95 protein-coding genes are annotated in these 91,536 nt (G+C 69.3%); 25 read left to right on the plus strand and 70 right to left on the minus strand.

Annotated elements, in window-relative coordinates; genetic code table 11:
* Positions 1-63: 63 nt before the first annotated feature.
* Positions 64-1,266, minus strand: a complete 1,203-nt coding sequence (locus AB0B89_RS02035; RefSeq protein ID WP_358546764.1) for a hypothetical protein — start codon at positions 1,264-1,266, stop codon at positions 64-66.
* 285 nt (positions 1,267-1,551) lie between these two features.
* On the opposite strand from AB0B89_RS02035, the gene AB0B89_RS02040 reads away from it, so the two are divergent.
* The 4 genes from AB0B89_RS02040 (at position 1,552) to AB0B89_RS02055 (ending at position 7,228) form a co-directional block, all read left to right on the plus strand.
* Complete coding sequence (locus tag AB0B89_RS02040; protein WP_358546767.1) at positions 1,552-2,103, plus strand: ATP-binding protein; 552 nt, start codon at positions 1,552-1,554, stop codon at positions 2,101-2,103.
* Positions 2,104-2,248: 145 nt separating this feature from the next.
* A complete protein-coding gene (locus tag AB0B89_RS02045; protein WP_358546770.1) occupies positions 2,249-3,208 on the plus strand; it encodes an SRPBCC domain-containing protein in 960 nt (319 codons plus the stop codon).
* Between the two features lie 253 nt (positions 3,209-3,461).
* Positions 3,462-6,146 (plus strand): CDP-glycerol glycerophosphotransferase family protein, encoded by a 2,685-nt coding sequence (locus AB0B89_RS02050; RefSeq protein ID WP_358546773.1) that lies wholly within the window; start codon positions 3,462-3,464, stop codon positions 6,144-6,146.
* Complete coding sequence (locus AB0B89_RS02055; protein WP_358546775.1) at positions 6,143-7,228, plus strand: glycosyltransferase; 1,086 nt, start codon at positions 6,143-6,145, stop codon at positions 7,226-7,228. Before AB0B89_RS02050 ends, AB0B89_RS02055 begins: the two co-directional genes overlap by 4 nt.
* Before the next feature lie 102 nt (positions 7,229-7,330).
* Here the strand turns inward: AB0B89_RS02055 and AB0B89_RS02060 are convergent, their stop codons facing one another.
* Together AB0B89_RS02060 and AB0B89_RS02065 are read right to left on the minus strand one after the other, a co-directional pair.
* Complete coding sequence (locus tag AB0B89_RS02060; protein WP_358546778.1) at positions 7,331-8,374, minus strand: sulfotransferase; 1,044 nt, start codon at positions 8,372-8,374, stop codon at positions 7,331-7,333.
* A 2-nt stretch (positions 8,375-8,376) separates the two neighbouring features.
* Positions 8,377-9,750: a CDP-alcohol phosphatidyltransferase family protein gene (locus tag AB0B89_RS02065; protein ID WP_358546781.1), complete on the minus strand. Its 1,374-nt coding sequence runs from the start codon at positions 9,748-9,750 to the stop codon at positions 8,377-8,379.
* A gap of 208 nt (positions 9,751-9,958) precedes the next feature.
* Between AB0B89_RS02065 and AB0B89_RS02070 the strand changes: the two genes are divergently transcribed.
* A complete protein-coding gene (locus AB0B89_RS02070) occupies positions 9,959-11,908 on the plus strand; it encodes a glycosyltransferase family 2 protein (RefSeq protein ID WP_358546784.1) in 1,950 nt (649 codons plus the stop codon).
* 83 nt (positions 11,909-11,991) lie between these two features.
* A complete protein-coding gene (locus AB0B89_RS02075; RefSeq protein ID WP_358546787.1) occupies positions 11,992-12,705 on the plus strand; it encodes a polysaccharide deacetylase family protein in 714 nt (237 codons plus the stop codon).
* Positions 12,706-12,800: 95 nt separating this feature from the next.
* Here the strand turns inward: AB0B89_RS02075 and AB0B89_RS02080 are convergent, their stop codons facing one another.
* Together AB0B89_RS02080 and AB0B89_RS02085 are read right to left on the minus strand one after the other, a co-directional pair.
* Entirely contained in the window at positions 12,801-13,010 is a 210-nt protein-coding gene (locus AB0B89_RS02080) for a hypothetical protein (RefSeq protein ID WP_358546789.1), read from the minus strand.
* 212 nt (positions 13,011-13,222) lie between these two features.
* Positions 13,223-13,393 carry a hypothetical protein gene (locus AB0B89_RS02085; protein ID WP_358546792.1) on the minus strand — a complete coding sequence of 57 codons (171 nt, stop codon included), beginning with the start codon at positions 13,391-13,393 and terminating at the stop codon, positions 13,223-13,225.
* Positions 13,394-13,732: 339 nt separating this feature from the next.
* Here AB0B89_RS02085 and AB0B89_RS02090 point away from each other — a divergent pair, with 339 nt between their 5' ends.
* Entirely contained in the window at positions 13,733-13,963 is a 231-nt protein-coding gene (locus AB0B89_RS02090) for a DUF397 domain-containing protein (RefSeq protein WP_358546794.1), read from the plus strand.
* A gap of 93 nt (positions 13,964-14,056) precedes the next feature.
* On the opposite strand, the gene AB0B89_RS02095 is transcribed toward AB0B89_RS02090, so the two are convergent.
* The 3 genes from AB0B89_RS02095 to AB0B89_RS02105 all read right to left on the minus strand — a co-directional run bounded on the left by AB0B89_RS02095 (position 14,057) and on the right by AB0B89_RS02105 (position 16,061).
* Complete coding sequence (locus AB0B89_RS02095) at positions 14,057-14,539, minus strand: GDYXXLXY domain-containing protein (RefSeq protein WP_358546796.1); 483 nt, start codon at positions 14,537-14,539, stop codon at positions 14,057-14,059.
* Positions 14,536-15,804, minus strand: a complete 1,269-nt coding sequence (locus AB0B89_RS02100) for a DUF2157 domain-containing protein (RefSeq protein WP_358546798.1) — start codon at positions 15,802-15,804, stop codon at positions 14,536-14,538. The genes AB0B89_RS02095 and AB0B89_RS02100 overlap by 4 nt, the downstream gene beginning before the upstream one ends.
* A 113-nt stretch (positions 15,805-15,917) precedes the next feature.
* Positions 15,918-16,061 (minus strand): hypothetical protein, encoded by a 144-nt coding sequence (locus tag AB0B89_RS02105; protein WP_358546801.1) that lies wholly within the window; start codon positions 16,059-16,061, stop codon positions 15,918-15,920.
* Positions 16,062-16,268: 207 nt separating this feature from the next.
* On the opposite strand from AB0B89_RS02105, the gene AB0B89_RS02110 reads away from it, so the two are divergent.
* Complete coding sequence (locus tag AB0B89_RS02110; RefSeq protein ID WP_358546804.1) at positions 16,269-16,793, plus strand: SigE family RNA polymerase sigma factor; 525 nt, start codon at positions 16,269-16,271, stop codon at positions 16,791-16,793.
* Entirely contained in the window at positions 16,790-17,938 is a 1,149-nt protein-coding gene (locus AB0B89_RS02115; protein ID WP_358546807.1) for a hypothetical protein, read from the plus strand. The genes AB0B89_RS02110 and AB0B89_RS02115 overlap by 4 nt, the downstream gene beginning before the upstream one ends.
* On the opposite strand, the gene AB0B89_RS02120 is transcribed toward AB0B89_RS02115, so the two are convergent.
* Both AB0B89_RS02120 and guaA read right to left on the minus strand, forming a co-directional pair.
* The gene (locus AB0B89_RS02120) at positions 17,896-19,161 is read right to left on the minus strand and encodes an acyltransferase (protein WP_358546810.1); all 1,266 of its coding nucleotides are present in this window, start codon (positions 19,159-19,161) and stop codon (positions 17,896-17,898) included. The genes AB0B89_RS02115 and AB0B89_RS02120 overlap by 43 nt on opposite strands.
* A gap of 119 nt (positions 19,162-19,280) precedes the next feature.
* On the minus strand, positions 19,281-20,831 hold the full coding sequence (guaA, locus tag AB0B89_RS02125; RefSeq protein WP_358546812.1) for a glutamine-hydrolyzing GMP synthase: 1,551 nt from the start codon (positions 20,829-20,831) through the stop codon (positions 19,281-19,283).
* A gap of 136 nt (positions 20,832-20,967) precedes the next feature.
* Here guaA and AB0B89_RS02130 point away from each other — a divergent pair, with 136 nt between their 5' ends.
* Positions 20,968-23,097, plus strand: a complete 2,130-nt coding sequence (locus tag AB0B89_RS02130; protein WP_358546815.1) for a beta-propeller domain-containing protein — start codon at positions 20,968-20,970, stop codon at positions 23,095-23,097.
* A gap of 224 nt (positions 23,098-23,321) precedes the next feature.
* On the opposite strand, the gene glpD is transcribed toward AB0B89_RS02130, so the two are convergent.
* Both glpD and AB0B89_RS02140 read right to left on the minus strand, forming a co-directional pair.
* The gene (glpD, locus tag AB0B89_RS02135; protein ID WP_358546957.1) at positions 23,322-25,007 is read right to left on the minus strand and encodes a glycerol-3-phosphate dehydrogenase; all 1,686 of its coding nucleotides are present in this window, start codon (positions 25,005-25,007) and stop codon (positions 23,322-23,324) included.
* A 639-nt stretch (positions 25,008-25,646) separates the two neighbouring features.
* Positions 25,647-26,417 (minus strand): DeoR/GlpR family DNA-binding transcription regulator, encoded by a 771-nt coding sequence (locus AB0B89_RS02140; RefSeq protein WP_358546818.1) that lies wholly within the window; start codon positions 26,415-26,417, stop codon positions 25,647-25,649.
* A 123-nt stretch (positions 26,418-26,540) separates the two neighbouring features.
* Between AB0B89_RS02140 and AB0B89_RS02145 the strand changes: the two genes are divergently transcribed.
* The 3 genes from AB0B89_RS02145 (at position 26,541) to AB0B89_RS02155 (ending at position 29,495) form a co-directional block, all read left to right on the plus strand.
* The gene (locus tag AB0B89_RS02145; RefSeq protein ID WP_358546821.1) at positions 26,541-27,437 is read left to right on the plus strand and encodes a sugar isomerase; all 897 of its coding nucleotides are present in this window, start codon (positions 26,541-26,543) and stop codon (positions 27,435-27,437) included.
* Entirely contained in the window at positions 27,434-28,567 is a 1,134-nt protein-coding gene (gene nagA, locus AB0B89_RS02150) for an N-acetylglucosamine-6-phosphate deacetylase (RefSeq protein WP_358546824.1), read from the plus strand. The genes AB0B89_RS02145 and nagA overlap by 4 nt, the downstream gene beginning before the upstream one ends.
* Positions 28,568-28,667: 100 nt before the next feature.
* Complete coding sequence (locus AB0B89_RS02155) at positions 28,668-29,495, plus strand: class II fructose-bisphosphate aldolase (RefSeq protein ID WP_358546827.1); 828 nt, start codon at positions 28,668-28,670, stop codon at positions 29,493-29,495.
* A 178-nt stretch (positions 29,496-29,673) separates the two neighbouring features.
* Here the strand turns inward: AB0B89_RS02155 and AB0B89_RS02160 are convergent, their stop codons facing one another.
* Both AB0B89_RS02160 and guaB read right to left on the minus strand, forming a co-directional pair.
* Complete coding sequence (locus tag AB0B89_RS02160; protein WP_358546830.1) at positions 29,674-30,792, minus strand: GuaB3 family IMP dehydrogenase-related protein; 1,119 nt, start codon at positions 30,790-30,792, stop codon at positions 29,674-29,676.
* Positions 30,793-30,890: 98 nt separating this feature from the next.
* Entirely contained in the window at positions 30,891-32,369 is a 1,479-nt protein-coding gene (gene guaB / locus AB0B89_RS02165; RefSeq protein ID WP_358546833.1) for an IMP dehydrogenase, read from the minus strand.
* A gap of 183 nt (positions 32,370-32,552) precedes the next feature.
* Here guaB and AB0B89_RS02170 point away from each other — a divergent pair, with 183 nt between their 5' ends.
* Positions 32,553-32,930, plus strand: coding sequence for a DUF5319 domain-containing protein (locus AB0B89_RS02170; protein WP_358546836.1), 378 nt, complete (start codon positions 32,553-32,555; stop codon positions 32,928-32,930).
* On the opposite strand, the gene AB0B89_RS02175 is transcribed toward AB0B89_RS02170, so the two are convergent.
* From AB0B89_RS02175 to groES, 4 genes are all read right to left on the minus strand, one after another.
* Positions 32,891-33,097, minus strand: coding sequence for a hypothetical protein (locus AB0B89_RS02175; protein ID WP_358546839.1), 207 nt, complete (start codon positions 33,095-33,097; stop codon positions 32,891-32,893). The two genes, AB0B89_RS02170 and AB0B89_RS02175, sit on opposite strands and share 40 nt — an antisense overlap.
* Positions 33,094-33,720, minus strand: a complete 627-nt coding sequence (locus AB0B89_RS02180) for a sigma-70 family RNA polymerase sigma factor (protein WP_358546960.1) — start codon at positions 33,718-33,720, stop codon at positions 33,094-33,096. Before AB0B89_RS02180 ends, AB0B89_RS02175 begins: the two co-directional genes overlap by 4 nt.
* A gap of 309 nt (positions 33,721-34,029) precedes the next feature.
* Positions 34,030-35,652: a chaperonin GroEL gene (gene groL, locus AB0B89_RS02185; RefSeq protein ID WP_358546842.1), complete on the minus strand. Its 1,623-nt coding sequence runs from the start codon at positions 35,650-35,652 to the stop codon at positions 34,030-34,032.
* Positions 35,653-35,761: 109 nt separating this feature from the next.
* Complete coding sequence (gene groES, locus AB0B89_RS02190) at positions 35,762-36,076, minus strand: co-chaperone GroES (RefSeq protein WP_084258731.1); 315 nt, start codon at positions 36,074-36,076, stop codon at positions 35,762-35,764.
* Positions 36,077-36,377: 301 nt separating this feature from the next.
* Between groES and AB0B89_RS02195 the strand changes: the two genes are divergently transcribed.
* Together AB0B89_RS02195 and AB0B89_RS02200 are read left to right on the plus strand one after the other, a co-directional pair.
* Complete coding sequence (locus AB0B89_RS02195) at positions 36,378-37,562, plus strand: class I SAM-dependent methyltransferase (RefSeq protein WP_358546845.1); 1,185 nt, start codon at positions 36,378-36,380, stop codon at positions 37,560-37,562.
* A 204-nt stretch (positions 37,563-37,766) separates the two neighbouring features.
* On the plus strand, positions 37,767-39,272 hold the full coding sequence (locus AB0B89_RS02200) for a hypothetical protein (protein ID WP_358546848.1): 1,506 nt from the start codon (positions 37,767-37,769) through the stop codon (positions 39,270-39,272).
* A gap of 39 nt (positions 39,273-39,311) precedes the next feature.
* Here the strand turns inward: AB0B89_RS02200 and tsaD are convergent, their stop codons facing one another.
* The 10 genes from tsaD to AB0B89_RS02250 all read right to left on the minus strand — a co-directional run bounded on the left by tsaD (position 39,312) and on the right by AB0B89_RS02250 (position 47,914).
* A complete protein-coding gene (gene tsaD, locus AB0B89_RS02205; RefSeq protein WP_358546851.1) occupies positions 39,312-40,343 on the minus strand; it encodes a tRNA (adenosine(37)-N6)-threonylcarbamoyltransferase complex transferase subunit TsaD in 1,032 nt (343 codons plus the stop codon).
* Positions 40,336-40,776 (minus strand): ribosomal protein S18-alanine N-acetyltransferase, encoded by a 441-nt coding sequence (rimI, locus tag AB0B89_RS02210; RefSeq protein ID WP_358546964.1) that lies wholly within the window; start codon positions 40,774-40,776, stop codon positions 40,336-40,338. The genes tsaD and rimI overlap by 8 nt, the downstream gene beginning before the upstream one ends.
* Before the next feature lie 20 nt (positions 40,777-40,796).
* Positions 40,797-41,459 carry a tRNA (adenosine(37)-N6)-threonylcarbamoyltransferase complex dimerization subunit type 1 TsaB gene (tsaB, locus tag AB0B89_RS02215; protein ID WP_358546853.1) on the minus strand — a complete coding sequence of 221 codons (663 nt, stop codon included), beginning with the start codon at positions 41,457-41,459 and terminating at the stop codon, positions 40,797-40,799.
* 151 nt (positions 41,460-41,610) lie between these two features.
* Positions 41,611-42,165 carry a class F sortase gene (locus tag AB0B89_RS02220; RefSeq protein ID WP_358546855.1) on the minus strand — a complete coding sequence of 185 codons (555 nt, stop codon included), beginning with the start codon at positions 42,163-42,165 and terminating at the stop codon, positions 41,611-41,613.
* A 22-nt stretch (positions 42,166-42,187) separates the two neighbouring features.
* Positions 42,188-42,718 (minus strand): hypothetical protein, encoded by a 531-nt coding sequence (locus AB0B89_RS02225; protein ID WP_358546857.1) that lies wholly within the window; start codon positions 42,716-42,718, stop codon positions 42,188-42,190.
* A gap of 296 nt (positions 42,719-43,014) precedes the next feature.
* A complete protein-coding gene (tsaE, locus tag AB0B89_RS02230; RefSeq protein WP_358546859.1) occupies positions 43,015-43,470 on the minus strand; it encodes a tRNA (adenosine(37)-N6)-threonylcarbamoyltransferase complex ATPase subunit type 1 TsaE in 456 nt (151 codons plus the stop codon).
* Positions 43,467-44,600: an alpha/beta hydrolase gene (locus tag AB0B89_RS02235; protein WP_358546862.1), complete on the minus strand. Its 1,134-nt coding sequence runs from the start codon at positions 44,598-44,600 to the stop codon at positions 43,467-43,469. Before AB0B89_RS02235 ends, tsaE begins: the two co-directional genes overlap by 4 nt.
* A gap of 13 nt (positions 44,601-44,613) precedes the next feature.
* Positions 44,614-45,756: an alanine racemase gene (gene alr, locus AB0B89_RS02240; protein ID WP_358546864.1), complete on the minus strand. Its 1,143-nt coding sequence runs from the start codon at positions 45,754-45,756 to the stop codon at positions 44,614-44,616.
* 138 nt (positions 45,757-45,894) lie between these two features.
* The gene (locus AB0B89_RS02245; protein ID WP_358546867.1) at positions 45,895-47,418 is read right to left on the minus strand and encodes an NAD(P)H-hydrate dehydratase; all 1,524 of its coding nucleotides are present in this window, start codon (positions 47,416-47,418) and stop codon (positions 45,895-45,897) included.
* 145 nt (positions 47,419-47,563) lie between these two features.
* On the minus strand, positions 47,564-47,914 hold the full coding sequence (locus AB0B89_RS02250; protein WP_358546967.1) for a holo-ACP synthase: 351 nt from the start codon (positions 47,912-47,914) through the stop codon (positions 47,564-47,566).
* Positions 47,915-48,055: 141 nt separating this feature from the next.
* On the opposite strand from AB0B89_RS02250, the gene coaA reads away from it, so the two are divergent.
* The 5 genes from coaA to AB0B89_RS02275 all read left to right on the plus strand — a co-directional run bounded on the left by coaA (position 48,056) and on the right by AB0B89_RS02275 (position 52,685).
* On the plus strand, positions 48,056-48,979 hold the full coding sequence (gene coaA, locus AB0B89_RS02255) for a type I pantothenate kinase (RefSeq protein ID WP_358546870.1): 924 nt from the start codon (positions 48,056-48,058) through the stop codon (positions 48,977-48,979).
* A gap of 201 nt (positions 48,980-49,180) precedes the next feature.
* Positions 49,181-50,089 (plus strand): ABC transporter ATP-binding protein, encoded by a 909-nt coding sequence (locus AB0B89_RS02260; RefSeq protein WP_358546872.1) that lies wholly within the window; start codon positions 49,181-49,183, stop codon positions 50,087-50,089.
* Positions 50,082-50,993, plus strand: a complete 912-nt coding sequence (locus AB0B89_RS02265) for an ABC transporter permease (protein ID WP_358546874.1) — start codon at positions 50,082-50,084, stop codon at positions 50,991-50,993. The genes AB0B89_RS02260 and AB0B89_RS02265 overlap by 8 nt, the downstream gene beginning before the upstream one ends.
* Positions 50,990-51,907 (plus strand): ABC transporter ATP-binding protein, encoded by a 918-nt coding sequence (locus AB0B89_RS02270; protein ID WP_358546876.1) that lies wholly within the window; start codon positions 50,990-50,992, stop codon positions 51,905-51,907. Before AB0B89_RS02265 ends, AB0B89_RS02270 begins: the two co-directional genes overlap by 4 nt.
* Positions 51,908-51,968: 61 nt before the next feature.
* Positions 51,969-52,685 carry an ABC transporter permease subunit gene (locus AB0B89_RS02275; RefSeq protein WP_358546879.1) on the plus strand — a complete coding sequence of 239 codons (717 nt, stop codon included), beginning with the start codon at positions 51,969-51,971 and terminating at the stop codon, positions 52,683-52,685.
* Between the two features lie 58 nt (positions 52,686-52,743).
* On the opposite strand, the gene AB0B89_RS02280 is transcribed toward AB0B89_RS02275, so the two are convergent.
* Positions 52,744-53,115 carry a hypothetical protein gene (locus AB0B89_RS02280; RefSeq protein ID WP_358546881.1) on the minus strand — a complete coding sequence of 124 codons (372 nt, stop codon included), beginning with the start codon at positions 53,113-53,115 and terminating at the stop codon, positions 52,744-52,746.
* A 199-nt stretch (positions 53,116-53,314) separates the two neighbouring features.
* On the opposite strand from AB0B89_RS02280, the gene AB0B89_RS02285 reads away from it, so the two are divergent.
* The gene (locus AB0B89_RS02285) at positions 53,315-53,860 is read left to right on the plus strand and encodes a hypothetical protein (protein WP_358546884.1); all 546 of its coding nucleotides are present in this window, start codon (positions 53,315-53,317) and stop codon (positions 53,858-53,860) included.
* Positions 53,861-53,944: 84 nt separating this feature from the next.
* Here AB0B89_RS02285 and glmM read toward each other — a convergent pair whose 3' ends face one another.
* From glmM to rplM, 3 genes are read right to left on the minus strand one after another with little or no spacing between them, the layout of a single operon-like run.
* A complete protein-coding gene (gene glmM, locus AB0B89_RS02290) occupies positions 53,945-55,306 on the minus strand; it encodes a phosphoglucosamine mutase (protein ID WP_358546886.1) in 1,362 nt (453 codons plus the stop codon).
* Positions 55,303-55,830, minus strand: a complete 528-nt coding sequence (gene rpsI, locus AB0B89_RS02295; protein ID WP_358546889.1) for a 30S ribosomal protein S9 — start codon at positions 55,828-55,830, stop codon at positions 55,303-55,305. Before rpsI ends, glmM begins: the two co-directional genes overlap by 4 nt.
* A 53-nt stretch (positions 55,831-55,883) precedes the next feature.
* Complete coding sequence (gene rplM / locus AB0B89_RS02300) at positions 55,884-56,327, minus strand: 50S ribosomal protein L13 (RefSeq protein ID WP_358546891.1); 444 nt, start codon at positions 56,325-56,327, stop codon at positions 55,884-55,886.
* 384 nt (positions 56,328-56,711) lie between these two features.
* On the opposite strand from rplM, the gene AB0B89_RS02305 reads away from it, so the two are divergent.
* The 3 genes from AB0B89_RS02305 to AB0B89_RS02315 all read left to right on the plus strand — a co-directional run bounded on the left by AB0B89_RS02305 (position 56,712) and on the right by AB0B89_RS02315 (position 62,900).
* Complete coding sequence (locus tag AB0B89_RS02305; protein WP_358546893.1) at positions 56,712-57,440, plus strand: CAP domain-containing protein; 729 nt, start codon at positions 56,712-56,714, stop codon at positions 57,438-57,440.
* 164 nt (positions 57,441-57,604) lie between these two features.
* A complete protein-coding gene (locus AB0B89_RS02310; protein ID WP_358546896.1) occupies positions 57,605-59,005 on the plus strand; it encodes a hypothetical protein in 1,401 nt (466 codons plus the stop codon).
* Positions 59,006-62,090: 3,085 nt separating this feature from the next.
* The gene (locus AB0B89_RS02315; protein ID WP_358546899.1) at positions 62,091-62,900 is read left to right on the plus strand and encodes a hypothetical protein; all 810 of its coding nucleotides are present in this window, start codon (positions 62,091-62,093) and stop codon (positions 62,898-62,900) included.
* 155 nt (positions 62,901-63,055) lie between these two features.
* Here AB0B89_RS02315 and truA read toward each other — a convergent pair whose 3' ends face one another.
* The 38 genes from truA to AB0B89_RS02505 all read right to left on the minus strand — a co-directional run bounded on the left by truA (position 63,056) and on the right by AB0B89_RS02505 (position 91,419).
* Positions 63,056-63,937, minus strand: coding sequence for a tRNA pseudouridine(38-40) synthase TruA (gene truA / locus AB0B89_RS02320; RefSeq protein ID WP_358546970.1), 882 nt, complete (start codon positions 63,935-63,937; stop codon positions 63,056-63,058).
* A 202-nt stretch (positions 63,938-64,139) separates the two neighbouring features.
* Positions 64,140-64,688: a 50S ribosomal protein L17 gene (rplQ, locus tag AB0B89_RS02325; RefSeq protein WP_358546902.1), complete on the minus strand. Its 549-nt coding sequence runs from the start codon at positions 64,686-64,688 to the stop codon at positions 64,140-64,142.
* A gap of 108 nt (positions 64,689-64,796) precedes the next feature.
* Positions 64,797-65,813, minus strand: a complete 1,017-nt coding sequence (locus tag AB0B89_RS02330; protein ID WP_114032755.1) for a DNA-directed RNA polymerase subunit alpha — start codon at positions 65,811-65,813, stop codon at positions 64,797-64,799.
* Positions 65,814-65,940: 127 nt separating this feature from the next.
* Positions 65,941-66,567 carry a 30S ribosomal protein S4 gene (gene rpsD / locus AB0B89_RS02335; protein WP_358546905.1) on the minus strand — a complete coding sequence of 209 codons (627 nt, stop codon included), beginning with the start codon at positions 66,565-66,567 and terminating at the stop codon, positions 65,941-65,943.
* A 20-nt stretch (positions 66,568-66,587) separates the two neighbouring features.
* Positions 66,588-66,992, minus strand: coding sequence for a 30S ribosomal protein S11 (rpsK, locus tag AB0B89_RS02340; RefSeq protein ID WP_012887860.1), 405 nt, complete (start codon positions 66,990-66,992; stop codon positions 66,588-66,590).
* 93 nt (positions 66,993-67,085) lie between these two features.
* Entirely contained in the window at positions 67,086-67,466 is a 381-nt protein-coding gene (gene rpsM / locus AB0B89_RS02345; RefSeq protein ID WP_262849274.1) for a 30S ribosomal protein S13, read from the minus strand.
* Between the two features lie 205 nt (positions 67,467-67,671).
* Entirely contained in the window at positions 67,672-67,785 is a 114-nt protein-coding gene (rpmJ, locus tag AB0B89_RS02350) for a 50S ribosomal protein L36 (RefSeq protein ID WP_003956441.1), read from the minus strand.
* A 103-nt stretch (positions 67,786-67,888) separates the two neighbouring features.
* Positions 67,889-68,110 (minus strand): translation initiation factor IF-1, encoded by a 222-nt coding sequence (gene infA, locus AB0B89_RS02355; RefSeq protein ID WP_012887858.1) that lies wholly within the window; start codon positions 68,108-68,110, stop codon positions 67,889-67,891.
* 820 nt (positions 68,111-68,930) lie between these two features.
* The gene (locus tag AB0B89_RS02360; RefSeq protein WP_358546909.1) at positions 68,931-69,359 is read right to left on the minus strand and encodes a DUF1707 domain-containing protein; all 429 of its coding nucleotides are present in this window, start codon (positions 69,357-69,359) and stop codon (positions 68,931-68,933) included.
* A gap of 62 nt (positions 69,360-69,421) precedes the next feature.
* Positions 69,422-70,264, minus strand: coding sequence for a type I methionyl aminopeptidase (gene map, locus AB0B89_RS02365; protein WP_358546912.1), 843 nt, complete (start codon positions 70,262-70,264; stop codon positions 69,422-69,424).
* A gap of 126 nt (positions 70,265-70,390) precedes the next feature.
* Entirely contained in the window at positions 70,391-71,044 is a 654-nt protein-coding gene (locus AB0B89_RS02370) for an adenylate kinase (RefSeq protein ID WP_358546915.1), read from the minus strand.
* The gene (gene secY / locus AB0B89_RS02375; protein WP_358546918.1) at positions 71,044-72,351 is read right to left on the minus strand and encodes a preprotein translocase subunit SecY; all 1,308 of its coding nucleotides are present in this window, start codon (positions 72,349-72,351) and stop codon (positions 71,044-71,046) included. Before secY ends, AB0B89_RS02370 begins: the two co-directional genes overlap by 1 nt.
* A gap of 166 nt (positions 72,352-72,517) precedes the next feature.
* The gene (rplO, locus tag AB0B89_RS02380; RefSeq protein ID WP_358546921.1) at positions 72,518-72,991 is read right to left on the minus strand and encodes a 50S ribosomal protein L15; all 474 of its coding nucleotides are present in this window, start codon (positions 72,989-72,991) and stop codon (positions 72,518-72,520) included.
* A gap of 2 nt (positions 72,992-72,993) precedes the next feature.
* Positions 72,994-73,176: a 50S ribosomal protein L30 gene (gene rpmD, locus AB0B89_RS02385; protein ID WP_030451484.1), complete on the minus strand. Its 183-nt coding sequence runs from the start codon at positions 73,174-73,176 to the stop codon at positions 72,994-72,996.
* Positions 73,177-73,179: 3 nt separating this feature from the next.
* Positions 73,180-73,812 carry a 30S ribosomal protein S5 gene (gene rpsE, locus AB0B89_RS02390; RefSeq protein WP_114032746.1) on the minus strand — a complete coding sequence of 211 codons (633 nt, stop codon included), beginning with the start codon at positions 73,810-73,812 and terminating at the stop codon, positions 73,180-73,182.
* Between the two features lie 49 nt (positions 73,813-73,861).
* Positions 73,862-74,242, minus strand: coding sequence for a 50S ribosomal protein L18 (rplR, locus tag AB0B89_RS02395; RefSeq protein ID WP_358546924.1), 381 nt, complete (start codon positions 74,240-74,242; stop codon positions 73,862-73,864).
* Positions 74,243-74,244: 2 nt separating this feature from the next.
* Positions 74,245-74,787 carry a 50S ribosomal protein L6 gene (gene rplF, locus AB0B89_RS02400; RefSeq protein ID WP_358546926.1) on the minus strand — a complete coding sequence of 181 codons (543 nt, stop codon included), beginning with the start codon at positions 74,785-74,787 and terminating at the stop codon, positions 74,245-74,247.
* A 19-nt stretch (positions 74,788-74,806) separates the two neighbouring features.
* Positions 74,807-75,205, minus strand: coding sequence for a 30S ribosomal protein S8 (gene rpsH, locus AB0B89_RS02405; protein ID WP_262849247.1), 399 nt, complete (start codon positions 75,203-75,205; stop codon positions 74,807-74,809).
* Between the two features lie 176 nt (positions 75,206-75,381).
* Positions 75,382-75,567, minus strand: coding sequence for a type Z 30S ribosomal protein S14 (locus AB0B89_RS02410; protein ID WP_248964959.1), 186 nt, complete (start codon positions 75,565-75,567; stop codon positions 75,382-75,384).
* Positions 75,567-76,142: a 50S ribosomal protein L5 gene (gene rplE / locus AB0B89_RS02415; protein WP_358546929.1), complete on the minus strand. Its 576-nt coding sequence runs from the start codon at positions 76,140-76,142 to the stop codon at positions 75,567-75,569. Before rplE ends, AB0B89_RS02410 begins: the two co-directional genes overlap by 1 nt.
* A complete protein-coding gene (gene rplX / locus AB0B89_RS02420; RefSeq protein WP_358546932.1) occupies positions 76,142-76,450 on the minus strand; it encodes a 50S ribosomal protein L24 in 309 nt (102 codons plus the stop codon). The genes rplE and rplX overlap by 1 nt, the downstream gene beginning before the upstream one ends.
* Positions 76,450-76,818, minus strand: coding sequence for a 50S ribosomal protein L14 (gene rplN / locus AB0B89_RS02425; RefSeq protein ID WP_189162756.1), 369 nt, complete (start codon positions 76,816-76,818; stop codon positions 76,450-76,452). Before rplN ends, rplX begins: the two co-directional genes overlap by 1 nt.
* Before the next feature lie 147 nt (positions 76,819-76,965).
* Complete coding sequence (gene rpsQ, locus AB0B89_RS02430; protein ID WP_344952248.1) at positions 76,966-77,250, minus strand: 30S ribosomal protein S17; 285 nt, start codon at positions 77,248-77,250, stop codon at positions 76,966-76,968.
* Positions 77,243-77,479, minus strand: coding sequence for a 50S ribosomal protein L29 (gene rpmC, locus AB0B89_RS02435; protein ID WP_114032840.1), 237 nt, complete (start codon positions 77,477-77,479; stop codon positions 77,243-77,245). The genes rpsQ and rpmC overlap by 8 nt, the downstream gene beginning before the upstream one ends.
* Positions 77,479-77,898: a 50S ribosomal protein L16 gene (rplP, locus tag AB0B89_RS02440; protein WP_184608221.1), complete on the minus strand. Its 420-nt coding sequence runs from the start codon at positions 77,896-77,898 to the stop codon at positions 77,479-77,481. Before rplP ends, rpmC begins: the two co-directional genes overlap by 1 nt.
* 2 nt (positions 77,899-77,900) lie before the next feature.
* Positions 77,901-78,755, minus strand: a complete 855-nt coding sequence (rpsC, locus tag AB0B89_RS02445; protein ID WP_358546937.1) for a 30S ribosomal protein S3 — start codon at positions 78,753-78,755, stop codon at positions 77,901-77,903.
* Complete coding sequence (gene rplV, locus AB0B89_RS02450; protein ID WP_262849231.1) at positions 78,755-79,123, minus strand: 50S ribosomal protein L22; 369 nt, start codon at positions 79,121-79,123, stop codon at positions 78,755-78,757. Before rplV ends, rpsC begins: the two co-directional genes overlap by 1 nt.
* Positions 79,124-79,148: 25 nt before the next feature.
* The gene (gene rpsS, locus AB0B89_RS02455; RefSeq protein ID WP_248964954.1) at positions 79,149-79,427 is read right to left on the minus strand and encodes a 30S ribosomal protein S19; all 279 of its coding nucleotides are present in this window, start codon (positions 79,425-79,427) and stop codon (positions 79,149-79,151) included.
* Positions 79,428-79,438: 11 nt separating this feature from the next.
* Positions 79,439-80,275, minus strand: coding sequence for a 50S ribosomal protein L2 (gene rplB / locus AB0B89_RS02460; RefSeq protein WP_248964953.1), 837 nt, complete (start codon positions 80,273-80,275; stop codon positions 79,439-79,441).
* A gap of 46 nt (positions 80,276-80,321) precedes the next feature.
* Positions 80,322-80,624, minus strand: coding sequence for a 50S ribosomal protein L23 (gene rplW, locus AB0B89_RS02465; protein WP_358546942.1), 303 nt, complete (start codon positions 80,622-80,624; stop codon positions 80,322-80,324).
* Positions 80,624-81,271 (minus strand): 50S ribosomal protein L4, encoded by a 648-nt coding sequence (rplD, locus tag AB0B89_RS02470; protein ID WP_358546944.1) that lies wholly within the window; start codon positions 81,269-81,271, stop codon positions 80,624-80,626. Before rplD ends, rplW begins: the two co-directional genes overlap by 1 nt.
* Positions 81,268-81,921 (minus strand): 50S ribosomal protein L3, encoded by a 654-nt coding sequence (gene rplC, locus AB0B89_RS02475; protein ID WP_344952269.1) that lies wholly within the window; start codon positions 81,919-81,921, stop codon positions 81,268-81,270. Before rplC ends, rplD begins: the two co-directional genes overlap by 4 nt.
* A 14-nt stretch (positions 81,922-81,935) precedes the next feature.
* A complete protein-coding gene (gene rpsJ / locus AB0B89_RS02480) occupies positions 81,936-82,244 on the minus strand; it encodes a 30S ribosomal protein S10 (protein WP_012887830.1) in 309 nt (102 codons plus the stop codon).
* Between the two features lie 273 nt (positions 82,245-82,517).
* Positions 82,518-83,711, minus strand: coding sequence for an elongation factor Tu (gene tuf, locus AB0B89_RS02485; RefSeq protein ID WP_358546947.1), 1,194 nt, complete (start codon positions 83,709-83,711; stop codon positions 82,518-82,520).
* Positions 83,712-83,960: 249 nt separating this feature from the next.
* Positions 83,961-86,060, minus strand: coding sequence for an elongation factor G (gene fusA, locus AB0B89_RS02490; RefSeq protein ID WP_358546949.1), 2,100 nt, complete (start codon positions 86,058-86,060; stop codon positions 83,961-83,963).
* Positions 86,061-86,099: 39 nt separating this feature from the next.
* On the minus strand, positions 86,100-86,570 hold the full coding sequence (gene rpsG, locus AB0B89_RS02495) for a 30S ribosomal protein S7 (protein WP_358546952.1): 471 nt from the start codon (positions 86,568-86,570) through the stop codon (positions 86,100-86,102).
* 1 nt (position 86,571) lies between these two features.
* A complete protein-coding gene (gene rpsL / locus AB0B89_RS02500; protein WP_061253213.1) occupies positions 86,572-86,946 on the minus strand; it encodes a 30S ribosomal protein S12 in 375 nt (124 codons plus the stop codon).
* A 597-nt stretch (positions 86,947-87,543) separates the two neighbouring features.
* Positions 87,544-91,419 carry a DNA-directed RNA polymerase subunit beta' gene (locus tag AB0B89_RS02505; protein ID WP_358546955.1) on the minus strand — a complete coding sequence of 1,292 codons (3,876 nt, stop codon included), beginning with the start codon at positions 91,417-91,419 and terminating at the stop codon, positions 87,544-87,546.
* Positions 91,420-91,536: the final 117 nt, after the last annotated feature.

The raw sequence follows: 91,536 nt of genomic DNA on the forward strand, positions 1-91,536 counted from the left end.
CCAGCAAAACCCGAAGCCGCAGACACTAACCGCTTAACCTGCAGAAACAGGATCACGCAGAGATCAACTCATACACCACTCCGCTGGACGTGACCCATCCTCGCCCCTCCCCGCGTCGGTCAATGCCCGAGAGAACGCAAGGCAGGACGCGGCTTGCTGCAGTCGACTGGGGCTCTCCTTCGCCCAGGCCTGCGCGGCGTGAGCATGGTCGAGAGCCACGGTCGGCTTGCCCTGGTAGCCAAGGGTGTTCGCCAGGCAGTCATGGATGTGGGCCAGGAGTGTCGGATCTTTCAGCTCGTGAGCTGCTTCCAACCCTTGCTGGTACCAATGAACGGCTCCCGCGTAGTCGAGGATGTCGTAGCGCAGCCAACCGCCGAGGTGACTCAGCGCCCAGTAGGCGGCGATGACGCGGTCACGGAGGGCGGGCATGAGAGTGTTCTGGCGTAGAAGCTGAGCCACCAGGTCACGCTGAGCGTTGACAACGGGCAACAGCTTGGCCGGCCCGTACGCCTCATCAAGCTGCCAGCAGTGGGCGATCAGCTTTTCGATGGTGGTTACCGTCTGGGCGTCCACGCGGCCCGAACCCTGTACGGCTTGCGCGAGCCGTACCTCCTCGTCGGGGGTGAGGTGGCGCAGCAGGCGAAGGGCGGGGACGCCGCCGAGGGCCAAGGCAAGATCGAAGAGCAGTTCGCGTCGCTTCACGTCGGCCTCCTCGGCGGTGAGGGCGCGGAACAGGGCGGCACACTCGCCGGGCCGTACCCCAGACGTCGCGACGAAGGTCCGCACCGGCCAGACTCCAGCGGTCGATTCCATGCTCGCACGGGATATCTCGGGCATGGCACCCCTGAGGCTGCTGTGCTGACAGGGATCAAGGTGACGATAATCGGCCGCGTCGATCAACTCACGTTCGTACGAGCCGTAGGAGCTGTAGATCTGGTCGGTCACCAGACGACGCGCCGTCGTCTGGTAGATCCGGGCGAGCAGGTCGAGCACCCGCGGCGAAGGACGACGCCTGCCCTCCGGCCACCCCTCCAGGTCGTACAAACGAGCGGTGCGCATCGAGGCCGTACCGGCGGGGTCCAGATCGTTGAACGCCGCTACCACCTGAGCGGCCGTCAGCCCATGGGCATAGCGGTGCAACAGCAACGGGCTGTCATCAAGATCGAGACTGAGCACGTCGGCGACCTGATCGTAGGTGAACCCCATGGCCCGCAGGGCCTCACTACGCTTCCGGCAGGTGAGCAGGACGCGATGCCCCTCGGTCATGTCCGCCCCTTCGATCAAGGCTGATCCGAACGCCAGTTCGTCATTTGTTCGGCATCTTAGTCGCTCAACGTAGGCATGTGGTTACGGATTCGGAGATTCGTGGAGTCAAAGCAGGTTGGGCGCAAGGGTCGTTGACGGGTCTCTGAAACGAGGGTGACCAGGTCCCACGATTGACGGCAGGTGTCCTCCCGCAGGGTGGCGCGGGGATGGGGACCGCTTCGAGGCCGGGCGAAAGTACTCCTCGGCGCGGGGTGGTCCCGCGATCACGGCAAGGAGGTGGCCGCCATGGCCGATCCCATCATCGACATCGCTACCGGCTCCCACGCCCGGTCAGAGATCGCCCCCGGCGACTGCGTCGTTCCCAGCGGGAGGATGGTGTGGCGCCGGGCCTTCACTGGGCTCGCCGAGGAGGCGCCCAAGGCCCGTGCCTTCGTACGCTGCCTGCTGGCCGGGACCCGATGGGTGGACGACACCGAGTTCGCCACCGCCGAACTGATCAACAATTCGCTGTTTCACAGCCGCTCGGGCAGGCCGGGCGGCTACTTCGTCGTCGAGGTGACCCGCCGGTCCCGAAGCGTGCGCGTCGGTGTGTACGACCTGGGGGGCGGCGGGGTGCCCGACATCAAGAACCTTCCGGGGGAAGTTCCGACGGACGGCGTTGTGGACGAGGTGCTCCGTGAGCATGGCCGTGGGCTCGACGCGGTCGCGAGGCTGGCCTCGCGGGTGGGTTACCGGGGCAATCCGGCCACCGGGCATCTCGTGTGGGCGCTGTTCGCCGAGACCGCGCCCCGGGCGGCGATCATCATGACCAGCGGATCGACCCCTGAAGTTCGGTGAACCCCCGTAAGGGATTCGCATGACCCTGGGGAGAGGGGTACGAAAGTAGCGACGGCACCTTGAGTGGTCATAATGGCGCAAGAGCGACATGGGCTGTCCTGCCGTGCACGCGGCGGGCCGTTCACCCTGGAAGAGGAGCGGATCGATGGCGATGCGGTTCGAGCATGAGTTCACGGTCCCCGTGCCGATCGAGCAGGCGTGGTCGGTGCTTCTCGATGTCGAGCGGGTGGCTCCCTGCCTGCCGGGCGTGACCCTCGACACCGTGGACGGCGACGTCCTGACCGGCCGGATGAAGGTCAAGGTGGGTTCCATCACGGTGACCTACCGGGGTGAGGCGTCCTTCACGTCGGTCGACAAGGACGCGCACGCGTTGCGCCTCAAGGCGTCGGGCAAGGAGGCGCGCGGCACCGGTACCGCCGGCGCGGTCGTCAGCGCGGCGCTGGTCGCGGAGGGTACGCAGACCAAGGTCAAGGTCGACACCTCGTTCACCGTGACCGGACGTCCGGCGCAGTTCGGGCGCGGGGTGATGGCCGAGGCCGGAGCCAAGCTCATCAACCGGTTCGCCGCCAACCTCGCCACGTTGCTCCGCGAGGCGCCCGAGGAATTGTCCCCGACCGCCGTGTCCGAGGGTGGCGTCCCTCCCTTGTCGGCGGAGCCCGCCGCCACCCCCTTCAACCAGCCTGTCTCCAGTCCGCTGGGCGAGCGCACCCCACCGGAGATCGTCGAGCCGATCCCCACCGGCGAACCCGTGGACGAGCCGCGGCCCATAGAGGCCGTGCCGACGGCTGAGCCCGTACCGGCGGCCCAGTCCGCGCCGGCGGCCCAGTCCGTGCCGGCGGCCCAGTCCGTGGAGCCCGCGCAGGGCGCGCGGCATCTGACGGCGGTGCCGGACTCCTACGACGCGCCGTACGCCGAGGAGGCCGCCGGGCGGGAGGCCCATCCCGCAGGGACGGCGCGCACGTCGCTGACCGCCGAGGAGGAGGCGCTCGACCTGCTGAAGATCGCCGGTATTCCGGTGCTCAAGCGGGCCGCACCGGCGGTCGCCGGCGTCTCCCTCGTGATCCTCATCGCCTGGCTGGTACGGCGTATCCTGGCTCGCCGGTGAGCACCGGGGACGAATCGCCGGTCACCCCGAGCGGACGGCTCGCCGGTAGGCACCGGGACGACGCGTCCTGACGCGCCTGCGGCCGTACGGGCGGGGTTGGCGATAAGTGATTCGGGTGGTGATATCACCCCTGGCCTCGGCGATAAGCGCAAAAGTCGGGCAAGAGGAGGTCAGCACTCGCCCGAGACCGGCGGCATGAGTATCTGTCTGGGCATACCCGAGTCAGCGTCAATGCCGACTCGGGGGATGAAGCATGCAGCCGGACGTCAGCGTTGTGCTCATCACGTTCAATGATTCCGCCCGGCTGCCGCGCGCCATCACGTCCGTACTGAACCAGTCCCTCCACAACCTCGAAGTCATCGTCGTGGACGACGCGAGCACCGACGACACCGCCCGCGTGCTCGCCCAGTTCGGCGACCCGCGCGTCAGGTACATCCGCAGGCAGACCAACAGCGGGGGGTGCGGGGCGCCGCGCAACACCGGGCTGGACGCGGCCCGCGCTCCATACATCATGTTCCTCGACAGCGACGACGAGCTGACCAGGCACGCCTGCAAGAGCCTGCTCAACGAGGTCGAAAGGACCGGCGTGGACTTCGCCGCCGGGCAGATCTCGCGGCTGTTCGAGGCGACCGGACGCACCCAGCGGTACTACCCGTCCCTCTACCGGCCGCGCAGGGTGGTCGAGGGCATCCGCAGCGAGCCGCGCCTGTTCCTCGACGGGTTCGCCACCAACAAGCTCTACCGCACCGCGTTCCTGCGCGAGCACGGCCTGCGCTTCGCCGAGAACATCCACTACGAGGACCACGTCTTCACGGCCGCCCTGTTCTGCGCCGCCCGGCGCTTCGCCGTCGTGCCGTGGGTGGTGTACCACTGGCGCCGCGCGGTCGACGCGACCTCCATCTCGCTCTCTATCCAGGAGCTGGACAACATCCGGCACCGGGTGCGGGCGGCGCAGATCAGCGACGCGATCCTGCGGGACAACGGCTGCTCTGACCTGGTCGGCGACAGGCAGCAGCGGTTCCTCGTCCAGGACCTGCGCGTCTACCTCAACAAGCTGCCGCGCCACACCACGGTCTGGATCAAGGAGTTCGCGTCGGTGGTGCGCCCGTACCTCGACGAGCTGGAGCCCGGAGTGCTGGGCAGGGCCGAGCCGATGACCCGGGTGTGCTGCCACCTCATCCGCACCGACCGGCCAGAGGACCTGGTGGTGGCGGCCCGTTCGCTGACCGGACCCAAGGCCGCGCCGCGCCACGCCATGCGGGTTGACGGCCGGACGTACTGGGGCCCGCGCGCCGACCCCGGCCTGGAGATCACCGGCCTGCGCCTGGCCGAGCTGCCGTTCACCGCGTCCAGGATCCGGCACGAGATCGCCGAGATGTCGTGCGAGGGGACGGTCGTGTCGCTGACCGTGCGCACCTACGACCCGTTCGCGGTGCTCCGCCGCTGGAAGACCGTGGCAGACCTGACCGTCAAGGGCATGAGCGTACGGCTGGAGCCGCGACGGCAGGCGGACGGCAGCTACCTCACGCAGGTGGAGATGGACCTCGCGGAGGCGCGGCTCGGCAGGCTGGGGTTCGACGGCTGGCGGGACGTGCGGATCGCGTTCACCCGTTCGGACGGGCACCGGACGAGCGACCGGCTGCTCGTCGATCCCACCGCGCCTCCGCTGGTGCTCACGGCGGGCCGGCACGAGGTCACGGTGGGCCCCGAGGGCGACAGCGCGTTCCTGCGCGTCTCCTGGCGCCCCGCCAGGCCGCTGCGCCGGGCGGCGCGGCTGCGCTCCCTGCGCACGCTGGTCGGCCGCGCCGGCCTGAAGCTGTGGGTGTACCGGCACCTGATCCACGTGGTGCCGCGCCGCCGCGACCTCGCGCTCTTCGAGTCCGACATCGGCGCGGGCTACACCGGCAACCCCAAGTACATCCACGAGGAGATCCGCCGGCGCGGGCTGCCGCTTGAGGTGTGCTGGTCGGTACGCGGAGAACGTACGCACTTCCCGTCCGACGTGCCCCTCGTACAGCGGATGAGCTGGCGGTACATCTGGGTGATGGCCCGCGCGGGCTACTGGGTGGACACGCACGGCTTCCCGCTCGACTTCCCCAAGCCGAAGGGGACCCGCTACCTGCAGACCTGGCACGGGCAGACGCTCAAGACGGTCGGCTTCGACTCCCCCGACCTGCGCGGCGACTTCCCCGGCCCCCGCGAGCAGTGGCGCTCCGCCGTGTCGCGGTGGGACGCTCTGGTGTCCCCCGGCCCGGAGTTCGAGCGGGTCTTCGTACCGTCGAACGGGTACACCGGCACCGTGCTCGGCTTCGGCTCGCCGCGCTGCGACGTCCTGGTCAACGGCGACCCGGCCGCCGGGCCCCGGGTGCGCGAGGCGCTGGAGATCCCCGAGGACCGCAAGATCCTCCTGTACGCGCCGACGTACCGTGACCGGTCGAAGCGGAGCGGGACGTCGGTACGGGCGGACCTCGACGCGCTCGCGGGGGCACTCGCGGACGAGTGGGTGGTGGTGCTCCGCACCCATCCGGCCGAGCGGTTCAAGGTGCCCGAGCGGATGCGGCACTTCGTACGGCCCGCCGGGTCGTACCCCGAGGTGAACGATCTCATCCTGGCCTCGGACGCGCTCCTCAGCGACTACTCGTCGATCATCTGCGACTACGCCTGCACCGGGCGGCCGATCCTGCTCTACGCCGACGACTACGAGGAGTACGTCCGGGTGGAGCGCGGGCTGAACTACGACCTGCGCGAGATCGCCCCAGGGCCCGTACTCGCGACCACATCCGAGCTGGTCGCGGCGCTGCGCGGGCTGCCCGCCGTCACCGCGGAGTACGCGGAGCGGTACGCGGACTTCGCCGGCCTGTTCTGCTCGGAGGAGACGGGCAAGGCCGCCCCACGGGTGGTGGACGCCTTCTTCCGCGGCTTCGGAGCCCGCCCGTGAACACTGCGAACACGGTCGTGTTCGCCTGCATGGACGCCGACACGCTCGGCGGCATCCAGCAGGTGACCCACACGGTCGCCCAGGGACTCGCCCTGCGCGGCCATGAGGTGCACGTGGTCGGCCTGCACGAGGCTCCCGACCCGTTCCGGTACGTCGAGCGGCCCCTGTACGAGCACCACGTGGTGCAGAAGCGCCCTCTCGGCGAGGGCCGGCGCCGGGTGGTGCGGCGGCGCTTCTCGCGGTTGCTGTCCTCGCTCGGACCGGGGTACGCGGTGCTGACCTCCCCCGGCGTGGTGTCGTGGATCGCCGACCTGCTGCCGCCCCGGCTGCGCTCCATCGGGCAGTACCACGGCTCGTTCGACCACGCGCGCGGGACCTCTCACTTCGCGTCCGTACGCCGGGACTACGGGGACCTCGGGCAGGCCGTGTTCCTGAGCCCCGACGACGCCGGGCGGTTCGCCGAGGAGGCGCTGCTGCCGAACACCGCGGACCTGCCCAACCCGCTGCGTGCGTGGCCGGAGAAGACGTCCTTCCTCGACGTGCCGCGAGTGCTGGGGGTCGGCCGCCTGGCCGCGGTCAAGCGCTTCGACCGGCTGATCACGGCCTTCGCCCGCGCCGCCCGCACCCGGTCCCAGTGGGAGCTGCACCTGATCGGCGACGGGCCCGAGCTGTCCCGCCTGCGCTCGCACGCCGCCTCCGTCGGGGTAGCCGAGCGTGTGGTGTTCCGCGGGCGGGTCCCGGCCTCGGAGATCGGCCAGGAGTACCTCAACGGCTCGATCCTCGGGCTCTCCAGCGAGCACGAGGGGTTCCCGCTGGTCGTGGGCGAGGCGGCCTCGTACGGCATGCCGACGGTCGCCTTCGACGTCTCGGGGGGCGTGCGGTCGCTGGTCATGGACGGCACGACCGGCGTGCTCGTGCCGCCCGCGGACGTAGACGCGTTCACCGGCGCGCTGAGCGGGCTGATGGCGGATCCGGCCAGGCGACGGCGGCTCGGAGCGGCGGGCCGGGTCCACGCGGAGTCGTTCCGGCTCGACAGGGTGCTGGACCGCTGGGAGGACCTGTTCGCCCGGACCCGCCGCTGACCCGCCCGTTGATCGGCCCGCCCGTTCGCGAGAACCGCGCGTGTGTGCCGGAGTTGATCGGCGTGTGTGCCGGAGCGGCATTCCCCGCGCGCATCAGGGGTGCTATCCCCTGATGAGCTCCTGGGACGCGCTGCGCGGCCTCGGAACCCGCGCGAGCGAGATCTGCCCGGAGGTGAGCATGGCAGGCAGGGGGCCGGGCTCGCGCAGGCGGTTGACCCAGTCACCGCCCTGCTGCTTGTACCGGGACAGCCTGCGCCGGGCGGCCGTCTTGCGGTAGGCCAGCAGTTGCTGGGCGGATGCCTTGGAGCCGGCCGTCTCGTAACCGTGCGCCCGGAGACGGCTTCCCAGCACCTGGTCGCAGAGCGCGATCTCCCAGGGTTCGAGCCGGGTGGCCCAGCCGCCCACGCTCGCCCTGGTGACCTCCCTGTGCGTGTTGTTGTGCCACACCTTGTACGCGGGCACCGCCATCCCTGCCACCTTCCGTGGCTCGCACATCGCGGGATCGAAGTCCTCCCCGATGAACGCGCACAGCTTGGTGAGCTCCGTCTCGGGGTCGGCGGTCAGGTCCTCGTAGCGCATCTCGTAATAGCTGCCCGCCGGCAGCCGCTCGGCGCAGCGCCGCCCGTGGTCGACCGACTCCGACCAGATGGCGACCGCATGGAAGACGTCGAGCCTGAACCAGGGCATCTCCTTCAGCGAGGCCACGCAGTCGCGCCCGTCCCTGATCATGTTGACGAACTGGGCGTCGGGGAAGAGCCGGAGCAGGGCGTCGACGTGCTTGACGTAGCAGGGCCGCTTGTCCCCCCAGCGCGGCTTGCCGAACCGCTCGGCGTACGCCCGGAAGGCCTCTCCGGTCACCGACCCCAGCGACCCGGGGCCCTCGACGGCCCTGCGCACGTACGTCGCGCGGTCGATGCCCAGCTGGCGGAACTTGGTGGCCTTGTCGGTGGCGATCCACTCGGCCAGCCTGCGCCGGTTCTCGGCGTCGCGCATGTCCCCGTAGAGGCGGCGGCGGAAGTACGCCGAGAGCAGGAAACGGGTCTCCGGCGGCACCGCGACGCGCTCGTGCGAGTGCAGCATGAGCTGCAGCAACGTGGTGCCGGAACGCGGACATCCGATGACGAAGATCGGCCTGTCGGGACTCATCTCTACACCCCCGTGAAGAACGGGTCGGTCCGCACGTGCCGCTGGTCGTCCTGGTCCGGCTCCATGAGCCCGTCCTGCCCCGCGAGCGCACGGGTGGAGAGCCACATGCGGTAGACGAGGAAGATCTCGTTGAGGACGAGCAGGGCGCCGGCGCCGGTCGTGACCGGAAGCAGCGCCGAGGACCCGAGCAGAGGCGCGACCACGAACACGGCCGCGTGGAACTCGATGCCGCTCATCAGATGGGTGCGCACCCGGTGCCGCGCGAGGCACTCGATCAGGCGCTCACGCGCGCTCATCGCGACCGGGGCCTCCCCCTCCGGCAGGGGCGCCCGCTCCTGGTCGTACGGCGCGCGGCGCGGTGAGGGCGGGGCATGGGAGAGCGCCCCGGGGGAGATGGGCTGGGTGGAGGTCAGTGAGTCGCCGGGGACGGACGCCTGCCGGGGGATCGTGGCGCCATGAGCCGCTATCCCCTGGAGCCCCGGCGCGTGACCATCCGGCGCGGGTGACCCGGCATCCGGCTCACGGTCGCCCGGGTCGTACGAACCGTCACGGTCGCCCGGGCCGTACGAGCCGTCGTGGGACGCGGCGACGTGGAGGCCCGGCTCGCGTGAGCCGTCGCGGCGGACGTACTCGCGGGCGCCGGGGTCCTCGTCGCCCATCTCACGCGAGCGGGCGTCGCGTTCGGCGATCTCGTACACCGCCGGCTCGTACGGCGAGGCCATCTGGTCGTAGGGCTCGTAGGACCCGTACCCCTCGTACGGGCCGTACGCGTGGTCGGGAAGATCGGGAGCCGAGGAGCTGTAGGTCATGTCGTACCCCGGGCCCTGGTCCAGCGACTCGACGGCCATGGCGTCGCGCACCGCCGCCAGCTCCTCGCGGCGCGCGATGCGCCTGCGGAGCTTCACCGTCTGGCGCACCCGCTTCATCTGCGGAGCGTTGACGTAACGGAACAGGTCGAGGATGGCGATCCCGGCGCCGAGCAGCACATAGGCGAGCCGTCCGGTCGCGGCGTACTGACCGTAGGCGATGCCGAAGGCGCAGCAGATGACGCGGATCCGGTCGCCGACGTAGTCGAGCCAGAGGCCGAACGGGGTGCCGGTGCCCTTGAGGCGGGCGATCTTGCCGTCCACACAATCGATCATGAAGCTGACGTAGAACAGCACCGCACCCAGCACGAGGCGATTGGCCGCGAAACAGGCCGCGGAGGCCATGCCGAGTACCAGCGAGAAGCGGGTAAGGGCGTTCGGGGTGATCTCGGTGCGATTCGCTACGAACAGTGCCACCCGGCATGCCACCGGGTCGACCATGAACACCGTCCACCATGAGTCTCGGCGTTTGCGCGTCGCCCGGACGTCATCCAGCGAATAGGACCTCATGACAGCCAGCATGGCCACGTGAAGCCACCTAAAACTCACCCTCTGTAACTAACATGAGATCTCTAGATGCTTTCTTGACCGCCCCTGGCGACTGATCCACACGCCTTGACCTCCGGGCGCACGAAGGCGAGCCGCCGGTCGCCCGCGCAACACGCAACACGCCTTCCAACCACGCTGTGTACACTGCCGACCACATATCGTAGTGACCATGACCTCGACGCGCAGGAAGGCGCATTTGACGGAGCTGAGCGTCATCGTCCCGATCTACAAGGTGGAGCCTTACCTCGCCGCGTGCCTCGACTCGCTGGCGTCGCAGACCTGGCGCGACCTGGAAGTCATCATGGTCGACGACGGCTCCCCGGACGCCAGCGCCGCCATCGCCGCGCGGTTCGCCGCACGCGACTCCCGGTTCCGGCTGGTCAGCCAGCCGAACATGGGCTTGGGCGGCGCGCGGAACACCGGCGTCGGCCACGCCTCCGGCGAGTTCCTCGCCTTCGTCGACAGTGACGACCTGCTCCCCGAGTACGCCCTTGAGTATCTCGTCGCGAGCCTGCGCGCGACCGGGTCGGACTTCGCGACGGGCAACGTCGACGTGCTCACCTCCCGTGGCAGGAGGCGGTCGCCGATGCACCGCCCCATTTTCCGCGGGTCGGCGGCCGGGACCCATGTCACCCGCAGGCCCGTCCTGCTGTACGACCGGCTGGTGACCAACAAGCTGTGGCGCCGCTCCTTCTGGGACCTGCACGGCCTGCGGTTCCCCGAAGGCGTCCTCTACGAGGACATCCAGGTCGCCATCCCCGCGCACTTCCTCGCCGCGAAGGTGGACGTGCTGGCCGCCCCCGTGTACGTCTGGCGTCGTCACGCGAGCTCCATCACCCGCAACCGGGTGAACATCAAGAGCATGGAGGACCGCTTCTCGGCCGTCGCGTCCGTACGCCGGTTCCTTGAGGAGCACGGGTCGCGCAGGCACCTGCGCGAGTGGGACCGCGTTGCGCTCGACTCCGACCTGCGGATCTTCATGCACCTCCTCGACCGCGCCGACGAGCCGTTCCAGGAGCGCTTCCTCGATCTCACGGCCGCCTACCTCGGCCAGGTCCACCGGGCGTCGACCGACCACCTCACCGCGATCAGACGCCTCCAGTGGCATCTCGCCGGGCGCCGGATGCTTCCCGAGCTGCTCGAAACGGTCACCTTCGAGAGGACCGCCACCGACGAGCACGCGCCGGCCGTGCGGCACGGGCTCCGCCACTACGGGCGGCTTCCCTTCCTGGACGACCCCAGGTACGCCGTGCCGCGCGAGGTCTACCGCATGCGCGACGACCTCGCGCTCGAACAGGAGGTGCGCGCGGTGGCCTGGCGGGCGGGCAAGCTGGTCCTGTCCGGCCGTGCCCGCGTCCTGCACCTGCGCGCCACCCGGCGGCGCGACCAGCAGCTGGTCGCCTGGCTGGTGCAGAAGGACGCCCGCCGCCGGCTGCCCCTGGGCGTCGTCCTCGGGGCCCGGGGCCGCTACCGGCTCACCGTCGATCCGCGCCGGCTCCATCTCAGGCGGGCGTCGTCACCGGCCACCTGGACGGTGGAGCTGTGGGTCCAGAACCACGGCGTCTTCCATCGGGCCGAGCTCGGCCCACCGGCCCACATCAAGGCACGGGGCCTGGTGAGCATGCAGATCGAGCAGGGGGTGTGGGCCCGGCCTCACTGGTCCGACCAGAAGACGCTGCGGATCACCGTCGGCCCGTCCGTGGCCCTCCTGACCGGCCATCGCCTCGCCGGGGAGTCCCTGGAGCTCTCGCTGGAGGGGTCCGTCCAACTCGGCGACGACGGCCGGCTGTGCCTGACGCCCCGGCCGGGCGGCCTCACGAGCCACCACGCGCTCGTACGGGGCGACGGGCCGGCGTCGTTCGTGGCCCGCGTTCCCTTAGCCGCGCTGAAACGGAGCACCACCGGTCGGCAGTCCGAGTGGCGGGCGCACGTCATGGGCAGCGCGCTGCGTGAGCCGATCGCGGTCACCCTGACCGGCACCAAGCCCCGGCCCCGCCACGTCGTCGCCGACCAGGAGATCGCCCTGCGCCGGGCCGCCGCCGACGAGCTCGCCATCCGCGTACGGAACCCGCGCACCAACGCGACGATCTTCCCCGCGGAACGCCAATCAATTGTCTGATCGATACCTATACTGCGAGATTTTCCGTCTGTTCGGGGGGTGGGATAAGGTGGCGCGGCGCTGACGGAAATGGAGAAAACTCGATGCGGCGATGGATTCCGATCGTGCTCGCGGCCACCGTGGCCCTGGCGGCGGCACCGCCCGCATCCGCCGACGACAGTGCGTCCAAGGGTGCCGTCAACTGCGCGAAGGTCAAGTGCATCGCCCTCACCTTCGACGACGGCCCGGGCCCGTACACCGGAAAGCTGCTCGACCTCCTGCGCGAGCACCGTACGAAAGTCACGTTCTTCCTGGTCGGCCGGCGCGTCGCGAAGTTTCGGAAAACCGCGCGCAGAATGGCGCGCGAGGGCCACGAGATCGGCGGCCACACGTACACTCATCCGCACCTGACCTCCCTTTCCGACGACGAGGTACGGGACGAGATCGTCCGGACCCAGGACGCCATCCGCCGGGCCACCGGCAAGGAGCCCGACATCATGCGCCCGCCGTTCGGCGACACCGACGACCGCGTGAGATCCATCGCGGCCGAGCTGGGCCTGTCGCAGATCGTCTGGGACGGCTCCTCGCGCGACTGGGAACTGCGCGACACCGCCGCCATCACCAAGAAGGTCCTCGGCCTCGCCAAGCGCGACCGCGTCGTCCTCATGCACGACATCTGGCCCGAGACCGTCAAGGCCATGCCCAAGATCCTGACCACACTGGAGAAGCGGGGCTACCACGTCGTCCCGGTGAAGTCCCTCCGCCGCGGCAGACAACTCAACGCGGGCGAGACCTACCCCATCGGCGGCTGGAACTGAGATAGGCGACTTACGGCCCCGCCCACTCTCCAAAGCCCGCCCCGGAGCCTGCGCCGGGATGATCAGCAGACTCACGCGAACTGACCTGAGGCTGATCAGGGAATGTCTTCGCTGGGCTCGCCGGGAGCGGAGTCGGTGGGAAGGGGGTGGCAGGTGTGGAGGCGCCAGTGGCTGATGGCCGGGTCGGCGAGGGCTTCGTTGACGGTTTCCTTGATCTGCGCGGGGGTGGCGTCGTCGCCGGTCTCCACGCGGATGGTGATCTCTCCGTTGGCCTGTGTGAGGTCCTTGCGCCATTGATCGGGCAACAGGGCCAATATGCGGATGCCGTCGATCGGTGACTTACCCGCTGGGTGTGACGGCGTGGTGTGCATCGTTAATTCGACCAGCATTATCTATCGTCCTCATTCAGTCCCAGGTGGTGCCGTTCGTGCCTGCCGGGGCGGAATCCCATCGTCGCGCCAGGGTGTCGGCCAGGGCCGAGTCCCAGGTCGTGCCGGTGGTGTTTGGGGGCGGTGTCTCAGGTGGTGCTCATGGCCGAGACACGGGATGCCGTGTCCTCGGTGGTGCCGGCGGTGAGGATGGTGCGGCCGCCGATGGCGATGCTACAAGCGCAGCGGCCGAGACGGCGGCGGCGGACGCTTTCGCGACGAAGTTGAAATTGATCCGAGAGGGTGGAGCGGTTCGCCATTGTATTTCACTTTCCCAGGGACCGCGCATTCTCCACCCCAGGGATGCGCGTTCATTCTCGTGGAAACGATCCGACGGGAATGACAGCCACAAACCAGACGAACCGGCGGCCGCAAGAAGCGTGCGGGCGACCGCTGCCTGGCGGTCGGGCCGCGGACGTGTCCATCCGCGCCTTCAGGGGTTGCATCACCCCAGGTCAGGGTTACCATAGTGCTGAATTGCCGTCGAGTTGGATTAGACGTAGACATTACAGGGACGGCGGCTGCTAATGTTGTCGCCAAGCATTTTAGTGGTCGCGTTCAACTCCAATGACGGTCCGAGTCGATTCGAAAGAAGGAACATGAGCGGTGTGCACGAAAAGGCCGAGCTGTACGCGCTCGACATCTCGGATGTGACCTGGCTCAGCGCCCCGGGGAGCAGTTCTGAAGACCGCATAGAGATCGCGTACCTGCCCGGCGGCGCGGTCGCGCTCCGCAACCCGTCCGACCCCAACGGCACGGTGCTCAGATACACGGCCGCCGAGTGGCACGCCTTCGTGCTGGGCGTCCAGGACGGGGAGTTCGACGACTGATCGCCGATCGGCCGGTGATCGGGCGAAGTAGGGCCCCCGAGACTGATCGGGGGCCCTACGCGCATACGAGTCCCGGCCCTGAGCGTGACGGGTCTAACGGGGCACGACCCCGATGACGGCGGCGTTACCTCTGCGGTCGATCTTGACTACGGCCGCCGCCCGGTCGCCCGTCAGGTCGTCCTGGAGGTGCTGGGCCTCGTCCTGCGGGAGGAACAGGCTGTCGATCCCGCAGGACAGCGACCCGTACCCCCACGTCTGGCACGCCAGGTACGGCTGGGCGGCCGGGCGTTGCCGTACGATTCCGGCGCCCTTCCACAGGCCGCCGTCGGGGACGAGCGGCACGAACGCCGCTCCCGCCTCCTGGCCGTCGGCGGTCGGCAGCCCCGGGTAGACCAACCCCACGTACGCCCCCCGGAAGGGATCGACCGGGTCGAGGGGTCCCGCGGCCAGGCGGTATTCCGTGCCGGTCAGCCTGGCCGAGAGCCGAGGGGCGACCGCCACCACGAGCAACACGGCCTGCAGGAGCAGCGCGGCGGCCACCAGCACCGGGCGCGAAAGCAGGAGACGGCGGTTCATCGGGTCGCCTCCATCAGGCGGCGACGCCCGTAGAAGGCCAGCGTTCCGGTGAGGATCAAGACCACCCCGAGGACCAGGAAGAGCGCGGCCCCGGTGAACAGGGGCTGGAACACGGCGAAGCTCTGCGCCGTGACGAAGACCACGAGGGCGGCCGTCGCGAGGAAGACGAGGTACGACAGGTCACGCCGGGCCGCGGCGACGGCGAACCAACTCGCCGCCAGGATGTAGACCAGGGTGCCCACCACCGCCCGCGCCGTCTGCCCGGCGGTGAACCCGCCCGAGTACCCGTAGTCGCCACCGGGCGACCACACCACCAGCAGCAGTGCGAGCCCGGTCATGATGCCCACGGCGAGCACCTCGCGGCGGCCGTTCGCGTCACCCAGGACGAGCGCGGCGCCCACGGCGACCGCCGCCAAGGCCAGCCCGGCCCAGAGCGCCGCCGAGCCGAACAGCTCGTCCCGCCCCACACCGGGGAAAGCCGCGACGAACAGCCCACAGAGCGCCAGCACCACCCCGGCCAGCCGCCACGGCGCCGCGAACCTGATCCGTACTCCGGAGGAGGCCGAGCCGGACGGCCGGCCCGGCGGTGCGGATTCCAGGTGCCCGGCCGATGGTGCGGATACGGGATGTACGGCCGATGGTGCGGGAGCCGGTGGCCGAGCCCGCTCGTGCAGGACCGCGGCCGACAACGCGACCGCGCCTGCGAACAGCAGGGACATCGAAACGGCCGCCGCGCCGTCCGCCTGCTCCCCGACGAGCCAGCCGTACCAGGTGGCCCCGATCACCAGCGCCGCGACGAGCGGGCCCGCCGCACCGGTCGCGTACGCGTAGGCCAGCGTGCCCGCGGCCCACACACCGAGGAGGACGGAGGTGTACGCGGGAACCTGGAGGCTCTGCGCCGTCTGGAAGATCACTCCACCACCGGCAAGGACCGTGACCAGCCTGGCCGCCTGCTTCCCTGCCGGATGCGACAGGACCTCCCCGATGACCGCCGAGCCGATCCAGACCAGGACGATCCCGGCGAGGCGGGCCAAGGGCGGGAGCTGGTCGAGATTCGCGGACACGAGCCAGATGAGCCCGACGCCGAGAAAGCCGCCACCGAGCACCAGCACGAGCCGTTCGAGGCTCAAGCGCCGGCCGACGGCGTAACGGCCCCCGATGCGCCGCGCCGTGTCGGCGTCGATGATCCCCTCCGCCTGCCACCGGGCCAGTTCCCCGTGCAGCCACGCCAGGCGGCGTGCCGGAACCTGCCGGATCGATTCCATCCCGCGTTGCCTCCTGTCATCCCCCGGCCCGATGCGGCCGATTGCCCCAGTTTGGCGTGACAGAGGAGCTTAGAGTATGAGCATCCGTACTCAACTCCGGAAGTGCCTTCACCTCAGGGCGAGCGGGTGGCCGGCAGGGAGCGGGTCAGGCGGCGGCCCAGGTGCTGCATGGGGCGTTCGACGAGGCGGTAGCTCAGCCAGCTACAGCACAGCACCACGGCGACGAACGCGACGGCGAGCAGGGCCTGGACGGCCATCGGCCGATCGCGGGGGTCACCGAACAGGGTGACGAAGAGCTTCGGCAGCGGATGGACGGGTGACCGCCGCGACCGTACGGAGGCCGGAGATCTGTCCCCGCCCTCGACTCCGGGACGTACGTCCGTTCAGCAGCGGCTGCATGCCAAGACCTCTGAGGTTCCAACCCGGCCAGCTCTCCTTGCGTTGATACAGGCGAAAGGAGACGCATGGATAGATATGAGGGTTTCAAGGAGTTCGTTGGCAGCCGCCAGCAGTCGCTGATGCGCAGCGCCTACCTGCTCACCGGGGACGCCAGCCGGGCCGAGGACCTGCTGCAGACCGCGCTCATGCGGACCGCGAGGCACTGGCCCCGGCTCGTAAAGGACGGCAATCCGGAGGCGTACGTCCGCAGAGCCCTGATCAACCAGCACATCTCCTGGTACAGGCGGCTGCGCGGGACCGTGGAGGTGCCCATCGCACACCCTCCCGAACACGGCCGCGATCTCGGCGACGAAAGCCTGCACCGCCTCGCGCTGCGTCAGGCCCTCCTGCGGCTGACGCCCCGCCAGCGCGCCGTCCTGGTGTTGCGCTTCTACGAGGACCGCACCGTCGACGAGACCGCCGACCTGCTCGGCTGCTCCCCGGGCACGGTCAAGAGCCAGACCAACCACGCCCTGGGACGGCTGCGCGTCCTCGCCCCCGAACTGGCCCATCTGCTCCACGACGTCGTACCCCAGGAGGTCGCCCGATGACCGGAATCCGCGACGAACTCGAACTCCTCGCCGCCGAGGCTCCCACGGTCGCCCTGGCCGACCGCGCGGTGCGTGGGGCGCGACGCCGGCGGGCGGGCGCCTTCGGCTCGGCGCTGACGGCGCTGGTCGCCGTGGCGCTGAGCGCGACCGTACTGACCGGCGGTCCAGACCGGAACACGATCAGCACCAAGGTCACCGACGTGCTGCCCGCCGCGGGGGTGGACCCGCTGAGTCACGCTTACTACGACTGGTGCGGGCAGAGCACCGGCTTCGCGGGCAAGGAGTGCGTCCAGTGGCGGGTGGTGACGCGGACCGGCCAGAGCTTCAGGATGCCGGAGGCACTGGGCGTCTACACCGAGCAGAGCAGCGAGAACTATATGAACGCCGCCGCTCCGTTGGCGATCACACCGGATGGCCGGAGGATCGCGTACTACAGCGACAAGGACCAGAAGTTCGCCGTACGAGACCTGGCGAGCGGCCGGATCTGGCTGACCCCGCAGACCGTGAGCAGGACGACGATGGTGTCCGGAGGCGGGCTGCTGCGGCTGTCACCCGACGGCCGCTTCCTCGGCCTGAACGGTGTGGGCTGGCCGAACGTGGTCGTCGACGTGGAGAGCGGACAGACCACCCCGATCCCCGAAGGATGGCATGCGCAAAGGGTGCCCAGCGGTGGCACGCCGGTCGTCGTGGCCGACGAGGGTTTCCAGTTCGGCCTGCTGGCCGAGGGGAAGGTACGTCCCTTCACCGCGGCGGGCACTTCCACGACGCTGAGCGCGCTGGCGCCCGACGGGCGGACGGTGGCCTACATGACCCGCGGCAAATCGCCCAAGGACGGCGACGACGAGGACCGACCGGACGACACGATCGTCACCGTCGACGCGACGACGGGAAAAACCCTGACCACGGCGAAGTTCCGGGGCGCGCCCAAGGACTTCAGGCCTTGGCTGGTGGGCGGATGGCACAGCCCCACGGAAGTGTCGGTCGCGGCCTCGATCTACGACTGGTCGCTGAAGGGCCGGGAGGGCGATACGCCGACCCTGGGCGAGACGACGTACGCGGTCGACGTCACCACGGGCCAGGTCCGGAAGCTGGCCACCTACTCCTACCGCGCCTGGTCCGGTGACGTCGTGATCCCCGACTTCTGAAGGCCGGCCGCGTCATAGCAGCGGGTGGCCGGCAGGGAGCGGGTCAGGCGGCGGCCCAGGTGCTGCATGGGGCGTTCGACGAGGCGGTAGCTCAGCCAGCTACAGCACAGCACCACGGCGACGAACGCGACGGCGAGCAGGGCCTGGGCGGCCATCGGCCGCTCGCGGGGGTCACCGAACAGGGTGACGAAGAGCTTCAGCAGCGGATGGTGCAACAGGTAGACCGAGTAGCTGATCATGCCCAGCCAGACCAGCACGCGCGGCACCGTACGACGCCGCAGGGCCATGCCGAGCGCGAAGGTCACCCCGGCCATCACCAGCGTGGTGATCCACACGCGGGGGTAGGACCACCAGCCGTACGTGAAGGCGAAGAAGGGGATGACGGCCAGCAGGACGGTCACCACCGCGACCGTACGGAGGCCGGAGACCTGTCCGCGCTCCCAGCGGTGGATCACCGTACCGGTGAACATCACCGCGAGGATCGCGGCGCCCAGCCAGGGCGTACGGCTGCCGAGGAGCAGGAGCGTCACGGCCAGGCCGCCGATGAGCAGCGCGCCGGCCGTGCGCGCCCTGCCGGAGCCGGTGACCACGCACGCCAGCCCGGCGACCACGACGCCGAGAGCGACGAAGGCGGCCGGGCCGCGCGCGAGGACGGGGGCCGCCAGCACCAGCCCGACGACGAGCGCGGCGACGGCGAACGCCACGGCCCAGACCCCGCTGCGCCGGTGGAGGCCCCCGACGAACAGTGCCGTGATCAGGAGGTAGAAGACCATCTCGTACGAGAGCGTCCACATGGTGTCGGCGACACCGGCGGAGCCGACCACGTCGACGAGCATGGTGGCGTGCGCGGCAGCCGTGGGCAGATCGGGCACGACCGCCGGGCGCAGCGGCACCAGCGGGAGCATCACCAGCACGAGCCCGATGACCAGGAAGTAGAGCGGATAGAGCCGGAAGAACCTGCCGGCCCAGAACGAGCGCACATCACCCCGCCGCTCCAGCGACGCGGGAATGATGTAGCCACTGACCAGGAAGAACACGAGAACGCCGTACATGCCAAGGTTGAACCAGTGAGGCCGCAGCCCCGGCAGGAACCGGTAGAACATGTGCTCAAGCAACACGGCCGTCGAGGCCACACCGCGAATCGCGTCGAGCCAGGCCAGCCTGTGCCCCGGAGAATCAACGGAAGCGGGCGCCGTCTCGGTACGCGGCTGAGCCATAAGCATTCGACAAAACTTACCGGCCCGAGGCCGGGCAAACCGTCAACCGGCCTATTTACGTTGTTAATCCCATTTGCACCGCTTTATCTGGGACTAAACACTAATAGCCGTCATACCGCGACCGGTCACTCCCACTCGATGGTGCCCGGGGGCTTGCTGGTCACGTCGAGGACGACGCGGTTGATCTCGCGGACCTCGTTGGTGACGCGGGTGGAGATGCGGGCCAGCACGTCGTACGGCACGCGCGACCAGTCGGCCGTCATGGCGTCCTCGCTGGTCACCGGCCTGAGCACGACCGGGTGGCCGTACGTGCGGCCGTCGCCCTGTACGCCGACCGAGCGCACGTCGGCGAGCAGCACGACCGGGCACTGCCAGATGTCGCGGTCGAGACCCGCGCGGGACAGCTCCTCGCGGGCGATGGCGTCGGCCTCGCGCAGGATGGACAGCCGGTCGTGGGTGACCTCGCCCACGATGCGGATGCCGAGCCCGGGGCCGGGGAACGGCTGGCGCCACACCATCGCGGACGGCAGGCCGAGCTCCTCGCCCGCCCGGCGTACCTCGTCCTTGAACAGGGTGCGCAAGGGCTCGACCAGGGAGAACTTCAGGTCGTCCGGCAGGCCGCCCACGTTGTGGTGGGACTTGATGTTGGCCGTGCCCGTGCCGCCGCCCGACTCGACCACGTCGGGGTACAGGGTGCCTTGGACGAGGAAGTCGACGGGGCCGTCGGCGAGGATGGCGCGCTGCTCGTCCTCGAAGACGCGGATGAACTCGCGGCCGATGATCTTGCGCTTCTCCTCGGGGTCGGACACCCCGGACAGGGCCTTCAGGAACCGCTCGGCGGCGTCCACGACCCGCAGCCTCACACCCGTGGCCGCGACGAAGTCGCGCTCGACCTGCTCGGCCTCACCCTTGCGAAGCAGCCCGTGGTCGACGAAGACGCAGGTCAGCCGGTCGCCGATGGCCCGCTGGACGATCGCGGCGGCCACCGCGGAGTCGACGCCGCCCGACAGCCCGCAGATCGCCCGCCCCTCGGGGCCGACCTGCTCGCGCACGGCCTCGATGGCGTCCTCGACGATGTTGAGCATGGTCCAGGACGGGCGGCAGCCCGCCGCGTCGAGGAAGTGCCTCAGCACCGTCTGGCCGTGCTCCGAATGCAGGACCTCGGGGTGGAACTGCACGCCGTACAGGCCTCTGTCGCGGCACTCCATGGCCGCGACCGGGGTGTCCTTGGTCCACGCGGTGACCTCGAAGCCCTGCGGGGCCGCGGCGACGCTGTCGCCGTGCGACATCCAGACCGACTGGGCCGAGGGGAGCCCGGCGAAGAGCACGCCCTCGCTTCCCACGGTCAGTTGTGTGCCGCCGTACTCGGCGATGCCGGTCTGGGCGACCTGGCCGCCGAGGACCCGGGCCATCTCCTGGAAGCCGTAGCAGATGCCGAAGGTCGGCACCCCCGTCTCGAACAGCCCCTCGGGGGCCGCGGGGGCGCCCTCGGCGTACACCGAGGAGGGGCCGCCGGACAGGATGATCGCCTTCGGGTTCTTGGCCAGCATCTCGCTCACCGGCATGGTCGAGGGGACGATCTCGGAGTACACGTGGCACTCACGGACCCGCCGGGCGATCAGCTGCGCGTACTGCGCGCCGAAGTCGACGACAAGCACCGTGTCGAACTCAGACACCGAAAAGACCCCCCAAAAGACGCCGCGGTCCCCACAGTCTATCGGCGGCCACCGCTGCCGGGACGCCTCCCAAGATCCTCCGGGGACGCCCTCCCGCGATCCTGAACCGCGCCCTAGGTAAATGCGTCGTAGGGGCATGAGGACTTCACTTGGTACGGCTGCGGCCGTCGCGCTCGCCGTAGGGCTGGTGGCGGCGGCCTGCACGAACGGCGGGAGCGCAACCGCGCCCGAAGCCGGGGAACCCGTGGCACTGGGCAACATAAAGCTCGTCTCGTACACCGGTTGCGATGACATGCTGGAAGGCTTGCGCAAGGCCACCGCGGAGAACGTGGGCCCCTATGGCCTCGGCGGGAACATGATCCTCTTCGCCGCCGGCGGGGCGGAAGACGCCATGGCCAAGTCCTCGGCGCGGTCGTCCGGGCCCACCTACTCGACGACGAACGTCAACGAGGCGGGCGTCGACGAGCCTGACCTGGTGAAGACCGACGGCAAGCGGATCGTCACCTTCGGCCGGGGCGTGCTCCGCGTGGTCGACGTGGCGTCGAAGAAGGTCACCGGCACGCTGCGGCTCCTGCCGGCCGAGCAGGGATGGGCGCCCGGCGACCTGCTCGTCCACGGCGACCGCGCGCTCGTGATCCTCTCCCAGGGCGGCGCCGTCCCGATGGGCGCCATGGCCAAGCAGCGCCCGTTCGTCGGACCGAAGTACGTGCTGGTCGACCTCAAGGACCTGAAGGTCCTGGGATCGATCACTCCGTACGGGAACCACGTGGACGCCCGCATGACCGGCTCGTCCGTACGGATCGTGGTCAGGTCGCAGCCCGAGTTCACCTTCGCCGAGGCGCGCCAGGACGAGCCCGAGTCGAGCCTGATCAAGCGCAACCAGGACATCGTGCGCGCCGCGCCTATCGACGCCTGGCTCCCGAAGTACGAGGTCGCCGGGCCCGACGGCGCCGCCCGCACGGAGAAGGTGAAGTGCGAGCAGGTCAGCCACCCGGAGGACTACACCGGGACCTCGATGCTGACCGTGCACACGATCGACCTGGAAGCCGGGCTCGACGCCGGCGACCCGATCAGCGTGGCCGCCGACGGTGACACCGTCTACGCCACCCCCACCAGCCTGTACGTCACCAGCAACCCCCGCTGGTGGGTCCGGCGCGTCATCGACGACGTCTCCCCGGCGGACACGCCCCCGGTGAGCACCTCCCCCGGCGAAGCGGAGGCGTCCTCCTCCGGCACGGCGGTCGCCCCCAAGGACCCGCCGAGCTCGCCTCCGGCCGAGAAGGTCGAGCCGAGTGACGACCCGTCGATGCCCACACTGCTGCCCGAGCCGACGGCGACGGCGACGCCCACCACGGGGTCGCCGAGCGCCGAGAGCACCCCTGTGTACAAGGCGCCGCCTGAGCAGACCGAGGTGCACCGGTTCGACATCACGGCTCCGGGAGCGCCCAGGTACGTCGCCTCCGGGGTGGTCCCCGGGCGCCTGCTCAACCAGTACTCCCTGTCGGACTACGAGGGGAGCCTGCGGGTGGCCACCACGTCGTTCGGCGACGAGGGGGTGGCCTCGGAGAAGAGTTCCAGCGCGGTCTACGTCCTCGACTCCGGCACGCTGGCGAGGACCGGCCAGATCACCGGTCTCGGCAACGGCGAGCGGATCTACTCGGTGCGCTTCATCGGCCCCGTGGGGTACGTCGTGACGTTCAAGCAGGTGGACCCGCTCTACACGCTGGACCTGCGGGACCCGGCGCGGCCCAAGGTCACCGGCGAGCTGAAGATCACCGGATACTCCGCCTACCTGCACCCGGCCGGAGACGGGCGGCTGATCGGCATCGGACAGGAGGCGAGCGACAAGGGACGCACCCTCGGAACCCAGGTCTCGCTGTTCGACGTCAGCGACCCGGCCAAGCCCGCCCGGCTGTCGCAGTACCACCAGAAGGACTCCGGCTCGGAGGCCGAGTGGGACCCGCACGCGTTCCTGTACTGGCCCGCGTCCGGCGTCGCCGTCCTGCCTCTCAACACCTGGGGCGTCGAGGGGCAGGACAGCCAGTCGGCCGCGCTGGTGCTCAAGGTCGGAGATGACGCGATCACCAAGACGGGGCTGGTCACCCACCCGAAGCCGAAGAAGTCCAACGACCCGATTCCGCCCGACCCCATGATCCGGCGCTGCCTCGTCATCGGCGACACCCTGTGGACGGTCTCCGACATGGGGCTCAAGGTCAGCGACACGAAGACCCTGGCGGAGGAGGGCTGGATCCCCTTCGCCACCTGACGGGCGGCCTCGGCTGGTTCGACGCGCTTCCAGGCCGTATCGCGCAGTACGGCCCGGAGTGCCAGGCCGCACGTTCCGGTCCCGATCCGACGGGACCGGAACGTGCGGCCCAGGGCATACTCGGGCTCAGCCCGATTCGGACCGGATCAGACCGGCTCAGGAGGGCCTCCTGAGCTGAGGACCGACGTCCGGCTCAGACCGGCTCAAACCGACCTAGGCCGGGCTCAGACCGGCTTGGTCTCCGCCTCGCCCGAGGGGACGATCTCCGGGGCGCCGAGGCGGATGGCGTCGGCCTCCTGGTCGGTGTCCTGCTCCTGCGAGGCCCGCTCGGCCTCCACGCGCTTGGTGTAGTACTCGACCTCGCGCTTGACCTGCTCCGCGTCCCATCCGAGCGGCCCGGCCAGGAGCTCGGCCGCCTCCTCCGCCACGGCGGTGCCCCGGTGGAAGGTCTCGATCGAGATGCGCGTGCGGCGCGTGAGCGCGTCATTGAGATGGCGGGCGCCCTCGTGGGTGGCCGCGTAGACGATCTCGGCCCTGAGGTAGTCGTCGGCGCCCGTCAGCGGGCGGGCCAGCGACGGATCGCGCTCGATCAGCGCCAGCACCTCGTCGATCAGCGACCCGTACCTCTGCAGCAGGTGCTCGATGCGGGCGACGTGAAGGTGCGAGGAACGCGCCAGGCGGTGCCGGGAGTTCCAGAGCGCCTGGTAGCCCTCGGCGCCCACGAGCGGGATCTTGTCGGTGCAGGACGGCGGCACGCGCTGGTCGAGGCCGTGCGCGACCGCGTCCACCGCGTCCTTGGCCATCACGCGGTACGTCGTGTACTTCCCGCCCGCGATCATGACGAGGCCGGGGACCGGGTGGGTGACGACGTGCTCGCGCGACAGCTTGGAGGTCTCCTCCGACTCCCCGGCCAGCAGCGGGCGCAGCCCGGCGTACACGCCCTCGACGTCGTCACGGGTCAGCGGCACCAAGAGCACCTCGTTGACGTGGTCGAGCACGTAGTCGATGTCCTGGCGGGAGGCGGCCGGATGGGCCTTGTCGAGCGCCCACTGGGTGTCGGTGGTGCCGATGATCCAGTGCCGCCCCCAAGGAATCACGAAAAGCACCGATTTTTCGGTGCGAAGGATGATTCCGGTGAGCGAGTGGATCCGGTCACGCGGGACCACGAGGTGGACGCCCTTGGACGCGCGCACGTGGATCTGACCGCGGCCGCCGACCATCTCCTGGATCTCGTCGGTCCACACGCCGGTCGCGTTGACCACCTGCCGCGCGCGGACGTCGAACTCGGTGCCGGTCTCCAGGTCGCGCACCCGTACCCCGGTCACGCGCTCGCCCTCGCGCAGGAAGCTGACGACCTTGGTGCGCGACGCGATCTGGGCCCCGTACGCGGCGGCGGTCCGCAGCATCGTCGTGACGTGCCGCGCGTCGTCCACCTGGGCGTCCCAGTACTGCACCGCGCCGGTGAGCGAGGACTTGCGCAGCGCCGGGGCGAGCCGGAGCGCCCGGCGGCGCGACAGGTGGCGGTGGCCCGGCACCCCCCGGGACAGGCCGGTCGAGAAGCCGAGCGAGTCGTACAGCGTCAGGCCGGCACCCACGTACGGCCGCTCCCAGACGTGGTGGGTGAGCGGGAACAGGAACGGCACCGGGCGCACCAGGTGCGGGGCGATGCGCTGGAGGAGCAGCGCTCGCTCCTGCAACGCCTCGCGCACGAGGTCGAAGTTGAGCTGTTCCAGGTAGCGCAGGCCGCCGTGGATCAGCTTGGAGGACCGGGAGGAGGTGCCGGAGGCGAAGTCGCGCGCCTCGACGAGACCGACCGAGAGCCCGCGGGTCACGGCGTCCAGCGCGACGCCGGAGCCGACCACGCCGCCGCCGACCACGATCACGTCGAGCTCCTGCTCGGGGTCGGCCATGCGGGCCAGCGCGGCCGATCGCTCCGCCGGCCCTATGCGGGCCGAGTAGACCCCGCCGCCCCTGGACCGCACATCAGCGCCGTCCCACTTGACCTGCCCGTCACTTCGCTGAACGTCCACACCCCCACCATCCCGCCCAACCGCGCCGTCGCCTCGCCCGGCGTCCACGCTCCCGCGATCGGGCCGGGTCTCGCCATGCTCGACGTCCATACTCACACCATCTCGTGGAGCTTCGGCGTCGGCGTGCCCGGCACCGGGCACCGGGGCCTTCTCAGCACCGTCCAGGGCAGGGTCGCCCGTCTCGCCGGGCCGGGGCTCCCGGCCGGCTTCACCCGGCCCGACCCCGCTGGCTGTGTGTGCTGTCATTGCGATCCCCCTGGGGTGCGGCTTGTCGCGTTGTGTCCTATTTCTACCCGTGAGTAGATACCTGCATGCCGTGAGCGGACCCGGCCGGGGATGAAGCTCCTCACATTCCGCGACTCATGGGGCGCGCGCTCCCCCACCACCCTCACCGCGTCACCCCGGTCACACGACCGCGGGAGGTAGATCTTCTCCGGCACCGCGGAACCGTAGATCTTCACAGGTCACGCGAGGACCGGGAATCGGCGGTCACGCTCACCTCACAGCCGCCGGCCGTCGTCAGACCCGCACGACCTCGACGCCGGCCTCCGTGAACGCCTCGGCGGCGGCGTCGGACAGCCCGGCGTCGGTGATCAGCATGTCGATTCGGTCGATGGCACAGATCTTCGCGAAGGCCCGGCGGCCCGCCTTGGACGCGTCGGCGACGGCCACCACGCGGGCGGCCCGGCCGATCAGCAGGTTGTTCACGCCGGCCTCGCCCTCGTGATGGGCGGACGCGCCCGCCACCGCGTCGATGCCATCGACCCCGAGGAAGGCGATGTCCAGGGTCACCTGCTCCAGCACCCCGGAGGCGAGCGGCCCGATCAGCTCGTACGACTGCGGCCGCGCGACCCCGCCCGTGACGACGAGCTTGACGTTCTGCCGCACGGTCAGCTCCGCGGCGATGTTGAGGGCGTTGGTCACGACGGTGAGCCTGGCGCCCGGCTCCGCCCGCAGGGCCAGCGTCCTCGCGACCTCGGAGGTCGTCGTGCCGCCGTTCATGCCCACGACGGCACCCGGCGCGACCAACTCGGCCGCGGCCTCGGCGATGCGCTGCTTCTCCCCCGCGTGCCTGGCCGTCTTGTAGCGGAGCGGAAGGTCGTAGCTCACGCTCTGGGCGACGGCGCCGCCCCGCGTGCGCATGAGCATCTGCTGCTGGGACAGCTCGTCGAAGTCGCGCCGGATCGTCGCCGTCGAGACCTCCAGGGTCTCCGCGGCCTCCTCGACCGTCAGGCGCCCGTGCTGAGCCAGCAACTCAAGCAGGGCGTTCCAGCGTTCATACCGGCTCATGGTCCCAAAGCGTGGCACACGACCCGACTTCGCACACCCGAGTGGTCGCCACCCGATGCACAATCGTGCTTGTTAGTGCTATAAAAAGTGCAGAACAAATCAAATCTAAGGAACCGGCCCGTGATGACGCACACCGAGACCGAGATCGCCTCTCAGCCGGAATGCTGGAGCCGAGCGGTGGAGCTGGCCGGATCAGCGGCGCTCCCCCGGCCCGGCGAGCGCGTCGCCGTGATCGGCTGCGGCACCTCATGGTTCATCGCCCAGGCCTACGCCGTCCTCCGCGAGGCCGCCGGGCACGGTGAGACCGACGCGTTCCCCGCGTCCGAGGCCCCGCTGGGCCTGTCGGACGGCGGCGCGCCGGGCCGGTCGTACGACAGGGTGCTCGCGCTCACCCGCTCCGGCACGACGACCGAGGTGCTGGAGCTCCTGCGCCGGCTCGACGGCACGAGGACCACGGCCGTCACCGCCGACCCGGACACTCCCGTCATGACGCTCGCGGACGAGGTCGTCGTGCTCGACTTCGCCGACGAGAAGTCCGTCGTCCAGACGCGCTTCGCCACCACGCAGCTCGCGCTGCTCCGCGCCCACCTCGGCGAGGACCTCACCCGGGCCGTCGCCGACGCCGAGCGGGCGGTCGCTTGGCCCGTCGGCGCCGAACTCGTCGACGCCGAGCAGTTCTCCTTCCTCGGCCGGGGCTGGACCTGCGGGCTCGCGCAGGAGGCGGCGCTGAAGATGCGGGAGGCCTCGCGTTCGTGGACCGAGGCGTACCCGGCCATGGAGTACCGCCACGGCCCGATCAGCATCGCCGGGCCAGGGCGCGTCACCTGGATGCTCGGCACCGCCCCCGAGGGCCTCGCCGACGACGTACGGAAGGCGGGCGGCACCTTCGTCGCCGCCGACGCCGACCCGATGGCCGAGCTCGTACGGGTGCAGCGGGTCGCGGTGGCCCGCGCGCACGCCCGGGGACTGGACCCCGACCAGCCGCTTCACCTGACCCGATCTGTGATCCTGTCTTCATGAGCATCACACTCGCCGACGCCCGCGTCGTGACCCCCGACGGTGTACACGAGGGCTGGATCACCATCGAGGACGGACGCTTCACCCACATCGGCCAGGGCCAGGCGCCCCGTGACGGGCACAGCCTGGCCGGCCGGTACGTGCTCCCCGGCTTCGTCGACATCCACACCCACGGCGGGGCCGGGGGATCCTTCCCCTCCGGCGACCAGGAGGAGGCGCGGCGGGTCGCGGCCTTCCACGCCGGCCACGGCACCACGACGATCATGGCGAGCCTGGTCACCGCGTCGCTCGCGGACCTCGCCCGTGCCACCGCCGCGCTGGCCGAGCTGTGCGACGAGGGACTGCTGGCCGGGATCCACTTCGAGGGTCCCTACATCGCGCGGTCACGCTGCGGGGCGCACGACCCCACCCTGCTCCGCGATCCCTCCCCCGGCGAGCTGTCAGACCTGCTGAAGGCCGGACGCGGGCACGTGCGGATGCTCACCATCGCCCCCGAGTTGCCGGGCGGACTCGGCACCGTCCGTGCCGCCGTCTCCGAGGGCGTCATCGCGGCCCTCGGCCACAGCGACGCCACGTACGAGCAGGCCGTCGCGGGCATCGAGGCGGGCTGCACGGTCGCCACCCACCTCTACAACGCCCTGCCCCCGCTGCACCACCGCGAGCCCGGGCCGATGGCCGCGCTGCTGGAGGACGAGCGCGTGACGATCGAGCTGATCAACGACGGGGTCCACGTCCACCCGGCGATGATGCGGCTCGCGGGCACGGTCGCGGGCACGGGCCGCACGGCACTGATCACGGACGCGATGGCCGCCGCCGGCATGGGCGACGGGACCTACCGGCTCGGCTCCATGGAGGTGGAGGTGTCGGACGGCGCCGCCCGGCTCGTGGAGAACGGCACCATCGCGGGCAGCACCCTGACCATGGACGTCGCCTTCAGGCGTGCGGTCCAGGAGGTCGGCCTGTCCGTGGCCGAGGCCTCCGAGATGGCGTCGCTCACTCCCGCCCGCGTCCTCGGCGTGGACGGCCGCGCCGGTTCGATCTCCGTCGGCAAGGACGCCGACCTCGTCGTGTTCGACGACGACCTCACCCTCCACAGCGTCATGCGCCACGGCGCCTGGCTCACCTCCCCATGACCCCGCCCGAAGCGCCACACCATCCCGTCCGTTCCCCCGGCGGAGACCCGACGGTTCGTGGCGCGCCCGCATGCCGTACCACAGAGATCGGAGACGAGCCGTGCCCCTCGTGACCACCGGCGACGTCATCCGTCAGGCCCCTTCGGGCGTGGGCGCCTTCAACGTGATCCAGCTTGAGCACGCCGAGGCCATCGTCACCGGGGCCGAGGCGGCGAGCACTCCCGTGGTGCTGCAGATCAGCGAGAACTGCGTCCGCTACCACGGGGCGCTGAAGCCGCTCGCGGTCGCGTGCCTCGCCATCGCCGAGACCTCGGCCGTCCCCGTGGCCGTCCACCTGGACCACGCCACCTGCCGCGCCCTCGTCGAGGAGGCCGTACGCCTGGGCATCGGATCGGTGATGTTCGACGCGTCCGCGCTGCCGGACGCCGCGAACGTGACGGCGACGGCCGAGGTGGCGGCCTGGTGCCATGAGCGCCAGGTCTGGGTCGAGGCGGAACTGGGCGAGATCGGCGGCAAGGACGGCGTGCACGCGCCGGGCGTGCGCACCAAGCCGGGGGAAGCGGTGTCCTACGTCGCGGCAACCGGAGTGGACGCCCTCGCCGTCGCGGTGGGCAGCTCCCACGCCATGACCACCAGGGACGCCGTGCTCGACCTGACGCTGATCGGCGAGCTCCGCGAGGCGGTGCCGGTGCCCCTGGTGCTCCACGGCTCCTCAGGCGTGCCGGACCACACGCTGCGCGAAGCCGTGCGGCATGGCATGAAGAAGATCAATATCGCGACAGGCCTGAACAAGGCCTTCACCGGAGCCGTACGGGACCGCCTGGCCGCCGACCCCACCACCGTCGACTCCCGCAGGTACTTCACCAGCGCCCGCGAAGCCGTCGCCCACGAGGTCACCCACCTCCTGAAACTCCTCACCACCTCCTGAGCCCACCCCCGTGACGGCCGCGACCCTCTGAACGCCTCTCCTTGTGACGGCTGGGTCAGGGGAGGCGAGCAGGCGCCACCCTTCCCCGGCGAACAGGGCCTTCCCATGCGACTCGGCGGAGACGCGAAAGGGTCCTTCCCCCGGGTGGTTCGCCCGGGGGAAGGACCCCTGCTCAGCGTCAGTGGACGTGGGGTGCGACGACGACCTCGACGCGCTGGAACTCCTTGAGGTCGGAGTAGCCCGCCGTGGCCATCGTGCGCCGCAACGCGCCCATCAGGTTCATCGAGCCGTCGGCGACGCTGGACGGGCCGTGGAGGATCTGCTCCATGGTGCCGATCGTGCCGACCTCCACGCGGGCGCCTCGCGGCAGCTCGCCGTGGTGGGCCTCGGAGCCCCAGTGGTGACCCCGCCCCGGAGCCTCGGCGGCGCGGGCCAGCGGGGAGCCGACCATGACGGCGTCTGAGCCGCAGGCGATGGCCTTGGCGATGTCGCCGGAGCTGGTCATGCCGCCGTCGGCGATCACGTGGACATACCGGCCGCCGGACTCGTCGAGGTAGTCGCGGCGGGCGGCGGCGACGTCGCCGATCGCGGTGGCCATCGGCACCGCCACGCCCAGCACGGTGCGCGTGGTGTGGCCGGAGCCGCCGCCGAAGCCCACCAGGACGCCCGCCGCGCCTGTGCGCATCAGGTGGAGGGCCGCGGTGTACGTCGCGCAGCCGCCGACGATGACCGGGACGTCGAGCTCGTAGATGAACTGCTTGAGGTTGAGCGGCTCCGCCCGGCCGGAGACGTGCTCGGCGGAGACCGTGGTGCCCCGGATGACGAAGATGTCGACCCCGGCGTCGATCACGGCCTTGTAGTGCTGCGCGGTGCGCTGGGGCGACAGCCGCGCGGCGGTCGTCACACCGGCGGACCTGATCTCCTCGATGCGGCGCCCGATGAGCTCGTCGCTGATCGGCGCGGCGTAGATCTCCTGAAGCCGCCTGGTGGCGGCCTCTCCACGCAGCTCGGCGACCTCCGACAGCAGGGAGGCGGGGTCGTCGTAACGGGTCCAGAGCCCTTCGAGGTCGAGCACGGCGAGGCCGCCGAGACGCCCGATCTCGATGGCCGTCTTGGGCGAGACGACGCTGTCCATGGGGCTCACCACCACGGGCAGGTCGAAGCGGTAGGCGTCGATCTGCCAGGCGATCGAGACCTCCTCGGGGTCGCGGGTGCGCCGGGACGGCACGATGCCGATCTCGTCCAGCGCGTAGCCCCGGCGCCCGCTCTTGCCACGCCCGATCTCTACCTGAGTCATGCTCTTGTCGTTCCCGTCACTCGGAGAAGCCGCTTCGCTCGTAGGTCCTTACCCGCACGGGTCGCGATGTCGCCGCCGGGCGTCGCCCGGCCGCTCCGTCAGCGGCCGTGGTAGTTGGGCGCCTCGACCGTCATCTGGATGTCATGGGGGTGGCTCTCTTTGAGACCGGCGGAGGTGATCGGCATCAGCATGCCGTTCTCGTGGAGCTCGTCGATGGTGCGGGAACCGGTGTACCACATGCCCTGGCGCAGGCCGCCGACGAGCTGGTGGGCCACGGCGGCGACCGGGCCGCGGTAGGGCACCTGGCCCTCGATGCCCTCGGGGATGAACTTGTCCTCGCTGGTCACGCCCTCCTGGGAGTAGCGGTCCTTGCTGTAGGAACCGCCGCGCTCCCGGTTGCGCACAGCGCCGAGCGAGCCCATGCCCCGGTAGGACTTGAACTGCTTGCCGTTGATGAAGATCAGCTCACCGGGCGACTCCTCGCAGCCGGCGAGCAGCGAGCCCAGCATCACGGTGTTCGCCCCGGCGGTGAGGGCCTTGACGATGTCGCCGGAGTACTGCAGGCCACCGTCGCCGATCACCGGGACCCCCGCGGGGGCGCAGGCCAGCGACGCCTCGTGGATGGCCGTGACCTGCGGGGCGCCGACCCCGGCCACGACGCGGGTGGTGCAGATGGAGCCGGGGCCCACCCCGACCTTGACGGCGTCGGCTCCGGCGTCGATGAGCGCCTGGGCGCCCGCCCGCGTGGCGACGTTGCCCGCGATGACGTCGACCCGGCCGTTGGCCTTGATCTTGGCGACCATGTCGCAGACCCCGCGCGAGTGGCCGTGGGCGGTGTCGACGATGATCACGTCGACCCCCGCCTCGATCAGCGCCATCGCCCGCTGCTCGGCGTCGCCGGCGACGCCCACCGCCGCCCCGACCACCAACCGGCCGTCGGCGTCCTTGGTGGCAAGGGGATATTGCTCGCTCTTGGTGAAGTCTTTGACGGTGATGAGGCCGCGCAGCCTGCCCTCGGCGTCGACGAGGGGAAGTTTCTCCACCTTGTTGTGGCGCAGCAGCCGGAACGCCTCGTCGCGGGACACCCCCACGGGGGCGGTGACGAGGGGCATCGGGGTCATGACATCGCGGACCCGGACGCTCTGGTCGGTCTCGAAGCGCATGTCGCGGTTGGTCACGATGCCGACCAGCACACCGCCCCGGTCGGTGACCGGCACACCAGAAATGCGATATTTCCCACACAGGATCTCGACGTCGGCCAGCGTGTCGTCGGGCGAGCACGTCACCGGGTTGGTGACCATGCCGGCCTCTGAACGCTTCACCAGATCGGCCTGCTGGGCCTGGTCGTCGATGGACAGGTTACGGTGCAGGATGCCGATGCCGCCCTGGCGCGCCATGGCCACGGCCATGCGCGCCTCGGTCACGGTGTCCATGGCGGCGGAAACCAGGGGAATGCGCAGATTTATCGACCTGGACAGGCGAGTGGTGGTGTCGGCGTCGCCCGGCTGCAGGTCCGAATACGCGGGAACCAGGAGCACGTCGTCGAACGTGAGCCCGGGTTCGGTGAACTTGGCCATCTGCAACCCTCCTGCCATGGCGCTCTCAAGGTGGGGAAAGGCGCCGGCCCCCTTGGCCCAGTTTAGTGTCCCGCCACTGACCGGCTCTGCGGCTCCTGCGGACGAGCTGGCGCCCCTCTTTGGATCACTGCTTCCCAAGCACTTGCCCTCATCAGGGTAGGTGAGGGTCATAAGGTGGAATGCGTGCTGGAAGACGTCCCTCGCGACCCCTTCGCGGAAGACCCTGACGACCCTGCCGCGGCGCTGGGTGAGCTCGACGACTCCGAGCCGCTGACCTTGGCCGAGCGCGACGAGGCGCTCACCGACCTCGCCGATGTGGAGGTCTTCCGGTCGTTACTGGAGCCACAGGGGGTCCTCGGGCTCGTGCTCGACTGCCCGGAGTGCGGCGAACAGCATTACTTCGACTGGGATCTACTCCGCGGAAACCTCCGGCAGATGATCGACCACGGGCGGCCTCAGGTCCACGAGCCCGCCTTCGAGCCCGACCCCGCCGACTACGTCAGCTGGGAGTACGCGAGGGGCTACGTGGACGGCGTGATCGACACCGAGGAGAGCCACTGATCGACGTCGTCGGTCAGAGCGCGCAGCAGGCCCACCGCGGCGTCCTCGTGCTCGCCGACCGGATCACGGCGGGCGAGCGCGTCGATGAGCGCGTCGGTCCTGAGCACGTCGGGATCCGTCTCGGACCCGCGTTTTCGGACCGAACGCGCCGGATGGACAGCGGTCAAGCTATCGACTCCATGTCGGCCATCGCCCGAAGCCTGGCCAGCGCCCGATGCTGGGCGACGCGAACCGCACCTGGTGACATACCGAGTACGTTACCCGTCTCCTCGGCGGACAGTCCTGACACGACCCGCAAGATGATCAGCTCTCGCTGGTTCTCAGGGAGGCGTGACAGCAGCGCGCGGGCGTGCTCTGCCTCGATGTAGCGCACCACGGTCTCCTCCGGCCCCGGCCCCTGGTCGGGTCCGTCCGGCAGATCCTGGGTGGGCACGGCCGAGCGCACCGAGCTGCGGAGCGCGTCCGCGACCTTGTGCGAGGCGATGCCGAAGACGAACGAGGCGAACGGGCGGCCCATGTCGCGGTAGCGCGGCAGCGCGGCCAGCACCGCGATGCACACCTCCTGGGCCACGTCGTCGGCGATGTGGTAATGACCGGAAACCCGGCCAAGTCGGGCACGGCAATAGCGAACCACCATCGGGCGCAACTGGCCCAGCAGCGATTCGATCGCGGTGCGATCCCCCTGTACGGCAAGGCTCGTCAGATCCCTGAGGTCGGACTCGTCCGATCTCGTCGCAAGCCTTACCCCAGTTTTGGCGTCGGCGACGCGTCCCTCGGTCACGTTAGGCATGATGCCCGCCACGATCGCGCATGTCGTCATAGTGAACGGATACGGATTGGTCACATTGACGCGACGATAACGGCGAGTAATCAAATGAACACAGTAGTGTTTGTATATTTCACTCTCGAAGGGAATTCGGAGGATATTTGTTAGATGTCACGGCAGCTCGGAGGGCGCGCAGCGCGGTCTGCCGGACGCCCCAGTCGCGTGATCGGTTTACCAGGCGGTCAAATGACGGGGGCCTAAATCGATTCAACAAAAAAGTACGGCCCGCGCCTCCATGAGGCGCGGGCCGTACTTCGGGCCGAATGATCGGGTTCAGTGGCCGTGTCCGTGGCCGTGACCCTGCCCCCCGGCGGCGGGGGCCTCCTCCTCGGGCTTGTCGACCACGAGGACCTCGGTCGTGAGCAGCATGCCGGCGATGGAAGCGGCGTTCTGCACGGCCGAGCGGGTGACCTTGACCGGGTCGATGACGCCCTGCGCGATCAGGTCGCCGTAGTCGCCGGTCGCGGCGTTGAGGCCGTGGCCGGCGGGCAGCTCGCCGATCTTCGCGGTGACGACGTAGCCCTCGTGGCCCGCGTTCTCGGCGATCCAGCGGGCCGGCTCGACGAGCGACCGGCGGACGATGGCGACACCGGTCGCCTCGTCACCGGTGAGGCCGAGGTCGTCCAGGTCCTTCGACAGGTGCACGAGCGCGGAGCCACCGCCGGAGACGATGCCCTCCTCGATCGCGGCGCGCGTCGCGGAGATGGCGTCCTCAAGACGGTGCTTCTTCTCCTTGAGCTCCACCTCGGTGGCCGCGCCGACGCGGAGGATGCAGATGCCACCGGACAGCTTGGCGAGGCGCTCCTGGAGCTTCTCGCGGTCCCAGTCGGAGTCGGTCTGCTCGATCGCGTGCTGGATCTCGCGGACGCGGTCCTGGACCGCCTGCGGGTCGCCGGCGCCGTCGACGATGGTCGTGGCGTCCTTGGTGACCACGATGCGGCGGGCGGTGCCCAGCACTTCGAGGCCGGCGTTGTCGAGCTTGAGGCCGAGCTCCTCGGAGATCAGCTGGCCACCGGTCAGGATCGCGATGTCCTGCAGCATGGCCTTGCGGCGGTCACCGAAGCCGGGAGCCTTGACGGCGACCGAGGTGAACGTGCCGCGGATCTTGTTGGTGACCAGGACGGCCAGGGCCTCGCCCTCGACGTCCTCCGCCACCACGAAGAGCGGCTTCTTGGTCTGGGCGACCTTCTCAAGCAGGGGGAGGAACTCCGCGATAGAGGAGATCTTGCCCTGGTTCAGCAGGACGTAGGCGTCCTCGAGGACCGCCTCCATGCGCTCGGGGTCCGTCACCATGTACGGCGACAGGTAGCCCTTGTCGAACTGGAGTCCTTCGGTGAACTCCAGCTCAAGGCCCATGGTGTTGGACTCTTCGACGGTGATGACGCCGTCCTTGCCCACCTTGTCGAACGCCTCGGCGATCAGCTCGCCGATCTTGGCGTCCTGGGCGGAGATCGTCGCTACGTTGGCGATCTCCTTCTTGTCCTCGACGGGACGGGCGAGCTCCAGCAGGCGGTCGCTGACCGCGCGGGCGGCCAGGTCGATGCCGCGCTTGAGCGACAGCGGCGAGGCGCCGGCGGCGACGTTGCGCAGGCCCTCGCGGACCATCGCCTGGGCGAGCACGGTCGCGGTGGTGGTGCCGTCACCGGCGACGTCGTTGGTCTTGGTGGCGACTTCCTTGGCGAGCTGCGCGCCGAGGTTCTCGTACGGCCGCTCCAGCTCCACCTCACGGGCGATGGTCACACCGTCGTTGGTGATGGTGGGCGCACCGAACTTCTTGTCGATGACGACGTTCCGGCCGCGCGGCCCGAGGGTCACCTTGACGGCGTCCGCGAGAGCGTTCACGCCACGCTCAAGAGCGCGACGCGCGTCCTCCTCGAACTCCAGGGTCTTCGGCATTTAAGGTCCTCTCAGCATCAGAGCCCCGGGCCTTCAGCCGAAGCGCCCGGGGCTTGACACGCATTTTTTGTAAGGCTCCGTACTGATGGTCGCTTGCGCGCCCGGGGCTTTACTTCTCGATGATCGCGAGAACGTCACGGGCGGAGAGAACGAGATACTCCTCGCCGCCGTACTTGACCTCGGTACCGCCGTACTTGCTGTAGAGGACGATGTCCCCTTCCTTGACGTCGAGCGGAATCCGCTTCTCGCCGTCTTCGTCCCAGTTGCCGGGGCCCACCGCGAGGACCTTGCCCTCCTGCGGCTTCTCCTTGGCGGTGTCTGGGATGACCAGACCGGAAGCGGTCGTCTGCTCGGCTTCAAGCGGCTGGACCACAATGCGGTCGCCGAGCGGCTTAACGGGAACCTTGGTGGCGGTCGTCACGATCGGACCTCCCCTTCAGATTGTGTTGATGAGCTGAAGAGGCGACCAGCGGCCTGCCGTCGCGGGTGTCAGACCTGCCTCGTCGCATTTTTGACTTGGCACTCTCACTAGGCGAGTGCCAACACTGAACAGTATGCAAGGCCGCCGACTCAGTCAACACGGACAGGCCGTCCCTGGTCAGTCCGGTTCCGATACCTGCCCCGGCCGATGTGCGGCTCGCCCGAAATGTCCGCCTGAGCGCCGGGTCCGCCAGGTTACCGGCTCCTTCCCTGGGACCTCCCGGCACGCGGTAGCGTCGGGAGACGTGGACCTCGACGCCTTCCGCGAATTGCTGACCACACGCGGGCAGAAGGCCCTCGGCGACGCCGTGGAGGCGGTGGCCGGCGGCGCCGACCCGGTCCTGGCCGCGAGCCGCCTCAGGAAGACCTACGACGCCTCGCTGACCTCGGCCGCGCTCACGCAGGCGCGGCTGCGGGCGCGCGGCGCCGTCAAGTTCGGCCCCGACGCGGCCCGCATGTACTTCACCCCCGACGGCCTGGAGCAGGCGACCCGCGCCGAGGTGGCCGCCCACCGCGCCCGCAGGCTGCCGCCCGGCACACGGGTGGCCGACGCCTGCTGCGGCATCGGCGGCGACCTGATCGCCATGGCACGCGCCGGCTGCGAGGTCGACGCCGTCGACCTCGATCCGCTCACCGTGGAGGTGGCGCGGGCCAACGCCGTCGCGCTGGAGCTCGGCGACCACGTCACGGTGCGTACGGCCGACGCCGCCGAGGTCGAGCCGGAGGCCTACGACGTGCTGTTCGCCGACCCGGCCAGGAGGTCCGCCAGCAGGCGCGTGTTCGACCCCATGGCGTACTCCCCGCCGTGGCCGGCGGTCCTCGGCCTTCAGGCACGGGCACGGGCCGCGTGCCTGAAGGTCGCGCCCGGCATCCCGTACGAGCTGATCCCGCCGGGCGCGGAGGCCGAGTGGGTCTCCTACCGGGGCGAGGTCAAGGAGGCCGTCCTGTGGACCGGCGCCCTCGCCCAGCCGCAGGCGGAGGAGCTCGGCCGAAGGGCGACGATGCTGCCTTCCGGCGAGACGCTGACCCCCGACCTGTCCCTCGGGCAGGCCGAGCAGGGGCCGGTGGCCAGATACCTTTACGAGCCGGACGGCGCCGCGATCAGGTCGCACCTGGTGGCCGAGGTGGCGGCGCTGGTGAACGGCCACCTGCTCGACCCGCAGATCGCCTACATCACCGGCGACACCGCCGCCGTCACGCCGTGGGCCTCACGGTACGAGGTCCTGGAGACGATGCCGTTCTCGCTCAAAAGGCTGCGCGCGGCCCTTCGCGAGCGCCGCATCGGCGCGGTGACCCTCAAGAAGCGCGGCTCCGCCGTCGACCTGGAACGCCTGCGTAAGGATTTGCGCCTTTCTGGTGATAAATCGTGCGTCGTGGCTCTTACCCGCATCGGCGAGCGTCCTTTCGCACTTGTTTGCCAACCCGCCTGACCTGCATAAACGACTATTCCAGGGCAATCCACGATTATCACGAAGTTTTAAAGTCGGCCCCGAAATTCGCCTGACGAGCGACTACAGTTGGCCAGCGCGGGATTTTCGCCTGATCGATGGCTGACCCGCCTTATTCGTCACGCCAGACAACCGGACCAATCCCACCGCAGTGCGGCCGGCCGCCCGCGAGTGAAGGAGCTTTCGGTGGATCACTCCAACCACACCCTCCTCCAGGCGGGAAGCCAGACCGCCATCTCCGACCGGATGCGCGAGCTCCTGGCGAGGGCGGCCCAGGACCATGTGTACGAGCAGCGCACCCAGGGCGCGGTGCTCGACGAGATCCGTCAGCGGCTCGAAGGCATGGAGTGGTTGCTGCGCGAGGTCCGTGAGCGCGAGCTGGGCGGCCTGAGCGGCGCCCTTGAGACCGTCGGCGGCCAGCTCGGTGAGCTGGCGACCCGGCCTCCGGCGTGGGCCGAGGGCCTGGCCCAGCACGTGGAGGTCGTGCGTGACCGCGTCGACGGGGTGGGCGACCGCGTGGCCGTCATCGTCGACCGCATCGACTCGGTGAGCGAGCGCGTCAGGCCCGTCGCCGAGCTGCCCGGCCTGCTGAACGACCTCGGCACGGTGCGCGAGGGCGTCGCGGAGTCCCTGAAGCGCCTGCAGGCGCTGCTCGACGGCGGCCACGGCGTGCCCGAGCGCATGGCCGAGCTGAGCGGACGCCTCGGCCGGCTCACCGCCGGCATGGAGGCGGCGGGCGGCCGCTTCACCCGGGTCGACAAGGCGCTGCTCGACCTCACGCAGCGCACAGAGCGGCTCGAAGGCGGCGTTCTCGACCTCAGCGAGGCCCTTGAGGAGACGCTCGCATCGGCGATCGAGCGGCTCACCGGCTCCGTCGACCAGCTGGCCGGCAAGGTCGACGGCATGACGGCTCAGCTGGCCGACGCCGAGACGCGGCTCTCCGACCGCCTCGACGGTGCCGGCGGCCTGCTCGCGGGCTTCGACGGCCGCCTGGAGGGCGTCGAGGGCCATCTGGCGGGTTTCGCGGCGCGGTTCGACTGTGTGGAGGGTCACCTCGGGGAGCTGAGGGGACGCGCCGACAGCGTGGACGGCCGATTCGACAGCGTCGACAGCCACATCGGGGCCGTGGAGGGGCGGCTGGAGACGGTCGACGTCCGGCTCCAGAGCATCGACGGGCGCGTCGAGACCGCCGACTCCCGCCTCGCCGGCGTCGACGGCCGCCTGGCCGGGCTCGACCAGCGGCTCACCGACGTCGGCGACCGCCTCACCGCACAGGATCAGCGCTTCACCACGCTCGGCGAGAGCTTCGAGGGCGTCAACGAGCGGCTGGAGATGGTCGACGACCGCGTGGAGGCCGTCAACCAGCGCGTCGGCCAGCTCCCCGGCCTGCTGGAGGTGGGCGAGGTCCACAAGCGCGTCGGCGAGCTGCTCAGCGCCCAGGGCGACGACCAGGGCAAGCGGCTCGACGCGATCGACAAGCGCCTGACCGAGGCCGCCACCGCCCTGCCGCCCATGGCCGAGCTCATGGACCTCATGCGGGCACGTCCCGATCGCGCCCAGCTCGCGGAGACCGTCGACGAGGTCATCCAGCCCACGCACAACGACCTGACCCGCAGGCTGGGCGCCCTGGAGGAGACCATGCTGGCCCTCGCGGAGGCCCTGCTCCGTCCCACCCGCACCCCCAAGGACTGACCCGGGCCCTCGGGCCCTCACATGTGGACGGCCGTCACCTCACATGTGGACGGCGGTCACCGGAAGGGACGAGTCGGCGGGGATGTCGAGCCGCGACGGGCTCACTCCCGAGGCCACCAGCTCCGACCCGAGGGCCGCGATCATCGCGCCGTTGTCGGTGCACAGCCCCGGCCGGGGCACGCGCAGACGCACCCCCGCGGCGTCGCACCGCTCCTGGGCCAGGGCGCGCAGCCGGGAGTTGGCGGCCACCCCGCCCCCGATGAGCAGGTCCTTCACGTCGTACTGCCGGCAGGCCTGGATCGCCTTGCGCGTGAGCACGTCCACGACGGCCTCCTGGAAGGACGCGGCCACATCGGCGACCGGGACGGGCTCACCGGCACGCTCCCTGGCCTCCACCCAGCGCGCGACGGCGGTCTTCAGCCCCGAGAACGAGAAGTCCAGCGTGCCGTCGTCGTACTTCCCGCGCGGGAAGGCCACGGCCGTGCCCGAGCCCTCGGCGGCGGCGCGGTCGATGTGGGGGCCGCCGGGGAACGGCAGTCCGAGCACCCTGGCCACCTTGTCGAACGCCTCGCCCGCCGCGTCGTCCACGGTGGAGCCGAGGGAGATGACGTCCTTGGCCACGTCGGGCACGAGCAGCAGCGACGAGTGGCCGCCCGAGACGAGCATCGCGATCGACGGCTTGGGCAGCGGGCCGTGCTCCAGTTGGTCCACCGCGACGTGGGCGGCCAGGTGGTTGACGCCGTACAGCGGCACCCCGATGCCCATGGCGTACGCCTTGGCGGCGGCGACGCCCACCAGCAGCGCGCCCGCGAGGCCGGGACCGGCGGTGACCGCCACCGCGTCGATGTCGGAGAAACGCAGCCCCGCCTGTTCGAGCGCGCGCTCGACGGTCGGGGTCATGGCCTCGAGGTGGGCCCGTGAGGCCACCTCGGGCACGACGCCGCCGTACCGCGCGTGCTCCTCGACGCTGGAGGCGACGGTGTTCGCGAGCAGGGTGTGGCCCCTGACGATGCCGACCCCGGTCTCGTCACACGAGGTCTCGATGCCCAGGACCAGGGGTTCGTCAGACATTCCCGCCCTCCAGCTTCCTCATCATCATGATCGCGTCTGTTCCGTCGTCGTAGTAGTCGCGGCGCACGCCCACCGGCTCGAACCCGAAGCGTTCGTACATGGCCTGCGCGGGCGGGTTGTCGGCGCGGACCTCCAGGAACACCGCCGTCGCCCCCCGGCGCCGGGCCTCGGTGAGCAGTTCCTTCAGCATCGCGCTGCCGACGCCCGCACGCTGCATGGCCGCGCTCACGGCGATCGTCTGGACGTCGGCCTGGTCGCCCGCCGCCGCCAGCCCGGCGTACCCGACGATGTGCCCGCCCGCGACGGCGACGATGTAGTGGCGGGTGCGCGGCTGGTCGGCCAGCTCGCCCCGCAGCATGCCCTCGCTCCACGCGTCGAACGGGAACGTCGAGCGCTCGATCACCATGACCGCGGGAAGATCGGCTTCCGTCATCTGCCGCAGCGTGGCGGCGGTCACGCGGTCACCTTCTTCGGCGGGCCTGGCACCCGGGCGTCCGGCCGGCGAAGGTAGATCGGGCTCGGCGAGGTGAGCACCGTGTCCTCGCCTCCCGAGACGAGCCGCTCGGCGGCGAGCGCGGCCAGAGCTCCGGCGAGCGGGTAGTCGGGAGCGCCCTCCACCAGCCGTCTCTCGCCCAGGATCTCGGCGTACATGCGGGCGCCCGCCCCCACCAGGGGCAGCTCGCCGGGCACGTCGGCGGGCCGGTCGACCGAGGGGCCGTCGAGGCGCGTGCGCATGTCGGCGTAGCTCGCCCAGAAGACCTCCTTGCGCCGCGCGTCGGTGGCGGCGACGAAGGGCCCGGTGAGACCGCTCGCGTAGGCGACCGCGTCCAGCGTGCACACCCCGTACGCCGGGGCGCCCGTCGTGGACGACAGCGCCTGGGCGGTCATCAACCCGACGCGCAGGCCGGTGTACGGCCCGGGGCCCGAACCGGCGACGATCGCGGTGACGTCGCCCAGTGCGACGCCCGCCTCGCGCAGGACCTCCTGTATGGAGGGAACGAGCAGCTCACCGTGGCGGCGAGCGTCGATCGTCGTCGACTCGGCGAGCAGGCGGTCACCGTCGTGGAGAGCCGCGGTGACGGCCGGGGTTGCGGTATCGAAGGCCAAGACCAGCACAAATGTCAAGCCTAGCCGTGTTTCCCGGCGCTCGCTCCGCTCCCTCGGCTTGGGGGCTCGCCCCGGCGGTGTCCTCGTCCCTCGCAAGCGCGCGTTCCCCGGTCGGGCCACCGTCGCGCCCTCGCGCTACCCGCGGGCGCTCATGTCCGGCTCACGCGGCCAGGCGAGAGGCGTAGACGATGATGTTGTCCAGGTACTCGTGGGTCTTCCTGTCGAAGACCCCGCCGCAGGTGACCAGGCGCAGGCCGTCCTCGACGTACACGCGCTCGGCGGGGAAGCGGTCCTTGGCGACCTGCTCGATCGAGTCGACCTTGTACTGCGCGACCTTGCCGTCGCTGCGGAGGATCTTGACGACGGCGCCCTTCTTGACCTCGCGCAGGCGGTAGAACACCGCGGGCGCGGTCTTGGTGTCCACGTGCCCGATGATCACCGAGGCGCCGGAGTCTCCGGGCACCACGCTCTGGTCGAACCATCCCGCCGTCGCGGGCTTCTCGAACGGGGGCAGCTCGACCTCCCCGTCGCCGCTGAGCCCGAGCTTCATCAGCGGGGCCTTCAGGTTCAGCGACGGGATGTCGAGCCGCTTGGGGACCGCGGTCGTGGCCTGCGGGGGCGAGGCGTCGCGCTCACGGCCGGTGAGCGCGAACATGATCGTGCCGGTGACGCACCCGGCCACCGCGATCTTGAGCCACTTGGGGGAATCAGCCATCGGGGGAACGCCTGCTCGAAGGTCAGCCGGCCTTCGACCTGCGCCTGGCCACCGCGATGCCGCCCCCGAGGGCCGCCAGGAGCGCCACGACCGTCACTCCGGTGGGAATTCCCGTGGGCTCGTCGGCGGGCCCACCGGCCGCCGTGCCGCCGCCGCCGGCCCTCGGTGCCCGGGTCGGCACGGCGCGGGTCCTGGTCGGGGTGGCTGTGGGCCTGGCGGTGAGCGTCAGCGTGGCCCTGCCGATGTCGTTCGTGCCCTCGCACTTGACCTCGACCTGGTAGCGGCCGGTCTTGGCGTCCTCGTCGACGAGGGCGAAGCCGTGGACCTCGGGCAGGGGCGCGGTGGTGGTCACCGGGGTCGAGGACGCGGCGGGAGTGGCCGGCGGAGGCTGGGTCAGGGTGACGACGCCCGTGAACGAGTCGGAGCGGGCCGTCGCCCGGTAGTCGGTGCCGCCCTGGGGCACGGGGCAGAAGGCCCGCACGCGGACCGACCTCGTAGCCCCGCCCTGGACCTTGTCAGGGATGAGCTGGACACGGATGTCCTGACGGCTCATCGAGGGTGCCGGTGTGGGCGCCGACGCGCCGGTCTGCGCCTCGGCCGTACACCCGACACCGCCTAAGAGAAGGAATGCTCCAGCAACCGCGCCTCGCCCGACCCTGTGCACCGTCGCACTCCACTTCACCGTACGATCCGACCCCGCCCGACACGACCACGCCAAGGTGTTACTCCACCTGCATACCCAGAAAAATCAGGCCAATCCATTACAACGATCTTCATTCCGATGATCCATAGCAATGGAGGCATGCGTCAAGGCTGGTTAGAGTACCGGTCTAGATCACGAAAAAGCGGTCAATCGGAAGAGCCGGGCAGATCACTCCATCGGCGGCCGACGCCGCGGAGCCGTACGAGGCGCTCCTCGCCCGTGTCGCCGCGCTCGATGGAGATCTCCAGCCGGTCGTCGGCCAGGCCCTCCACCAGCCCCTCGCCCCACTCGACCACGGTCACCGAGTCGTCCAGAGAGGCGTCGAGGTCGAGGTCGTCGACCTCAAGCGCCCCGCCGAGACGGTAGGCGTCCGCGTGGACAAGCGCGGGACCGCCGGTCAGCGACGGGTGGACCCGGGCGATCACGAACGTCGGCGAGGTGATGGGGCCGCGGACCTTCAGTCCCTCGGCGACGCCCTGCACGAGCGTGGTCTTGCCGGCGCCCAGCGGGCCTGACAGCACCACGAGGTCACCGGGAACGAGCAGCCGCGCGAGCTCCTCGCCCAGCGACCACATGTCCTCGGTCGTGGACACCCGCCTCATGAGGCCTCCCCCTCCGCGCTCACGTCCATGCTCCGGATGTCCTCCGGCGGGCCGCCTGCCTTCGGCAGGCTCTTCACGGGACCACCCGCGTCCCGAACCCTCTTGAGCAGCTCGGCGATCACCTCGTTCACGGCCTCGGGCTGCTCCAGCAGCACCAGGTGGGAGGTGCCCGGGATCTCCGTGAGACGGGCGGAGGGCAGGCCCGCATTGATCGACTTGCTGTGGTCGGGCGGCGTCAGCCAGTCCTTCTCGCCGACGATGATCTCGGTCGGCACCTTGTCGAGCACGTCGAGGGCGGCGAGCTTGTCGTGCGACATCAGCGCCGGGTAGAAGTCGGCGATCACGTCCGTCGGCGTGGAGCGGATCATCGACTCGGCGAAGTCCACCACCGTGGGGCTCACGTTGGACGGGTCGCCGAAGCCGAGATAGCGCAGCGCCAGGAAGGACACGTCGTTGCCCGCCTGCCTGCCCCGGTCGATCAGCGCCGCGCGGCGGCCGAGCACCGACACCGCCGGAGTCGCCGCCCAGTGGACGACCTTGGAGATCAGGGCCGGGAGGCCCAGCGTCAGCTCGGCCAGCTTGCCGGCGGAGGTCGAGATGAGGGCGACGCCGCGGACCTTGTCGCCGAACAGCTCGGGGTGGCTGTCGGCCAGCGCCATGACGGTCATGCCGCCCATGGAGTGACCGACCAGCACGCACGGCCCCGGCACCAGCGTCTTGAGCAACTCGGCGAGGTCGGCTCCCAGACGGTCGATGGTGCAGTCCTCGGCGGGCGTGCGGGTGGAGCGCCCGTGGCACCGCTGGTCCCAGAACACCAGGCGGTAGGTGCCGCGCAGTGCGCGCCGCTGGTAGTGCCAGGAGTCGAGGTTCAGGGTGTACCCATGGCAGAACACGATGGTCAGCGGGGCGTCCTCGGGCCCGTCGACCTCCGCGTACAGCTCGACGCCGTCGGAGGTCTTGACGGTGGCCCGGCGCCCCCGCAACTCACCGAAGGGCTCGCTCACCTCAAGGTCGGGCCGCAGGCGGATGCGCCCGACGGCATACCTCTTGGCCAGGGCCGCCGCCGCCAGGGTCGCCGAAGCGGTGCCGAAGACCGCCCCTGCGATCCCGACCCTGCGCCGTGTGGACATCTACGACCTCCTCCTATCGGTAAACGCGCGGCACGCGTGAACCAATCCTGGTCACGATCTCATGAGTGATCGTGCCGAGGGAATCCGCCCACTCCTGCGCGGTGGCCTCGCCGCCGGTCCCCGGGCCGAACAGGACGACCTCGTCGCCCTCGCTCACCTGGTCGTCACCGACATCGATCATGAACTGGTCCATGCACACCCGCCCGGCGACCGTGCGCCGCCGGCCCCCCACCATGACCTCCGCCAAGTTGGCCGCCCCCCGCAGCACGCCGTCGGCGTACCCGAGCGGGACCAGGGCCAGCGTGGTCTCGCGATCGGTCGTGTAGAGGTGCCCGTAGGACACGCCCGTGCCGGCGGGGACGCGCTTCACCATCGCGATGCGGGCGCTGAGCGTCATCGCCGGCCGCAGGCCGAAGTCGCCGAGCTCGGGGATCGGGCTGAGCCCGTACACCGCGATGCCGGGACGGACCATGTCGTAGTGGGCCTCGGGAAGCGTGAACGTGGCCGCCGAGTTCGCGATGTGACGCAGGACGCGCGACCCGCTCACCCCCGCCTTCTCGGCGACCGCGAGGGCCTCCTCGAACGCGGTGAGCTGGAGGCCGATCGAGGGATGCCCGGGGATGTCCGCGCACGCGAAGTGGGACCACAGCCCCACGATCTCGATCGTCCCCTCGGCCTGGGCGGCGAGCGCCCGCTCGACCAGCGCGCGCCACTCCTGGGCGGTGGCGCCCCCGCGCGAGATGCCCGTGTCGATCTTGAGATGCACGCGGGCCGTACGCTCGGCGCGGCGGGCGGAGGCGGCGATGTCGTCGACCAGCCACGTGGTCCCGGCCGAAAGCTCGACGGACGCGGCGACGGCGTCGTCCAGAGGCTCGCCGGGGGTGATGATCCACGACAGGATGGGCGCGGTCACCCCGGCGGCGCGCAGGTCGAGCGCCTCCTGGATGTAGGCCGTGCCGAGCCGGGAGGCGCCGGCCTCAAGGACGGCGCGGGCGCAGGGCACCAGGCCGTGCCCGTAGGCGTCGGCCTTCACCGCGACCATCATCTCGGCATCGGGAGCGTGCCCGCGCAGGATCGCCACGTTGTGCCTGATCGCCGAGAGATCCACCCTGGCCTGAGCAGGCGTGACGAGGGAACCGTGAATGGGGAAACTCACCCTCTCAGTCTCGCAGTCGCGTGCCGGCGCCAGGACCGGTTCACGGTCAAGCCCGTGGTGACGGCCATGACCCGGATCACACCATCGCCCGCGGCCGGAGCGTACGCATCAGGCGCCCACCGTGAGCGCCGGATCGCATCAGGCGCCCGCCGTGAGCGCGCGGATCGCGCCAGGCAGCTCCAGAGCCACGTCCAGGGCCGCGATGGGCGCCTCGCCGCCCTCGGGACCTCCCGCCGCCACCCGGGCCGCCAGACCGTGCACGTAGGCCGCGCACGAGCCGGCGTCGTAACAGCCGAGACCCGCGGCGAGGAGGGCTCCGGCGATGCCGGCGAGCACGTCGCCCGTACCGCCCGTGGCCAGCCAGGGGGTGCCCGTGAGGTTCACGCGGACCGGCCTGCCCTGCTCAGCGACCAGGGTAGTCGACCCCTTGAGCAGTACGGTCACACCCAGCTCGGCGGCGGCGCGGCGCGCGTAGTGGAACCGGCGCGCCTCGATGTCCTCCGGCGGCACCTCCAGCAGGCGGCCCAGCTCGCCGGTGTGAGGCGTGATGAGCGTGGGCGCCGAGCGCCGCAGCAGCGAGCGGTCACGCGCCGCGAGGGTCAGCCCGTCGGCGTCGACCAGCGCGGGCACGTCGTTCGCGAGCACCGATCTGGCGAGCGCGAGCGCGTCGTCGTCGGTGCCCATGCCCGGCCCGACGACCCACGCCTGGACCCGGCCGACCTCGCTCACCCCCGACTCGGGTGTGACGATCTTGGTCACCGCCTCCGGCCACCTGGCGCGCACCTGCCGGACCGCCTCCTCGGCGCTCGCGAAGCGCACCAGCCCCGCGCCCGCCCGTACGGCGCCGCCCACCGCGAGCACCGCGGCGCCGGTGAAACGGTCGCTGCCGGCGACGATGCCGACCACGCCCCTGCGGTACTTGTTCGACTCGGGATCGGGGCGCGGCAGCCGGTCGGCGACGCCGGGATCGGTGAGCGCGACCACGCCGGGGTCTGGCAGGTACGGGCCGAGCCCGATGTCCACCGTCTGGAGGCCGCCCACGTGGCTCGCCCCCGGGTCGATCAGCAGGCCCGCCTTGACGGCCCCGAAGGTGACCGTGAGGTGCGCGCGTACCGCCTCGCCCTCGACCTCGCCGGTGCTCGCGTCCACCCCGCTCGGCACGTCCACCGCGACCACGACGCCGGGAGCCTCCGCGCACATCCGGGCCAGTGTCGCGTACGGCTCACGCAGCGGCCCGGTGCCTCCGATGCCCACCAGGCCGTCCAGGACGAGATCGGCCCCGTCGAACATGTCCACGAGCGCCGGATCGGTGCGCAGGCCCTTCGCGGAGCCCTCAGGATGCGTCTCGCGCAGGTCCAGGGTCCTGCCGCCCGCGCGACGCAGCTCGGCGAGGCCTTCCTCGTGGGTCTTCTGCCCCGCGAGGACCGCGTGCACCCGCGCGCCCCTGCGGGCGAGCTGAGCCCCCGCGTACAGCGCGTCACCACCGTTGTCGCCGCTCCCGACCAGCAGCACGACGTGGGAGCCGTACACGCGGGGGAGGGCCTTCACGCAGGTCACGGCCAGCCCCGTGGCGGCGCGCCGCATGAGCGTGCCCTCGGGGACTCGCGCCATCAGCGCCCGTTCGGCCGTCCTGATCTCGTCGGACGTGTACGCGGTCAGCATCCAACCGAATCTAGCTCTCCCCGATCACCGGCGAGAAGGCCACCCGCCGTAAGCCTTCCCGCCTTCCGCGATGTGCTCGTCGGCGTTCCGCGATGTGCTAATCGGCGTTCCGCGATGAGCTCGTCAGCCTTCCGCGATGTTGTCGTCAGCCTTCCGCGATCACGTAGGCGACGGCGAATCCGCCGTCGTGGCTGAGTGACAGGTGCCATCGCCTCACGCCCAGCTCCGCCGCGACCTCGGCGGCCCGGCCGCTCACCTGGAGCCCGGGACGGCCGCCCGCGGCCGTGGTCACCTCGGCCTCCCGGTGACCGAGGCCGGGCGGAGCGCCGAGCGCCTTGGCCACCGCCTCCTTGGCGGCGAACCGCGCGGCCAGCGAGGCGACCGGAAGCCCTCTCTCGGCATCGGTGAACAGCCGATCGAGCAGCGCGGGCGTACGCTCCAGGGCCGCCTCAAGACGGGCGATGTCGACGAGGTCCACCCCGATGCCCACGATCACGGACAAGCCCTCCTCGGCGAGCCGGCGCGGGGCCCGGCGGGCGCGTGAGCTGCGGGCGGCGGCCTGTGGGTCACGGGCCCATCTTGCCCCACACCGGCCCCCCGGCGGCCGTACGCGGACCGATCAGTAGAGTTTGCGCCCATGGAGGCACCGAACCCGTATGTCGAGCTCAGCCGCGAGCAGTGGCGAGCCCTGCGAAGGAACACGCCTCTCACCCTCACGGCCGAGGAGCTGGAGGAGCTGCGCGGCGTCGAGGACCCCATCGACCTAGCCGAGGTCACCGACATCTACCTGCCGCTGACGCGCCTGCTCAACCTGCACTTCATGGGCGCGCGGCAGCGCAGCGCGGCGCTGAACACCTTCCTCGGCGATGACCAGGAGCCCCCGCCGTACATCCTCGGCATCGCGGGCAGCGTCGCGGTCGGCAAGTCGACCACGGCCCGGCTGCTGCACACCCTGCTCGCGCGCTGGCCGGAGCACCCCCGGGTCGACCTGATCACCACAGACTCCTTCCTGTACCCGAACAAGATGCTGGAGGAGCGCGGCATCACCGACCGCAAGGGGTTCCCCGAGAGCTACGACCGCCGGGCGCTGGTCCGCTTCGTCGCCGACGTGAAGGCCGGCGTCCCTGAGGTCAGCGCGCCGGTCTACAGCCACCTGGAGTACGACATCGTCCCGGGGGCCGTGCAGACCGTGCGGCGACCCGACATCCTGATCGTCGAGGGCCTGAACGTGCTGCAGCCCGCCCCTCCGGCGGCCCTGGCGGTCAACGACTACTTCGACTTCTCCATCTACGTCGACGCCAAGGTGGAGGACATCCGGGCCTGGTACGTCGAACGGTTCCACAAGCTGCGGCGCACGGCCTTCGCCGACCCGAAGTCGTACTTCACCTACATCGCCGAGCTGTCGGACGAGGAGGCGACGCGGTTCGCGAGGAACGTCTGGCGGGACGTCAACGAGCGCAACCTGATCGAGAACATCGCGCCCACGCGCGGCCGGGCGGGCCTCGTCCTGCACAAGGGCTCCACCCACGCCGTCCGACGCATCCGCCTCCGCCGCACCTGACCCTGAGTCCCTTGGTACGGCCCTCCCGCACTCGACCCTGAGCCCAGGTACGGCCTGCCGTACCTGACCCTGAGAGCCGGGGTACGGCCTCCCGCGCCCGACCCTGAGACCGGGGGTACGGCCTCCCCACCCGGCGGATGAGGGGGAATTCGTCCGTGTGAGGGAGGAACTCGGGCCGGACCCTTGGATAGTGTCCAGGCCATGACCATCCTCGCCACCGAGGGACTCACCAAACGCTTTCCCCGCGTGACGGCGCTCGACCGCCTCACCATCAGCGCGGGGTCGGGCGTCACCGGCCTGGTCGGCGCCAACGGCGCGGGGAAGTCCACCCTCATCAAGCTCCTGCTGGGCCTGCTCCCCCCGACCGAGGGAACCGCCACGGTTCTCGGCCTGAGCCCTGCCACGCAGTCCCTCGACATCCGGCGTGCCGTCGGCTACATGCCCGAGCACGACTGCCTCCCACCCGACGTTTCCGCGACCGAGTTCACGGTCCACATGGCCCAGATGTCCGGCCTGCCGCGCACCGCCGCGCGCGAACGCGCCGCCGACACCCTGCGCCACGTGGGCCTGTACGAGGAGCGCTACCGCCCCATCGGGGGGTACTCCACCGGCATGCGGCAGCGGGTCAAGCTGGCCCAGGCGCTGGTCCACGACCCGCAGTTGGTCTTCCTGGACGAGCCGACCAACGGCCTCGACCCGCAGGGCCGTGACGACATGCTCGCCCTGATCCGGCGCATCGGCACCGAGTTCGGCATCAGCGTGGTCGTCACCTCCCACCTGCTCGGCGAGCTTGAACGGGTGTGCGACAACGTCATCGTCATCGACGGGGGCCGCCTGCTCCGCTCCTCCTCCATCGAGGAGTTCACGCAGGCCACCCAGTCGATCACCGTCGAGGTCGAGGAGGGCCAGGAGGCACTCGCCGAGCGGCTCACGGCGGCGGGGCAGCGGGTCACGGCGCACGGCCGGCTACTGACGATCGACGTCAGCTCCCCCGGCACGTACGACGTCGTCCGCGACGCCGTGTGCGACCTCGATCTGAGCCTGGTCCGCCTCGAACAGGGCCGCCACCGCATCGAGGACGTCTTCCGCCAGGAGGTGTCGCATGTCTGAGCCCGTCTCCGTTCCCGCGCCGGGCGCTCCGCCGACGCCCACGGGCGTCATCCACGACATCGGGTACCGCCACTACGAGGGCCCGAGGCTCGGCCGGGGCCACGCGCTGGCCGCGCTCACCCTGCACAGCCTGCGGGGGATCTTCGGGCTCGGCCGCACCGCACGGGGCAAGATCATGCCGTTCCTGCTGGCCGGGGTCATGATGCTTCCCGCGGTCGTTTCGATCGCGGTGATGGCCCTGATCAAGCGGCAGGGGGTGTCCTATCCGTCGTACGCGGTGACGATGCAGGCGGTCCTCGCGGTCTTCCTGGCCGCCCAGTCTCCCTACCTCGTGGCCCCCGACCTGCGGTTCCGGGTGCTGCCGCTCTACCTGTCGCGGCCGACCACGACCGCCGACTACGTCGTGGCCAAGCTCGCGGCCATGGCCCTCGCGATGTTCCTGCTCATCGCCGTACCCCTGACCGTCCTGTTCGTCGGCGAGCTGCTCGTCGACCTGCCCGGTCCGCCGAACACCGGCGACTACCTCGCGGCCATGGCGACCTCCGTGATCTACGCGGTGCTCCTGGCCTCCGTCGGGGTCGTGCTCGCCTCGTTCACGCCACGGCGCGGGCTCGGCGTGGCCGCGGTCATCGCGCTCTACCTGCTGTCCTCGGCGATCTCCGCGGTGCTGGTCGGCGTGCTGATGTCGGTGAGCCGGGACGGCGCCGCCGCGTGGGCGTGGCTGATCAATCCGTTCTTCCTGGTGGACGCCGTCCAGGTCTGGCTCTTCGGCACCAACCCGAACAACGACGGCGGCTATCCCGCGGGGGCCGGCGGCCCGGTCGCCGCCGTCGCCGTGCTGGCCGTGATCGCCCTGTGCGTGACCGCCCTCGTCCTCCGCTACCGCAAGGCGGCCTCATCGTGAACATCGAACTCCGGCAGGTCTCCCGCTGGTACGGCAACGTGGTCGCCGTCAACGACGTCACGATGACGGTCGGCCCCGGCGTGACCGGCCTGCTCGGCCCGAACGGCGCCGGCAAGTCGACCCTGCTGCACATGATGGCCGGGTTCCTCGCCCCCTCCACGGGCACCGCCACGCTCGACGGCGAGCCGATCTGGCGCAACCACCAGATCTACCGCTCAATCGGGCTGGTCCCCGAGCGCGAGGCGGTCTACGGGTTCCTCACCGGCTGGCAGTTCGTGCTGTCCAGCGCCCGGCTGCACCGCCTCGCCTCCCCCGAGGACGCCGCCTCCAAGGCCCTGGCGATGGTCGAGATGGAGGCCGCCAAGGACCGGCGGATCGAGACCTACTCCAAGGGCATGCGCCAGCGGGTCAAGGTCGCCGCCGCGCTGGTCCACGACCCGCGCGTGCTGCTCCTGGACGAGCCGTTCAACGGCATGGACCCGCGCCAGCGGCTCCACCTGATGGACCTGGTCAAGGAGCTCGGAGCCGCCGGGCGCACGATCCTGTTCAGCTCCCACATCCTGGAGGAGGTCGAGCGGGTGGCCCAGCAGATCGAGGTCCTCGTGGCGGGCCGCCACGCCGCCTCCGGCGACTTCCGGGAGATCCGCCGCCGCATGACCGACCGGCCCCACCTGTTCCACGTGCGCTCCAGCGACGACCGGCGCCTGGCAGCCGCCCTGATCGCCGACGCCTCCTCGGGGGCGGTGTCCCTCGGGACGGCCGGGCTGGAGGTCCAGGCCGTGGACTTCCGCAGGTTCACCTGGCTGCTCCCCCGGGTCGCCCGCGACGCCGGGGTCACCGTATGGCAGGTCTCCCCCGCCGACGAGGACCTCGAAAGCGTCTTCTCCTACCTGATCTCCGGGAGCACCCGATGACCGGCTCGCGCCGCAAGGAACCCCCGCTGACCCACGTCGACCTCGTCACCCGGAGCATCCGATGAACTCCGTCGTCGCCGGCATCACCTACCGCGCCGTGCTCGGCCGCCGCAGGGTGCTGTTGCTGATCCTGCTCCCGCTCGTGCTGATCGGCCTCGCGGTGCTGCTGCGTGCCATCGGCAGCACGGACGAGAAGGCCACGGTCACGCTCCTGCAGATCTACGCGATCGGCACGATGCTGCCGCTGCTCGGGCTGATCGCGGGCACCGGCACCATCGCCCCCGAGATCGACGACGGCACGATCATCCACCTGCTGGCCAAGCCGATCTCCCGCCCGGTCATCGCTTTCACGAAGTTCGTGGTGTCCGCCTCGCTGCTCGCCGTGTTCGCCGCCGTGCCGACGTTCATCGCGGCGTACATCCTCATCCGCGGCGAGGCCGGCATCGCGTCCGGGTTCGCGCTCGGCGCCCTGATCGGCGGCATCGCCTATTCGGCGGTGTTCCTGCTCCTCGGCGTGATCTCACGGCACGCCGTGACGATCGGCATCATCTACGCGGTGGTCTGGGAGAGCCTGGTCGGCGGCCTCGTGCCGGGAGCGCGCAACTTCTCCATCCAGCAGTGGGCGCAGACCTTCGCGGCCCAGGTCAGCGACTCGTCCTTCTTCAAGGCGTCGGTGGGCATGGGCTTCGCCGTCCCCGCCGTGCTGATCGTCACCATCGGCTCGGTCGCCTGGGCGGGCCAGCGCCTCCGCTCCCTTTCGCTGACGGGCGACGAGTAGCCCATCGTCTCTTCGATCTGGTGATATCGCCGAGGTGGTGCGCCTGCTGGGTGCTCCGTCAGCGGCGGAACATCAGGCGGACGCAGACGCCGATGGCTATGCAGCCGACCGCGAAGATCAGCAGGATGGTGGACACGACGAACCCCACCGCCCACATGCTGTCGGGCTCGGGCCTCGGGACGACTCCCTGCCACACGGCCAGCAGCGGTTGCGGCGCGGCGAACGGCACGAGGATCGCCACGGCGCTCCTGACCGAGGCGAACACCCCGAGGACCACCCCGCCGAGCAGGACCGCCGCGCACAGCCAGGGATACATCAGCGAGCGGAAGAAGTCCCCGTCCGTACCGGTGGCGGAGAGCATCCACGTCGAGATCGCGCCCGCTACGAACGCGATGACGGCGATCAGCTGATGCCTGTGCCTTTGGACCACGAGCAGCCACCCTAAATCACATCGCTCGCCCGGCGATCGGCCCTCGGGCCCGCCCGGTACGCATTCGTGCCTTGCGGGGCAGGGGCCGGCGATGAGATCCGGTAATGAGCTTGAGTCTCCACCTACTGGAGGATGGAGGGTTGGCGCTGGGCGCGCCCCCCGAACCACCCCCCGACCATCCGCTGAGGAGACGACAAGCATGACCGTACCGACCACGCCGTCCGCGCGAGAGCGCCGGCAGATCATCGACGACTTCGTCGGCCGCGCCTTCGCCGGGACCGACCCCGGGGCGCCCGGCGCGCGGATCGCCCAGGAGATGCGCCGGCTACCCGCGGAAGCGCCTGACGAGCTCGGCGCCGAGCAGGCCGAGGCCTGGACCGAGCTCGCCGGGCTCGTCTCCGACGAGGCCTTCCTGAAGCGCGTACGCCAGATGACGCTGGCGGGCGCCGAGGAGGCCGAGCGGCCGTCGTACGACCCCCAGCCGGTGATCGAGCACGCCGGGGGCGCGGTGGCCGCGGGCGTCGCCCCTGGCTCGCCGGAGGGCAGGCGCATTCTGGACCGCATCGTTGACGCGGGCACGCCCGCCGAGGAACGCGCCCGGCTGGCCGGGCAGGTGGAGACGTTCACCGACCGGCGGGTGGAGCGCTACTGGGAGCTCATGGGCGTTCTCAACGGCCGCGCGCCGTATCCGTCCAGCGTCCCGGCGTTCGAGTGGTTCGCGGCGGCCCTGCGCGCCCACGGATGAGCCCACCGCCCGGCGCGGGACCGCTGGAACGCGGCAGGGCGGGGTCCTCGATGAGGACCCCGCCCTGCCGGTCAAGAAGGAGAATCAGGCGCAGGCCGTGCGCACCACGCCGGCCAGCTCGTTCGCGATGAGCTCGGCCTCGTCCTGGGACTCGGCCTCGACCATCACGCGCACCATCGGCTCGGTGCCGCTGGGACGGATGACGACCCGCCCGGAGTCGCCGAGCGACTTCTCGGCGGCGGCCACGGCGGCGGCCAGCTCCTTGGACGTCGCCACCTTCGCCTTGGAGACGTCCTTGACGTTCACCAGAACCTGGGGAAGCCGGGTCATGACCGACGCCAGCTCCTCAAGGGAACGGCCCGAGCGCGCCACCTCGGCGAGCAGGTGCAGCGAGGTCAGGAGGCCGTCACCGGTGGTGGCGTGGTCGAGCATCACGACGTGGCCCGACTGCTCACCGCCCAGGTTGAAGCCCCCGGCCTTCATGGCCTCAAGCACGTAACGGTCACCGACGGCCGTCTCGATCATGTTCAGCCCGGCCTTCTTCAAGGCGATCTTGAAGCCCAGGTTCGACATGATCGTGGCGACGACGGTGTCCTTCACGAGGGAGCCGTTCGCGTGCATGGCGAACGCGAGGACGGCCATGATCTGGTCGCCGTCGACGACCTCGCCCGAGGCCGTCACGGCGAGGCAGCGGTCGGCGTCGCCGTCGTAGGCGATGCCCGCGTCGGCGCCGCGCTCCACGACCGCGTCGCGCAGCCCGTCGAGGTGGGTCGAACCCACGCCCTCGTTGATGTTGAGGCCGTCCGGCGAGGCGCCGATCGTCTCGACGACGGCCCCGGCACGCAGCAGCGCCTCGGGCGCGACCATATGAGCGGCGCCGTTGGCGCAGTCGACGACCAGCCGCAGCCCGTCGAGGCGCCCCGGAACGGTCGTCAGCACGTGGGACACGTAACGGTCGGCCTCGCCGAACGCGTCACGCACCCGGCCGACGGCCGACCCCACCGGGCGGTTCCACTTCTCGCCGAGCCGCTGCTCGATGTCGTTCTCGACCACGTCGGGCAGCTTGAAGCCACCGCGGGCGAAGAACTTGATCCCGTTGTCCGGGGCGGGGTTGTGGGACGCGGAGAGCATGACCCCGAGGTCCGCTCCGAGGGCGGAGGTCAGATAGGCGACGGCCGGGGTGGGCAGCACGCCAAGGCGTAGCACATCCACCCCAGACGACGCGAGGCCGGCGACGACCGCGGCCTCGAGAAACTCTCCCGAGGCACGCGGGTCCCGGCCCACGACGGCGACCGGGCGGCCACGCCGCCCGACGCTCGACTCGAACGCACCGGCATCACCGAGGACATGAGCCGCCGCGACCGACAGGTCCATGGCCAGCTCGGCCGTGAGGTCGCGACCCGCGACCCCACGAACCCCGTCGGTGCCGAAGAGGCGACCTGTCAACGCTTGCTGTACTGCGGAGCCTTACGGGCCTTCTTGAGACCGGCCTTCTTGCGCTCCTTCATCCGGGCGTCACGGGTGAGGAAGCCGGCCTTCTTCAGCGGCGCGCGGTTGACCTCGGTGTCCAGCGCGGTGAGCGCACGGGCGAGGCCCATGCGAACGGCGCCGGCCTGACCGGTCACTCCGCCGCCGTCGATGCGGACGAAGACGTCGAACTGGTCCTCGGCGCCGAGCGTCACGAAGGGCTCGTTGACGATCTGCTGGTGGACCTTGTTCGGGAAGTAGTTGTCCAGCGAGCGGCCCTCGATGGTCCACTTGCCGGTGCCCGGCGTGATGCGCACGCGGGCGATGGCTTCCTTGCGACGGCCGGTGCCGTACGAGTTGCCCGTGGTGATGGGCTTACGCGCGGGGACGTCGCTGTTGGGAGCGGACTCGCTGGTGTACTCGGACGGGAACTCCTCAGCGGAGTGGTCCGCAATGTCCAGCTCGCCCTCGATGGGCGTCTCGACACCGGTGGGCTCGGCCACGGTTCTCCTCTAACTTTCGATCTTGGCGTCAGCCGTCGGCCAACGGTGTGCGACTACTGGGCGATCTGGGTGATCTCGTACGTCACCGGCTGCTGCGCCAGGTGCGGGTGCTCCGCGCCGGCGTAGACCTTGAGCTTCTTGGCCATCTTCCGGCCGAGGGAGTTCTTGGGAAGCATGCCCTTGACGGCCTTCTCGATGGCACGGTCGGGGCGCTTCTCGAGCAGCTCCTTGTAGGACACGGAACGCAGACCGCCCGGGTAGCCGGAGTGGCGGTACGCCTTCTTCTGCTCCAGCTTGTTGCCGGTCAGGGCCACCTTGTCGGCGTTGATGACGATGACGAAGTCACCGGTGTCGACGTGCGGCGCGAAGATCGGCTTGTGCTTACCGCGGAGCAGCGTCGCGACCTGGGTGGCCAGCCGACCCAGCACGACGTCGGTGGCGTCGATGACGTACCACTGACGCTGTACGTCGGTGGACTTAGGGGTGAACGTGCGCACGGTGGTAAGCCTTCTGTCTGGTTGACATCTGTCGGTAGGTCATGGGCGGGCGCACGACAAGGCCCAGACCTTCCGTCTCCACGAGCAGGGAGATGACGCCGGACGCGCCGCGCATCGGTCACGATGGACCAATCGCACACAACGAATCAGCAGACTACCGGTTGTGACAGGCGTGGGTCAAAACGAAGCACCGACGCGGGGACGTCACACCGGATCCGCACCACGAGTGTACTCGGCGAACGGACCAATGCCCCAACGAAAACCGGTCCCCCACGTCTCTTCTTTAACATGAGCCGACCTCTCTATATTGGCAGCGGTATGTGTCAGCCCCCTCGACCCAGGCACTCCCAGCGGATCCCTCGTCGGCGGACCCACGTGGGTCTCTTGGCATGTCTGACGGCGGCCCTGCTCGGGGGGGTGGTGGTCTCGCGGCTCGACACCTCCCAGACCTCCGACGAGATCTACCTGGAGACCGGCACGCCGGCCCCCTCGTCCGACCGGCTCCTCGCCGCTCCCAAGCGCTCGGCCGACCCCGGCAGGCATCCGCCGCTCGGCCACGTGTCGCGCCCGAGCGGGCGTCCGACGAGCGAGGCGCGCCCGAGCGCGACCCCCACGGTCGCCAAGCAGCGCAGCTCCATCGACGGGTCCGGTTCCGAGGTCCCCGCCGGCACGAGCGTGGGCAGGGCGAGCGACGGCCAGGGCGGCGACGCCGCCGAGGGTGACGCCCCTCCCACGGGCGAGCTGGAGGCGACGGCGGTCGACCTCACCAACAGGGAGCGGATGCGCAACGGGTGCGCCCCGCTGCGGGTCGACCCGCGCCTCGCCCGCTCCGCACGCGCCCACAGCCTCGACATGGCCACGCGCAACTATTTCAGCCACACCTCTCCCGGCGGCCTCAGCCCCTGGGACCGCATGGCCCGCGCGGGATATTCCAACAGCGCCGCCGAGAACATCGCCCGCGGCTACGAGTCGGCCGACGAGGCCGTACGCGGCTGGATGGCCAACAGCGGCCACCGCCGCAACATCCTGAACTGCAAGATCACGACCGTCGGCATCGGGGTCGCCTACGGTTTCGGTGACACGTGGTGGACGCAGGACTTCGGCTATTCCTGACCTGTTATGTCGCGGTGCCGGGCTAGTCTCGGCGCATGGGTTACCCCGGGGATCGACAACCACGCCGCCAGCCTTACCGCCCGTACGAAACACCTCAGTCCGCCGGTGACCTCCGGCCCGAGGCGCAGACGCACGAGCAGGCTCCCGAGTCGGCGTGGCCTCCCGTGGAAGAGCGCGACCCCGGCCAGCGGCCATGGTCACGCGCCGGCGACCGGCGCCCGCCGGCCCACGACCCGCTCTTCGGCCCCCGCCCCGACACGGCCGATGCCGGTCACGACCCGCTCTTCGACCCCCGCCCCGGCACACCCGATCCGGCCTACGGCGTGAGCGGCCAGGGTCACGGTGCGGGAGCCCCCCCGTCCGGCGCGGGCCGTACGTTCGGCCAGGACCCCGCCGCCCATGGCGGCGACCGTCCGTTCGAGGCTCGGCAAGCACCGAGGAGCGCGTTCGAGCCCTCTTCGCCCCCCAGCCGCCCGTTCGAGGCGACCTCACCGCAGGGCCGTCCGTTCGAGGCGACCTCACCGCCCAGCCGCGCGTTCGAGGCATCCTCGCCGCAGGGCCGTCCTTTCGAAGCGTCCTCGCCGCAGGGTCGTCCGTTCGAAGCGTCCTCACCGCAGGGCCGTCCGTTCGAGGCGGCGCAGTCGCCGGACCGGGCGTTCGAGGCGTCGCGGGGCAATCCATTCGATGCGGGGCAGCAGCCACAGGGCGGTCCGTTCGACGGGGCGCGGAGCCGGTCCTTCGAGGAGCGGGGAGACGACCGGCCGTCGGAGGCCGAGGCGCCGCCGTCCCGGCCCCCCATGGAGAGGCGCAGGCGCGAACCGGAGGAGCCCACCGGCAGGCGCTCCCGCACCCCCTTGTTCGTCGCGGGCGGTCTCGTGGCACTGATCGTCGCGACGGGCGCGGGCATCGTGATCCTGAGCGGCGGCGAGGAGCCCGTGAGCACGGCCGCCCCCACCAATACGAACCCGCCCGCCGAGGTGCCCCTGGTGGGCAGCCCCGCCGACAAGTACGGCTACACGGCCTCGCGGAAGACCGACCCCCAGCCGCTCACCCTCAAGGAGCTGTTCGGCCACAAGAAGGTCACCGCGCGCGGTCGCTCGTACCTGATGACGGTGCGGCGGGCCGACAAGAAGTGCAAGGACGCCGTGCACGGCACGGGCATGCAGAAGGCGCTGACGGCCGGGCAGTGTACGCAGTTCCTCCGCGCCAGCTTCCGTGACGCCGCCGGCAAGCTCATCGGCACGGTCGGCGTGGGCAATCTCAAGACCGCCGCCTCGGCGAAGAAGGCGGCCAAGGCGGGCACGGGCGGCGAGCTGGAGGACTACGTCACCCCGCTTCCGGGGAAGGACTCGGCGACCAAGCTCCTCGGCAGCGGCGACGACTCCTACGCCACCGCGTGGGCACAGGGCCACTATTTGATCCTGCTCTGGTTCCAGTACAAGGACGGCCACAAGCCGTCCAAGGCGGAGCTGAAGGCCCTCAACCGAGCGGCCGTCGACATCACCGAGGCCAGCGTCTTCTCCGCACTCGACACCCGGGCCCTCACCGGCGGCCGGAGCAACTGACCCCTAAAGCCGCCCATATGCACCTTTAAGCGGGCAAAAGGGTGTCGAGCTAGACCGGGAAACGCCCATAGCGGTATGCCGATCTCCGACTGTGGATACGCTTCCGCATATGCGTGGCCAGGATTCCGGATCCGAGCACGAACGCGAGACCGAGAGCTCGGGGGCTCCGCCGATGCCACCCCCCAGCTTCGGGCAGGCGCACAAACCCGTGCCGCGGACCGAGCAGAGCGTGAGGGACCCCGACTCCACCCAGGAGACGCCGTGGTTCCAAGACGCGTCCACTGACCAGTCACGGCGGTCGGCGCCCTGGGGCGCGGACGCCCAGCCGTGGGACCCCGCGGAGCGTTTCCCCGCCGAGTACGACTGGTTCGGCCGTTCCGACCTGCCCGAGCAGCCGGACGGCCAGCACAGATCACCCTCAGAGCCCCCGCGTCCCGGCCTGTCACCACGGTCGTCGACCACCCCCGGCGACGGCTCCCCCCAAGACACCATCCCAGTCGACCGCTCCCCCCAACACACCATCCCGGCCACCACCCCAGTCGACCGCTCCCCCGAACACACCATCCCGGCCACCACCCCAAGCGACCGCTCTCCCCAACACACCATCCCGGCCGGTACCCTCGGCATCGGCGCGCGCACGAACCCCATCCACCGGCCCGGCCCCGGCGCCCACACGGCCCCCACCGCCGGCGAGCGCGCGAGCTCCCCCCTCGACCCCGGCCCTTCCGCGAACCAGCCCGGCACCCCCGCTCCCGTGGAGGCACAACGCACCGGGCCGGTCATGGACCCGTGGCCCGGGCAGAGCGCCCCCACCGTCTCCGGTCCCCAGTCCTGGCAGTCACCGCCGGCACCCACCCCTCCGGTCGCCCCCCCGTACAGCCCTTCGGCCGACCCCGCGTACGCCCCGTCAACCAACCCTGCGTTCGGACCTGCCACCGACCCCGCGTACGCCCCGTCAACCGACCCTGCGTTCGGACATGCGGCCGAACCGACGTACGCCCCGTCGACCCACCCCTCGTTCGGGCATGCAGCCGACCCCGCGTACGGGCCGTCGGCTGACCCCGCGTTCGGGCCTGCCGGCGAGATGCGTATCTGGGCCGCCCCGGTCGCCCTTCCCTCGGAAGCGCCTCCCGTCGATCCGTTCACCGCCTCCGGCTCGGACCGCTTTGCCGAACCCGGCCACGACCCGTCCACCCCTCCGAGCGCCGATCCGCTCAGCCCTCCGAGCTCGTGGCTTCCCCCGCCCGTAAGCCCTCCCGCGGTCCTAAAGGACGCGCCCCCGTCCCCCCAAAACGCCCCATGGATCCCGGAGCCCCCTCAGGACGCGCCCCTGGCTTCCCAGGGCGCCGTATCCCAGGGCGCCGTATCCGAGGCCACGCCCGCCGAACCCAGACGCACCGCCAACTTCGTGGCACGTGACATTCCAGTCTGGCCGCCCTTTCCAGCTCCGGGGGAACAGGGCCAGACCGCGCCGCAGTCGACCGGCGGACCGCTCCCGGGTGAGGCGACCACCCCTGGCAACCGAATGCCGACCGGGCAACCCGATCTCCCTGTTCAGACCGCCCACACACCCGTACAGACCACAGGCCTCCCCGGACAAACCCCCGGCCCTTCCGGACAGGACACGAACCTCCCCGGACAAACGTCGGCTCTCCCCGCACAGGGCACGGGCCTGTCCGGACAAGCATCGGGTCTCCCCGCACAGGTCGCGGGCCTGTCCGGACAGAGCACAGGTCTCCCCGGGCAGAGCACGAAGCTTTCCGGACAGGGCACAGGGCTCCCCGGGCAGGGCACAGCGGTTTCAGGGCAGGGCACGGGACAGCCCGATCAGCAGGTGAGTGATCTCGGGATGGACCAGCAGGCGAGTGGCCTTGGGATGGAGGCGACCGAGTCTTCTCCCAGTACACCGCCTCCCTCGCCCTCCACGCCTCCGCCGCCCGGGCCCGAGCCCAGGCCGGCTCCACCGATCCCCGCGCCCTCGCCTCCTCCGGTGCCCGGGCCGTCCATACCGGCGCCACGCCCCCCCGCGCCCGCCACCGCCCCGGAGACCCCGCCGTCATCCCCTGGCTCGGACACCCTGCCGTCATCCCCTGATTCAGAGGTCCCGTCGGCGTTCCCCGGTTCAGAGATCCCATCGGCGCCCCCAGGCTCGCAGGCCCGGCCGACGCCCCCTGGCTCGGAGACCTCGTCGGCCCCCCCTGGCTCGACGTCCACCGGCCCGGCGGCCACGACGCCCACTGGCTCGGCGACCACTGGCCCGGCGATCACTGGCTCGACGTCCACGGCGTCCACTGGCTCTGCTACCCCGGCGGTCTCCGCTGGTTCCGATCCATCTGGGCCGACGATCGGCCGCAGGAGCCTGCCTTCGATTTTCCGGTCTCAGGCGGGCCCCCGGCCGAAGGCCGGTTCTCCTCACGCTTCGGCCTCACCGCCGGGCACTCCTCTGCCGCCCGCTCCGGTGACCCTGCCCCCGCTTCCGACCTCTTCCGCCCAAGGCGGTTCCACCTCAGGGGCAGGTTCCTCCGCGACGAACCCGTCGGGGACGAACGTGCCTGGAACCAGCCCGTCTGAGGCGAGTCCGCCGGGGAGTTCGACGGCGGGGAGTTCGACGCCCACCCGGTCCCCGAAGCCCGGACCGGCTCCGGGGACGCCCCTTCCACCCGCGCCTCTCACCAGTGACGCGCTCTCACCCGCACCGGCGCCGGGCACGCACAAGCCACCAGCGTCAGGTACCGGACTGAAGGCCATCTCCGGTACGGGCGTTCAAAGCGGCCCTGGAACCGGTGCTCAGAGCGGCCCCAATGTCCAGTCACCGTCCGGTGCCGGCGCTCGAAGAGGCTCGGGCAGCGGTCTTCAGGCCCTCCCGCCCGCACCGGCTCCCGGGACCCCGCTTCCACCGGCGCCCCGGAGCCTTTCGCCCCTGGGCCCTCCCCCGCTCTCCGGCCTTTCGGGGCCCGGTTCGTCCTCCCTTTCCGGGCCGAATTCCTCGTCCCTTTCCAGGCCGGGCTCCTCCTCGACGGCGCTCGCCAAGCCCGGCGCTTCCAGGCCGAGCGCCTTCAACGCGGAACGTCCGCCGTCGGGGCCCGTGGTCGAGCGCCCGCCGTTCGTCCCCCCGGGGGCCGTTCCTCCCGAGCCGCCCCCCATTCCCAGCACCGCGGAGCCCGCGGGCAGCCCTTGGAAGAAGATCGTGGTGGCCGCCGGGGTGGCGGTGGCCGTGGCCGTCATCGGCACGGCCGCCTTCTTCGGCTACCGGAACTACAACACTGACCCGGCTCCGGTGAGCCTGCCCACACCTCTCCCGTCCGTGGACGCCGAGGTGCCCGAGCCTGCCGACTCGTTCACGGCCGACCCCGCGCCCGTCGCGACGACCGTGCTCAACTCCGAACAGACCGACCCGAAGAAGCTCACGCTCAAGGAGGCGTTCGCGCGCCGGCGCGTGAGCGTGGGAGGTCGTACGTACACGCGCACCAGGGTCAACATCACGGCCCAGTGCGACAAGGTCGCCGTGGGGACGTTCGCCACGGCCCTGAAGCGCCAGAAGTGCAGCCGCGTGCTGAGGGCGACCTACGTCGACAGCAAGCGGCGCTACGCGGTCACGACGGGCATCGCCGTGTTCCCGACCAGGGAAGCGGCCGTCGCGGCGGACAAGAAGAAGAACCTGGCCAAGACCGTGTGGTTCCGCGGCCTCGCGGGCGACACGGGAAGCGGCGCGGACAAGGCCGACATCTCCGGTGGTTACGCGGCCGGGCTCGTCTGGGGCCGGTACATCGTCTTCAGCTTCGCCACCTACAGCGACGGTCACACGCCGAACGGGCAGGAGAAGGACCTCGGGCCGGTGAGCGGCGCCTTCCGCGACTACACCGCCCACGTGATCGAGAAGCGCGTCACCGGCTGACGACGCGGTACGTACCCCTCGCCGGTCATGAGAGACGCGAGCCGTCCACCGGCCGGCGAGGGGACGCGTCAGCCAGGCACCTCAAGGACCGAACGCCGCAGGTCACCCGGGCACGGCGGGGCAATTCGCCGTACCGAATGCCGGGCGCGCTGCGGTCAGTGGCCGAGCGTCCGTACGCGGCGGGTCAGTTGGGCTCGGTGGGTCAGTTCGCCAGGTTCCGGGTAGCGGACCTCTTCCAGGCACAGGCCGTGTGCCGGGGCGACGTTCACCCCGGAGGCCCGTACGGCGTTCTTGAGCACCTCCCCGGGCCACTCGACCGGCTGGTGCCCCTCCCCCACAGGAATCAGGGACCCCACGAGGGCACGCACCATGGAGTGGCAGAACGCGTCCGCGACCACGGTCCCCACGAGCAGATCGGCCTCGCCCCGCGCCCATTCGAGCCGCTGGAGCTCCCTGATGGTCGTCGCGCCGTCCCGTCTCTTGCAGAAGGCGGCGAAGTCATGCTCCCCCAGCAGGCGCGCGGCGGCCGCGTTCATGCGGTCGAGATCGAGCGGACGGGCGTGCCACAGGACTTCTCTCCTGCGCAGAGGGTCGCAGCCGCCGGGGGCGTCACAGACGCGGTAGGCGTAGCGCCGGGAGAGTGCGGAGAAACGGGCGTCGAAGCCCTCAGGGGCCTCTGTGACCGAGTGGACCCGCACATCCGAGGGAAGTACGCCCGCGAGGCGCCGCATGAGCGCAGAGAGGCGCTCAGCCGTGCTCATGGGGTCTCCAGCGCCCGCCCTGCGGCCCTCGACGGCCTTCAGGGCCTCCATGGGCAGGTCGACATGGGCCACCTGGCCGCGCGCGTGCACCCCCGCGTCCGTACGCCCGGCGACCGTCAGCGAGGGAGGGGGGTCGAGGCGCAGAACGCGGCCGAGCGCCGCCTCCAGCTCCCCCTGTACGGTCCGCCGTCCCGGCTGGCGCGCCCAACCTGAGAAGTCCGTGCCGTCGTAGGCCAGATCGAGCCGGAGCCTGCTTGTCGCGGTCTCCGGTCCCATCGTCTCCACCACGCTGGTCCGGCCTCCTCTCGTACCGTTCACAGGGGCCCGGGCTCGCCGCCGGTCCCGCCCGTTCCCATCGTCATCCCCGGCGACGCCTCGGTCAGCCAACGCGAAGGGCCCAGCACACCGGTCGGTGCGCTGGGCCCGTTCACGATCATTCACCGGCCGGGGAGAACCCCCGGCGCTACCGCGGCGAGGATCAGGCCTCGTCCTTCTTGGACTCGGTCTTCTCGTCGGCGGGGGCCTCGTCGGCCGGGGTCTCGACCTTGTCGGCCGGAGCCTCGTCGGTCTCCGTCGCGGTGACGTCGTTCTCCGGGAGCTCGACGACCTCCTCGGCGGGGGCGGCCGACGCGGCGGCGGGCGTCGTGCGGGCCACGCTGACCGCGTTCAGCGGCTCGGCCACCAGCTCGATCAGCGCCATGGGGGCGTTGTCGCCCTTACGCGGGCCGAGCTTGGTGATGCGGGTGTAGCCACCGGGACGCTCGGCGAAGGTCGGAGCGATCTCGGTGAACAGGTGGTGGACGACGCCCTTGTCCTTGACCACGGCCAGGACCTGGCGGCGGTTGTGGATGTCGCCCTTCTTGGCCTTGGTGATCAGGCGCTCGGCCACGGGCCGGAGGCGCTTGGCCTTGGTCTCGGTGGTGCGGATGCGGCCGTGCTGGAACAGCTGGGTGGCGAGGTTCGCCAGGATCAGCCGCTCGTGGGCCGGGCTACCACCAAGACGTGCGCCCTTGGCTGGCTTGGGCATGGTCGTTCTCCTTTGGGATAACCCGCTCCGGCCGTATCAGGTACCGGAGTCGGGCCGGGAGCCTCGGGCGAGGCTCCCGTTGTCAGAAACGCGTGAAGCAGGAGCCGATCAGTACTGCTCGGTCTCCACGTAACGGGCGTCGTCGTCGTCGTAGTCGCCGCCGGCGACGGCCGTCGGGTCGAACCCGGGCGGGGAGTCCTTGAGCGCGAGCGTCATCTCGTGCAGCTTCTGCTTGACCTCTTCGATCGACTTGGCGCCGAAATTCCTTATATCGAGAAGGTCCTGCTCGCTGCGCGCGACCAGCTCGCCCACGGTGTGGATGCCCTCGCGCTTGAGGCAGTTGTAGGAGCGGACCGTGAGGTTCAGCTCCTCGATCGGCAGCGCCAGGTCGGCCGCGAGAGCCGCGTCCGTCGGCGACGGGCCGATGTCGATGCCCTCGGCCTCGACGTTGAGCTCGCGGGCCAGGCCGAACAGCTCGACCAGGGTCTTGCCGGCGGAGGCCACCGCGTCGCGGGGCTTCATCGACGGCTTGGTCTCGACGTCCAGGATCAGACGGTCGAAGTCGGTGCGCTGCTCGACTCGGGTGGCCTCGACCTTGTAGGTCACCTTGAGAACCGGCGAGTAGATCGAGTCGACGGGAACGCGACCGATCTCCTGGCCGGGCTGCTTGTTCTGGGCGGCGGAGACGTAGCCGCGACCGCGCTCGACGGTCAGCTCCATCTCCAGCTTCGCCTTGCCGTTCAGCGTGGCGATGTGCAGGTCGGGGTTGTGCACCTCGACACCCGCGGGCGGCGCGATGTCGGCCGCGGTGACCTCACCCGGGCCCTGCTTGCGCAGGTACATCACGACCGGCTCGTCGTGCTCGGACGAGACGACCAGGGCCTTGAGGTTGAGGATGATGTCGGTGACGTCTTCCTTGACCCCGGGCACGGTCGAGAACTCGTGCAGCACGCCCTCGATGCGGATGCTCGTGACCGCCGCCCCCGGGATGGAGGACAGCAGCGTGCGGCGCAGCGAGTTGCCGATGGTGTAACCGAAGCCCGGCTCCAGCGGCTCGATGACGAACCGGGACCTGGTCTCCTCGATCGACTCCTCGAGGAGGGACGGGCGCTGTGCGATCAGCATTTGGGTTCTCCCCTGGTTCCGCGGGGCCCGCTATTTGACCACCGCGACGATGTACTTCGTGCTCTGCCTGAAGCTGTACGACTTCCGAGGACGCCGTACAGCCCCTTGACAGACTATGCGCGAACTTCTACTTGGAGTAGAGCTCGACGATCAGCTGCTCCTGGACCTGGGTGTCGATCTGCTGACGGACCGGGAGCTGGTGCACGAGGACACGCAGCTTGTCCGGAACGACGCCGAGCCAGGCCGGGACGGTGCGGTCGCCCGTGGTGGCGCGAGCCACCTCGTACGGCATCAGGTTCCGGGACTTCTCACGGACCTCGACGATGTCGTGCTCGCGGACGCGGTAGGACGGGATGTCGACCTTCTTGCCGTTGACCAGGATGTGGCCGTGGCGAACCTGCTGGCGGGCGGCGTCACGCGAGACGGCGAGGCCGGCGCGGAAGACGACGTTGTCCAGACGGCTCTCCAGGATCTGGAGAAGGTTCTCACCGGTCTTACCGGACTTGCGGTTGGCTTCCTCGTAGTAGTTGCGGAACTGCTTTTCGAGGATGCCGTAGATGCGACGGGTCTTCTGCTTCTCGCGAAGCTGGAGCTGGTACTCAGACTCCTTGGGACGGCCGCGGCCGTGCTCACCCGGAGGGTAAGGACGGATCTCGATCGGGCACTTGGGGGACTCACACTTGGCGCCCTTGAGGAAGAGCTTGGTCTTCTCACGGCGGCAGAGCTTGCAGTCCGCTCCGGTGTAACGAGCCATTTCTCTATATCTCCTGGGCCTCAGACGCGGCGGCGCTTGGGCGGACGGCAACCGTTGTGGGGAACCGGGGTGACATCCTGGATGGAACCCACCTCCAGGCCGGTGGCCTGGAGGGACCGGATGGCGGTCTCGCGACCGGAACCGGGGCCCTTCACGAAGACGTCGACCTTGCGCATGCCGTGCTCCATGGCCCGGCGCGCGGCGTTCTCGGCGGCCATCTGCGCCGCGAACGGCGTGGACTTGCGGGAGCCCTTGAACCCGACGTGGCCGGCGCTGGCCCAGGAGATCACGTTCCCGCTCGGGTCGGTGATCGAAACAATCGTGTTGTTGAACGTGCTCTTGATGTGGGCGTGCCCGTGAGCGACGTTCTTCTTTTCCTTGCGGCGCACCTTCTTCGGTGCACCCTGGCGGCTCTTCGGAGGCATGTAGCGCTATCTCCTGAGGTGGTCGGTCCTGCTGCGTGGACGGGGGCGAGGCGTCGGGCCCTTGCCGGGCCCGGCTCGGCGCCCCGTCGCGGACTACTTCTTGCCGGGCTTCTTCTTGCCGGCCACGGTCTTCTTCTTGCCCTTACGGGTGCGCGCGTTGGTCTGCGTACGCTGACCGTGCACGGGAAGACCACGACGGTGTCGGATGCCCTGGTAGCAGCCGATTTCAATCTTGCGACGGATGTCGGCCTGAACCTCGCGACGAAGGTCACCTTCGATCTTGAAGGTGGCCTCGATGTAGTCACGCAGCGGCACCAGCTCGGTGTCGGACAGCTGGTGGACGCGAAGGTCCCCGCTGATCCCCGTGACGCTCAGGACCTCCTGAGCGCGGCTGCGGCCGATTCCGTAGATGTAGGTGAGAGCGATCTCCAGCCGCTTGTCGCGGGGGAGGTCGACGCCAACCAGGCGAGCCATGGTCGGGCATTCTCCTTCGTTATGGCGGAGGTCCTGCGCGTCACTGCCCCTCCCCATGCCCGGGGTGAGGGCCTCGGCCTCCGACCGAGGGTCGCCCGCGTGGTTCGGCGTGAAGCCGCCTTCGCGGGTGTGATGCGCGATTACATTTGTTCCGGGCCCGGCCCGCCTCGCCCACTAGTGGCTCGGCCGCCCAGCCCGGCCGCGATCAGCCCTGGCGCTGCTTGTGGCGCAGGTTGTCGCAGATCACCATGACGCGACCGTGCCGGCGGATCACCTTGCACTTGTCGCAGATCTTCTTGACGCTCGGCTTGACCTTCATAGTCCCTGTCGTTCCTCAGACGGCCCGCCGCCGGATGCCCGGTCGAACAGCCGCACCGTGCGTCGCACGGGCGGCCGGTCTTCCTCGCTGCCGGGAAGGGGGCTTACTTGTATCGGTAGACGATCCGCCCACGACTGAGGTCGTAGGGGCTCAGTTCAACGACAACCCTGTCGTCGGGGAGGATACGGATGTAGTGCATCCGCATCCGTCCGCTGATGTGGGCCAGGACCTTATGGCCGTTGTCGAGTTGCACCCTGAACATCGCGTTCGGGAGCGACTCAACCACAGTGCCCTCGATCTCGATGGCGCCGTCCTTCTTGGCCATGTCCCTCGCGTTTCACTGATCGGTCGTCTGAGGTATCGGCACACTACGCAGCCGCGACCTAGAGCACGTTGAGGATGCGGCGATATCTGGACCGCCGACGCGCAATGGTCATAGTGAACCGACAAAGGAGTGTACGACAACCGGCGAGGAATTGCGAAACGCCTGGCGCTTGTCCGGACACAACCGACCACTAGCGTACCCCAGACCGCCCGCATGGTGGGACGCCCCTCCGTACGCCATCAGGCAAGAGATGTACACGCCTGAGCAGGGAGTTACAGGAGGAATGGGGGACGCGCCCACCCGGCGCTCGGTACCGCCGATACCGGTCCAGGGTGGGCGCGTGCTCATGGGTACGGGGGGATGTGGGGGCTCACGGCGCCCCCTGACCGTTGTCGTCCGATAAAGATCACTTACCCGGCATCGGGCCGGGAAACTGCCATCAGCGGTAAAGGCTACGTTCAATGCCCGTGAATACGACAAGAGCGGGCGCTCCCAGGAAGCGCCCGCTCTCTGACCCCCGGCCGTCGATCCCCCTCACTGGGACCGGACTATCAGTTCAGACGAGGTCGGGTCAGCCGCCGTACCGGTGCCAGCCGCTCCAGTCGTAGTCACTGGTCGAGCCCTCGCCGACCCGGAAGCGGAACCCGTCGACGTCCGGGTCGTTGAAGAAGATCCGCTTCGAGAAGTGGCCGAACGCGCGGTAACGGTCGTACCGGTGCCAGCCGCGGTCGTCGTGGTAGTAGACGTCGAACCAGGCGTACTGCCTGTCGCGGTCACGGTCACTCGACGCCGAGCGTGCATTAGTACGCAGAACGGCTGCTCAGCGCTTCTTCCCGTCGTTCTTCGATCCCGTGCCGAAGATCATGCTGACGAGCATGATGGCCCCCCACGGGCCCGCGACCCACATCGGCCAGAAATATCCGCCGAAGTCGGTGAGGGCCCAGATGACCGAGGTCACGGCCACCGCGGAGGCCCAGGCCCCCCAGGCCGCACGGAGATCCTTCTCGGCCTTGCTCTCGGGACGCTCGGCCGACGGCTGGGCCGTGGCCGGCAGCGCGCGCAGGTCGATGTCGGGCAGATCCGCGGTCAGCTTCTGCAGGTCGCCGAAGGTCCTGCCCGCGTAGACCAGTTCCAGGCGCTCGTTGAACTCGTCCATCGTGAGCCGGCCCTCGGCACAGTGCTCACGAAGGGCGGCCGCGACCCTGTCCCTGTCGCCGTCGGACGCCCTCATATCCGGTGTCGCCGCCATCGTCCTCAACTCCCGTGCAGAGGTCCGCCGTGGGAGGCCGCCCCGCTAACGGTCAAGGGAGCTCATCGCTCCGCCTTGCCGTCGGTGACGACTTCCCCTCCCAGCAGTTCGCTAAGCCGTGCTTTACCCCCGTCGATGGCGGTAAGCACCCAAGGACCATTATCAGTCACCGCGACGCTGTGCTCGAAGTGCGCGGACGCCTTTCCGTCGATGGTCACGACGGTCCAGTCGTCGGCCAGCACCCTGGTGCGGTCCGTGCCGAGGTTGACCATCGGCTCCACGGCGAAGCACATGCCCGGCTCGAAGCGCGGGCCCCTGCCCGGCTTGCCATGGTTCGCCACCCACGGGTCCATGTGCATCTCGGTGCCGATGCCGTGCCCGCCGTACTCCTGAGGAATGCCGTAACGGCCCTGAGAGCGCACGTAGCGCTCAACCTGGTGGCCGATGTCGGAGAGGTGCCCGCCGACCCTGAGGGCGGCGATACCGCGCCACATGGCCTCCTCGGTCACCCGCATCAGCTCGGTCAGCTTCGGGTCGACCTCGCCGACGCCCATCGTGATCGCCGAGTCGCCGTGCCAGCCGTCGAGGATCGCGCCACAGTCGATCGAGATGACGTCGCCCTCGGCGAGCGGCCGGCGGTCACTCGGAATCCCGTGGACCACCTCTTCGTTCACGGAGGCGCAGATGGTCGCGGGGAAGCCCTGGTAGCCCTTGAACGACGGGATGGCGCCCTCGTCGCGGATGGCCTTCTCGGCGATCGCGTCCAGGTCGAGCGGCGTCATCCCCGGGCGCACGGAGTTCCGCAGCAATTCGAGCGTGCGCCCGACCACGAGGCCGGCCGCCCGCATCTTCTCCACCTGCGCAGGCGTCTTGATCTGAATCCCGTGCTTGTTCTTCTTGAACACTTACTGGCACCCCCTGGGGTGAAATAACGGACGACGCGGCATCCCAATTCCCCCGATTGTCCCCCAACAAGCCGAACGCCACCCCTGGGAAACGACCCCAGAAGTGGCGTTTGGCGTTGAAATATGTCAGTCGACGAAGCGGCGCAGTTCCGCCATCGCCCGTTGCGTGATCTCCTCGACCGGTCCGGTGGCGTCCACTCCCTGGAGGATCCCCTCATCCGCGTAGAACGAGATCAGCGGAGAGGTCTGCTCCTGGTAGACCTCCAGTCGGTGCCGGATGGTGTCTTCCCGGTCGTCGTCCCGCTGGAACAGCTCACCACCGCAGGCGTCGCAGACGCCCTCCTTGGAGGACGGGTCGAACACCACGTGCCACACCTTGCCGCAGGAACGGCAGGTGCGGCGCCCGGCGAGGCGACGCACGACCTCCTCGTCGTCGACGACGAGTTCGAGCACGGCGTCGAGAGAGGTGCCGAACTCGGCCAGCATCTTGTTGAGGATCTGAGCCTGTGGCACGTTGCGCGGGAAGCCGTCGAGCAGGAAACCCTCCTGCGCGTCGGCCTCCCCGAGGCGATCGCGGACCATGGCGACGGTCACCTCGTCGGGGACGAGGTCGCCACGGTCCATGTACTCCTTGGCAAGCTTGCCGAGTTCCGTGCCGCCCGACACGTTGGCACGGAAAATGTCACCTGTCGAGATCTTCGGGATGGACAGGTTCGATGCGATGAACTGGGCCTGTGTCCCCTTGCCCGCTCCGGGGGGCCCGACCAGGACGACGCGCACTACTTGAGGAAGCCCTCGTAGTTCCGCTGCTGCAGCTGGCTCTCGATCTGCTTCACGGTGTCCAGCCCAACACCAACCATGATCAGAATGCTCGTGCCTCCGAACGGGAAGTTCTGGCTCGCTCCTGCCACCGCCAGCGCGATGATCGGCACCATGGAGATCAGGCCCAGATACAGCGAACCGGGGGCGGTCAACCGTGTGAGCACGTAGTTGAGATACTCAGCGGTCGGCCGTCCCGGGCGGATGCCCGGGATGAATCCACCGTACTTCTTCATGTTGTCGGCGACTTCAACGGGGTTGAAGGTGATGGACACGTAGAAGTAAGTGAAGAAGATGATCAGCACGAAGAACGTGGCCATGTAGACCGGGTGGTCGCCTCGGACGAAGTTCTGCGCCAGCCACTGGACGACCGCGCCGGGGTTCTCCTTGTTGCCGAACAGCGACACAACGAGCTGCGGGAGGTAGAGCAGCGAAGAGGCGAAGATGACCGGGATGATGCCCGCCTGGTTCACCTTCAACGGGATGTAGGTCGAGGTCCCGCCATACATCCGGCGGCCCACCATGCGTTTGGCGTACTGCACCGGGATGCGGCGCTGCGCCTGCTCGACGAACACCACGGCAGCGATCATGAACACACCGACCACCATCACCACGACGAAGGTGAAGGCGTTCTGGCGGAAGATGTTCAGGAGCTCGGACGGGAAGACCGCGATCACCTGGGTGAAGATGAGGATCGACATGCCGTTGCCGACACCGCGGTCGGTGACGAGCTCGCCGAGCCACATGATCACGGAGGTGCCGGCCGTCATCACGACCACCATCGTCACGATGGTGAAGGCGTCGTTGTTGATGAGGAGCGGCTGGCGGCAGTTGGGGAACAGCTGCCCGGTGCGCGCGAGCGCCACGAACGCGGTCGACTGCAGGATCGCGAGGCCGATGGTCAGGTAACGCGTGTACTGCGTGATCTTCGCATTTCCGGCCTGGCCTTCCTTCTTGAGGGCCTCAAGTCGGGGGATGACCACAGTGAGCAGCTGGAGGATGATGCTGGACGTGATGTACGGCATGATGCCGAGCGCGAAGACTGAAAGTTTCAGTAGCGCGCCGCCACTGAACAGTTGCACCATGCCATAGATGTTGGCGGCGTCGCTCGACTGCGCCTCTTTCAAACACTGCTGGACATTGATCGTGTTCACACCGGGGGTCGGCAGCACCGAGCCCAGCCGGAACAGAACGATGATGCCCAACGTGAAGAGCAACTTGTTGCGCAGGTCGGGCGTACGGAACGCCCGGGTAATCGCGGTCAGCACGGCCCCTCCTGCGCGCCTGAAAGGCGGTATCGGTCAGCGAAGGTCTGGGAGTGATCCATCGGCACATCTCTGGTCAACGAGCCCTGGACAGCCTTCTGTCCAGCGCACTCTAACGCACTACGGGCGCGGTGGCTCTCTGTGAGCCCCCGCGCCTCGTATTGCCTGCCTACAGCTCGGTGACGGCGCCACCGGCCGCAGCGATCTTCTCCTTCGCGGAGGCGGAGAAAGCGTGCGCCTGCACGTTCAACGCCACCGAGATGTCACCGGTTCCCAGAATCTTGACCGGCTGGTTCTTGCGGACCGCACCCCGCTCGACCAGCGTCTCCACGCTGACGTCTCCGCCATCGGGGAACAGCTCGCCGAGCCTGTCCAGGTTGACGACCTGATAGGTCGTCTTGAACATGGCGTTCGAGAAGCCCTTCCGCTTCGGCAGCCGCCGCTGGAGCGGAACCTGGCCACCCTCGAAGCCGAGAGGAACACTCGTACGGGACTTGGTGCCCTTGGTGCCACGACCGGACGTCTTGCCCTTGGACGCCTCGCCACGGCCCTTGCGGACCTTGGACTTGTTGGCGCCGGGAGCCGGACGCAGGTGGTGGATGCGCAGCGGCGTACCGCCGCCGTTGTTCTCAGCGTTAGCCATGACTAGTCGACCTCTTCCACCTCGACGAGGTGCGTCACCACGGCGACCATCCCCCGGATCTCCGGGCGGTCCTCCTTGACGACGACGTCGCCGATTCGCTTCAGGCCCAGCGAGCGCAGCGAGTCACGCTGGTTCTGCTTGCCACCGATCTTCGATCGGGTCTGGGTGATCTTGAGACGAGCCATCGGCTAGCTCACCGCCTTCGCCGCCGCGGCGGCCTCGGCGATGCCTTCGGCACGGGCCTTGAGCATGCGCACAGGGGCGACGTGCTCGATCGGCAGTCCACGGCGCGCGGCGATCTCCTCGGGCCGGCTGAGGCCCTTCAGGGCCGCCACGGTGGCGTGGACGATGTTGATCGGGTTGTCCGAGCCGAGCGACTTGGACAGCACGTCGTGGATCCCGGCGCACTCCAGGACGGCGCGCACAGGACCACCCGCGATGACACCGGTACCGGGCGAGGCCGGACGCAGGAGAACGACGCCGGCGGCGTCCTCACCCTGCACGGTGTGAGGGATGGTGCCCTGGATGCGCGGCACCTTGAAGAAGTGCTTCTTGGCCTCCTCGACACCCTTGGCGATCGCCGCGGGCACCTCCTTGGCCTTGCCGTATCCGACACCGACCAGGCCGTTGCCGTCACCGACGACAACCAGGGCGGTGAAGCTGAAGCGACGACCACCCTTGACGACCTTGGCCACTCGATTGATCTTCACGACGCGCTCGATGTACGAGACGCCCTTCTCGGCAGCGCCGCCGCGGCGATCGTCGCGACGGTCACGCCGCTCACCACCGCCGCCGGCACCGCGACGCGGAGCTGCAGCCATCAGTGGTTCCTCTCCTCGTTGCTCTTGATTGCGATCCTGGCTGGAGACATCAGAACTCCAGCCCGCCTTCTCGGGCGCTGTCCGCGAGGGCCGCGATGCGGCCCGCGTAGCGGTTGCCACCGCGGTCGAGAACGACAGCGGTGATCCCGGCGGCCTTGGCCCGCTGAGCGAGGAGCTCGCCGACCTTCTTAGCCTTGTCCGTCTTGGTGCCCTCACCGGTACGGAGAGAGGCGTCCAGCGTGGACGCGCTCACCAGCGTGTGACCGGCGGTGTCGTCCACGATCTGCACGAACAGGTGACGCGCGGAGCGGTTGACGACGAGACGCGGGCGGGCCGGCGAGCCGACGACCTTCTTGCGGACGCGGCGGTGACGGCGCGAGCGCGAGAGAGCGCGCGCGGCCGTGTGCTTGGCAACCTTGGTGAAGGCCATGACTACTTACCAGCCTTTCCGACCTTGCGGCGGATGACTTCGCCCTGGTACCGCACACCCTTGCCCTTGTAAGGGTCAGGCTTGCGCAGCTTGCGAATGTTCGCGGCGACCTCGCCGACCTTCTGCTTGTCGATGCCGTCCACGTGGAACAGGGTCGGCCGGTCGACGCGGAAGGTGACGCCCTCGGGGGCGTCGACGACCACAGAGTGGCTGAAGCCCAGCGAGAACTCCAGCTGCGTCGGGCCCTTGGCCTGGACGCGGTAACCCACGCCGACGATCTCCAGCGTCTTGCTGTATCCCTTGGTCACGCCGTCGACCATGTTGGCGATCAGCGTGCGGGACAGCCCGTGCAGCGCACGGACCTTGTTCTCGTCGTTGGGACGTGAGACGGCGATGGTGCCGTCGTCCCCCCGAGCCACATCGATCGGCTCGGCGACCGTGTGTGAAAGCGTGCCCTTGGGGCCCTTGACCGTGACATCCCGGCCGTCGATGGTGATGTCAACACCATTCGGTACGGGGATGGGCAGCCGTCCAATTCGCGACATGCTGAAATTCCTCCCCTCGTTACCAAACGTAGGCGAGGACTTCCCCGCCCACACCACGCTTGCCGGCCTGCCTGTCGGTCATGAGGCCACCGGACGTCGAGATGATCGCGACGCCCAGGCCGCCCAGGACCCTAGGCAGGTTGTCCTTCTTTGCATAGACCCGCAGACCGGGCTTGGAAACCCGGCGCAGGCCCGCGATAGACCGTTCACGCGTAGGCCCGAACTTGAGCTCCACCACGAGGTTCTTCCCGACCTTGGCGTCTTCGACGGCCCAGGCCTGGATGTAACCCTCCTGCTGGAGGATCTCGGCGATGTGCGCCTTGATCTTCGAGTACGGCATGGCCACGGTGTCGTGGTACGCCGAGTTCGCGTTACGCAGACGTGTCAACATGTCTGCGATCGGGTCGGTCATCGTCATGGCCGGTGGCCCTCCTCACCGCGGTTTCCCTGTGACGGGACCTACGGTGTGGTCGTGGGCGCTTGAAGCAGCGCCCGGTTGATATGACTTATATGTACAGCTGGCCCAGCGCGGGCCTCCGTGTCGCGATCACCGGCAGAGCCGGCCGCGCGTCCATCAGAAGGCCCGCACGCGGGCTACCAGCTGGACTTGGTGATGCCGGGCAGCTCGCCCCGGTGCGCCATCTCGCGGAAGCACACGCGGCACAGGCCGAACTTGCGGTAGACGGCGCGAGGCCGGCCGCAGCGCGTGCACCGAGTGTACGCGCGAACGCCGAACTTGGGCTTGCGCTCGGCCTTGGCGATCAAGGACTTCTTAGCCATCAGGCCTCCTTAAAGGGGAAGCCGAGAAGCTTGAGCAGCGCCCGGCCCTGGTCGTCATTCGTGGCGGTGGTCACGACCGTGATGTCCATGCCACGCTGACGGTCGACCTTGTCCGGGTCCACCTCGTGGAACATGACCTGCTCGGTAAGACCGAAGGTGTAGTTCCCGTTGCCGTCGAACTGCTTCGGCGACAGGCCGCGGAAGTCCCTGATACGCGGAAGCGCCAGGGAGAGCAGCCGGTCGAGGAACTCCCACATGCGGTCGCCGCGGAGCGTCACGTGCGCGCCGATCGGCATGCCCTCGCGGAGCTTGAACTGCGCGATGGACTTGCGGGCGTGGGCGACGGCCGGCTTCTGACCGGTGATGGCGGTGAGATCGCGCACCGCGCCCTCGATGAGCTTGGAGTCCCGAGCCGCCTCGCCGACACCCATGTTCACCTTGATCTTGGTGAGACGGGGAATCTGCATGGCGTTCTCGATGCCGAACTGCTCACGAAGCTTGTCCGCGATCTCCTCGCGGTAACGCTCCTTGAGGCGCGGCGTGATGCGCTCGGTCTCAGTTGTGGTGGCGGTCATCAGTTGTCCTCACCCGATTCGTCGGCCTTGTCGGCCTTCTTGGCGGGCTTGTCGTCCTTCTTCGCCTCATCCTTGAGCTTCTTGACGTTGCTCACGTGGATGGGGGCCTCCATGGTCTGCACGCCGCCTTCCTTGGCGCCGCGCGGTCCCTGGTGGGTGACCTTCGAGTGCTTCTTGACCATGTTGACGCCCTCGACTATCACGCGGTCCTCGCGCGGGATAGAGAGGATCACACGACCCTTGGCACCCTTGTCCTTACCGGCGATGACCTGGACGAGGTCACCCTTCTTCACATGTAGCTTCGGCATTACAACACCTCCGGCGCGAGCGAGATGATGCGCATGAACTTCTTCTCGCGCAGCTCGCGACCCACCGGACCGAAGATACGCGTGCCCCGAGGGTCACCGCTGTCCTTGATGATGACCGCGGCGTTCTCGTCGAAGCGGATGTAGGAGCCGTCGGGGCGGCGGCGCTCCTTGGTGGTGCGCACCACGACAGCCTTGACCACATCACCCTTTTTGACACCCGCGGCGGGAAGGGCGTCCTTCACCGTCGCGACGATGATGTCGCCGATACCCGCGTAGCGCCGACCCGAGCCGCCGAGCACGCGGATGCACAAGATCTCCTTGGCACCCGTGTTGTCGGCGACCTTGAGCCGCGACTCCTGCTGGATCACGTCAACTCCCGTGTGTCACGCCGGTTCTCATTCGTGAGCCTGGCGGAACTAGATTCGGTCTAATGCTCCCTGGTGACGGCTTTGCCATCACCGAGGGGGGACGCCCGCGCGGAAGGCCCCCTTCCGGGGGGCCTCCCGCAGAGCGACTTACTTGGCCCGCTCGAGGATCTCCACGACGCGCCACCGCTTGGTGGCCGACAGCGGCCGGGTCTCCATCAGGAGAACGCGGTCGCCGACGCCGCAGGAGTTGGCCTCGTCGTGGGCCTTGTACTTGGTCGTACGGCGGATGACCTTGCCGTACAGCGGGTGCTTGACGCGGTCTTCGACGGCGACGACGACGGTCTTGTCCATCTTGTCGCTGACGACCAGACCCTCACGGGTCTTGCGGTAGTTCCGCGTCTTCTTGTCGGTGGTCTCAGTTGTCTCAGCCATCGCTCGGCTCCTTCTCGACCGTGATGATTCCGAGCTCCCGCTCACGCATCACGGTGTAGATACGGGCGATCTCGCGGCGGACGGCACGGAGCCGCCCGTGGCTTTCCAACTGACCGGTCGCCGCCTGGAAGCGGAGGTTGAACAGCTCCTCCTTGGCTTCCTTCAGCTTCTGGACCAGCTCATCCTGGTCAGAAGTCCGCAGCTCACCGGCGGTCAGGCCCTTAGCCATCACGCCTCACCCACTTCACGCTTAACAAACCGGCACTTCATCGGGAGCTTGTGCATCGCACGACGGAGGGCCTCACGGGCCACCGGCTCGGATACACCCGAGAGCTCGAACATGACGCGACCGGGCTTGACGTTGGCGATCCACCACTCCGGCGAACCCTTACCGGAACCCATGCGGGTCTCGGCCGGCTTCTTCGTCAGGGGACGGTCGGGGTAGATGTTGATCCACACCTTGCCGCCACGGCGGATGTGCCGGGTCATGGCGATACGAGCGGCTTCGATCTGGCGGTTGGTCACGTAGTGGTGCTCAAGCGCCTGGATGCCGAACTCGCCGAACACGACCCTGGTGCCGCCCTTGGCGGCTCCGCTGCGGTCGGGCCGGTGCTGTTTACGGTGCTTGACCCTGCGCGGGATCAGCATGGTCAGCTCCCTTCAGCACCCGGCTGCTCCGCCGGGCCGGTCTCGGGCGCCCCTGCGGGCGCGGTTGATTCGGTCTTCGGTCCACGACCGCCGCCACGGGGGGCACCGTCGCGGCCGCCACGGCCACCGCCACCGCCGCCGCCCGCACCACGGCCACGCTGCGGCCGGTCGGTACGGTCGCGACGCTGGCCGGCACGCGCACCGGCGGCAGCCGCCTCGCGCTCGGCGCGGCTGGTCGGAGCCTCACCCTTGTAGATCCACACCTTCACGCCGATGCGGCCGAAGGTGGTGCGGGCCTCGTAGAAGCCGTAGTCGATGTCCGCGCGAAGGGTGTGCAGAGGCACGCGACCCTCGCGGTAGAACTCCGACCGCGACATCTCGGCGCCGCCGAGACGACCGGCGCACTGGACACGGATGCCCTTGGCGCCGCTCTTCATCGCCGACTGCATGGCCTTGCGCATCGCCCGCCGGAACGAAACCCGGCTGGACAGCTGCTCGGCCACGCCCTGGGCGACGAGCTGGGCGTCGACCTCGGGGTTCTTGACCTCGAGGATGTTCAGCTGGACCTGCTTCTTGGTCAGCTTCTCAAGGTCGCCACGGATACGGTCGGCCTCGGCGCCACGGCGACCGATGACGATGCCCGGCCGGGCGGTGTGGATGTCGACCTGGACTCGGTCGGTGGTCCGCTCGATCTCGACCTTGGAGATGCCGGCCCGCTCCATGCCCTTCTGCAGCATGCGGCGGATCGACACGTCTTCGGCGACGTAGGACTTGTACAGCTTGTCGGCGTACCACCGGCTCTTGAAGTCGGTCGTGATGCCGAGCCGGAACCCGTGCGGGTTAACCTTCTGGCCCACTAGCGGGTCCTTCCCTTCGGCCTGCCCTGACCTTCCGGCCGGGCTTCGACGATCACGGTGATGTGACTCGTCCGCTTGTTGATCCGATAGGCACGGCCCTGGGCACGGGGGCGGAACCTCTTCAGCGTCGGGCCCTCGTCGACCCACGCCCGGCTCACGACCAGCAGCTCGCGGTCGAGCTTGAAGTTGTGCTCCGCGTTGGCCATCGCGCTCGACAGCACCTTGTAGATCGGCTCGCTCGCCGCCTGGGGGGCGAACTGCAGCACGGCCTGCGCCTCCGAAGCGGGCAGCCCGCGAATAAGGTCCACCACGCGGCGGGCCTTCTGGGGCGTGACGCGGACGAACCGCGCCTGAGCCCTGGCTTCCATCGCTTACTCCTCGTTTCTAAGGCGCTTACCGCCGGCTACGCCGGTCTTCCTTGACGTGGCTGCGGAAGGTCCGCGTAGGCGCGAACTCACCCAGCTTGTGACCGATCATCGACTCGGTGACGAACACCGGGACGTGCTTGCGCCCGTCGTGGACGGCGATCGTGTGGCCGAGCATGTCGGGCACGATCATGGAGCGCCGCGACCACGTCTTGATGACGTTCTTGGTGCCCTTTTCGTTCTGGACGTCCACCTTCTTCATAAGGTGGCCATCCACGAAAGGACCCTTCTTAAGGCTACGTGGCATTTAGGCTGCTCCTACCGCTTCTTCCTCTTGCTCCGCCGACGGATGATCAGTCGGTCGCTGGCCTTGTTGGCCTGACGGGTACGACCCTCGGGCTTGCCCTTGGGGTTCACCGGGTGGCGACCGCCGGAGGTCTTACCCTCACCACCACCGTGCGGGTGGTCGACCGGGTTCATGGCGACACCACGAACGGTCGGGCGCTTGCCCTTCCAGCGGTTACGACCCGCCTTACCGATGTTGATGTTGGCCTGCTCGGCGTTGCCGACCTGGCCCACGGAGGCGCGGCAGCGCACGTCCACCTGGCGCATTTCACCGGAAGGCATACGCAGCGTGGCGTACTGCCCCTCCTTGGCCAGGAGCTGGATCTGCGCGCCGGCGGACCGGCCCAGCTTGGCGCCGCCACCGGGCTTCAGCTCCACGGCGTGGATGAAGGTACCGGTCGGAATGTTGCGCAGCGGCAGGCAGTTACCCGGCTTGATGTCGGCCGCGGGGCCGTTCTCGATGCGGTCGCCCTGCTTGATGCCCGTCGGAGCGAGGATGTAGCGCTTCTCGCCGTCTGCGTAGTGCAGGAGCGCGATGCGCGACGTCCGGTTCGGGTCGTACTCGATGTGAGCGACCTTGGCCGGAACGCCGTCCTTGTCGTGGCGCCGGAAGTCGATGATCCGGTAGGCGCGCTTGTGCCCACCGCCCTGGTGACGCGCGGTCACCCGGCCGTGGACGTTACGACCACCCTTGCTGTGAAGGGGAGCAAGCAGCGACTTCTCCGGCGTGCTGCGCGTGATCTCGGCGAAATCCGAGACGCTCGCGCCGCGACGACCCGGAGTCGTCGGCTTGTACTTACGGATGCCCATCTTTTTCGTTCATCCCTTGTCGATGTTGCTTGGCAATGCGCGGTGTTCAGCTGATCTGACCGAAGATGTCGATCCGATCGCCTTCCACCAGGCTCACGATCGCCCGCTTCGTGCTCGGGCGCTGGCCGTAACCGAACTTGGTCCGCTTGCGCTTGCCCTGCCGGTTGATCGTGTTCACGCTGGAGACCTTGACGCCGAAGATCTGCTCAATGGCGATCTTCACCTGGGTCTTGTTGGCCGTCTTGCGCACCAAGAACGTGTACTTGTTGTGCTCGTCGATCAGGCCGTAGCTCTTCTCGGAGACGATCGGCTTGATGATGATGTCGCGCGGGTCGGCGATCTTCTGCATCAGGCGTCTTCCTTCCCGCTCTTGCCGAGCCGAGCCACGACCTGGTCGTACGCGGTGCGCGTGAAGACCACGTCGTCGTAGCAGAGCACGTCGTACGTGTTGAGCTGGCCCGCGTCCAGGAGGTGGACCTCCGGCGCGTTGCGCAGGCTCAGCCAGGTCAGCTCGTCACTCTCGTCGACCACGACGAGAACGCTGCGAGCGTTGGTGATCTTGCGCAGCGCCTCCAGAGCGGCCTTGGTCTTCGGGGTCTCCCCGCTGACCAGACCGTCGATGACGTACACGCGACCGCCGGACGCCCTGTCGCTGAGGGCGCCACGGAGAGCGGCGGCCTTCATCTTCTTGGGCGTCTTCTGGGTGTAGTCCCGCGGCTGCGGGCCGTGGACGATGCCACCGCCGGCGAACTGCGGGGCGCGGGTCGAGCCCTGACGGGCGCGGCCGGTGCCCTTCTGGCGGTACGGCTTCTTGCCACCGCCGCTGACCTCACCGCGGGTCTTCGTCTTGTGCGTGCCCTGCCTGCGCGCGGCGAGCTGGGCGACGACGACCTGGTGGATCAGCGGAATGTTGACCTTGGCGCCGAAGATCTCCTCCGGCAGGTCGACGCTCCCGGTCTTCGCGCCGGCCGCGTCGAGGACGTCAATGGTGCTCACTTGGCAGCCCCCTTCTTGGCACTGGTGCGGACGAGAACCAGGCTGCCGTTGGCACCGGGGATCGCACCCTTGATCAGGATGAGACCCTTCTCGGCGTCCACGGCGTGAACCTTGAGGCTCTGGATGGTGGTCCGGACGTTGCCCATCCGGCCGGCCATGCGCAGGCCCTTGAAGACGCGGCCCGGGGTGGCGCAACCGCCGATGGAGCCGGGCGAGCGGTGCTTGCGCTGGGTGCCGTGCGAGGCGCTGAGGCCCTTGAAGCCGTGACGCTTCATGACACCCGCGAAGCCCTTGCCCTTGCTCTTACCGGTCACGTCGACGTACTGCCCGGCCTCGAAGGTGTCGGCCAGGACTTCCTGGCCGATCGTGTACTCGGAGGCGTCCGTGGTCCGAAGCTCGACGAAGTAGCGGCGCGGGGTGATGTCGTGCTTGCGCAGATAATCACCCAGCGGCTTGTTCACCTTGCGCGGGTCCACCTGCCCGTAGCCGAGCTGAACAGCGGAGTAGCCGTCCTTGTCCTCAGTGCGGACGCGGGTCACCACGCACGGACCGGCCTCGACGACGGTGACCGGAACCATCCGGTTGCCCTCATCGAAGACCTGGGTCATGCCGAGCTTCTTGCCCAGGACGCCCTTGATCTGCTTAGCCATGTCAGTGCGTTCCCTCAGAGCTTGATCGAGATGTCGACGCCGGCCGGAAGGTCGAGCCGCATGAGCGAGTCGACGGTCTTCGGCGTCGGATCGATGATGTCAATCAGCCGCTTGTGCGTGCGCATTTCGAAGTGCTCACGGCTGTCCTTGTACTTGTGCGGCGAGCGGATGACGCAGTACACGTTCTTCTCGGTCGGCAACGGCACCGGGCCCGCGACCTTCGCGCCAGTCCGCGTCACCGTCTCGACGATCTTCTTGGCCGAGCTGTCGATGACCTCGTGGTCATAGGCCTTAAGCCGGATGCGGATCTTTTGTCCCGCCATAATGGCCTCGGTGTCCTTCGCTGTCGTCCTGCAAAAGTTTCGTGCGGCCTTTTGCCGCTATGGGTGTCCCACGTGGCAGAGGCCCCGTGACCCGCCTATTTCTTCCGTGATCTTGCAGTCATCTCGGTCTCTCTGGGCCGAGACGGCTGCGAGATCACGGGCCTGGATCGGGCTCGAAGCTCGCTGTGGGCTCCGGGGCCGACTGGTCGGCCCCTTCGTGGTTCGGCGGCCGGCCTCCGGTTCCCCGAGGCCGACCGCCGACCCATGATCGCGCTACTTGATGATCTTCGTGACTCGACCCGCACCGACGGTGCGGCCACCCTCGCGGATGGCGAACTTGAGACCGTCCTCCATCGCGATGGGCTGGATGAGCTGGACGGTCATCTCGGTGTTGTCACCGGGCATGACCATCTCAGTGCCCTCGGGGAGGGTCACGACGCCCGTCACGTCCGTGGTACGGAAGTAGAACTGCGGGCGGTAGTTGTTGAAGAACGGCGTGTGGCGGCCGCCCTCGTCCTTGGACAGGATGTAGACCTGAGCCTCGAACTCGGTGTGCGGGGTGGTCGTGCCCGGCTTGATGATGCACTGGCCGCGCTCGACGTCCTCGCGCTTGATGCCACGGAGGAGCAGACCGACGTTGTCACCGGCCCGGCCCTCGTCAAGGAGCTTGCGGAACATCTCGACACCGGTGACGGTGGTCGTGGTGCTCTTCTCCTTGATGCCGATGATGTCGACGGTCTCGTTGACCTTGACGATGCCGCGCTCGATACGACCGGTCACGACGGTGCCGCGGCCGGTGATCGAGAACACGTCCTCGATCGGCATGAGGAAGGGCTTGTCGGTGTCACGAACGGGCTCGGGGACGTTGTCGTCCACGGCGTTCATGAGCTCGATGATGGAGTCGCCCCACTTCTCGTCGCCCTCAAGCGCCTTCAGCGCCGAGACACGAACGACCGGCAGGTCGTCGCCCGGGAACTCCTGGGCGGAGAGCAGCTCGCGAACCTCAAGCTCGACGAGCTCCAGGATCTCCTCATCGTCGACCATGTCGGCCTTGTTCAGGGCGACGACGATGTAGGGGACGCCGACCTGGCGGGCCAGGAGGACGTGCTCCTTGGTCTGGGGCATCGGACCGTCGGTGGCGGCGACCACGAGGATCGCACCGTCCATCTGGGCCGCACCAGTGATCATGTTCTTCACGTAGTCGGCGTGACCGGGGCAGTCCACGTGGGCGTAGTGGCGCTTCTCGGTCTGGTACTCGACGTGGGCGATGGAGATGGTGATGCCGCGGGCCTTCTCCTCGGGCGCCTTGTCGATCTTGTCGAACGGGGTCGCCTCATTGAGGTGAGGGAAACGGTCGTGGAGCACCTTGGTGATCGCCGCGGTCAGAGTGGTCTTGCCGTGGTCGATGTGCCCAATGGTGCCGATGTTCACGTGCGGCTTGGTCCGCTCGAACTTGGCCTTGGCCACTGCTCTGTCTCCTTAGAGATTCTGACTTGACTTGCGTAGTCTCACTCGGGCTCGGAGCCCGTGGGCCCGGGGCGGCGATCACTCACCGCCCCAGACGAGGGGACCGGAACCAGGTTCCGAGCCCCTCTGGCTGCCGGGCGGCGGTCTCCCGCCGGCCCCAGCCATTCGGACTCCAGGACTGTTCGCCCCCGAGCCCCTTGGCTGCGGGGCGACGATCTCCTCACCACCCGAGCCATCGGACTCCGGGGACTATTCGCCCCGAGCCTTCGCGACGATCTCCTTGGCGATGCCCGGGGGCACCTCCGAATAGGAGTCGAACTGCATGCTGTAGACAGCCCGGCCCTGGGTCTTGCTGCGCAGGTCACCCACGTAACCGAACATCTCTGACAGCGGAACGAGGGCATTGATGACCTTTGCCCCGGTCCTGTCTTCCATTGCCTGGATCTGCCCGCGGCGACCGTTGAGGTCACCGATGACGTCACCCATGTAGTCCTCGGGCGTGGTGACCTCGACGGCCATCATCGGCTCCAGGATTACGGCGTCGGCACGGCGCGCGGCCTCCTTGAAGGCCATCGAACCGGCGATCTTGAAGGCCATTTCGGAGGAGTCGACCTCGTGGTAGGCACCGTCCCGGAGGGTGACCTTGACGCCCACCATCGGGTAACCGGCCAGCACGCCGAACTCGGCGGCCTCCTGGGCGCCCGCGTCCACCGAAGGGATGTACTCCCGGGGGATGCGGCCACCGCTGACGCTGTTCTTGAACTCGTAACCGTCGTTGCCCTCGCCCAGCGGCTCCAGGTCGATGATCACGCGCGCGAACTGGCCGGAACCACCGGTCTGCTTCTTGTGCGTGTACTCGATCTTCTCCACCTTGCGGCGGATGGTCTCGCGGTAGGCGACCTGCGGGCGGCCGACGTTGGCCTCGACCTTGAACTCGCGGCGCATCCGGTCGACGAGGATCTCCAGGTGGAGCTCACCCATACCCCAGATGACCGTCTGCCCGGTCTCCTCGTCACGCCGGACCTGGAAGGAGGGGTCCTCCTCGGCCAGGCGCTGGATCGCGGTGCCCAGCTTCTCCTGGTCGCCCTTGGTCTTCGGCTCGATCGCGACGTTGATGACCGGAGCCGGGAAGTTCATCGACTCCAGGACGACCTGGTTCGCCGGGTCGCTGAGGGTGTCACCGGTGGTGGTGTCCTTCAGGCCCATGACGGCGACGATCTGGCCAGCGACTGCCGACGGGCGCTCTTCGCGCTTGTTGGCGTGCATCTGGTAGATCTTGCCGATGCGCTCCTTCTTGCCCTTCACCGAGTTCACGACCGACGTACCGGTCTCGAGCGTGCCCGAGTAGATACGGATGAAGGTCAGCTTGCCCAGGTGCTGGTCGCTCATGATCTTGAAGGCCAGAGCGGAGAACGGCTCGTTCGGGTCCGCGTGACGCTCGATGACCTGGTCCTCGTGGCCGACCGCGTGCCCCTGGAGAGCGGGGATGTCGGTCGGGGCCGGAAGGTAGGCCACGATCGCGTCGAGCAGGGGCTGCACGCCCTTGTTCTTGAACGCGGTGCCGCACAGGACCGGGTTGAGGGAGCTGGCCAGCGTCGCACGGCGGATGCCGGCGACCAGCTGCTCCTCGGTGGGCTCGACGCCCTCCAGGAACAGCTCCATGAGCTCGTCGTCGTGCTCGGCGACGGTCTCGATGAGCTTGTCGCGCCACTCACGGGCGACGTCGGCGTGGTCGGCCGGGATGTCGACGGTGTCGTACATCTCGCCCTTGGCCGCCTCGGCGCTCCAGATCAGGCCCTTCATCTTCACCAGGTCGATGATGCCCTTGAAGTCGGCCTCGACGCCCCAGGGAAGCTGGATGACCAGCGGAGTCGCACCCAGGCGGGACACGATCATGTCGACGCAGCGGTGGAACTCGGCGCCGACCCGGTCCATCTTGTTGACGAAGCAGATGCGGGGAACGCCGTAACGGTCGGCCTGGCGCCACACCGTCTCGGACTGCGGCTCGACACCGGCGACGGCGTCGAAGACCGCGACCGCACCGTCAAGGACGCGCAGCGACCGCTCCACCTCGACGGTGAAGTCGACGTGGCCGGGAGTGTCGATGATGTTGATCGTGTGATCAAGCCACATGCAGGTGGTCGCGGCGGAGGTGATGGTGATGCCGCGCTCCTGCTCCTGCTCCATCCAGTCCATCGTGGCAGCGCCCTCGTGGACTTCACCGATCTTGTAGTTGATACCGGTGTAGAACAGGATGCGCTCGGTCGTGGTGGTTTTGCCCGCGTCGATATGGGCCATGATCCCGATGTTGCGGACCCTGGCCAGGTCAAGAGCGGTCGTTGTCGCCACTTCTCTCGCGTCCTCGTCGTCTCGTCGTCGCCGCTGGGGTTACCAGCGGTAGTGGGCGAAGGCCTTGTTGGACTCGGCCATCTTGTGCGTGTCCTCACGCCGCTTGACGCTGGCGCCGAGGCCGTTGCTGGCGTCGAGCAGCTCGTTCATCAGCCGCTCGGTCATGGTCTTCTCGCGGCGGGCGCGGGAGTACTGCACCAGCCAGCGGAGCGCCAGGGTGGTGCTGCGCGCCGCGCGCACCTCGACCGGCACCTGGTAGGTGGCGCCACCGACACGGCGGCTGCGCACCTCAAGAGTGGGCTTCACGTTGTCGAGAGCGCGCTTCAGCGTGACGACCGGGTCGTTGCCCGACTTGTCCTTGCAGCCCTCGAGGGCGTCGTAGACGATCGACTGGGCGAGCGATCGCTTGCCGTTCAGCAGCACCTTGTTGATGAGCGCGGTGACCAGCGGTGAGTTGAACACCGGGTCTGCGACAAGCTGTCGGCGCCCAGCGGGACCCTTGCGCGGCATGTCAGCTCTTCTCCTTCTTCGCGCCGTAACGGCTGCGGGCCTGCTTGCGGTTGCGGACGCCCTGGGTGTCCAGCGAACCGCGGATGATCTTGTATCGAACACCCGGCAGGTCCTTCACACGACCGCCACGCACGAGCACGATGGAGTGCTCCTGAAGGTTGTGACCGACACCAGGGATGTAGGCCGTTACCTCGATGCCGTTGGTGAGCCGGACACGCGCCACCTTGCGGAGGGCGGAGTTCGGCTTCTTGGGGGTCGTCGTATACACGCGCGTGCAGACGCCGCGCCGCTGGGGGCTCCCCTTGAGCGCCGGGGTCTTGGTCTTACTGACCTTGTCCTGGCGGCCCTTGCGGACCAGCTGCTGAATCGTGGGCACCGCGTCTCCGTTCATGCTTGGCCGGTAATTCGAAAAGTCGTGCGTTTCGCAGGCTCTGCCGGTGTCATGACCTGCTGTTTTTCCCTCGGCTCCGACCCACGCGCTCGGGCGTGTCGCGATCTTTGCCGCACTGTGCCCGGCGATGGCCTGACCAGCGGAGGAGATCACGCGGCGTCCATACGGCCCCCGTGAGGGCCTTGGAGCGCACGCATGTGAGCCCATGAAGCCACGGGCACGAAGGGCAAGACTACCTAGCCCATCGCAACACGTCAAAACGGTTGCGCCGAGCCGCTTATGCGGGCGGCTTCGGGGCGTGTCGTGGTCCCGCGGCCGGTTTCCCCCCGACCGCTATTAGGCTCCCGACAAGTTTACCGGCATGCGGGGACTTCTCTCGACGGTTTCCCCGTGTTGCCCCCCGATGCCACGGTGCGGTCCGCCGGGCCGTACGCGGGACCACACCCGTTCTGGTCTCGCGGCGCGGCCGGGGACCGGCCACAGGCCCGGAGACGACGCGAGGGGCGCCCGCTCCCCTTCCGGGAAGCGCGCGCCCCTCGTCCGCTCGGACCGGAGTCCGGCCGGCTCGCGCCGGCCGGGCCGCTAGCGGTTGTACTGACCGAAGTCGTACTCCTCCAGCGGGACGGCTTCGCCGCTGCCCGTGCCGAAGGTGTAGTCGGTGGCGGAGCCGTCGTAGCCGCCGACGGTGTACATCGCCGCCTTGGCCTCCTCGGTGGGCTCGACCCGGATGTTGCGGTACTGGGACATGCCCGTGCCCGCCGGGATGAGCTTTCCGATGATGACGTTCTCCTTGAGACCGAGCAGGGAGTCGGACTTGGCGTGGATCGCCGCGTCGGTGAGCACCCGGGTGGTCTCCTGGAAGGACGCCGCCGACAGCCACGACTCGGTGGCGAGCGAGGCCTTGGTGATGCCCATGAGGACAGGACGGCCGGAGGCGGGGGTGCCGCCCTCGGCGACGACCTCGCGGTTGACCATCTCGAAGCGCGGCCGCTCGACGAGCTCGCCGGGCAGCAGGTCGGTGTCACCCGACTCAAGCACGTTCACGCGCTTGAGCATCTGCCGCACGATGATCTCGATGTGCTTGTCGTGGATCGACACACCCTGCGAGCGGTACACCTGCTGGACCTCGGCCACCAGGTGGAGCTGCACGGCCCGGGGGCCGAGGATGCGCAGCACCTCGTTGGGGTTGACCGCACCGGCGATGAGCTGCTGGCCCACCGTCACCCGCTGGCCGTCGGCGACCAGCAGGCGCGACCGCATCGACACCGGGTAGGCGATCTCGTCGGAGCCGTCGTCCGGAACGATGATGATCTTGCGGGTCTTGTCGGTCTCGTCGATGCGCACGCGGCCGTCGGCCTCGCTGATCGGGGCGACACCCTTGGGGACGCGCGCCTCGAACAGCTCCTGGACACGGGGCAGACCGTGGGTGATGTCCGCGCCCGCCACACCACCGGTGTGGAAGGTACGCATCGTCAGCTGCGTGCCCGGCTCACCGATCGACTGGGCCGCGATGATGCCGACGGCCTCGCCGACGTCCACCAGCTTGCCGGTCGCCAGCGAGCGGCCGTAGCAGGTGGCGCAGACACCGATCTTGGCCTCGCACACGAGCGCGCTGCGCGTCCTGACGGTCTCGATGCCGGCCTCGACCAGCGCGGTGACGGTGATGTCGCTGATGTCGACACCCGCCGTCGCGATGATCTTGCCGTCCACCTCGACGTCCTCGGCCAGGATGCGGCCGTGCACGTTGCTCTCGGCGTTCTCGGCCTTGCTGAGGTTGCCCGAGGAGTCGCGCTCGCCGACGTGCAGCGGGACGCCGCGGTCGGTGCCGCAGTCGATCTCGCGGACGATGACGTCCTGTGCGACGTCCACCAGACGACGGGTCAGGTAACCGGAGTCGGCGGTACGCAGAGCGGTGTCCGCGAGGCCCTTCCGCTGTCCGTGGGTGGAGATGAAGTACTCCAGCACCGACAGGCCCTCGCGGAAGGAGGACTTGATCGGCCGCGGGATCGTCTCACCCTTGGTGTTGGACACCAGACCACGGATACCCGCGATCTGACGGACCTGCATCTTGTTGCCTCGGGCGCCGGAGTTGACCATCATCCAGACGGAGTTGGTCGCCGGGAATGCGTTCACCATGTCGGTCTCGACGTCCGCCGTGGCGTGCGTCCAGATCTCGATGAGCTCCTGGCGGCGCTCCTCGTCGGTGATCAGACCGCGCTCGTACTCGCGCTGGACCTTGTCGGCCCTCCGCTCGTACGACTCCATGATCGCGGCCTTGTTCGGCGGCGCGACGACGTCGTCGATCGAGATCGTGACGCCGGAGCGGGTCGCCCAGTGGAAGCCCGCGTCCTTGAGCGCGTCCAGAGCGGCCGCGACCTCGACCTTCGGGTACTTCTCCGCGAGCTCGTTGACGATCGTCGAGAGCTGCTTCTTCCCGATCTGCGAGTTCACGAACGGGTAGTTGTCGGGCAGCGTCTGGTTGAACAGGCACCGGCCCAGGGTCGACTCCAGGCGGTAGGACTCGCCGGCCTCCCAGCCCTCGGGCGCCTGCCAGCCACGCGGCGGCGGGACGTCCTTGACACGGACCTGGATCTTGGCCTGGATGTCCAGCTCGCGCCGGTCGTAGGCCATGAGCGCCTCGGACACCGAGCCGAAGACCCGGCCCTCGCCCTCGGCCCCGTCGCGCTGGGTGGTCAGCCAGTAGAGACCGATGATCATGTCCTGGGTGGGCATGGTCACGGGCTTGCCGTCGGCCGGCTTGAGGATGTTGTTGGTCGAGAGCATCAGGATGCGCGCCTCGGCCTGGGCCTCCGCCGACAGCGGCAGGTGGACCGCCATCTGGTCGCCGTCGAAGTCCGCGTTGAACGCGGTGCAGACGAGCGGGTGGATCTGGATGGCCTTGCCCTCGACGAGCTGCGGCTCGAAGGCCTGGATGCCGAGGCGGTGCAGGGTCGGCGCGCGGTTGAGCAGCACCGGGTGCTCGGTGATGACCTCTTCGAGCACGTCCCACACGACCGGCCTGGCACGCTCGACCATGCGCTTAGCCGACTTGATGTTCTGCGCGTGGTTCAGGTCGACCAGGCGCTTCATCACGAACGGCTTGAAGAGCTCCAGCGCCATCTGCTTGGGCAGGCCGCACTGGTGCAGCTTCAGCTGCGGGCCGACGACGATGACCGAACGGCCGGAGTAGTCGACACGCTTGCCGAGGAGGTTCTGCCGGAATCGGCCCTGCTTGCCCTTGAGCATGTCGGACAGCGACTTCAGCGGACGGTTGCCCGGTCCGGTGACCGGACGGCCGCGGCGGCCGTTGTCGAACAGCGCGTCGACGGCCTCCTGCAGCATCCGCTTCTCGTTGTTGACGATGATCTCGGGCGCGCCGAGGTCCAGAAGCCGCTTGAGGCGGTTGTTCCGGTTGATGACCCGGCGGTACAGGTCGTTCAGGTCCGAGGTCGCGAACCGGCCACCGTCGAGCTGCACCATCGGGCGCAGGTCCGGCGGGATGACCGGGATGCAGTCGAGGACCATGCCGTTGGGCGAGTTGCGCGTCGTGAGGAACGCGGACACGACCTTCAGCCGCTTGAGCGCGCGAGCCTTCTTCTGACCCTTGCCGCTGCGGATCGTCTCGCGCAGCGACTCGGCCTCCGCGGCCAGGTCGAAGTTGTTGAGGCGCTCCTGGATGGCCTGGGCGCCCATGCCACCGCGGAAGTAGCGGCCGAAACGGTCGCGCATCTCGCGGTAGAGCAGCTCGTCGCCTTCGAGGTCCTGGACCTTGAGGTTCTTGAAGCGGCTCCAGACCTCTTCCAGGCGGTCGAGCTCGCGCTGGGTACGGTCGCGGAGCTGACGCATCTCGCGGTCGGCACCCTCGCGCACCTTGCGGCGCTGGTCGCCCTTGGCGCCGGCGGCCTCCAGCTCGGCCAGGTCGGCCTCGAGCTTCTTCTGCCGGGCCTCGATGTCGGCGTCGCGACGCTGCTCGATGTGCTGCCGCTCGACGGAGATCTTCGCCTCCAGCGACGGCAGGTCACGAGCGCGCATCTCGGTGTCGACATACGTGATCATGTAGGCCGCGAAGTAGATGACCTTCTCAAGGTCCTTCGGGGCCAGGTCCAGCAGGTACCCGAGGCGCGACGGGACGCCCTTGAAGTACCAGATGTGGGTGACCGGAGCGGCCAGCTCGATGTGGCCCATCCGCTCACGACGCACCTTGGCGCGAGTCACCTCGACGCCACAGCGCTCACAGATGATGCCCTTGAAGCGGACGCGCTTGTACTTACCGCAGTAGCACTCCCAGTCGCGGGTCGGACCGAAGATCTTCTCGCAGAAGAGCCCGTCCTTTTCCGGCTTCAGGGTGCGGTAGTTGATGGTCTCGGGCTTCTTAACCTCGCCGTGCGACCACTGACGGATATCGTCGGCCGTGGCGAGACCGATTCGCAGCTCGTCGAAGAAGTTGACGTCGAGCACTTCTTATCCCCTCGCTTGAAAATCAGACCTCTTCGACGCTGCTCGGCTCACGCCGGGACAGGTCGATGCCGAGCTCCTCCGCCGCGCGGAAGACGTCCTCGTCGGTGTCGCGCATCT

Origin of the sequence: Sphaerisporangium sp. NPDC049002, from assembly GCF_040649355.1 — a bacterium.
Taxonomy (GTDB): Bacteria; Actinomycetota; Actinomycetes; order Streptosporangiales; family Streptosporangiaceae; genus Sphaerisporangium.

Bases quoted from the DNA above. Each gene is read 5' to 3' on its own strand.
- AB0B89_RS02090 (WP_358546794.1), top strand. From the start codon at position 13,733: ATGAGCGGTGTGCACGAAAAGGCCGAGCTGTACGCGCTCGACATCTCG.
- rplE (WP_358546929.1), bottom strand. From the start codon at position 76,142: ATGACCGCCACCACAACTGAGACCGAGCGCATCACGCCGCGCCTCAAG.
- rplV (WP_262849231.1), bottom strand. From the start codon at position 79,123: ATGGAAGCCAGGGCTCAGGCGCGGTTCGTCCGCGTCACGCCCCAGAAG.
- rplP (WP_184608221.1), bottom strand. From the start codon at position 77,898: ATGCTGATCCCGCGCAGGGTCAAGCACCGTAAACAGCACCGGCCCGAC.
- rplO (WP_358546921.1), bottom strand. From the start codon at position 72,991: ATGGCTAACGCTGAGAACAACGGCGGCGGTACGCCGCTGCGCATCCAC.
- AB0B89_RS02285 (WP_358546884.1), top strand. From the start codon at position 53,315: ATGACCGTACCGACCACGCCGTCCGCGCGAGAGCGCCGGCAGATCATC.
- AB0B89_RS02265 (WP_358546874.1), top strand. From the start codon at position 50,082: ATGTCTGAGCCCGTCTCCGTTCCCGCGCCGGGCGCTCCGCCGACGCCC.
- AB0B89_RS02275 (WP_358546879.1), top strand. From the start codon at position 51,969: ATGAACTCCGTCGTCGCCGGCATCACCTACCGCGCCGTGCTCGGCCGC.
- AB0B89_RS02220 (WP_358546855.1), bottom strand. From the start codon at position 42,165: ATGGCTGATTCCCCCAAGTGGCTCAAGATCGCGGTGGCCGGGTGCGTC.
- rpsD (WP_358546905.1), bottom strand. From the start codon at position 66,567: ATGGCTCGTTACACCGGAGCGGACTGCAAGCTCTGCCGCCGTGAGAAG.
- rpmD (WP_030451484.1), bottom strand. From the start codon at position 73,176: ATGGCTCGTCTCAAGATCACCCAGACCCGATCGAAGATCGGTGGCAAG.
- AB0B89_RS02060 (WP_358546778.1), bottom strand. From the start codon at position 8,374: ATGAGTCCCGACAGGCCGATCTTCGTCATCGGATGTCCGCGTTCCGGC.
- AB0B89_RS02045 (WP_358546770.1), top strand. From the start codon at position 2,249: ATGGCGATGCGGTTCGAGCATGAGTTCACGGTCCCCGTGCCGATCGAG.
- rpmC (WP_114032840.1), bottom strand. From the start codon at position 77,479: ATGGCTAAGGGCCTGACCGCCGGTGAGCTGCGGACTTCTGACCAGGAT.
- AB0B89_RS02410 (WP_248964959.1), bottom strand. From the start codon at position 75,567: ATGGCTAAGAAGTCCTTGATCGCCAAGGCCGAGCGCAAGCCCAAGTTC.
- AB0B89_RS02140 (WP_358546818.1), bottom strand. From the start codon at position 26,417: ATGAGCCGGTATGAACGCTGGAACGCCCTGCTTGAGTTGCTGGCTCAG.
- AB0B89_RS02145 (WP_358546821.1), top strand. From the start codon at position 26,541: ATGACGCACACCGAGACCGAGATCGCCTCTCAGCCGGAATGCTGGAGC.
- AB0B89_RS02115 (WP_358546807.1), top strand. From the start codon at position 16,790: ATGACCGGAATCCGCGACGAACTCGAACTCCTCGCCGCCGAGGCTCCC.
- rpsG (WP_358546952.1), bottom strand. From the start codon at position 86,570: ATGCCGCGCAAGGGTCCCGCTGGGCGCCGACAGCTTGTCGCAGACCCG.
- tsaD (WP_358546851.1), bottom strand. From the start codon at position 40,343: ATGTCTGACGAACCCCTGGTCCTGGGCATCGAGACCTCGTGTGACGAG.
- rplB (WP_248964953.1), bottom strand. From the start codon at position 80,275: ATGGGCATCCGTAAGTACAAGCCGACGACTCCGGGTCGTCGCGGCGCG.
- rpsS (WP_248964954.1), bottom strand. From the start codon at position 79,427: ATGCCACGTAGCCTTAAGAAGGGTCCTTTCGTGGATGGCCACCTTATG.
- rpsM (WP_262849274.1), bottom strand. From the start codon at position 67,466: ATGGCTCGCCTGGTTGGCGTCGACCTCCCCCGCGACAAGCGGCTGGAG.
- AB0B89_RS02110 (WP_358546804.1), top strand. From the start codon at position 16,269: ATGGATAGATATGAGGGTTTCAAGGAGTTCGTTGGCAGCCGCCAGCAG.
- rplX (WP_358546932.1), bottom strand. From the start codon at position 76,450: ATGCCGAAGCTACATGTGAAGAAGGGTGACCTCGTCCAGGTCATCGCC.
- rimI (WP_358546964.1), bottom strand. From the start codon at position 40,776: ATGACGGAAGCCGATCTTCCCGCGGTCATGGTGATCGAGCGCTCGACG.
- guaB (WP_358546833.1), bottom strand. From the start codon at position 32,369: ATGGCCAAGTTCACCGAACCCGGGCTCACGTTCGACGACGTGCTCCTG.
- tsaE (WP_358546859.1), bottom strand. From the start codon at position 43,470: ATGAGGCGGGTGTCCACGACCGAGGACATGTGGTCGCTGGGCGAGGAG.
- AB0B89_RS02095 (WP_358546796.1), bottom strand. From the start codon at position 14,539: ATGAACCGCCGTCTCCTGCTTTCGCGCCCGGTGCTGGTGGCCGCCGCG.
- rplW (WP_358546942.1), bottom strand. From the start codon at position 80,624: ATGCAGAAGATCGCCGACCCGCGCGACATCATCATCAAGCCGATCGTC.
- AB0B89_RS02130 (WP_358546815.1), top strand. From the start codon at position 20,968: ATGAGGACTTCACTTGGTACGGCTGCGGCCGTCGCGCTCGCCGTAGGG.
- AB0B89_RS02105 (WP_358546801.1), bottom strand. From the start codon at position 16,061: ATGGCCGTCCAGGCCCTGCTCGCCGTCGCGTTCGTCGCCGTGGTGCTG.
- rpsQ (WP_344952248.1), bottom strand. From the start codon at position 77,250: ATGGCTGAGACAACTGAGACCACCGACAAGAAGACGCGGAACTACCGC.
- AB0B89_RS02040 (WP_358546767.1), top strand. From the start codon at position 1,552: ATGGCCGATCCCATCATCGACATCGCTACCGGCTCCCACGCCCGGTCA.
- AB0B89_RS02330 (WP_114032755.1), bottom strand. From the start codon at position 65,813: ATGCTGATCGCACAGCGCCCGTCCCTCCTCGAGGAGTCGATCGAGGAG.
- rpsH (WP_262849247.1), bottom strand. From the start codon at position 75,205: ATGACGATGACCGACCCGATCGCAGACATGTTGACACGTCTGCGTAAC.
- coaA (WP_358546870.1), top strand. From the start codon at position 48,056: ATGGAGGCACCGAACCCGTATGTCGAGCTCAGCCGCGAGCAGTGGCGA.
- AB0B89_RS02225 (WP_358546857.1), bottom strand. From the start codon at position 42,718: ATGAGCCGTCAGGACATCCGTGTCCAGCTCATCCCTGACAAGGTCCAG.
- AB0B89_RS02120 (WP_358546810.1), bottom strand. From the start codon at position 19,161: ATGCTTATGGCTCAGCCGCGTACCGAGACGGCGCCCGCTTCCGTTGAT.
- groL (WP_358546842.1), bottom strand. From the start codon at position 35,652: ATGCCGAAGACCCTGGAGTTCGAGGAGGACGCGCGTCGCGCTCTTGAG.
- rpsE (WP_114032746.1), bottom strand. From the start codon at position 73,812: ATGGCTGCAGCTCCGCGTCGCGGTGCCGGCGGCGGTGGTGAGCGGCGT.
- rplF (WP_358546926.1), bottom strand. From the start codon at position 74,787: ATGTCGCGAATTGGACGGCTGCCCATCCCCGTACCGAATGGTGTTGAC.
- AB0B89_RS02235 (WP_358546862.1), bottom strand. From the start codon at position 44,600: ATGTCCACACGGCGCAGGGTCGGGATCGCAGGGGCGGTCTTCGGCACC.
- AB0B89_RS02160 (WP_358546830.1), bottom strand. From the start codon at position 30,792: ATGACTCAGGTAGAGATCGGGCGTGGCAAGAGCGGGCGCCGGGGCTAC.
- truA (WP_358546970.1), bottom strand. From the start codon at position 63,937: ATGGGACCGGAGACCGCGACAAGCAGGCTCCGGCTCGATCTGGCCTAC.
- rpsJ (WP_012887830.1), bottom strand. From the start codon at position 82,244: ATGGCGGGACAAAAGATCCGCATCCGGCTTAAGGCCTATGACCACGAG.
- AB0B89_RS02065 (WP_358546781.1), bottom strand. From the start codon at position 9,750: ATGAGGTCCTATTCGCTGGATGACGTCCGGGCGACGCGCAAACGCCGA.
- AB0B89_RS02180 (WP_358546960.1), bottom strand. From the start codon at position 33,720: ATGCCTAACGTGACCGAGGGACGCGTCGCCGACGCCAAAACTGGGGTA.
- rplR (WP_358546924.1), bottom strand. From the start codon at position 74,242: ATGGCCTTCACCAAGGTTGCCAAGCACACGGCCGCGCGCGCTCTCTCG.
- nagA (WP_358546824.1), top strand. From the start codon at position 27,434: ATGAGCATCACACTCGCCGACGCCCGCGTCGTGACCCCCGACGGTGTA.
- AB0B89_RS02075 (WP_358546787.1), top strand. From the start codon at position 11,992: ATGCGGCGATGGATTCCGATCGTGCTCGCGGCCACCGTGGCCCTGGCG.
- rpsK (WP_012887860.1), bottom strand. From the start codon at position 66,992: ATGCCTCCGAAGAGCCGCCAGGGTGCACCGAAGAAGGTGCGCCGCAAG.
- AB0B89_RS02360 (WP_358546909.1), bottom strand. From the start codon at position 69,359: ATGGCGGCGACACCGGATATGAGGGCGTCCGACGGCGACAGGGACAGG.
- AB0B89_RS02245 (WP_358546867.1), bottom strand. From the start codon at position 47,418: ATGCTGACCGCGTACACGTCCGACGAGATCAGGACGGCCGAACGGGCG.
- infA (WP_012887858.1), bottom strand. From the start codon at position 68,110: ATGGCCAAGAAGGACGGCGCCATCGAGATCGAGGGCACTGTGGTTGAG.
- AB0B89_RS02035 (WP_358546764.1), bottom strand. From the start codon at position 1,266: ATGACCGAGGGGCATCGCGTCCTGCTCACCTGCCGGAAGCGTAGTGAG.
- rplQ (WP_358546902.1), bottom strand. From the start codon at position 64,688: ATGCCCAAGCCAGCCAAGGGCGCACGTCTTGGTGGTAGCCCGGCCCAC.
- rplC (WP_344952269.1), bottom strand. From the start codon at position 81,921: ATGGCTAAGCAGATCAAGGGCGTCCTGGGCAAGAAGCTCGGCATGACC.
- AB0B89_RS02260 (WP_358546872.1), top strand. From the start codon at position 49,181: ATGACCATCCTCGCCACCGAGGGACTCACCAAACGCTTTCCCCGCGTG.
- AB0B89_RS02100 (WP_358546798.1), bottom strand. From the start codon at position 15,804: ATGGAATCGATCCGGCAGGTTCCGGCACGCCGCCTGGCGTGGCTGCAC.
- glpD (WP_358546957.1), bottom strand. From the start codon at position 25,007: ATGGCCGACCCCGAGCAGGAGCTCGACGTGATCGTGGTCGGCGGCGGC.
- AB0B89_RS02070 (WP_358546784.1), top strand. From the start codon at position 9,959: ATGACCTCGACGCGCAGGAAGGCGCATTTGACGGAGCTGAGCGTCATC.
- AB0B89_RS02050 (WP_358546773.1), top strand. From the start codon at position 3,462: ATGCAGCCGGACGTCAGCGTTGTGCTCATCACGTTCAATGATTCCGCC.
- AB0B89_RS02085 (WP_358546792.1), bottom strand. From the start codon at position 13,393: ATGGCGAACCGCTCCACCCTCTCGGATCAATTTCAACTTCGTCGCGAA.
- rpmJ (WP_003956441.1), bottom strand. From the start codon at position 67,785: ATGAAGGTCAAGCCGAGCGTCAAGAAGATCTGCGACAAGTGCAAGGTG.